Annotated in this window: 111 protein-coding genes, 2 tRNA genes and 2 pseudogenes (2 of these 115 running past the window's edge); 68 read left to right on the top strand and 47 right to left on the bottom strand. The window is 70.5% G+C overall.

All coding sequences use genetic code 11. From position 1 onward, the window contains the following. Together Vse01_RS08160 and Vse01_RS08155 are read left to right on the top strand one after the other, a co-directional pair. Positions 1–157: the end of an ABC transporter ATP-binding protein gene (locus Vse01_RS08160; protein ID WP_093408495.1), read on the top strand. 1,811 nt of this gene lie to the left of the window's left edge; only the last 157 of its 1,968 coding nucleotides appear in the window; its start codon lies beyond the left edge, outside the window; the stop codon is at positions 155–157. 141 nt (positions 158–298) lie between these two features. Next, a complete protein-coding gene (locus Vse01_RS08155; protein WP_093408493.1) occupies positions 299–1,399 on the top strand; it encodes an L-dopachrome tautomerase-related protein in 1,101 nt (366 codons plus the stop codon). Positions 1,400–1,440: 41 nt separating this feature from the next. Here Vse01_RS08155 and Vse01_RS08150 read toward each other — a convergent pair whose 3' ends face one another. From Vse01_RS08150 to Vse01_RS08140, 3 genes are read right to left on the bottom strand one after another with little or no spacing between them, the layout of a single operon-like run. Beyond that, entirely contained in the window at positions 1,441–2,070 is a 630-nt protein-coding gene (locus Vse01_RS08150; protein ID WP_093408608.1) for a copper resistance CopC family protein, read from the bottom strand. A gap of 17 nt (positions 2,071–2,087) precedes the next feature. Continuing rightward, on the bottom strand, positions 2,088–3,308 hold the full coding sequence (locus Vse01_RS08145) for a Dyp-type peroxidase (RefSeq protein WP_093408490.1): 1,221 nt from the start codon (positions 3,306–3,308) through the stop codon (positions 2,088–2,090). Further along, positions 3,305–3,898, bottom strand: coding sequence for a copper chaperone PCu(A)C (locus Vse01_RS08140; RefSeq protein WP_093408488.1), 594 nt, complete (start codon positions 3,896–3,898; stop codon positions 3,305–3,307). Before Vse01_RS08140 ends, Vse01_RS08145 begins: the two co-directional genes overlap by 4 nt. Positions 3,899–4,832: 934 nt before the next feature. Here Vse01_RS08140 and Vse01_RS08135 point away from each other — a divergent pair. From Vse01_RS08135 to Vse01_RS08105, 7 genes are all read left to right on the top strand, one after another. Further along, positions 4,833–5,231 (top strand): hypothetical protein, encoded by a 399-nt coding sequence (locus Vse01_RS08135; protein WP_139233214.1) that lies wholly within the window; start codon positions 4,833–4,835, stop codon positions 5,229–5,231. 62 nt (positions 5,232–5,293) lie between these two features. After that, positions 5,294–6,223: a hypothetical protein gene (locus tag Vse01_RS08130; RefSeq protein WP_093408482.1), complete on the top strand. Its 930-nt coding sequence runs from the start codon at positions 5,294–5,296 to the stop codon at positions 6,221–6,223. Then, positions 6,220–7,407, top strand: a complete 1,188-nt coding sequence (locus Vse01_RS08125) for an efflux RND transporter periplasmic adaptor subunit (protein ID WP_093408480.1) — start codon at positions 6,220–6,222, stop codon at positions 7,405–7,407. The genes Vse01_RS08130 and Vse01_RS08125 overlap by 4 nt, the downstream gene beginning before the upstream one ends. 3 nt (positions 7,408–7,410) lie before the next feature. After that, positions 7,411–8,076 (top strand): ABC transporter ATP-binding protein, encoded by a 666-nt coding sequence (locus tag Vse01_RS08120; RefSeq protein ID WP_093408477.1) that lies wholly within the window; start codon positions 7,411–7,413, stop codon positions 8,074–8,076. Further along, the gene (locus Vse01_RS08115; RefSeq protein ID WP_093408474.1) at positions 8,073–9,305 is read left to right on the top strand and encodes an ABC transporter permease; all 1,233 of its coding nucleotides are present in this window, start codon (positions 8,073–8,075) and stop codon (positions 9,303–9,305) included. The genes Vse01_RS08120 and Vse01_RS08115 overlap by 4 nt, the downstream gene beginning before the upstream one ends. 89 nt (positions 9,306–9,394) lie before the next feature. Further along, positions 9,395–11,866 (top strand): glycoside hydrolase domain-containing protein, encoded by a 2,472-nt coding sequence (locus Vse01_RS08110; RefSeq protein ID WP_198413228.1) that lies wholly within the window; start codon positions 9,395–9,397, stop codon positions 11,864–11,866. Positions 11,867–11,879: 13 nt separating this feature from the next. After that, on the top strand, positions 11,880–12,263 hold the full coding sequence (locus Vse01_RS08105; protein WP_093408472.1) for a hypothetical protein: 384 nt from the start codon (positions 11,880–11,882) through the stop codon (positions 12,261–12,263). An 85-nt stretch (positions 12,264–12,348) separates the two neighbouring features. On the opposite strand, the gene Vse01_RS08100 is transcribed toward Vse01_RS08105, so the two are convergent. Then, on the bottom strand, positions 12,349–14,403 hold the full coding sequence (locus tag Vse01_RS08100) for a copper-translocating P-type ATPase (protein ID WP_232511372.1): 2,055 nt from the start codon (positions 14,401–14,403) through the stop codon (positions 12,349–12,351). A gap of 323 nt (positions 14,404–14,726) precedes the next feature. Here Vse01_RS08100 and Vse01_RS08095 point away from each other — a divergent pair, with 323 nt between their 5' ends. Genes Vse01_RS08095 through Vse01_RS08085 form a run of 3 tightly spaced genes read left to right on the top strand, consistent with a single transcriptional unit; the run spans position 14,727 to position 18,867 of the window. Next, complete coding sequence (locus Vse01_RS08095) at positions 14,727–17,219, top strand: sensor histidine kinase (RefSeq protein ID WP_170863553.1); 2,493 nt, start codon at positions 14,727–14,729, stop codon at positions 17,217–17,219. A 38-nt stretch (positions 17,220–17,257) separates the two neighbouring features. Further along, positions 17,258–17,662: a roadblock/LC7 domain-containing protein gene (locus tag Vse01_RS08090; RefSeq protein WP_093408465.1), complete on the top strand. Its 405-nt coding sequence runs from the start codon at positions 17,258–17,260 to the stop codon at positions 17,660–17,662. Continuing rightward, a complete protein-coding gene (locus Vse01_RS08085) occupies positions 17,659–18,867 on the top strand; it encodes an ABC transporter substrate-binding protein (RefSeq protein ID WP_198413227.1) in 1,209 nt (402 codons plus the stop codon). The genes Vse01_RS08090 and Vse01_RS08085 overlap by 4 nt, the downstream gene beginning before the upstream one ends. A 59-nt stretch (positions 18,868–18,926) precedes the next feature. Here Vse01_RS08085 and Vse01_RS08080 read toward each other — a convergent pair whose 3' ends face one another. Then, on the bottom strand, positions 18,927–21,029 hold the full coding sequence (locus Vse01_RS08080) for a cellulase family glycosylhydrolase (protein WP_093408463.1): 2,103 nt from the start codon (positions 21,027–21,029) through the stop codon (positions 18,927–18,929). 487 nt (positions 21,030–21,516) lie between these two features. Between Vse01_RS08080 and Vse01_RS08075 the strand changes: the two genes are divergently transcribed. After that, positions 21,517–22,581 carry a LacI family DNA-binding transcriptional regulator gene (locus Vse01_RS08075; RefSeq protein WP_198413226.1) on the top strand — a complete coding sequence of 355 codons (1,065 nt, stop codon included), beginning with the start codon at positions 21,517–21,519 and terminating at the stop codon, positions 22,579–22,581. A 10-nt stretch (positions 22,582–22,591) separates the two neighbouring features. Here Vse01_RS08075 and Vse01_RS08070 read toward each other — a convergent pair whose 3' ends face one another. The 6 genes from Vse01_RS08070 to Vse01_RS08045 all read right to left on the bottom strand — a co-directional run bounded on the left by Vse01_RS08070 (position 22,592) and on the right by Vse01_RS08045 (position 27,925). Next, positions 22,592–23,593, bottom strand: coding sequence for a polyprenyl synthetase family protein (locus Vse01_RS08070; RefSeq protein WP_093408600.1), 1,002 nt, complete (start codon positions 23,591–23,593; stop codon positions 22,592–22,594). 37 nt (positions 23,594–23,630) lie between these two features. Continuing rightward, positions 23,631–24,047 (bottom strand): hypothetical protein, encoded by a 417-nt coding sequence (locus Vse01_RS08065; protein WP_093408461.1) that lies wholly within the window; start codon positions 24,045–24,047, stop codon positions 23,631–23,633. 186 nt (positions 24,048–24,233) lie between these two features. After that, a complete protein-coding gene (locus Vse01_RS08060) occupies positions 24,234–25,523 on the bottom strand; it encodes a GAF domain-containing protein (protein ID WP_093408459.1) in 1,290 nt (429 codons plus the stop codon). Positions 25,524–25,732: 209 nt separating this feature from the next. Beyond that, a complete protein-coding gene (locus tag Vse01_RS08055; RefSeq protein ID WP_093408457.1) occupies positions 25,733–26,755 on the bottom strand; it encodes a sporulation-delaying protein SdpB family protein in 1,023 nt (340 codons plus the stop codon). Next, positions 26,749–27,318, bottom strand: a complete 570-nt coding sequence (locus tag Vse01_RS08050; protein WP_093408455.1) for an SdpA family antimicrobial peptide system protein — start codon at positions 27,316–27,318, stop codon at positions 26,749–26,751. Before Vse01_RS08050 ends, Vse01_RS08055 begins: the two co-directional genes overlap by 7 nt. Positions 27,319–27,376: 58 nt before the next feature. Then, on the bottom strand, positions 27,377–27,925 hold the full coding sequence (locus Vse01_RS08045; protein WP_139233213.1) for a sporulation delaying protein family toxin: 549 nt from the start codon (positions 27,923–27,925) through the stop codon (positions 27,377–27,379). A 262-nt stretch (positions 27,926–28,187) separates the two neighbouring features. Between Vse01_RS08045 and Vse01_RS08040 the strand changes: the two genes are divergently transcribed. After that, a complete protein-coding gene (locus Vse01_RS08040) occupies positions 28,188–30,878 on the top strand; it encodes a helix-turn-helix transcriptional regulator (protein ID WP_139233212.1) in 2,691 nt (896 codons plus the stop codon). 57 nt (positions 30,879–30,935) lie between these two features. Here Vse01_RS08040 and Vse01_RS08035 read toward each other — a convergent pair whose 3' ends face one another. The 4 genes from Vse01_RS08035 to Vse01_RS08020 form a co-directional block, all read right to left on the bottom strand. Next, complete coding sequence (locus Vse01_RS08035; RefSeq protein ID WP_093408446.1) at positions 30,936–32,234, bottom strand: NAD(P)/FAD-dependent oxidoreductase; 1,299 nt, start codon at positions 32,232–32,234, stop codon at positions 30,936–30,938. Between the two features lie 84 nt (positions 32,235–32,318). Beyond that, entirely contained in the window at positions 32,319–32,726 is a 408-nt protein-coding gene (locus tag Vse01_RS08030; protein WP_093408443.1) for a four-helix bundle copper-binding protein, read from the bottom strand. A gap of 183 nt (positions 32,727–32,909) precedes the next feature. Next, positions 32,910–33,920, bottom strand: coding sequence for a Brp/Blh family beta-carotene 15,15'-dioxygenase (locus Vse01_RS08025; RefSeq protein WP_170863552.1), 1,011 nt, complete (start codon positions 33,918–33,920; stop codon positions 32,910–32,912). Then, the gene (locus Vse01_RS08020) at positions 33,917–34,612 is read right to left on the bottom strand and encodes a bacteriorhodopsin (RefSeq protein ID WP_093408438.1); all 696 of its coding nucleotides are present in this window, start codon (positions 34,610–34,612) and stop codon (positions 33,917–33,919) included. Before Vse01_RS08020 ends, Vse01_RS08025 begins: the two co-directional genes overlap by 4 nt. A 174-nt stretch (positions 34,613–34,786) precedes the next feature. Between Vse01_RS08020 and Vse01_RS08015 the strand changes: the two genes are divergently transcribed. Then, positions 34,787–35,614: a bacteriorhodopsin gene (locus Vse01_RS08015; RefSeq protein ID WP_093408436.1), complete on the top strand. Its 828-nt coding sequence runs from the start codon at positions 34,787–34,789 to the stop codon at positions 35,612–35,614. Between the two features lie 103 nt (positions 35,615–35,717). Here the strand turns inward: Vse01_RS08015 and Vse01_RS08010 are convergent, their stop codons facing one another. After that, on the bottom strand, positions 35,718–41,288 hold the full coding sequence (locus Vse01_RS08010; RefSeq protein WP_093408433.1) for a DUF5005 domain-containing protein: 5,571 nt from the start codon (positions 41,286–41,288) through the stop codon (positions 35,718–35,720). Between the two features lie 123 nt (positions 41,289–41,411). Here Vse01_RS08010 and Vse01_RS08005 point away from each other — a divergent pair, with 123 nt between their 5' ends. Continuing rightward, positions 41,412–42,383, top strand: coding sequence for a helix-turn-helix domain-containing protein (locus Vse01_RS08005; RefSeq protein ID WP_170863551.1), 972 nt, complete (start codon positions 41,412–41,414; stop codon positions 42,381–42,383). A 61-nt stretch (positions 42,384–42,444) separates the two neighbouring features. On the opposite strand, the gene Vse01_RS08000 is transcribed toward Vse01_RS08005, so the two are convergent. Then, positions 42,445–43,332, bottom strand: a complete 888-nt coding sequence (locus Vse01_RS08000) for a LysR family transcriptional regulator (RefSeq protein WP_093408428.1) — start codon at positions 43,330–43,332, stop codon at positions 42,445–42,447. 188 nt (positions 43,333–43,520) lie between these two features. Here Vse01_RS08000 and Vse01_RS07995 point away from each other — a divergent pair, with 188 nt between their 5' ends. The 4 genes from Vse01_RS07995 (at position 43,521) to Vse01_RS07980 (ending at position 46,651) form a co-directional block, all read left to right on the top strand. After that, entirely contained in the window at positions 43,521–44,321 is an 801-nt protein-coding gene (locus tag Vse01_RS07995; RefSeq protein WP_093408426.1) for a GNAT family N-acetyltransferase, read from the top strand. 211 nt (positions 44,322–44,532) lie between these two features. Further along, the gene (locus Vse01_RS07990; protein ID WP_093408423.1) at positions 44,533–44,967 is read left to right on the top strand and encodes a hypothetical protein; all 435 of its coding nucleotides are present in this window, start codon (positions 44,533–44,535) and stop codon (positions 44,965–44,967) included. Continuing rightward, entirely contained in the window at positions 44,964–45,905 is a 942-nt protein-coding gene (locus tag Vse01_RS07985) for an ATP-binding cassette domain-containing protein (protein WP_093408421.1), read from the top strand. Before Vse01_RS07990 ends, Vse01_RS07985 begins: the two co-directional genes overlap by 4 nt. Then, a complete protein-coding gene (locus Vse01_RS07980) occupies positions 45,902–46,651 on the top strand; it encodes an ABC transporter permease (protein WP_093408418.1) in 750 nt (249 codons plus the stop codon). Before Vse01_RS07985 ends, Vse01_RS07980 begins: the two co-directional genes overlap by 4 nt. Positions 46,652–46,988: 337 nt before the next feature. On the opposite strand, the pseudogene Vse01_RS29925 reads toward Vse01_RS07980, so the two are convergent. The 3 genes and pseudogenes from Vse01_RS29925 to Vse01_RS07970 form a co-directional block, all read right to left on the bottom strand. Continuing rightward, positions 46,989–47,102 (bottom strand): annotated as a pseudogene (locus Vse01_RS29925) (nucleotidyl transferase AbiEii/AbiGii toxin family protein); the annotation flags it as partial. A 2-nt stretch (positions 47,103–47,104) separates the two neighbouring features. Beyond that, a complete protein-coding gene (locus Vse01_RS07975; protein ID WP_139233210.1) occupies positions 47,105–47,344 on the bottom strand; it encodes a hypothetical protein in 240 nt (79 codons plus the stop codon). Positions 47,345–47,405: 61 nt separating this feature from the next. After that, the gene (locus Vse01_RS07970; RefSeq protein WP_170863550.1) at positions 47,406–47,966 is read right to left on the bottom strand and encodes a hypothetical protein; all 561 of its coding nucleotides are present in this window, start codon (positions 47,964–47,966) and stop codon (positions 47,406–47,408) included. Between the two features lie 159 nt (positions 47,967–48,125). Between Vse01_RS07970 and Vse01_RS07965 the strand changes: the two genes are divergently transcribed. Then, positions 48,126–48,201 (top strand) — tRNA-Arg (locus tag Vse01_RS07965). Between the two features lie 509 nt (positions 48,202–48,710). Here Vse01_RS07965 and Vse01_RS07960 read toward each other — a convergent pair. Next, a complete protein-coding gene (locus Vse01_RS07960) occupies positions 48,711–49,217 on the bottom strand; it encodes a hypothetical protein (RefSeq protein ID WP_139233209.1) in 507 nt (168 codons plus the stop codon). Between the two features lie 228 nt (positions 49,218–49,445). Here Vse01_RS07960 and Vse01_RS07955 point away from each other — a divergent pair, with 228 nt between their 5' ends. The 5 genes from Vse01_RS07955 to Vse01_RS07935 all read left to right on the top strand — a co-directional run bounded on the left by Vse01_RS07955 (position 49,446) and on the right by Vse01_RS07935 (position 53,620). Then, positions 49,446–50,003, top strand: a complete 558-nt coding sequence (locus Vse01_RS07955; protein WP_093408411.1) for an RNA polymerase sigma factor — start codon at positions 49,446–49,448, stop codon at positions 50,001–50,003. After that, positions 50,000–50,806, top strand: a complete 807-nt coding sequence (locus Vse01_RS07950) for a cupin domain-containing protein (protein ID WP_093408409.1) — start codon at positions 50,000–50,002, stop codon at positions 50,804–50,806. Before Vse01_RS07955 ends, Vse01_RS07950 begins: the two co-directional genes overlap by 4 nt. A gap of 104 nt (positions 50,807–50,910) precedes the next feature. Continuing rightward, positions 50,911–51,714, top strand: coding sequence for an ABC transporter ATP-binding protein (locus tag Vse01_RS07945; protein ID WP_373870656.1), 804 nt, complete (start codon positions 50,911–50,913; stop codon positions 51,712–51,714). Beyond that, complete coding sequence (locus Vse01_RS07940; protein ID WP_093408406.1) at positions 51,711–53,045, top strand: hypothetical protein; 1,335 nt, start codon at positions 51,711–51,713, stop codon at positions 53,043–53,045. Before Vse01_RS07945 ends, Vse01_RS07940 begins: the two co-directional genes overlap by 4 nt. 5 nt (positions 53,046–53,050) lie before the next feature. After that, on the top strand, positions 53,051–53,620 hold the full coding sequence (locus Vse01_RS07935) for a hypothetical protein (RefSeq protein WP_232511371.1): 570 nt from the start codon (positions 53,051–53,053) through the stop codon (positions 53,618–53,620). 46 nt (positions 53,621–53,666) lie between these two features. On the opposite strand, the gene Vse01_RS07930 is transcribed toward Vse01_RS07935, so the two are convergent. Beyond that, positions 53,667–54,254: a ClpP family protease gene (locus tag Vse01_RS07930; RefSeq protein WP_093408401.1), complete on the bottom strand. Its 588-nt coding sequence runs from the start codon at positions 54,252–54,254 to the stop codon at positions 53,667–53,669. A 181-nt stretch (positions 54,255–54,435) separates the two neighbouring features. Beyond that, positions 54,436–55,140 carry a helix-turn-helix domain-containing protein gene (locus Vse01_RS07925; RefSeq protein WP_093408399.1) on the bottom strand — a complete coding sequence of 235 codons (705 nt, stop codon included), beginning with the start codon at positions 55,138–55,140 and terminating at the stop codon, positions 54,436–54,438. A 159-nt stretch (positions 55,141–55,299) separates the two neighbouring features. Between Vse01_RS07925 and Vse01_RS07920 the strand changes: the two genes are divergently transcribed. Continuing rightward, entirely contained in the window at positions 55,300–56,313 is a 1,014-nt protein-coding gene (locus Vse01_RS07920; protein ID WP_093408396.1) for a potassium channel family protein, read from the top strand. An 84-nt stretch (positions 56,314–56,397) separates the two neighbouring features. Here the strand turns inward: Vse01_RS07920 and Vse01_RS07915 are convergent, their stop codons facing one another. The 3 genes from Vse01_RS07915 to Vse01_RS07905 all read right to left on the bottom strand — a co-directional run bounded on the left by Vse01_RS07915 (position 56,398) and on the right by Vse01_RS07905 (position 61,008). Next, positions 56,398–57,435, bottom strand: coding sequence for a 2-oxoacid:ferredoxin oxidoreductase subunit beta (locus tag Vse01_RS07915; protein WP_093408394.1), 1,038 nt, complete (start codon positions 57,433–57,435; stop codon positions 56,398–56,400). Then, a complete protein-coding gene (locus Vse01_RS07910; RefSeq protein WP_093408391.1) occupies positions 57,428–59,275 on the bottom strand; it encodes a 2-oxoacid:acceptor oxidoreductase subunit alpha in 1,848 nt (615 codons plus the stop codon). The genes Vse01_RS07915 and Vse01_RS07910 overlap by 8 nt, the downstream gene beginning before the upstream one ends. A gap of 257 nt (positions 59,276–59,532) precedes the next feature. Then, positions 59,533–61,008, bottom strand: coding sequence for a hypothetical protein (locus Vse01_RS07905; RefSeq protein WP_198413225.1), 1,476 nt, complete (start codon positions 61,006–61,008; stop codon positions 59,533–59,535). Between the two features lie 122 nt (positions 61,009–61,130). Here Vse01_RS07905 and Vse01_RS07900 point away from each other — a divergent pair, with 122 nt between their 5' ends. Beyond that, positions 61,131–61,508: an NADH-quinone oxidoreductase subunit A gene (locus Vse01_RS07900; protein ID WP_093408387.1), complete on the top strand. Its 378-nt coding sequence runs from the start codon at positions 61,131–61,133 to the stop codon at positions 61,506–61,508. 16 nt (positions 61,509–61,524) lie between these two features. On the opposite strand, the gene folP is transcribed toward Vse01_RS07900, so the two are convergent. Next, positions 61,525–62,394: a dihydropteroate synthase gene (gene folP, locus Vse01_RS07895; RefSeq protein WP_093408385.1), complete on the bottom strand. Its 870-nt coding sequence runs from the start codon at positions 62,392–62,394 to the stop codon at positions 61,525–61,527. 131 nt (positions 62,395–62,525) lie between these two features. Here folP and Vse01_RS07890 point away from each other — a divergent pair, with 131 nt between their 5' ends. Genes Vse01_RS07890 through Vse01_RS07875 form a run of 4 tightly spaced genes read left to right on the top strand, consistent with a single transcriptional unit; the run spans position 62,526 to position 64,970 of the window. Further along, a complete protein-coding gene (locus Vse01_RS07890) occupies positions 62,526–63,212 on the top strand; it encodes a DivIVA domain-containing protein (protein ID WP_093408382.1) in 687 nt (228 codons plus the stop codon). Then, complete coding sequence (locus tag Vse01_RS07885; protein WP_093408380.1) at positions 63,209–63,706, top strand: SRPBCC family protein; 498 nt, start codon at positions 63,209–63,211, stop codon at positions 63,704–63,706. Before Vse01_RS07890 ends, Vse01_RS07885 begins: the two co-directional genes overlap by 4 nt. Before the next feature lie 45 nt (positions 63,707–63,751). Next, on the top strand, positions 63,752–64,342 hold the full coding sequence (locus Vse01_RS07880) for a DNA-3-methyladenine glycosylase I (protein ID WP_093408377.1): 591 nt from the start codon (positions 63,752–63,754) through the stop codon (positions 64,340–64,342). A 4-nt stretch (positions 64,343–64,346) separates the two neighbouring features. Then, the gene (locus Vse01_RS07875) at positions 64,347–64,970 is read left to right on the top strand and encodes a hypothetical protein (RefSeq protein ID WP_093408375.1); all 624 of its coding nucleotides are present in this window, start codon (positions 64,347–64,349) and stop codon (positions 64,968–64,970) included. 15 nt (positions 64,971–64,985) lie between these two features. On the opposite strand, the gene Vse01_RS07870 is transcribed toward Vse01_RS07875, so the two are convergent. After that, complete coding sequence (locus Vse01_RS07870; protein WP_093408372.1) at positions 64,986–65,777, bottom strand: enoyl-CoA hydratase-related protein; 792 nt, start codon at positions 65,775–65,777, stop codon at positions 64,986–64,988. Further along, the gene (locus Vse01_RS07865) at positions 65,774–66,598 is read right to left on the bottom strand and encodes a PaaX family transcriptional regulator (protein ID WP_093408370.1); all 825 of its coding nucleotides are present in this window, start codon (positions 66,596–66,598) and stop codon (positions 65,774–65,776) included. The genes Vse01_RS07870 and Vse01_RS07865 overlap by 4 nt, the downstream gene beginning before the upstream one ends. Positions 66,599–66,788: 190 nt before the next feature. Here Vse01_RS07865 and Vse01_RS07860 point away from each other — a divergent pair, with 190 nt between their 5' ends. Together Vse01_RS07860 and Vse01_RS07855 are read left to right on the top strand one after the other, a co-directional pair. Then, a complete protein-coding gene (locus Vse01_RS07860) occupies positions 66,789–66,956 on the top strand; it encodes a DUF3117 domain-containing protein (protein WP_013283866.1) in 168 nt (55 codons plus the stop codon). A gap of 151 nt (positions 66,957–67,107) precedes the next feature. Further along, on the top strand, positions 67,108–68,574 hold the full coding sequence (locus Vse01_RS07855) for a leucyl aminopeptidase family protein (protein WP_093408367.1): 1,467 nt from the start codon (positions 67,108–67,110) through the stop codon (positions 68,572–68,574). An 82-nt stretch (positions 68,575–68,656) separates the two neighbouring features. On the opposite strand, the gene Vse01_RS07850 is transcribed toward Vse01_RS07855, so the two are convergent. Further along, complete coding sequence (locus Vse01_RS07850; protein WP_232511370.1) at positions 68,657–69,331, bottom strand: O-methyltransferase; 675 nt, start codon at positions 69,329–69,331, stop codon at positions 68,657–68,659. A 185-nt stretch (positions 69,332–69,516) separates the two neighbouring features. On the opposite strand from Vse01_RS07850, the gene Vse01_RS07845 reads away from it, so the two are divergent. Together Vse01_RS07845 and Vse01_RS07840 are read left to right on the top strand one after the other, a co-directional pair. Beyond that, positions 69,517–70,836, top strand: a complete 1,320-nt coding sequence (locus tag Vse01_RS07845) for a S1C family serine protease (RefSeq protein ID WP_093408365.1) — start codon at positions 69,517–69,519, stop codon at positions 70,834–70,836. A 74-nt stretch (positions 70,837–70,910) separates the two neighbouring features. Beyond that, positions 70,911–71,330, top strand: coding sequence for a twin-arginine translocase TatA/TatE family subunit (locus Vse01_RS07840; RefSeq protein ID WP_093408363.1), 420 nt, complete (start codon positions 70,911–70,913; stop codon positions 71,328–71,330). A 125-nt stretch (positions 71,331–71,455) separates the two neighbouring features. Here the strand turns inward: Vse01_RS07840 and Vse01_RS07835 are convergent, their stop codons facing one another. The 3 genes from Vse01_RS07835 to Vse01_RS07825 all read right to left on the bottom strand — a co-directional run bounded on the left by Vse01_RS07835 (position 71,456) and on the right by Vse01_RS07825 (position 74,602). Further along, on the bottom strand, positions 71,456–72,604 hold the full coding sequence (locus Vse01_RS07835; RefSeq protein ID WP_093408361.1) for an Mrp/NBP35 family ATP-binding protein: 1,149 nt from the start codon (positions 72,602–72,604) through the stop codon (positions 71,456–71,458). A 65-nt stretch (positions 72,605–72,669) separates the two neighbouring features. Further along, entirely contained in the window at positions 72,670–73,299 is a 630-nt protein-coding gene (locus Vse01_RS07830; RefSeq protein WP_093408590.1) for a DUF1003 domain-containing protein, read from the bottom strand. Next, the gene (locus tag Vse01_RS07825) at positions 73,292–74,602 is read right to left on the bottom strand and encodes a magnesium transporter MgtE N-terminal domain-containing protein (RefSeq protein ID WP_232511369.1); all 1,311 of its coding nucleotides are present in this window, start codon (positions 74,600–74,602) and stop codon (positions 73,292–73,294) included. Before Vse01_RS07825 ends, Vse01_RS07830 begins: the two co-directional genes overlap by 8 nt. A 108-nt stretch (positions 74,603–74,710) precedes the next feature. Here Vse01_RS07825 and Vse01_RS07820 point away from each other — a divergent pair, with 108 nt between their 5' ends. Continuing rightward, on the top strand, positions 74,711–75,580 hold the full coding sequence (locus Vse01_RS07820; protein WP_093408358.1) for a PhzF family phenazine biosynthesis protein: 870 nt from the start codon (positions 74,711–74,713) through the stop codon (positions 75,578–75,580). Between the two features lie 22 nt (positions 75,581–75,602). Then, a complete protein-coding gene (locus Vse01_RS07815; protein ID WP_093408356.1) occupies positions 75,603–76,127 on the top strand; it encodes a hypothetical protein in 525 nt (174 codons plus the stop codon). 44 nt (positions 76,128–76,171) lie between these two features. On the opposite strand, the gene Vse01_RS07810 is transcribed toward Vse01_RS07815, so the two are convergent. Continuing rightward, the gene (locus Vse01_RS07810; protein ID WP_093408353.1) at positions 76,172–76,882 is read right to left on the bottom strand and encodes an HAD family hydrolase; all 711 of its coding nucleotides are present in this window, start codon (positions 76,880–76,882) and stop codon (positions 76,172–76,174) included. Positions 76,883–76,989: 107 nt separating this feature from the next. Here Vse01_RS07810 and Vse01_RS07805 point away from each other — a divergent pair, with 107 nt between their 5' ends. After that, positions 76,990–77,952, top strand: a complete 963-nt coding sequence (locus tag Vse01_RS07805; protein ID WP_093408587.1) for a DMT family transporter — start codon at positions 76,990–76,992, stop codon at positions 77,950–77,952. 175 nt (positions 77,953–78,127) lie between these two features. Here Vse01_RS07805 and Vse01_RS07800 read toward each other — a convergent pair whose 3' ends face one another. Both Vse01_RS07800 and Vse01_RS07795 read right to left on the bottom strand, forming a co-directional pair. Next, positions 78,128–78,847 carry a GNAT family N-acetyltransferase gene (locus tag Vse01_RS07800; RefSeq protein WP_093408351.1) on the bottom strand — a complete coding sequence of 240 codons (720 nt, stop codon included), beginning with the start codon at positions 78,845–78,847 and terminating at the stop codon, positions 78,128–78,130. Positions 78,848–78,907: 60 nt separating this feature from the next. After that, positions 78,908–79,759 carry an SDR family NAD(P)-dependent oxidoreductase gene (locus tag Vse01_RS07795; protein ID WP_093408348.1) on the bottom strand — a complete coding sequence of 284 codons (852 nt, stop codon included), beginning with the start codon at positions 79,757–79,759 and terminating at the stop codon, positions 78,908–78,910. 109 nt (positions 79,760–79,868) lie between these two features. On the opposite strand from Vse01_RS07795, the gene Vse01_RS07790 reads away from it, so the two are divergent. Further along, a complete protein-coding gene (locus Vse01_RS07790) occupies positions 79,869–80,825 on the top strand; it encodes an HpcH/HpaI aldolase/citrate lyase family protein (protein ID WP_093408346.1) in 957 nt (318 codons plus the stop codon). Positions 80,826–80,879: 54 nt separating this feature from the next. On the opposite strand, the gene Vse01_RS07785 is transcribed toward Vse01_RS07790, so the two are convergent. Further along, the gene (locus tag Vse01_RS07785) at positions 80,880–81,425 is read right to left on the bottom strand and encodes a DUF4190 domain-containing protein (protein WP_093408343.1); all 546 of its coding nucleotides are present in this window, start codon (positions 81,423–81,425) and stop codon (positions 80,880–80,882) included. A gap of 121 nt (positions 81,426–81,546) precedes the next feature. Between Vse01_RS07785 and Vse01_RS07780 the strand changes: the two genes are divergently transcribed. Further along, the gene (locus tag Vse01_RS07780) at positions 81,547–82,452 is read left to right on the top strand and encodes an SDR family NAD(P)-dependent oxidoreductase (protein WP_093408341.1); all 906 of its coding nucleotides are present in this window, start codon (positions 81,547–81,549) and stop codon (positions 82,450–82,452) included. 6 nt (positions 82,453–82,458) lie between these two features. Here Vse01_RS07780 and Vse01_RS07775 read toward each other — a convergent pair whose 3' ends face one another. Beyond that, entirely contained in the window at positions 82,459–82,932 is a 474-nt protein-coding gene (locus Vse01_RS07775) for a DUF4190 domain-containing protein (RefSeq protein ID WP_093408338.1), read from the bottom strand. Positions 82,933–83,139: 207 nt separating this feature from the next. On the opposite strand from Vse01_RS07775, the gene Vse01_RS07770 reads away from it, so the two are divergent. Further along, positions 83,140–84,336: an acyl-CoA dehydrogenase family protein gene (locus tag Vse01_RS07770; RefSeq protein WP_093408336.1), complete on the top strand. Its 1,197-nt coding sequence runs from the start codon at positions 83,140–83,142 to the stop codon at positions 84,334–84,336. Between the two features lie 50 nt (positions 84,337–84,386). On the opposite strand, the gene Vse01_RS07765 is transcribed toward Vse01_RS07770, so the two are convergent. From Vse01_RS07765 to Vse01_RS07755, 3 genes and pseudogenes are all read right to left on the bottom strand, one after another. Beyond that, positions 84,387–84,920 carry a DinB family protein gene (locus Vse01_RS07765; RefSeq protein ID WP_093408333.1) on the bottom strand — a complete coding sequence of 178 codons (534 nt, stop codon included), beginning with the start codon at positions 84,918–84,920 and terminating at the stop codon, positions 84,387–84,389. 42 nt (positions 84,921–84,962) lie between these two features. Continuing rightward, positions 84,963–85,370: a CoA-binding protein gene (locus Vse01_RS07760; protein ID WP_093408331.1), complete on the bottom strand. Its 408-nt coding sequence runs from the start codon at positions 85,368–85,370 to the stop codon at positions 84,963–84,965. Positions 85,371–85,456: 86 nt separating this feature from the next. Beyond that, positions 85,457–85,981 (bottom strand): annotated as a pseudogene (locus Vse01_RS07755) (radical SAM family protein); the annotation flags it as partial. A 182-nt stretch (positions 85,982–86,163) separates the two neighbouring features. Between Vse01_RS07755 and Vse01_RS07750 the strand changes: the two are divergent. Beyond that, positions 86,164–86,562 carry a thiol-disulfide oxidoreductase DCC family protein gene (locus Vse01_RS07750; protein ID WP_093408328.1) on the top strand — a complete coding sequence of 133 codons (399 nt, stop codon included), beginning with the start codon at positions 86,164–86,166 and terminating at the stop codon, positions 86,560–86,562. Positions 86,563–86,620: 58 nt separating this feature from the next. Here the strand turns inward: Vse01_RS07750 and Vse01_RS07745 are convergent, their stop codons facing one another. The 3 genes from Vse01_RS07745 to trxA all read right to left on the bottom strand — a co-directional run bounded on the left by Vse01_RS07745 (position 86,621) and on the right by trxA (position 88,471). Next, positions 86,621–87,526: an HTTM domain-containing protein gene (locus tag Vse01_RS07745; protein ID WP_232511368.1), complete on the bottom strand. Its 906-nt coding sequence runs from the start codon at positions 87,524–87,526 to the stop codon at positions 86,621–86,623. Then, positions 87,523–87,963 carry a hypothetical protein gene (locus Vse01_RS07740; protein ID WP_093408326.1) on the bottom strand — a complete coding sequence of 147 codons (441 nt, stop codon included), beginning with the start codon at positions 87,961–87,963 and terminating at the stop codon, positions 87,523–87,525. The genes Vse01_RS07745 and Vse01_RS07740 overlap by 4 nt, the downstream gene beginning before the upstream one ends. Before the next feature lie 145 nt (positions 87,964–88,108). Then, a complete protein-coding gene (gene trxA, locus Vse01_RS07735) occupies positions 88,109–88,471 on the bottom strand; it encodes a thioredoxin (protein WP_093408323.1) in 363 nt (120 codons plus the stop codon). Between the two features lie 600 nt (positions 88,472–89,071). On the opposite strand from trxA, the gene Vse01_RS07730 reads away from it, so the two are divergent. The 11 genes from Vse01_RS07730 to Vse01_RS07680 all read left to right on the top strand — a co-directional run bounded on the left by Vse01_RS07730 (position 89,072) and on the right by Vse01_RS07680 (position 97,543). Beyond that, a complete protein-coding gene (locus Vse01_RS07730; protein WP_093408321.1) occupies positions 89,072–89,587 on the top strand; it encodes a MaoC family dehydratase in 516 nt (171 codons plus the stop codon). A gap of 150 nt (positions 89,588–89,737) precedes the next feature. Further along, on the top strand, positions 89,738–90,205 hold the full coding sequence (locus Vse01_RS07725) for a hypothetical protein (RefSeq protein WP_093408318.1): 468 nt from the start codon (positions 89,738–89,740) through the stop codon (positions 90,203–90,205). 67 nt (positions 90,206–90,272) lie between these two features. Continuing rightward, positions 90,273–90,896: a TrmH family RNA methyltransferase gene (locus Vse01_RS07720; RefSeq protein ID WP_093408585.1), complete on the top strand. Its 624-nt coding sequence runs from the start codon at positions 90,273–90,275 to the stop codon at positions 90,894–90,896. A gap of 172 nt (positions 90,897–91,068) precedes the next feature. Next, complete coding sequence (locus Vse01_RS07715) at positions 91,069–91,767, top strand: DUF6758 family protein (protein WP_348774982.1); 699 nt, start codon at positions 91,069–91,071, stop codon at positions 91,765–91,767. Between the two features lie 116 nt (positions 91,768–91,883). Next, positions 91,884–92,042 (top strand): hypothetical protein, encoded by a 159-nt coding sequence (locus Vse01_RS07710; RefSeq protein WP_007455302.1) that lies wholly within the window; start codon positions 91,884–91,886, stop codon positions 92,040–92,042. Between the two features lie 6 nt (positions 92,043–92,048). Continuing rightward, positions 92,049–92,924 carry a PH domain-containing protein gene (locus Vse01_RS07705; RefSeq protein WP_093408313.1) on the top strand — a complete coding sequence of 292 codons (876 nt, stop codon included), beginning with the start codon at positions 92,049–92,051 and terminating at the stop codon, positions 92,922–92,924. A 100-nt stretch (positions 92,925–93,024) separates the two neighbouring features. Continuing rightward, complete coding sequence (locus Vse01_RS07700) at positions 93,025–93,765, top strand: SigE family RNA polymerase sigma factor (protein WP_232511367.1); 741 nt, start codon at positions 93,025–93,027, stop codon at positions 93,763–93,765. Between the two features lie 56 nt (positions 93,766–93,821). After that, on the top strand, positions 93,822–95,024 hold the full coding sequence (locus Vse01_RS07695) for a hypothetical protein (RefSeq protein ID WP_139233208.1): 1,203 nt from the start codon (positions 93,822–93,824) through the stop codon (positions 95,022–95,024). Between the two features lie 24 nt (positions 95,025–95,048). Further along, positions 95,049–95,909, top strand: coding sequence for a PHP domain-containing protein (locus Vse01_RS07690; protein ID WP_093408308.1), 861 nt, complete (start codon positions 95,049–95,051; stop codon positions 95,907–95,909). Positions 95,910–95,949: 40 nt separating this feature from the next. Next, positions 95,950–96,564, top strand: a complete 615-nt coding sequence (locus Vse01_RS07685; RefSeq protein ID WP_093408305.1) for a MarC family protein — start codon at positions 95,950–95,952, stop codon at positions 96,562–96,564. A 136-nt stretch (positions 96,565–96,700) separates the two neighbouring features. Then, positions 96,701–97,543, top strand: a complete 843-nt coding sequence (locus tag Vse01_RS07680; protein ID WP_373870657.1) for a RecB family exonuclease — start codon at positions 96,701–96,703, stop codon at positions 97,541–97,543. 46 nt (positions 97,544–97,589) lie between these two features. Here the strand turns inward: Vse01_RS07680 and Vse01_RS07675 are convergent, their stop codons facing one another. Next, entirely contained in the window at positions 97,590–98,453 is an 864-nt protein-coding gene (locus tag Vse01_RS07675) for an oxygenase MpaB family protein (protein ID WP_093408300.1), read from the bottom strand. Positions 98,454–98,580: 127 nt separating this feature from the next. On the opposite strand from Vse01_RS07675, the gene Vse01_RS07670 reads away from it, so the two are divergent. Then, positions 98,581–99,066: a DUF2231 domain-containing protein gene (locus tag Vse01_RS07670; RefSeq protein WP_093408297.1), complete on the top strand. Its 486-nt coding sequence runs from the start codon at positions 98,581–98,583 to the stop codon at positions 99,064–99,066. A gap of 42 nt (positions 99,067–99,108) precedes the next feature. Here Vse01_RS07670 and Vse01_RS07665 read toward each other — a convergent pair whose 3' ends face one another. Continuing rightward, positions 99,109–99,591, bottom strand: coding sequence for a hypothetical protein (locus tag Vse01_RS07665; RefSeq protein ID WP_232511378.1), 483 nt, complete (start codon positions 99,589–99,591; stop codon positions 99,109–99,111). A 174-nt stretch (positions 99,592–99,765) separates the two neighbouring features. Here Vse01_RS07665 and Vse01_RS07660 point away from each other — a divergent pair, with 174 nt between their 5' ends. Together Vse01_RS07660 and Vse01_RS29280 are read left to right on the top strand one after the other, a co-directional pair. Next, a complete protein-coding gene (locus tag Vse01_RS07660; protein ID WP_170863548.1) occupies positions 99,766–99,939 on the top strand; it encodes a hypothetical protein in 174 nt (57 codons plus the stop codon). 102 nt (positions 99,940–100,041) lie between these two features. Continuing rightward, positions 100,042–100,278, top strand: coding sequence for a hypothetical protein (locus Vse01_RS29280; RefSeq protein WP_232511380.1), 237 nt, complete (start codon positions 100,042–100,044; stop codon positions 100,276–100,278). Positions 100,279–100,494: 216 nt separating this feature from the next. Here Vse01_RS29280 and Vse01_RS07650 read toward each other — a convergent pair whose 3' ends face one another. Beyond that, a complete protein-coding gene (locus Vse01_RS07650) occupies positions 100,495–101,151 on the bottom strand; it encodes a 5-formyltetrahydrofolate cyclo-ligase (protein WP_093408295.1) in 657 nt (218 codons plus the stop codon). A 91-nt stretch (positions 101,152–101,242) separates the two neighbouring features. On the opposite strand from Vse01_RS07650, the gene Vse01_RS07645 reads away from it, so the two are divergent. The 11 genes from Vse01_RS07645 to Vse01_RS07595 all read left to right on the top strand — a co-directional run. Beyond that, positions 101,243–103,375 carry a GGDEF domain-containing protein gene (locus Vse01_RS07645; RefSeq protein WP_093408292.1) on the top strand — a complete coding sequence of 711 codons (2,133 nt, stop codon included), beginning with the start codon at positions 101,243–101,245 and terminating at the stop codon, positions 103,373–103,375. A 240-nt stretch (positions 103,376–103,615) separates the two neighbouring features. Beyond that, positions 103,616–104,569 (top strand): UTP--glucose-1-phosphate uridylyltransferase, encoded by a 954-nt coding sequence (locus tag Vse01_RS07640; RefSeq protein WP_093408290.1) that lies wholly within the window; start codon positions 103,616–103,618, stop codon positions 104,567–104,569. After that, a complete protein-coding gene (locus tag Vse01_RS07635; RefSeq protein ID WP_093408287.1) occupies positions 104,566–105,879 on the top strand; it encodes a molybdopterin molybdotransferase MoeA in 1,314 nt (437 codons plus the stop codon). Before Vse01_RS07640 ends, Vse01_RS07635 begins: the two co-directional genes overlap by 4 nt. A gap of 61 nt (positions 105,880–105,940) precedes the next feature. Then, positions 105,941–106,549: a GNAT family N-acetyltransferase gene (locus Vse01_RS07630; protein WP_170863557.1), complete on the top strand. Its 609-nt coding sequence runs from the start codon at positions 105,941–105,943 to the stop codon at positions 106,547–106,549. 184 nt (positions 106,550–106,733) lie between these two features. Beyond that, on the top strand, positions 106,734–107,666 hold the full coding sequence (locus tag Vse01_RS07625) for a hypothetical protein (RefSeq protein ID WP_093408283.1): 933 nt from the start codon (positions 106,734–106,736) through the stop codon (positions 107,664–107,666). Positions 107,667–107,929: 263 nt separating this feature from the next. Next, positions 107,930–108,006 (top strand) — tRNA-Ala (locus Vse01_RS07620). Positions 108,007–108,114: 108 nt separating this feature from the next. Continuing rightward, positions 108,115–108,822 (top strand): class I SAM-dependent methyltransferase, encoded by a 708-nt coding sequence (locus Vse01_RS07615; protein WP_093408280.1) that lies wholly within the window; start codon positions 108,115–108,117, stop codon positions 108,820–108,822. A gap of 50 nt (positions 108,823–108,872) precedes the next feature. Beyond that, positions 108,873–109,616, top strand: coding sequence for an SDR family NAD(P)-dependent oxidoreductase (locus Vse01_RS07610; protein WP_093408278.1), 744 nt, complete (start codon positions 108,873–108,875; stop codon positions 109,614–109,616). Positions 109,617–109,934: 318 nt separating this feature from the next. After that, positions 109,935–111,344, top strand: coding sequence for a family 43 glycosylhydrolase (locus Vse01_RS07605; RefSeq protein ID WP_093408275.1), 1,410 nt, complete (start codon positions 109,935–109,937; stop codon positions 111,342–111,344). Between the two features lie 58 nt (positions 111,345–111,402). Beyond that, positions 111,403–111,798 (top strand): hypothetical protein, encoded by a 396-nt coding sequence (locus Vse01_RS07600; RefSeq protein ID WP_170863545.1) that lies wholly within the window; start codon positions 111,403–111,405, stop codon positions 111,796–111,798. Continuing rightward, positions 111,798–112,014, top strand: the 5' portion of a protein-coding gene (locus Vse01_RS07595) for a DUF4132 domain-containing protein (protein ID WP_093408273.1). The gene runs 2,207 nt beyond the window's last position; 217 of the gene's 2,424 nt are visible here — the first part of the coding sequence; the start codon lies at positions 111,798–111,800; its stop codon lies off the right edge, out of view. Before Vse01_RS07600 ends, Vse01_RS07595 begins: the two co-directional genes overlap by 1 nt.

Here is a 112,014-nt window from a genome sequence, read left to right as displayed (position 1 = left end):
GCTGCATCACGGTCGTCTGATCGAGCAGGGCACCCACGACGAACTCGTCGCCGCCGGTGGTCGGTACGCCGAGCTGTTCACCCTCCAGGCCGCCGGCTACGCGGACACCGACCGCCTGCCCGCGCCCCGGCAACATCCGCACCCTGCCGCCGGCTGACACCCCGCCGGCGCGTCGTACGGAGAAGCCGCGCCGTCACGTTTGCGTCATCCGACGACGGGAACGGGTGTTGCCCAGGCCGCCTCGGCTGAGACCCGGGCACGGGTCGGGACAGACGCGGCCCGACGGCAGGAGCAGCGGATGAGCGAGCCCGTGTCCGACGAGCCCGTCGGCGAGCTGGAACTGATCCATGCCTTCACCGGGCCGATGCCCACCGGGGTCAGCGTCTCGCACACCGGCCGGATCTTCGTCAACTTTCCCCGCTGGGGCGACGAGGTGCCCGCCACCGTGGTCGAGCTGCGCGACGGCGCCGAGGTGCCGTACCCGGACGAGCGGTGGAACCAGCCGCGAGACGACGACGACCCGGGCGCCTTCGTCTCGGTGCAGAGCGTCGTGGTCGACCCCGTCGACCGGCTCTGGGTGCTCGACACCGGCAGCCCGAAGTTCCAACCGACTCGACCGGGCGGCCCCAAACTGGTCCGGATCGACCTGGGCAGCAACACCGTTGCCCAGGTGATCACCTTTCCGCCGGATGTGGCGCTGCCCACCACGTACCTCAACGACGTGCGCTTCGACCTGCGGCGCGGCGAGGCGGGCGTCGCGTACATCACCGACTCCGCGGTCGCCGGGCCGAACGGGATCATCGTGGTCGACCTGGCCAGCGGCGCCTCCTGGCGACGACTGCATGACCATCCCTCGACCAAGGCGGAGCCACTGGCCCGGTTCCGGCCGGTGGTGGAGGGGAGACCCCTCCTGCAACGGTCGGCCGGCGGGCCGCCGACACCGCTGACGATCGGCGCGGACGGGATAGCCATCTCCGCCGACGGTTCCCGGCTCTACTACTGTCCGCTGGCCTCGCGCCAGTGGTACAGCGTCGCCACCGACGCGCTCGCCGACGTCTCGGCCAGCGCGGACGAGGTCGTCGCGACGGTGGTCCACGAGGGCGACAAGGGCACCGGCTCCGACGGCCTGGAGACCGACGACGCCGGGCGGATCTACCTCACCGCGTACGAGCACAACGCGGTGCTGCGGCGGCGTCCGGACGGCGAGTACGAGAGTGTCGTCCACGACCCTCGGCTGCTCTGGCCGGACACCCTGTCGGTGGCGGTGGACGGGCACCTTTACGTCACTGCGAACCAGTTGCACCGGCAACCCGGTTTCCAGCAGGGCAGGGATCTGCGCCGCAAGCCGTACGCGCTGTTCCGGACCCGGATCGACGCGGGACCGGTGCTGCTGCGCTGAGGCCCGCCGGTGCTGACCGCTGGGGTGCCGCCCGGCGATGCTCACCGCGCCGGGTTGCCTCCAGTGGTGGACCGGCGGCGCAGCAGGAGCACCGCTGCGGCGGCCACCAGTGCCAGCACGATTCCGCCGCCGGCCAGCAGCGCCGCCGTGCCGGGACCGCCGGAGGAACTGCTCGCGGCCGGGCTGGCGGCTGCGGCGGAGGCGGTCGGTTCGGCGCTCGGGGTCGCCGACGTCGGTGCCGGCTCGCTCACCGTGGGGCTGGGGCTCGGTTCGGCGGTGGCCGTCGGGTCGGCGACGGTGAACTTGTACGACCCCTGCACCGGGTGCCCGTCGGTGGAGACCACCCGGTACGCGACGGTGTAGACGCCGTTGGCCAGCGGCGGCTCGATGGTGACGGTGCCCTTGGTGCCGCTGACCTCCGGCTCGCCGGTGGCCACCTGCTGCTTGTCGGCGTCGCTGAGGGTGATGGTGGTGAACGACGGGTTCAGCTTCTGGAGGAACTCCAGGGTGATCCGGGTCGGTGCCTTCTTCAGCTCGGCGTCCTGCGCAGGAGTGGCCTTGCGCAGCACGTTGTGCGCGTACGCGGGGGCAACCGGCCCGATCAGCAGCGCGGTGGCGACCAGCGTGGCGGCGAGGGCGGCGGCGAGCGGCCGGCGCAGGTGGCGGGACATGGCGGTCATTCTCCTCGTCAGTCGAGCAGTTGCTGACCGACCCAACCACCTTCCGGGCAGCCGGGCGGGACGGCGAAGACGGCGGAACCGATCGGGGTGGTCCACTCGTTGAGCAGGTCACGCTCGGCGAGCCGCCGCTGGATGGGCAGGAACTGGGTGGCGATGTCGGCCTGGTAGGCCGCGAAGATGAGCCCACTGTCCGCGGTGCCGTCGGCGGCGGGTACGCCGTCGTAGTTGTAGGGACGGCGCAGGATCCGGAACCGGTCGTCGGTGACGTGCGCCCGGGTGAGGTGCGAGAAATCCGAGATGACCGTCAGCCCGTCCGGGCCGAGAGCGGCGAAGTCGGGCTCGTCGTGTTCGCGGGTGCCGGTCAGCGGGGCACCGCTGTCCAGCCGCCGACCGACGGCCAGTTCCCGGTCGGTGCGACCGAGCAGGTCCCAGGTCTCCAGGTTCATGCTGATCCGTCGCACCACCAGCGTGGTGCCGTCGCGTAACCAGTCCGGCCCGTCGGCGATCCAGACCGCCGTCTCCACCGGCGTACCCGGCTTCGGATTGGCGGTGCCGTCGAGCTGGCTGAAGAGGTTGCGCTGGGTACGGCCCGGCTCGGCGCCGGCCGCCCGCCGGAAACCCTGCTGCACCCAGCGCACCGTGGCGAAGGGCCGAGTGTCCTTGACCAGGACCCGTTGCGCGTGCGCGACGGTGAGCGGGTCGTCGGCGCAGAGCTGCACCAGCAGATCCCCGCCGGACCAGCGGGGTTGCAGCCGGTCGATCGGAAACGCGGGCAGGTCGACCACCGAGGGTGGGCGGCGGTCGTCGAGACCGGCGGCGGTGAACAGGCCCGGGCCGAAGCCGAAGGTGACGGTGAGCCGGGCCGGTAGCAGCCCCAACTCGGGTTCGGTGTCGGCGAGCGCGGGTCGGCCCTGGGTGAGCCGGGCGGCGTCGTCGGAGAGCAGCCGCAGCAGCCGCCCGAGGGCGCCGCGGTCGGTGCCGGGGCGCAGGGTGAAGGCGACGAATGCGGCGTGTGCCTGCGGTTCGGTGGCGATCCCCGCCTGCCGTACCCCGTGGAACGGTTCGACCGCCTCGCCGACCCCCGCCGTCGGCGGCCGCTCCGGCGGGCGTCCCGCTGGCTCACCGCGGGTGGTGGCTACCGCGGCGGCCCCGACCACCGTGCCACCGGCGGCCAGCGCGCCGCCGGTGAGCAGGCCGCGCCGGCTCACCGGCCGGCTGGTGGGCGTCACGGCGCCGGGCTGTGGCTCGTCGGCATGTCCGGCATCGGCTCCCCGTGCCCGGGTGCGTAGCTCTCCTGCGCCCCGGTGAACGGCTTGGCCACCGCGCGGAACGTCTGGGTCCGCCCGTCGGCGAAGCTGAGGGTGAAGGTCAGCTCGTCACCGGCCCGCACCGGCTTGGCGAGGTCCATCAACATCAGGTGGTCGCCGCCCGGTTCCAGCTTGTATTCGCTCCGGGCCTTGACCATCACGCCACCCTGCTTGGCCCGCATCACCATCTTGCCGTTCGCCATCGCCATCTCGTGCAGTTCCATCGGCGAGATCTCCGTGGCGGCACCGGTGATCGTGACGTCGGTGTCGCTGTCGTTGACAAACGTGGCGAAGGCTGCCGTCATCCCCTCGTCGGCGGCCTTCACCCACGGATCGCGTACGCCCAGCGCGCCGGCCTCGACGGTGGCTGCCGTGGACGCCGTGGCGGACGGCGTCGGGGTGGTCGACGACTCTGTCCCGGACGACCCGCAGGCGGCCAGGGAGACGATGAGTGCGGCCCCGGTAAACAGGACCGCTGGGCGCAGGGCCCGACGGGGCAGGAGGCTGGGCATGGACGTCCCCTCGAAGATCGATGTCATGAGGTTTGTCGGCCGAGGACGTCTGGAAGTTCCGCCCACCGCCGGGCGCCGACCGTCGTCGCCCCGGGTGGTGGGATCCCCGGGGGAACCTCCGGCCGTTATCCGAAGATGTTCCGAAATTCGCCGGTCAGAGGAGTGGGAGCGGGCGCTCGAAAAATTTCTACGAGCCGGAGCGGTGCACGAATGGAGTGCGGGAGTGCGGACTGCGCCACGATTGCGGATTCACGCTTCGTGAGGAGTGCCCACAACCCGAGCCGCCAACAGAAGCTGCCGCCTGGCCGGCAAACCGGAGTCGTGACCATGGGTGAACCCCGCCGGAAACCCTCTGGCTGGTAACTGTGCGGCTGGCATCGCCTTCGGTGGCCTCTTGACTCACCCTGGGTGACGCTGGAGGGAAGCTCGTCGAGAGAAGGCTGTCGAGTACGGACAGTGCCGGTACGCCTCGATGATCTCGACCGGCGAGAACCACAGATGCCATGAAACGCGCAGAAGCCGCCGATCGCAGCTTTTCTGCCCGTCGGCCCGGCCGTTCACGGAGTCGGTTTTCCGGCATATTCGCTGCTCGGCACGGGCGACTTCGGGATTGCTGCCGGGCCGCACTGTCGCCGAGTGCCCCCACCGGCCGCCTGAAGATCAACGCTGTTCTGGTATAGGCCGTCGCCACTATGGGGTTGCGGAGATCGACGCACATCGGCCAGGATGTTGGTGCCACACAGTAATCCATCTGTGTAGGCCACACGGGGTTTCAAGGTTCGAGGTTCTTGGTCGCTCACTGCGTTATTCGCCGAGCGCCCATCTTTCCCTATCTGGGGCCTTTTTACGCCCGCGACCACGGCCACTTGGCCTCAGAGTCGTGCCCGTTTCGTGGGTGCCTCTCTCGGAGCCTCACATATCCGAGGAGCGGTGTATGAAAGCAAGAAGCATCATGGCGGCAACCCTGGTTGGCATTGCCGCCGCCGCCTTGGGCGGAACCGCCGCCCAGGCGGACAAGGGGGATGGTAAGGCAGCGTGCAACCGGGCTGAGATCTGCTTTGACTTCGCCTGGGACGACTTCATGACGAGCTCCTTCCAGCGTCATTTCTGGTACAACGACGCTGACCACTCGAACGACATCTGGGGCAACGTTCCCGACGGGAACACCAGCCTGTGGGTGGCCAACACCGCCGGCGGCCTCTGGAACCGGGACACCGAGTGCGCGGTGACGGTGTACGACCTGTCCAGCTACCGCACGCCGTACACCACGTTCCCACGTGACTTCCGGAGCCCGATCAGCGCGCGGAACAACTCGCACAAGCGTTGCGCCTGAGGCAGTTGGGGTGTCTCTGATATCGGAGGCACCCCAACTGCTCGGTCTCGCCCGAGAGGGGCATGATGCCAGCAACTCGTCAACAATTTGCCGCCCTCGTCGTCGCAGCGGCGGTCCTGCTTTCCTCCGGGGGCTGCTGGCAGGACGAGCGCCTTCCTGCGGCTGACCTGTCCGCAGCAGAATCGGATCAGCCATTTTCGCTATTCCTGGGCGAGGAGCTGGGCCAGATCGACTATGCGCAGCTGAAGGTGCGCAACAAGTGCCTCGCCGGGGAGGGGTACCCACAGAATCTGAACATCATGCTGGGGGAGCCGAGGAATCCGTTCCGACATCTCCGCATCACCGAGTCGTCGTTCGGGCCGGCATCGGAGGCTGAGGCTCGCCGGATCGGTTTCGGCCGCGACTCGCTCTCGGCCCCGCCCTCCGTGGTCAGCTCCGACCCCAGCTACGACGACGCCTACGATCGGTGCACTGCGGAGGCGTGGCGGGCGCTCTCGGACGACAGTCAGGACGTCTACTACGCCTACTTCGAGCTTGGGAACAAGCTCTCCGAGCCGCTGATGCCACTTATCGACGAGGGCATGGGTTCCCAATGGCCGCAGACGCTGCTCTCCTGTCTGGCATCGAAAGGGCATGGGCCGAGAGACGAGGCCGCTTTCCTGAAATCGCCGAATCCCGCTCTGTTCGACGTACCGGTTGGCACTGACGCCGCAGCAGGCTTGGACTTCTGGGAGCCCAAGCGCATGCCAGGGACGATCGAGATCGGTCCAGCGGTGCCTGCGAGCGAATACCGCGCCGGTCCCGCCGAAAGCCGTCTGGCGGTCGCCTGGTTTCAGTGTCGACGCGATACCGGTATGGCTCGCGAACAGTTGCGGGTGGCGGTCGAGGTGCAGCGTGACCTGATCGAGAAAAATGAGCATCTTTTTGTCGAGCTGAACCCGAAGGTCATCGACCTGGCCAAGCAGTCGGCCGACCTCATTGGTGCGGCATGACGTCACGTCATCCGATCATGGCCGGCCGCCGTCGTTTTCTGCTGCTCGTCTGCTCCTTCTTTCTGGCGGTGGTGGTCGTCACCGGGGGTGCGATCTTCCTCGGCCCGACGCTGCGGACTCCGCAGCAGGTGGCGGCGGACGCGGCGCCGCCCTCACCCTCGTTGGTCACTGCCACGGTGGAGCGTCGGTCGTTGGCCGAACCGGTAGTGCTCCGTGGACGCCTCACCGCCGGCCGCAGCAGAGCGATCACTCTTCCGGTCGCCGCTGTCGGCGCAAACAGCGTCGTGACGAGGCTGTTCGTCAAACCGGGAGATTCGGTGGCGGAGGGTCGGGCTCTCCTGGAGAGCTCAGGGAAACCCATGTTCGCCATGAAACTGCCCTTTCCGCTTTATCGGGACATCACGACGGATGCCCGAGGACCGGACGTGACAGCTGTGCAGCGGATGTTGCGTCGAGTGGGTTACCCCGTCGCAGTGAGCGGAGCCCTCGACGGACAGACCCGCAGACACTTGAGCCGCTTCTACCACGATCGCGGCTACCGCATTGAGGACATGGACTGGCAGACCGGCTCCGGCGACGCCAACGATTCCTCGCCATCGGCCGTCTGGCTCCCGCAGTCCGCCGCTCTTCTGATCGACAAGAGCGGCCGCCGGATAAGCAAGGTCGGCGTCCGTGTCGGCAAGGTTCTCGACGATCCGAAGCTCCTCCTGTTCGAGCTTGACCAGCAGGCCCCGACCATCTCGGCCGCCATCGCCCTCGATCAGCGGGACCTGGTGAACACCGGCCAGGAAGTGCAGGTCACCGATGACCTGACCGGGGAAACGAGGACGGCGGAGGTGGCCTCGGTCGGCAGTCAACCGCAGGAAGGTGCGGACGGACAGGTTGGTTTCCAGGTCCGCTGCCGGTTCACCGAGGCGCCCCTGGAAGGGGCGAGTGGCTCACTTCGACTGGAGATCCGTGTCGCCACGGCGGAGGAGGTTCTGGCCGTGCCGGTCTCGGCCGTCTATTCACGACCGGACGGCTCGACATTCGTCACGGTGGTCGACGGCAGTTCCAGGACGAACGACATCGACATGACCGCTGGGCGGTCCGCAGGTGGATGGGTCGAGTTGAGGGAGCCCACCGGACCCGGCCTCACCGAGGGCGTGCAGGTAATGGTCGGCGAACTTCACTCGGACCGGTGAGCCATGCTGACACTTGAGGGCGTCGAGAGGGTGTATCACGAGGGTCAGCCCGTCCATGCCCTGCGTGCCGTCGATCTTCACATCGACTCCGGCGACTATGTGTCGATCACCGGCCCTTCGGGGGCTGGAAAGTCGACTCTGCTGAACCTGCTCGGGCTGCTCGACGTGCCCACCGCTGGTTCGTATCGAATCCGCGACATGGAGACAAGCACCTGCAGCGCGGCGATGCGGGGGGCGATCCGATGCCGTCTGTTCGGCTTCGTCTTCCAGGCGTTTCATCTCCTGCCGGGGCGAACGGCCCTGGAGAACGTCGAGCTCGGCATGTTGTACGGGGGGTACCGGCGCGGTCGGCGCCGCCGGTTGGCCGTCGATGCGTTGGAGCGGGTCGGCCTGGGGCGCCGCGCAGCCGCCGATCCCCGTCAACTGTCCGGAGGTGAGAAGCAGCGGGTGGCGATCGCCCGCGCGGTGGCCGCTCAGCCGCAGGTGCTCTTCTGCGACGAGCCCACCGGGAATCTCGACAGCACCAACACCGCGATCGTCGTCGCGATGCTGCGGGAGCTGAACGCCAACGGTCTCACCGTGGTGGTGGTGACGCACGACGCCGACGTTGCGGCCGAGGCGCGCAGGAAGATCCAGGTCATCGACGGCCTCCTGAACGAGTCACGATGAGGCTTTCCAGGCGCCGTAGCAGGGCGACCGACCTGAGCATCCGCCCGTCCCGACTGCGCCTCGGCGATCTGGCCGGTGAAGCCGCGCTGGCGGTGCTCAGCCACCCTGGCCGGTCCCTCGCCACCGTCGTCGGCACGATCGTCGGTGCGGCGGCCTTTGTCGCGAGCCTCGGCCTCGGCTCGACCCTCAACCAGCAGGTCACCTCCTCCTTCGACGTCCGGCGGGCGACCGAGGTCGTCGTCCAGCCGGAGGTGTCCGATGATCGAGAGCCGTGGCTCGCGGAGCCGGCCCTGCAGCGGCTGACCCGGCTCAACGGTGTCGTCGCTGCCGGGCGGCGCGTCACCCTGCCAGAACAACCCCTGCACCGAACGTCGGATCCCAGGCACGGGGTCGTCGGCGCTCCCGTCCTGGGAACAGACCCCTCCGCACTCCGGGTCATCGCTCCGGCGTTGACGACTGGGCGGTACTTCGACAGTTTCCAGGAAGATGCGCAAGCGCCTGTCGTGATGCTTTCCGAAGTCGTTGCCAGACAACTCGGAGTGCACCGCGTTGGGGTGGCTGTGTTCATCGCCGGCAGACCATTCACAGTGATAGGCATCTACCATGACGTGACGCGGAGACCGGAAGCACTGGCGGCGGCCATCATCCCGTATTCGGTAGCCCATCGGCTCGGATCGCCCGTCGGCGGCCGGGGCACCAAGCAGGACGTACTGATCGAGACCTTCCCCGGGGCGGCCCAGCTCATCGGGCGACAGGCACCCCTGGCGCTGCGCCCCGAAGCACCGACGGAGCTTCGCGCCATCGCACCGCCCGACCCTGCCACCCTCCGGCGGGAAATCGAAGACAACACCACACGATCCACGCTCATGATCAGCGTAATCGCACTATTGATCGGCACCATCTCGATCGGCAACGCCACCACCGCCGGAATCGCCGGCCGCACCGGCGAGATCGGCCTGCGGCGAGCTGTGGGAGCCCGCAGCAGTCACATCTTCCTCCAGTTGGTTCTCGAGACCGCCGCCCTTGGTTTTCTCGGCGGCGTCACCGGCGCGTTGCTCGGCGTCCTGACCACCTCGGTGGCGTCCGTCGCCAATGGATGGACTCCTGTCATCGAGATCCGAGTTGCTCTGATCGCCTGCGCGATCAGTGCCATGTCCGGCCTGCTCGCCGGACTACTACCGGCCGCCCGAGCGGCTCGCCTGTCCCCGGTCACCGCACTTCAGAAATGAATTAGTCGACCCACGTCCTCGCGTCACCCATGAACGTCAATCGTCTGCGTGATCCACAGTAGAGAAACCCTTCTAAGAAACGGGGTGTCATGACGAACATCGACCGCAGGAAGCTGCTGCAAATTCTCGGAGTCGGTGCTGCCGCCGCCGGTGCAGGCGCGACCGTGGCGAGCCCTGCCTCGGCGGCCCCCGCCGATCCCGCAGGGCCGCGGAAGGTGCCACCGGGCAAGCCGTTGGCCGATTCCGCCGCTGTCACCCCCAAACCGGCCCCGCCGCTGGCCAGGATGCAGGGCGACATGCGGCTGCTCGAGGCCAACATCCGCTCCACCGGCCTGCTTGCGGCCTCCGTCGACGAATGGGTTCTCCGAGCGCAGCAGTGGGTCAATGCGACCTACGGCAACCGGGCCGGCTACGTGCCCGCGCCGGAGGACGGGCGTACAGGATGGCCGACCATGTTCGCACTGACCCGCGCCCTGCAACTCGAACTGGGTATCACCGCGACGTCCGACTCGTTCGGACCCACGACGTTGAGTCGGGTCGGCGCGACGACGAACGGATCACCAACGAACATCATCAAGATCATGCAGTGCGGCCTGTACTGCAAGGGCTACTACGGCGAGGACATCAGCGGGACATGGGGTGAGGTGACCACCGAGTCGATTCACCAGTTGCGGCGCAACATGGGGTTCACCGATGTCAACTACCACCTGAGCCCGAAAGAGTTCAAGGCGCTGCTGACCATGGACGCGTACGTGGTGGTCGAGAACGGTTCGCCTGCCGTGCGATCGGTGCAACAGTGGATGAACCGTAGCTTCATCGACCAGTCCTGGTTCTACATCGTGCCGGCGGACGGGCACCCATCGCGCGACGTGGCGAAGGCACTGATCTGGGCGTTGCAGATCGAGTTGAACGTGGCCGGAGCCAACGGCAACTTCGGGCCGGGTACGCGGTCGGCCCTCAGGGCTCGTGGCGCGATCTCTGTCGGTCAGCACGATTCCGGGTCGTCAAACTTCATCCGCCTATTCCAGGCGGGCATGATCTTCAACCGGTACCCGGTGAGTTTCGACGGTGTCTTCAGCCAGTCCGTCAGCGATCAGGCGCGGCTGTTCCAGCAGTTCGTGGCGCTGCCGGTGACCGGCAAGGGCGACTTCCAGACCTGGTGCTCGCTGCTGGTAAGCACCGGGGACACCGATCGTCGTGGCAATGCGGTGGACTGTGTCACCACGATCACCGCCGCCCGCGCCCAGACCCTCTACGACCTGGGCTATCGGGTCATCGGTAGGTACCTGACAAACGTGCCGAACACGAGTCTGGACAAGAACATCAAGCCGGGCGAGTTGCAGACCATGTTCAACGCCGGGCTGCGCTGCTTTCCGATCTACCAGACCTGGGGCGGCGAGGCGTCCTACTTCAGCCCTCAGCAGGGGCACCTGGACGCAAGCCTGTGCGTTCAGGCGGCGAGTGGGTACGGATTCGAACGCGGCACCATCATCTACCACGCGGTTGACTTCGATGCCTTGAACACGGACATCACCGATTACGTCATCCCACATTTCCGGGCGATCCAGAACACGATGGAGCTACTCGGCCACCCGTACCGGATCGGCGTCTACGGCGCGCGTAACGTGTGCAGCCGGTTGGCCGCCCTGGGCCTGACCACGTCGAGTTTCGTCGCCGACCTCTCCACCGGTTTCAGCGGCAACCTCGGCTTCCCGCTGCCGTACGACTGGGCCTTCGACCAGATCACCACGATCACCGTCGGCTCCGGAGCCGGTCAGATCGAGATCGACAACAACATCTACTCGGGTCGGGATCCCGGCCAGAGCCGCGTACGGGACACCTCCGCGAAGCCTGATGTCCGTTTCGACATGTCCTACCGATCGGCTCTGCTGACGGCCCTGCGCAACTATCTCAATCCGCTGGACACGCCGAAGGTGGGCTTGATCCACAGCATCGAGGAGGCGCTCGACAAGGTGCTCGCACACGACGAGTTGATCACCAACCTGTCGCGGGGCTACAACGTCCGCAAGGCGCTGTTGCAGACGAACCCCTTCTGGGAGTACTGGAAGCAGACTCTGGAGGAGTCGGTCGCCGACGCTGCGGTCCGCCTCTGGTACGTCTACCGGCAGCAGTTGGAAGCCTGGGAGAACAGCGGCCACCTGGGCACGCCGCCCACCCCGATGCCGGAGCGGCCCGACTCCAGCACCGGCGTGTCGCAGATCTTCGCTGCCAGCGCGATCCGGGCTCGTAACTGGGCCAAGGGGCGAGGTCTGGTGCCGGGGGCCGCACAGGACGCGAGCGACTGGCATGTCATGTGGGATACCTGGCGATCGCTCAACGAGAACGACAACTACAACATCAGCACGGTGCCGCTGATCCTGTTCGAGGGGGGTCACCGTCGGGCCGGCATCAGCGGACAACGGCTGACCTACACCGATCAGGAAATCGAACAGATGCTGGCGTCGTACCAGGGCGACGGCAGCAACTCGGTGGTGTACGGCCGGGAGACCATGGGTGTCTACCGTTGCTTCGAGGCGACGAACGCATTGATCCGTAACTGAGGGGAGCGACGAGGTGACGACCGTGGCGGGCCACCCCAGCCGACTCAGGGTGGCCCTCACCTGGCTGGCCGGTAACGCCCTCATCGGGTACTTCTGGATCTTTCCGCTGGGGGCGGTGGGCGGCCTCGTCTTCTATCTCCGCGCAAGGATCTGGAACGACGTCGTCCCGTTGTACGGACGGGACGGCGCGATCGGGGTCGCGATCCTGATCGCTCTCGCCGCCACCGTCCTCGTCGGCTGCTCCGTGCTGTTCAACAGGCGGCAGGCCCGGCGGGCCGGGTTTCCCGCACGGCGGGAGACCCGGCTCGTCGGCGCCCTGGCCACGATCGTCGTCCAGTTGCTGCCGTTCGCCGGTTTCCTGCTCTTCACGGACCGTACCGTCCCCCCGTTCTTCTGACGGCGGCGAAAGGACGGTCGTTGCGGAGCAGGACTGCGATCTCGGTGTCGAAGCCTACGGGCTACAAAGCTGCCCTGACGGGTGCTCAATCCGTTGGGCGCAGTTCGACGCGGCGCAGCAGTTGGGCGTTGAGCGCGACCACGATGGTGGAGGCCGACATCAGCACGGCGGCGACCGCCGGGCTCAGCGCCACGCCGGCCCAGGCCAGGACCCCGGCGGCGAGTGGCAGCGCAACCACGTTGTAGCCAGCGGCCCAGGCCAGGTTCTGGAGCATTTTCCGGTACGCGGCCCGGGACAACCGGATCACGCCGCTCACCCCGCGCGGGTCGGAGGAGGCGAGCACCACCCCGGCGGACTCGATGGCCACGTCGGTGCCGGCGCCGATCGCGATGCCGACGTTCGCGCGGGCCAGGGCAGGTGCGTCGTTGACCCCGTCGCCCACCATGGCGACCCGCAGCCCACGCTGCTGAAGCCCGGTCACCGTGTCGTCCTTCTCCGCCGGTAGCACCTCGGCGAAGACCTCGTCCTCGCCGGCGCGGAATCCGAGGTCGGCGGCGACCGCCTCGGCGACCGGACGCGCGTCCCCGGTGATCATCATGATCTTGCGGATGCCCTGCCTGCGCAGATCGGCGACGGCCTGCCGGGCCTCCGGTCGCACCTGATCGGCCAACGCGAGGGCACCGAGGACGACAGCGCCGCCGTCGTCGCTGAGCCGCAGCAGGTAGAGCACTGCGGCGCCACGACGCGACCAGTCCTGCCGGTGCTCGTCGAGGTCCTCCGGCACGCTCACGTCGAGCTCCCGCAGCAACGCCGGACCGCCGACGGCGTAGCTCACCCCGTCCACCTCGGCGCGTACCCCGCGGCCGGTCATCGCGTGGAACCCGGACGCCGTCCGCTTGTCGCTCCGGTCGGCGGCGGCGGTCGCGATCGCCCGGGCGAGGGGGTGCTCGCTGTCGGCCTCCACCGCCGCCGCGATGGCGAGGACGTCCCGTTCGGTCGTGCCGGTGGTGGCGGCGACATCGGTGAGTACGTGCTCGCCCCGGGTCAACGTGCCGGTCTTGTCGAACAGCACCGCGTCCACCGTGCGCATCCGCTCCAGGGCCAGTCGGTCCTTGACCAGGATGCCGCCCTTGGCGGCCACCGCCGTGGACAGCGCGATGACCAGCGGGATGGCCAGTCCGAGCGCGTGCGGGCAGGCGATGACCAGCACCGTCACCGTCCGCACGACCGCCTCGTCCACATTGCCCAGCAGCGACCAGACCACGAGGGTCAGCACGGCGGTCGCGGTGGCGATGTAGAACAACCAGGCGGCGAACCGGTCGGCCAGCACCTGTGCCCGGCCGCTTGACTGCTGGGCCTCGCTCACCAGCCGCTGGATGCCGGCCAACGCTGTGTCGTCCCCGACCGCCTCGATCCGGACCCGCAGTGCCGCGTCGGTGGCCACCGTGCCGGCCACCACCCGGTCGCCGGTGGCGCGCGACACCGGGCGCGACTCGCCCGTGATCATCGACTCGTCCATCTCGGCGCGACCGTCCACCACGGTGCCGTCCGCCGGAACCCGGGCACCCGGACGGACCAGGACCACATCGCCGACGCCCAGTTCGGCCACTGTCACCCGGTGCGGCGCTCCGTCCGGGTCGAGCCGCTCGGCGTCGTCGGGCAGCAGCGCGGCAAGCGCCGACAGAGCGCCCCGGGCCTGGCCGATCGCCTTCATCTCCTGCCAGTGGCCGAGCAGCATGATCGTCACCAGTGCCGCGAGTTCCCACCAGAAGTCCAGGTCGAAGGCGCCGAACGAGGTGGCCAGCGAGGCCACGTAGGCAACCGTGATCGCCATCGCGATCAGCAGCATCATGCCCGGCGCCCGATCCCGGATCTCGCGCACCGCGCCCTGGAGAAAGGGCCAGCCGCCGTAGCCGAAGACCACCGTGCCGAGCACCGGCCCCACCAGGCTGATCCCGGGAAAGTCCAGTTCGTAGCCGAGCCAGTCCATCACCATGTGACTGGTGGCCACGATCGGCACGGTCAGTGCCAGGCTCAGCCAGAACTTGCGGCGGAACGCCGCAGGGTCGTGCCCGGCGTGCTTGTCGTGCCCGCCGTGCCCGTGCTGCTTCGGGTGGTGCTGGGTGTCGCCGTGGGACATGTCATCGCCTCCGGACATCACCATATACCCCCATGGGGTATGGGTCGAGGCATAACAAGATCGAGCCAGGTTGGGCCTCGCCCGTTCCGCCATTCGTTCGCGCCGATTGGTTGAACAAGTTTCGCTGTCGCGCTTCGGGTTCATGTCCGAGACGTCAGTCAACCCACGAGCGGGCGAGTAGGGATCTAGAGGTGAACCGATACATCGTGGTAGGAATGGCGCTCTGACGTGGGCAGGCACGCCCACCCTCCACCATGTAACCGACGTATGTGTCGGTTTCTGCTGAGATCAACGTCGATGAGGCAAGGGGGCGGAGTACGCCGGTGACACGTGCTACAGCGGCAGCCGCAGTGCGTACCCATGCCGAAGCGCGCCGGGGATGGCTGGCCCGGGGCAGCATCGTCCGCCTGCTCCGGCTGCTGGTCGCCGTACCACTTATCGCAGTCGTGGCCTTCGCCGGCCTGGCCCTTGAGGGCACGGTCCGGCAGGTGCTCAACGCGGGCACCGTGCACGACGTCGTCACACTTTCCACCCAGGCCGGCGCGCTCGCCCGTGCGCTACAGGCCGAACGGGTGATCGCCGCGGTCGAGGTGACCACCCAGAGCCAGGCGGCCAGCGCCACCTTCGACGACCAGGTCGCCCGGACCGACGCCGAGATCGTCGAGTTCCAACAACGCAGGGACGAGGTGGCGACCGGAAATTCCGCCCTGCAACGGATCGACGCCGGTCTGGCGGCGCTCGGCTCGGTACGCGAGCAGGTCCGATCGAGCCCTCGCGCCACCCTTTCCGCGATCGCCTTCAGCTACCGAATTCTCGTCGCGGACCTGCTGACCTTCCGCGCTTCCGTGGCCACCGACACCTCGACGAACATCGCCGACGACGTCCGGGCTGCGGTGGCGGTCTCCGAGGCGGGCGAGGCGATCGGTCAGCTTCAGGTCATCGTGCTGCGCAGCCTCGCCGGGGGCGAGCTGACCCCGGCCGGACAGCAGGAGATTGTCGGTGCCCAGGCCCGATACGCCGAGGCCACCAACGCCTTCCTGGCCCTTGCCGAACCGGGTTGGGCGGCCAGCTGGGAGCAGATCGGTACCGATCCCCAGGTCGTCGCCGCACAACGGCTTCAGGACCAGGTGGGCCGGACGCTGCCCGGCGGGCGGCTCGCCGTCGATCCGGACGCCTGGGTCGAGGCCACCGACGGTTGGGTCAGCCAGATGTTCCGGATCCAGAGCGACCTGGATGCCGCCGTGGCCGACCGGGTGTCGACCGAGCGTGGGCAGCTGCTGCGTAACGCGTTGCTACAGGGCGTCGGCATCTTCCTGGTCCTGGCGCTCACCGCCGTACTGACCGGTGTGGTGGCGCGGCGGATCACCCGCCGGCTGCGGTCGCTGCGCAACACGGTGACCAAGGTGGCGTACGACCGGCTACCGGCCGTCGTCCGGGAGCTCACCGCGGCCCCTCCCGGCAGCGTGCAGCCCAACGAGGTGGCGGACCGTTCCGTTTCGGAATTCCGGATCACCGGTTCCGACGAGATCGCCGAAGTGGCCACCGCGACCCGGGCACTGCACCGGGAAGCGGTCCGGATCGCGGGCGAACAGGCGGTGATGCGGGCCAACATCGCGGAGATCTTCGTCCATCTCTCTCGACGTGAGCAGCGGCTGGTGGACGCGATGCTCGCCCAGGTCGACGAGGTGGAGCGCGACGAGGCCGACCCCGAACGTCTCCAGCAGCTGTACCAACTGGACCATCTCGCGACCCGGATGGCCCGGATCAACCAGAGCCTGCTGGTGCTCGGTGGTTCCGGCATCTCCCGGGTACGCCAGGAGCCGGTTCCGCTCGACCACGTGATCCAGGCCGCGCTGTCCCAGATCGAGCACTACACCCGGGTCCGGATCGGCACCGTGGACAAGGAACTGGCGATCGCCGGTACGGCGGTCGACGAGATCGTGCACCTGGTCGCCGAACTGCTGGACAACGCGACCGGGTACTCCCCGCCGGAGGCCGAGGTGCTGGTCACCGGGCACGCCCTCTCCGACCGGGCGATCGTGCAGGTGGTGGACCAGGGCGTCGGGCTCTCCACCCAGCGGTGCGAGCAACTGAACATGGCGCTCGCCAATCCGTCGTCGATCGACGTGTCGGGCGTGCGGGCCATGGGCCTGACCGTGGTCGCCCGGCTCGCCGCACGGCACGCCGTCCGGGTCGAGCTGCGCCCTGGGCCGACGGGCGGAACGGTCGCAGAGATCACGCTGCCGGCATCGATCGTGGTACGCCGGCCGGTCCAGCAGCCGCAACCTGTGGAGTCCGAACTGGGCCGGGGCCGACCCTCCGCCGCCGGGGGGCGTCCGGCCATGACCTCCGGGACCCGCGCCAGCCTCCCCGTGGCCGGCTCCGGCAACCCCGTGCCGAATGCCGGGCGGGTCCCGGTCGGTGCCGGCGCGGTACGCGCGAGCACGCCGGCGCCACCCAGCTCCGTCGCCGCGCCTCCCGTACCCGCACCGCTGTTCCAGCCAGCAGCTCAGCCGCAACCCGCGGTGGGGCTGCCGGCCGGACCGACGGTGAACGGCTGGTTCAAGACCGCCCTCGACGGCGACTCGGTGGCCGTCATCTGGCCGGTCGATGCCGGTGAGAAATGGGCGACCGCCACTCCAGCGCCGTCCACCCAGGTCGGGTTGCCACGCCGGGTGCCGCAGCCCCATCTGGTGCCCGATACACCGCAACCGAGCGCGGACCCGCAGCGGAAGCTGGATCCGGCAACTGTGGCGGCGGCCATGTCGGCCTACGCCAAGGGCGTCGCCGGACGCCGGTCCCCCAATTCCTTCTGACGCTGACTGTCCACCCCTCCCCGATCTGGAGTGACGTCGTGACAAGCCCGAACGACCTGAGCTGGCTGTTGCAGAACTTCGTGAGCCGTACTCCTGAGGTCAGTCATGCCCTGGCCATCTCCACCGACGGGCTGGTCCTGGCACACAATCACGGCCTGCCCCGCGATCGGGCGGATCAGCTCGCCGCCACCGGCAGTGGTCTGATCGCCCTGCTGGTCGGGGCCGCCCGGTTCTTCCAGGCCGGAACGGTGATCTCGAACGTGACTCAGATGGACGGCGGCTTCATGTTCTGCATGTCGTTCAGCGACGGGGCCTCACTGCTCGTGCTGGCGTCCCCGGTCTGCGACGTGGGCCAGGTCTCGTACGAGATGACCGACCTGGCGAACCGGATGGGCGAGGTGCTGACCCCGGCGGTGCGGTCCCAGTTGCTGGGGATGCTGTGAACGCCAGCCACCCCACCCGACGCGCCTCAACCGCCCGACGGCTCGGCGCAGCCCTGCTGACCGGGGTGCTGGTCGCCGTCACCGCCGGCTGTGACGGCGGGTCGGAGCCGGAGCGGCAGACCATCAAGATCGGAATGATCACCGCCCTGGCCGGGTCGCTTGAGGCCCCGGGCTCCGAGTTGCGCGACGGCTTCCAGCTCTACCTCGACATGCGTGGCGGGCAGTTGGGCGGTCACCCGGCCGAGCTGATCGTCGCCGACGAGGGATACGAACGGGACGTGACCGTCGAATCCGCGACGAAGCTGCTGGAGCAGGATCGAGTCTCGGCGATCACCGGCATCATCAACGGCGGTAGCGTCGCCGCCATCCTTCCGCTCATCGATCAGCACAAGGTTCCGCTGGTAGGTGCGCTGGGGCGGCCGGCGTTGACCGACGTGACGTACGTCTGGCACACCAACCTGATCTCCGTCGAGCCCGGTGTGGCGATGGCCCCGTTCGTCAAGCAGGAGGTGGGGCAGGGCAGCGTCTACGCCATCGGGCCGGACTTCCAGAGCGGTCGCGACGAGTTGCGCGGGTTCGTCGACACCTTCACCGACCTCGGTGGCCGACTGGCCAACCCAGGCGGCAAGGCCGTCTTCAGCCCGTTCCCGGTCACCGAGGACTTCGGGCCGTACCTGGACGAGATCGCCGAGTCCGGCGCCGAGGCGGTCTACTGCTTCTTCGACGCGCAGAACGCCATCACCTTCGTCAAGCAGTACGCCGAATCCCCCGTCGCCGACCTGCCGCTCTACGCGGCGGGTTTCGTCACCGAGCCGGCGAGCCTGGTCGAGCAGGGCGACGCGGCCGAGGGCATCTACAACGGGTTGAACTACTCGCCCGACCTCGACAACGCGGCCAACCGGGAATTCGTCGCCGCCTGGAACGCGGCCTACCCGGGCCGGGTGCCCACGTCGATCGTGATGGCGTCGTACGACGCGGCAGCCGTGCTGGACCGGGCGATCGCCGCGGCGGGCACGAACCCCACCCCGCAGCAGATCAACGCCGCGATCGCCGGCCTCGGGCAGCTCAACAGCCCTCGTGGGCCCTGGCAGTTCGCGAAGTCCACGCACGCACCGATCCAGAAGTGGTATCTCCGTCAGGTCCGCCGGGACGGGCGGGCCCTGACCAACGTCGTCGTCTCGGAACTTGCCACTCTCGGCGGTTGACCTCGGCGGTGCCCGGCGTGGCCGGTGCGGGACTCCGCACCGGCCACACCGCGCAATGGTCAGGCCGGGCTGCCGGTGATCGAGTTGCCGGACTTCGTCAGCCGGTACGTGATCTGCGTGCCGCTCCAGAAGTGGAAGGTGAGGGTAACAGCGCCGTCGTTGACCTCGGCGAAGAACTCGGGCGTCAGGAGGATGGTGTTGGCGCTGTAGTCGGGCCGGAAGCTGCTCCAGAACTCCTTGTACGTGGTCCAGTTGGCCGGTCCGGCGGCGTTGCCGTCGGCGTACTCGGCTTCCATGGTGGCGAGTTGGTCACCGCGGAACTGGGTGGGAATTGTGAACCCGCTGGTCGTGCCGGTGGCTGCGGTCTGGGTGGGCGGGTCGTAGCTGATGATGCTGATCCGCCACGGCACGCCTTGGGAGAAGCGAGCCTCGATGGTGGCGTTGACGCCGGTGGCCCGGTTGCCGGCCAACCGGGTGACGGCCGCCCGGGTCAGCGTGAGGGTGCTGCCGGAGACGGAGTAGTCGGTGCCGCTGGTCAGTCGGGTGCTGCCGTGCCAGAGGCTCTGGAACGAGGTGCCGTTCAGGTTGAGGGTGAGCGACCTGCTGGTGATGTCGCCCGTGCGGGGTACGTAGATCTGATCGGTGGAAGCGGTGGCGGAGCGGGTCGTCAGGCTCGCCATCATCAACTCGTATATGCCCTGGTCCCGCCAGCGCAGCTCGGGTCGGTGCAGGAATGAACCCGCGTCCCACAGCATGGTGGTGAGCTTCCGGATGCGGGCGTGGTGGCCGACGGCCTCGAAGAACTTCAGCAGTTCGCCCCGTTGGATGATGCCCGGCCGGGTGTAGTCGTAGCTGAGCAGGGCCCACTCGCCGATGATCACCGGGATGTCGCGGGACACGAACGTGTTGTACGCCCGGTCGAAGGTGCCGATGATGTCCTGCTCGACGTTGCTGTCGTAGCGGGTGCCGCCGGCGATGTTGACGCTGAACGGCCACCAGCCGTAGAAGTGAATGGTGGCGACGAGGTTGGGGTCGTCAAGCTCGTCGAACGTGGTCAGCAACGCGTCCATCCGGGCCTGCTCACCGCTGGTGTGCAAGGTGGGCAGCACCAGCAGACGGGTGGCGTTGTTTCCACCGGACTGGCGTACCAGGCGGACGAATGCCAGATTCAGCTCGTGCAGGACCTGGTCGCTCTCGGCGTCGGAGGACGTGCCGGTGAACTGGGGCTCGTTGATGCTCTCGAAGACCAGCTTCGACGAGTGGCTGCGGAACGTGTCGGCGAGTTGGCTCCACAGTGCCTGGTACCGGGCCATCACGTTCGTACGGTCGGTGGGGTAGGCGTTGATCCACTGCCAGGAGTCGTGATGCAGGTTGATCATCACGTAGAGGTCCTCCGCCAGGGACCAGTCGACGATCTCGCGGACGCGGTCCAGCCAGGCCGGGTCGATGGTGTAGTCCGGTGCCGGCCCGTGGTGGTTGCTCCAGGTGATCGGCAGCCGGATGCTCTTGTAGCCCTGTGACCTGATGTGGCGCAGCATCTCCCGGGTGGTCAGCGGGTTGCCCCAGGCGGTCTCGTCGGGAATGGCATCAAGGGTGTTGCCCAGGTTCCAGCCGGGCTGCATCGCCGCCACCATCTGCATCCGGTTGCCGGGAGGTGGGGTCACCGTCGGCGAGACCGTGGGTGACGCGGTCGGGGAGACGGTCGGGGAGACGCTGGGCGTCGGCGAGGGGCCGACATTCCCGGTGCATGCGACCCCGTTCAACGTGAACGAGGTCGGTGCGGTGTTGCTCCCCGTCCAGGATCCGTTGAAGCCGAACGAGACCGTGGCGTTCGTGCCGACGGCGGCGTTGTAGCTCATGTTCGTCGCGGTGACCTGGCTACCCGACGTGGCGACCGTCGCGTTCCAGGCATGGGTCACCCGCTGGCCGGAGGGGAACGTCCACGCCAGCTCCCAGCCGTTGATCGGGTCACCGAGATTCGTCACGTTCACATTGGCGGTGAAACCGCCCGGCCACTGGGACGAGACGTCGTATGCCACCCGGCAGCCGGCCGCAGCCTGGGCGCTGCCGGTCACCATCGTCCCCGCCAGCGTCAGCGCGGCGACCGAGCCGGCGACCAGGCCAGCCCGCCAGAGGGTCCTTCGTCTGTTCTGCGAACTCATCAGCAACTCCTCGCCATAGTGGCGCCCGTGTCGTGGACCGGCCGTTCCGCCGGTTCGTGCTTTCGGCGGACGGGCTACCAGCACAGGGGCTTGGCGTACGAAGACTCGGGCCTTCTAGCCGTCACGGCCGGGATGCGCGGTGGTTGGCGTACCGATGGGTACCCGGCCGCGCGCAACGAAGGGTGAGGGAATATGCGGACGCTGCCCTGACGTCCGCGACGAGCCCTGGAACTCCCGCGAGGAAACTTTCGACATCGCAGCCCAGAAAGTTTCCGGGCGAGACGTTACAACTTTCTTCGATCGACGTCAATGAGAGCGCCGGGTGCGACTGCCTCGGGTCCGGGGTAGTGCCGGCGCGGTACGCCCGGCGGCGCCACCCCCGACGCTGGACTGAACGGTTATCCTTGCGCCCTGAACGGTGTAGCGGCCATCGGCCGCTCGGCGATGGCCGACGCGGGCCCCGCGGCCACTAGGGATCGGTGAGAAGGTGGCCAGGTTGACGCGCGCCGAGTCGAGCGAGCAGTCCGTTGACCTGGAGCCGCAACTCGGCGATCCGTTGCGACCGGTGACGATCGCCGCCATCGCCGAGTCCGCCGGTGTCTCGGTGCCGACCGTTTCCAAGGTCATAAATGGCCGGTCCGGTGTGGCGGCACAGACCCGGGCGCGCGTCGAAGCCGCGATCAACCAACACGGCTATCGCAGGTCGTCGCCGGCCGCCCGGTCCAACATGATGGAGCTTGTCTTCGACGAGATCGAGGACATGTGGGGCGTGCAGATCATCCGAGGGGTGGAGCGCGTCGCTCGACAGCACGGTGTGGGCGTCATCCTGACGGAGTTCGGCCCGCAGCGCAGCGCGATCCGCTACTGGATCGACGACACTCTCTCCCGCCGTCCGGACTGCCTCGTGACGGTGGCGCAGTTGGACGAGGAGCAGCGCAACCAGCTTCGCGCTCGTGGTATCCCGTTCGTGGTCTTCGACCCCACTGTCGAACTGCCGGACGATGTTCCCTTCGTGGGAGCGACGAACTGGGCCGGAGGTCGGTCCGCGGCCCGGCACCTGATCGGACTGGGCCACCGGCGGATCGCGATGATCGCCGCGCCCGAAGGGATCCTGTGCTGCCGGGCCCGGCTGGACGGTTACCGTGCCGCGTGCGACGCCGCCGGCCTGAGCGGCGACCTGATCGTTCGTGCCGAACTGTCCCGGGAAGGTGGCGAGACGGCCGCGCTCGACCTGCTGAACCGCCCCGACCGTCCGACGGCGATCTTCGCGGCCAACGACCTGCAGGCGTTCGGCGTCTACCAGGCGGCACGGCGGTTGGGGATGCGGATCCCGATCGACCTGAGCGTGGTGGGCTTCGACGATCTGCCCCTGGCGGACCTGGTCGACCCGCCGCTGACCACCATCCACCAGCCGCTGACCGAGATGGCCGTCACCGCCACCGAACTGGCGCTCGCGCTCGGTCGTGGGGAGCGGGCGTCGCAGGTCGGCCTGGAGTTGGGCACCACCCTCAAGGTCCGTCGGAGCACGGCACCGCCCGGGGCCTCAGGTTGAGCACCTGTCGCTACCGGCTGCGCTCCACGACGTACTCCGGTAGGCCAAGCAGGAATCGCCCGTCCTCGGTCTCGGCCGCCGGCCCCAACGCCCGCTGTCCTTCCCGGAAAGCGGCGGCGGCCAGGTCACGGGCGCTGCGGCGGGCAGACTCGACACACTCGTAGGCGAGCAGTCGCCCGTGCAGCCAACGCACCTCGGCCGCCGTGCGCTGCGCCCGGGTGCGGCGCAGGAACGCGACGAGCCGCTCGCGTTCGTCCCCGGTGCACCGCCGCATGAAGTCGATGAGGATCAGCGTCCGCTTGCCCTCCCAGAGGTCACCCGCGATCTCCTTGCCGTACCGGGCGAAGTCCCCGACGAGGTTGAGCGCGTCGTCCTGGATCTGGAAGGCGGCACCGAGATACCAGCCGTACCGGTCGAGGACGTCGACCGCGTCATGCGGACCGGTGGCGACCAGGATGCCGGTACGGCACGGGTAGATGCAGGTGTACCAGGAGGTCTTCTTCAGACACATCCGGTAGTAGTCGTCCCCGTCGAGGTCGCAGACGTTGTCCCGGATCCAACCGACCTCGATCGCCTGCCCCTCCAACGAGTGACGCAGCATGAGTTGGGTCTCTTCAAACAGCCGCCAGGCGATCCCGGAGCCGAGGGCCCGACGGTTGGCGGCGAGCCGCTGCAACGCGAGCAGGTTCGTCATGTTCCCCACGTTGAGCGCGACACCGACCCCGTACTCGCCGTGCAGGGTCTCTGCTCCGCGCCGCTGCTCGCTCTCGTCCTGGATGTCGTCATGAATGAGGAACGCGTTGTGAAACAGTTCCACGGTCACCGCGGCGTTGAGTCCCACCGACAGCGTGCCGCCGAAAGTTCGGCAGGCCGCGAGGCAGAGGGCGGCACGCAGCCCCTTGCCCCAACGCCGCGGGTACTCGCTCACCAGGTCATAGAGGTAATGCGGGCCGCCCGACGGCACGCCAGCGAGGAGCGCGTCGATCGCGAGAGAGCGATAGCGCTCCAGCATCTGCGTGACATGACCGCCGGCCACGCCGGTGGTCCGGCTACCGGTCCGAGGGCGCGGGCTGCTGCGTGGCCTCCGGCTTGAGCCGGTCGACCAGCCCGTTCGCCATGTCCGGCACCAGCCGCGCGAGGTTGAGCACGCCGTCGAGGGCGTCGTGCGCGTCCGACGTGTACCGGCGGATGACCTCACCACGCCGGTCGTCGGAGGTCTTCAACTGCGCGACCACGGTGTCGATCAGTGCGTGCCCGTCGGTGCGGACCCGCGTCACCAGCTCGTCGAACGCCTCCGGGTCCACCCTGCGGTCGGCGCTCAGCCTCTCCTCCAGCCGCCGCGCGCTGGCGATGCCCGCCGCGAGTTCCTCCTCCAGCACGCTGGCCGCATGGGTCACCGTCTCGGAGGTCTCCTCGGCCACCTTCTCAAAACGCTCGTCACTGCGCTCACGCCCACTGCTCTCCATGAGAGGAGTGTTGGTGACCCGCCGCCCGGCCGGGTAGAGGTGTGTCGAGATGGTGACTCACGGTGATATGACAACGCGTGCAGGGCCCGTGGCCAGCGCAAAGGACCACATCGATCGTGGCCACCGCGAGCAGCGACCCGACCGCCGGTAGGTGACCTTCGATGACGAGGGTCGCAGAACGGCGGGTCAGCGGTTGAGGTAGGCGGCCAGGCCGCCGAGTTCCTCGCTGGCGATGAAGACCGCCCGTACGTTGAGGATGGCCTCCTCGACATGGCGGGGACAGCCCCACGCCGAGTCGCCCCACGAGTCGGCGATCTTGATCTCGGCCGGTGCGGTGCATTCCTGGGGCCCGCCGAGTTGGCAGGTCTCCGGGTGCGGCGAGGCGGCCTGCGCGGCTGCGGCGGCCCGCATCTGGGCATTGAGTTCCGCGGCGGCGGCGGCCCGCTGCTCGGCCTCGGCACGAAGTCCCCGCTCCGCGCGTACCGCCTTGGCGAGTTCGTCGTGGGCTGCCTTGGCGCGCGCCTCGGCGGCGAGTTTCGCCTGCTCGATGTGGTGGCGCTCGATGGCCAGCGCCGCAGTGCCGGCGAAGATCCGGGCGAGAGCTAGATCGGTGTCCTGCGGCACGCGCGGGGTGCGGTGGTACATGGCGAACGTGCCCAGCAAGCTGCCGTCACGGGCCAGGATCGGCGTGGACCAGCAGGCGGCCAGTCCGGCCCGCCCGGCCAGGTCGCGGAAGTCCGCCCAGAACGGATCGGCGGCGATGTCGGTGACGATCACCGACTCCCGCCGGTGCGCGGCGGTGCCGCAGGATCCGACGCCCTCACCGGTGGCGATCCCGTCGATGGCCTGGTTGTAGAAGTCCGGCAGGCTGGGCGCGGCACCGTGCCGCAGGTGCCGACCATCGGGGTCGGCGAGCAGTACGGAGACGAGTATCTCCTGCGGCGCGAGATTCTCGATACTGCGCGCCATCCCGTCGAGCACCTCGGTCAACGGTGCCTGACGGGCGATCTGCTCCAGCAGGGCGTGGTGCTCGGCCATCAGCCGTTGGGCCTGCTTGACCTGGGTGGTCTCCACGCCGATCACACCGATGCCGACCACGCGGCCGTCGGCGTCGCGGCGCGGCTCGTAGGTGAAGTCGAAGTACGCCTCCCGCGCGTGCGGCTCGGTGCCCAGCACGACCCGGACGTCCCGGCCGGTGTAGGGCTCACCCGTGCGGTAGACCTCGTCCAGCAGGGCGATGAAGCCCTGAGCTGCCAACTCGGGCATCACCTCCACGAGCGGTACGCCGGTGCGGGCCCGTTGCTCGCCGATGGCGGCGAAGAACGCCGGGTTGGCCGCCTCCACCAGGTGCTTCGGCCCCGCCAGTGCGGCGAAGACGGCAATGGACTGCCCGAACAGCGTCCGTAGGTCCTCCGCCGCTTGACCGGTGCTCGCCGGATCCGCAGCAGCGGGCAGTTCACCTGGTACCGCCGTCATGGTGTCGGTTCACCTTTCAGCTGCCCGTGCGGGGATCGATGGGTAATTCGCCCATTGGACGACGGTGGCCACGGCACGCGGGAACGGGCTGAGGCCGCCGATGCAGCGTACCGGCAGTCGATGCGTCCGGCAGCGATGCAGCCGGCGCATCGGTGCGGGCGAGCCGGCAGCGGACCCGGGCTCGCCCTCGTCGTACGAACACCGCGTGTTCAGTGCGACAGCTGGCCGGCCAGCACCGGTTCGTCCTTCTTCGGCCGCTCGGTGGGCTCCGCAACCGCGCCCGGTGCACCCTCGCCCGGCTGCTGGGCACCTCGACGACCGACCAGGTCCCGGACTGCCTGCCACGAGCCGGGCAGGTTCGCCCCCATCGGCACGAGCAGCAGCACCTGGGCGGCCATCATGGCCAGCGAGAAGCTCCACAACCCCATCAGCACCGCGATGCCGACGTGCAGCAGCACACCGAACGGCAGCAGCCACCACCGTACGGCCGGACGCAGCAGCAGGCTGACGGCCAGGGCGAACTCGATCGCCAGCGGAGTCCAGGTCAGCAGGGCGACCGACACCGGCTGGTTCACCAGGGCGTCCGTCACCGGTTGCAACCAGCCGGGGGCGCCGAAGCTGTGATGGTTGAGCCAGTAGTACATCACGGTGCCGTCGGCCCACTCCGCCTTGCTGAGCTTGGCCACCGACGCCTGGAAGTAGATGCCGGCGACCTGGAGGCGGATCGCGAAGAGCAGGACGACCGCCGTGGCGACCAGCACCATGCCCCGACCGCCGGGGCGCACAACCCGGTCCCCCGGGGGCGACGGCTGCCAGTGCCAGCGGCGGGGGTCGGCCAGCAGGACCGGTACCAGCAGCAGGGTGAGTACCTGGTTGACCTGCTCGCCGCCGTCCGGGATGGACGCGCTGGTGCTCACGCTGAAGGCGATCCACCAGTGCGGCAGGGCGGTGAACCGGGGTCGCCACCCGCTCGCCACCACCAGCAGTACCGCGACGCACGCCCATCGCACCAGGTCCGCATGCTCCGGCCCGGCCAGACAGAAGGCGCCGATGTCGGACAGGCCGGTGCAGTGTGGTCCGGGTCCCCGGCCGAGAAGTGGCGTGAACAGCGTGTCGGCGTCAGTGAACACAAGTGTCGCGGCGGTCGCGGTGGCGAGCAGCGTACGGGCGAGCCCCAGCCAGGACCCCCAGGGCACCGCAACGGAAATGCTCGATGGGCGGCTGGTCAGCATGACACCTCCAAGCGAACGACGTGGGTGTATCGGAACTCGCCGGCGACCAGGTCCCGGTACGCCCACGGCACCGGCTCGGTACGGGCGATGACGACCGGGCCGCAGACCGAGGGCGTGTCGTCACCGCTGCGGACCGGTGTGGCCGGCTTCGACATCGCCTCGACGAGGCAGGCGTCTGTCGGTTGCCGGCACTGCTGCCAGACCGATCCGGGGATCCGGGAAACCACCAGGGCCAGTTCGGTGGCCTGCGCGCGGGCGGACCGGTCGAGCCCGAAGGCGTACCGCGGCTCGGCGTACGCCCCGGTGGTGATGTCGTCCAACCGACCGTCGGGGCGGATCGCGTGGACGGAGAGGTCGGGGGAGCGGGGCGACTTGGTAAAGAACGCCCACCCCTGCGGCAGGAGCGCCCGGAACACCGGGGCGGCCTGCCGCTGGCCGGGCAGCATGAGCGCGTTGCCCGGTAGGAACGTCTGCAGGTCGAACAGGGCGACCAGGCCCACCAGCAGCCCGATCCAGAGCACCGGGCGGCGGGGTACGACCACCTGGTTCCGGTTGTCCGCCATGTCATCTCCTCATGGAAGAAGTGGCGCGGGTGGGCACGGGAGTCCCACCCGCACCGGTTCAGATCGTGCGCAGTTCGGTGGCGAACAGGGCCATGAGCCGTTCGGTCTCCAGGTCGCGGCCGCCCAGGGGCCGCTCCCGGCTGTCCAAGAACGCCACCAGAACGAATATGGCGGCGATCGCGACTATCACGGCCAGCGCAACCGCGGCGGTTCCGACGTTCACCACCGCGACGGTGGTTTCCACGTTGGCCGCCAAGTTGGTGTCCTCTTCATCTTCATCGCTGAACAGGATCGGCCGATCTCCCAACGCTGCCTCCAACGCCGAGCCGGCTTCGGTCAGAGCGGTCTCGACCTGGTACGGATCGCCGCTGCGCATGCCGGTGGAGAAGCTGGCGAGCAGTCCGGGCCGGTCCGCCTCGGCCTCCTCGATCAGCCGGGTCACCGCCTGCACCGCCTCGGCAGACCGGTTCTTGCGCAGGTTCTCGGCGTCCATGAAGACGTACGGCAGGCGCTCCAGTTTCTGGCCCACCTCGCCCTGCAGGAAGAAGACACCACGCATCAGCGCCGCGCCGTCCGCCGTCGTACCCACGGTCGGCGTCGTCGCCACGGTTGCCGGGGTCCGGTCCTCGGTCGGTCGGGCGCTGGCCACGCCCTGCCCCGCGATCCCGGACACCACCAACGACATCACGAGCGCCGGCGCCATCAGTCGGCGCCATCGATTTCTGGGCACTCAGTTCTCCTCACCCTCGCCTGTGCTGGGAGTCCCGCCAGGCGGCGGAACCCGGCACATGTTCGCGGGCCGGTACCGACAGGAGCATTGGGGAAAGCCCTTACGTAGATCACCCGTCCGGATCACCTATCGTGAGCGAATGTCCATGTTGGTGGGTCGGGACGAGGAGTTCGCTGCGGTCCGCACCGGCCTGGCCGCGCTCGTGCCGAGGCAGCCGACGATCGTCGAGATCACCGGTGATCCCGGTGCCGGCAAGACCGCCTTCCTGACCCACCTGCTCCGTCAACTGCCGAGCGTGTTCCATGTCGACCTGGCCGCCCACCGGTGGACGCCCGCAGCTCTCGCCCGGCTCGGTCGACTCAGTCGGGTCAGGCCCGTCGTCGCTGTCCTCGACGACGCCCACCGGGCCGAACCGGCGCTGGCCGCGCTGCGGCACCTGCTGGTCGACGCGCCACCCCCCGGACGGCTGGCGGTGCTCTGCGCCTACCGGCCGCGGCAGGCGCCCCGAAGCCTGCTCCGCCTGGTCACGGGCACCGGCGCGGGGATACGACAACTGGCCGTGCCACTGGGCGCGCTCCCCGAAGCGGCGGCGGAAGCGCTGCTTCCGCGCGTACTGCCGGCGACCCGGCGTGCGACGCTGGCGGCCGCCGGTGAACGACTGCCCGGTCTGCTCGCCGTCCTCGGCGCTCACCCGGAACTGGTCGACGCAGACGGCATCCTCGTGCTCGAACGGGTCGTGGAACTCGGCTCGTCCCGCTGCCTGGCAGGGCTCCTCGGCCCGGAGATCGACCTGGCGGACGAGCCGACCCGGCGGATCCTGCACACCGTGGCCGTGCTCGGCGAGGTGGCCGACCCTGGTCTGGTGGCAGAGGTCGGCCAGCTCCCGTGCACGGCCGCCGTCGAGGCGCTGGACCAGCTGGTCCGCATGGATCTGCTCCGGTACGCGGCCGACGACATCATCCTGCGCCCGCGGCACGCCCTGGTCCGGGCTGCGGCCTACCAGGATGCGCCCGCCGGTTGGCGGGCCGGGGCGCACCTGCGGGCCGACGCGGCACTGCGCCAGCGCCGCGCCGACCCGCGTACCTGCGGCTGGCACCTGCTGCGGGCCGGCGCGACCGCCTCCCGGTTCGCCCGTGTCCATGAGATCGCCCGGGAGCTGGTGACCCTCGACCCGCCCTTGGCGGCCCGGCTGAGTCGCCTCGCGGTCACCCTGGCCCCGCCGGACGATCCGGTGGCGCTCGGTGACGCGCTGCTGACCAGGGCCCGGGCAACGGCCGCATCCGGCGATCTCACCGATGCGCTCGGTCTTGCGCAGGCGTCACTCGACACGTTGCCTGGTCCCGACACCCGGCTCGCCGCGACTGTCCTGCGCGCCGAACTGGCAGACCGGCTCGGACCCAACGTCCCGGTGCGGGCCAGGCTGGCGCGGGAGCACACCACGACGGTGCGGCGGCTACGACCCCGGCTGTCCGTGGCGCAGGGCAGACTCGCCGCCAGGGACGGCCGGTGGGGCGAGCTGGGCCCGCTGGTCACCGAAATCCAGGCGGCGATCGGAGCGGAGACGGACCCACCGTTGGTGGCGGTGGCCCGGACCACCCTCGCCGCCCGCGCTGCCGCACACGGGTCCACCGACATAGCCGCCGACGAGTTGCGCGCCGCCGAGGCACTCGTCGACGCCATGTCGGATCGCGCCCTCGCCGGCTGCCTCGACGTCCCCGAATGGCTGGCCTGGGTGCAGGGCGTCGTTCTGGAGAAGGCTGACGCCCTGCGCCACGTCACCCGGGCGGTGGCGCTGGCCCGGGAACACGGCCAGGCGCACGTGCTGCCCGGACTTCTCGCAGGTCAGGCGCGGATCGCCGCCGGCAGCGGTCGACTCGACGAAGCGATAAGTGTGGCGATCGAGGCGGAACGGGCCGGACGCTCGGTCGGTGCCCGGCAGGCGGTGACGATCGCGTTGACCTACCGGGCGATGGCGCTGCTCTGGCGCGCTGGCCCGCAGGCCGCCGCCCCGGTCGGTGAGGAAGCCGTTCAGGAGGCTCGGCACGAACCGGCGCTGCACGACACCGCGCTGGCGGTCCTGTCCCACATCCGGTTCGCCCAGGGCCGGCACACCGAGGCGCGACACCTGACCGGCACGCTGGTGCAGCCCGGCCGGGGACAGCCCCGCCGACGGGATCTTCAGCCCAAGTGGCTCGCCGGGCACGCCGAGTTTCTGGTCGCCGGTGGCCTGCTCGACGAGGCGTACGCCTGGTCCCAGCGGGCTGAGGCCGCCGCCGCCGCGCTCGGCCTGGAGATCCGGCGGGCCGAGGCACGCCTGGCCACCGCACAGGTGCTGCTCGCCCGCCGGGACCCCGTCGGCGCGCTGGCCGCCGCCCAGGAATCCATCCGACTCTTCACCGATCGGCAGGCCGACCTGTCGCTCGGGGAGGCCCACCTCATGGTGGCCGGCTGTCTCGACGCCTTACGCGAATCCGGTGCCGCCCGGAATCACATTCACCTCGCCCGGGTGATCGCCGAACGCACGCCCTCCGCGTGGCTACGCCAGCAGGTGGTGAACGCCCAGCGCAGACACGGGGCCGGACAGCGGCGCTGGGCCGTGGTCACCGGACCCGATCTCACCCAGGCCGAGAGGCGGGTCGCCGCCCTGGTCGCCGAGGGCCTCACCAACCGCGCCGTCGCGATGCGGCTCTACGTGACCGAGCGGACCGTCGAGGCTCACCTGACCAGGGTGTACCGCAAGTTGGGGGTCAGCTCGCGGGCCGCCCTGGCCGCTCTGCTTCGCGACGGGGGTGGGGCGGTGCCGCCGGGCGGCACCCCGGGGACCGGGTGATACCTGTCCCAGTCGACCGCCCGCCGACGTGACGAGCCGCGGTGCCCGCAGGCGGCATCAGCGGCGAATCAGTTCCGGGGCCGCGGTGTCCAGCGGCACGGCGGCGCCGGGCACGAGGCCGAGTTGGACGCTTGGCCGTGAACCGACCGCGGCGAAGATCCAGTCGGCGGCGGTGCGGGCGCGGTTCGCGGGCAGCGACAGCAGGTGGTAGCCGCGGGCCACGACCCGGGCCGGCAGGCCGGACAGCGGCACGTGCAAGGGGTTCGCGGTGGCCTGCCAGCCGCCGAGATCGACCACGAAGCCGAGGTCGCGGTGCCGGTACGGGCGAAGCCTGCCGACACCGTACGAGGCGGCGATGTTGTCGGCGGCGAGGCGGCCCTGCCGGACGGCGTGCTGGGCGGTCATCGGGGTGATCTCACCGGGGCGGGCGTGGTCGGGCACGGCGGCGGCGTCGCCGCAGGCGAGGATCTCGGGATGACCGGGCACGGCCAGGTGCTCGTCCACGCTGATCCGTCCCTTGGTGGTGGGCAGACCGGTGGCCTCGACGAGTGGGTCGGGTCGTACGCCGACGCACCACACCAGGGTGCGGGACGCCACGAAACGGCCGTCGGAGAGGTGGACCCCGTCGGCGGTGGCCTCGGTGACGGACGTACCCAGGCACACCTCGATCCCGCGCTGGCGCAGCACGCGCCCGGCGACGGCCGACATGCGTTCGGCGAGGCCGGGCAGGACCCGGTCGGCGGTGTCCAGCAGCAGCCAGCGCGGCCGGATCCCGTCGAGCCGCGGGTGGCGGTGGACTATCTCGTCGGTGAAGAGTTGGCCCTGTGCGGCTACCTCGGTGCCGGTGTAGCCGGCGCCGACGACCACAAAGGTGCAGCGCGCTTCCCGCTCGGCCGGGTCGTCGGTGGCGTCGGCCAGCTCGATCTGCTGGATCAGCCGTTCCCGTAGGTGCAGCGCCTCGGGGATGCCGCGGAAGCCGTGAGCGTGGTCGGCGACGCCGGGGATCGGCAGCAGCTTGTTGACGCTGCCCGCGGCGAGGACCAGGCGGTGGTAGGGCAACCGACCGGTGCGCCCCTCGGGGTCCACGTAGGAGACGGCGCGGCCGTCGACGTCGATGCCATCGACCTCGCCGAGCACCACCTGCACTCCGGGCAGGGTGTCGGCCAGCGGCACGGTGACCCGACGCGGGTCGAGCACCCCACCGGAAACCTCGGGCAGCAGCGGCAGGTAGAGGAAATAGTCGGTCGGGTTGACCAACACCACGTCGGCGGCACCGCGCGAGATGCGGGTCAGGCGGCGTGCGGCGTGAAAACCGGCGAAACCCGCGCCGATGATGACGATCCTGGGTCGGGCCATGATGGGTCCCCTCGACGGTCGGCTGTCGTTTCTCGTCCCGTTCAAGAGGTAACCCCGTGGTGCCGGGGGAAACGCCCGACCCCCTCAGTTGATGGTGGCCAGCAGGTCGCGGCAGGCTCGCTCGCAGGCGCGACACGCGTCGGCGCAGAGCCGGCAGTGCTCATGCTTCTCGGCGTGAGCGGCGCACTCGTCCCCGCACGACACGCAGGCCGTGACGCACGCCTCCAGCATGGCGCGGCTGATGTTGGCGTCGTAGCCGGTGTGGCGGGAGAGCACCCGGGCGGTGGCCGCGCAGATGTCGGCACAGTCCAGGTTCGTCCGGACGCACTTGGTCAATTCGGCGACCATGTCCTCGCTGAGGCAGGCGTCCGCGCACGCGGTGCAGGCCTGCGCGCAGTCATTGAGGGCATCGATCGTGGCCGCCAGCTTCGTCCGGTCCAGGTTGATCGACTTCGGGTACGTCTCCAGCATGGGCATCGTGGTGCTCGGCATCGGGCACTCCTCTCTGTCGGTTCCTGGTGGTGCTCGGATGAGCCGATCGCCGTGTCGACTGCCGTTTCGTCAACTTTCCCCGCTCGGCCGGCGCAAACCCTCGACGGGGTGAGCCAACTCCCGCGCCCGCCGGCGGTCGACGCCCCAATCTCGATGCGCGTCGAGTGACATCGTCTGCACTTCTCACCGGGCCGTCCGTACATCGAGCCGGGCGACCACTGCCGCGTGCGGCACGGTGAGCCCGGCGAGTACCGCGAAGACCAGCTGTAACGGGGCTTCCTGGAACGGACCTGCGGCCGCCGGGCTGAAGGTCGGCGATGCGTCGACACATACCAGGACGAGCAGGCCGGCGAAGGCGGCGATGGTGGGCAAGGTCGCCTGCCGGGTGAACCGGCGGATCGGACCGCCCAGTCGACCGGCCGCCAGGTGGTGGCGGTTGCCCGGGTCGGCGCGCAACAACCGGGCGACATGCCGGGCGGAGTGCCACATCGCGAAGTACCCGCCGAACGCCAGCGGCGGCGGTACCACCGCGAAGGCTGCGACGAGGACCCCGAGTGCCGCCACATCCCCACCCCGGCGGGCGGCCAGGTCGCGGAGTCCGGTCACCAGGGCCGCCAGGAGTACGACGGACAAGGCGATCAGCCGTCCGGTCGGCGCGAACGCGGCTGAGGCGCCCGGGGCAACCGCGTCCAGCAGCGGGTCGACCGTACCGGGCCACAGCGCGATCGGCAGCACCACCGGCGGCCCGCCGTACGCCAGGACGGCGAGCACGGGACGGACCGGTGGCCGCCCGTCCCGCTCGGCGTGGTACGCCACGTCACCGGTGCCGAAGTGCAGCACCGCGAGGATCAGGAATCCGGTCACGGCGGGGACGGGCGCCCAGAGGAACAGCGCAACCGTGGCGGTGGCCGTGACGAGGTACGCGAGCAGCAGCCCGACGGTGCGCCGCAGCGGCCGTGCCTTGGCGGAGATCCAGGCCGGTACCAGGTGATCGACGGCGCCGTGCGGAAGGCCGATCAGCAGGCCCACGAGCAGCGGGAGGGTTCCCGCCCAGGCCGCCACCCCCGGTACCAGCAGGGCCAGGCAGGTGAGCCCAGCCAGTGCGATCGGGCCCGAACGGCCGACCCGGCGCAGCAGCCAGTCGCCAGGCGGAGGGTGAACCGGCCGGACGACCTGACGGGAGGCTGGCGTCACGAAACGTTGAGCAGGCCACGGTCGGACAGACGCCGCAGCAGAGCCAGGTCGACCGCGCTCCACACGACCTTGGACAGGATCGGCAGGATCACGAACAGGGCTGTGTCGGTGGTGTCCCCGAACAGCCCGAACCCGGACGGCCCCAGAATCCAGATCAGCGGGTAGCCGACCCAGAGCACGCTGAGCAGGAGCGCCACCTGCGTGAAGACCCTCGACATGGGGGCCGGTTGACGGGCTGCGGTGGCCCGCAGCGGCCCCCAGATCAGCCCGAAGACCACCAACAGGGCCACCACCCCGAGGAGATAGAGGCCGTATCGCCAGGTCGGGCTCTCCATGAGATCAGCCAGGAAACCGCTTGTGATCATGATGATGTCGGCGGCGACGAGCGCGCGTACCAGTCCCCAGCGCTTGTGCGGCAACGCGTGCATCGCGGTGAGCGAGAGGGCGATCAGCAGCAGCGGAGTGCTGACCACCCAGTCGGCGTACCTGGCCCAGAACGTCGTCTGATCGGCGACGTCGATTCGACCGCCGCCCACCGCCATGACCACGTACCAGAATCCCGACCAGAGCGGAATAGCCGTGGCGATGGCGTACTCCACCGGCGGGATGCCCCTGGGGTTGGCCCGCCAGTAGCGGAAGAGCACGACGCCGACCGCCATGGCGGCGACGTAGAACCACAGCCAGAACTCCACGGCAACTCCCTAGCCAATCCCGGCTCGCTGGATTGAGGGACCGCTCCCCAGATGTCAGCTTAGGATGCGTATAGACGTTTTTGGGTTACAAGGGGAAATAGCCCCGATCGCGGAGACGGGGCACCACGTTCCGCCATCGGAGACGATCCCGGGCCGGAAGGGCGGGCCAGCGGCATGAACTTCGAAAACGAGTTCGGCTACAACGTCATCCAGTACACGCTGGTCTCGCACGTGCTGACCCTCGGCTACGCCGTCATGGCGGCCGGGCTCGTCTACTTCCTGCTGACCATGTCCGGTATCGCTCCGCGGTACCGCCTCGCCTCGGTGCTCTCAGCAGTGGTCATGATCTCCGCGTTCTTCGAACTCTGGGTGCTGTCACAGCGCTGGTCCGAGGCGTTCGCTTGGAACGGCAGCGCGTTCGTCAACACCGACACCCTCTTCTCAAACGGCTACCGGTACATGAACTGGTCCATCGACGTGCCGGTGCTGCTGATCCAGTTGCTGGTGGTGCTCGGTGTCACCGGCCGGCGCTTCCACCGCACGTGGGCGCTGTTCGTCGCCGCCGGCCTGGCGATGATCTACACGGGCTATGCGGGGCAGTTCTACGAGGTGGACAGGTCCTTGCCGTTCTGGATCTGGGGTCTGGTCAGCACCGTCTTCTTCCTGTTCCTGCTCGCTCTGGTGGCCCGCCTCATCTTCGGCAACCTGGGCCGGCTGCCCCGCGCCGCCCGCGGGCCGGCCCGGTCCGTGTGGTGGCTGATCCTCGTCTCCTGGATGCTCTATCCGGGGGCATATCTCATGCCGGCGATGTGGGAATCCGCCGACGGGGTGGTGGCCCGGCAGATCACCTACACACTGGCCGACATCACCTCGAAGGTGATCTACGGAGTGCTGATCGGGGTGATCGCCCGGAAGGTCAGCGCCGCCGAGAACTGCCAGGCCGCTATCGAGGAGGACGTGGCCCAGCCGCGCGGTGGCCTGACCTCCGCCACGTCCAGCTGAGGGCTTCGCCGGTCGCGGCGCACGTACGAGGCCCGAGCCGGACGTGGGTCAGGCAAATACGCAATGCCGGATGCAGAGCCTTACGCCGGGCAGGCTTCTGTCGTCAGAAGCACGGCGTCCCCTTGATGAAAGGGATGATGCCTGACGACGGGTAGCGGGCGAATCTGCCATGGATTCCTCCGCTGTAGGTGATGTCCCCGACGCCCCAGACCTGCACCCGGTACTTGCGTTGCGGGTTCTTCTTGTAGTGGAAGGTCAGGCTGCCGCTGGTCGGGCCGCCCGTGGGATATGCCAACGTCCGGTGCATGACGGTGTAGTTCTCGGTGCAGTCGATGACGAGGTACCAGAAGATGCCGGACAGCAACCGCTTGTCGTTGTTCATGCGCCAGTAGCCGTCGACCTGGATGTAGTCGCCGGTGCGGGTGCCGCGGACACCGGCGGTGACGTCGAACCGCTGGATGGGATCGAACTTCCCCAAACTGGCGAAGATCCAGCTGCTGGTGATCTCGGCGGTCCGGGTGGTGCCGTCGGCCCACTGGGGCAACGCGGTGACGATGTTCGTCGACGCGCTCTCCCCAGCGGCGTTGATCGCCGTGACCTTGAAGTTGTAGTAGTGGCCGTTGCCGAGGTATCCGACGGTCATCGACCTCTTGCTCAGCGGGTACGGCAGCTTCTCCCACCAGCCGTTGAGCGTGGCGTCGCGCACGTAGACGTTGTAGTACACGTGCGGGGTCGGGCTGGCCGACCAGCTCAGCTTGACCGAACTGTCCCCGGCGACCGCGCGCAGGTTGGACGGCGGTTTCGGGAACGGCGGCATCGGCCGGGCGGTGTCGGTGTTCGACGGCGAACTGGTCCCGGCCAGGTTCGTCGACCGCACCCGGAACTCGTACGTGGTGCCGTTGTTCAGGTACTTCACGGTGAACGAGCAGCAGGTGCTCACCGGGTACGGCAGGCGGATCCACGAGCCGCCGACCTTGCGGTACTCGATCCAGTAGTAGACGTTGGCCGTGGAACTCCGCGTCCAGGTCAACTTCACCGCGCCGTTGCCCGCGTTGCTCGCGTTGAGGTTCGACGGCGGTTGTGGGAACGGCGGCAGCGGTCGGGCCGAGTCGGTGTTGGACGGGCTGCTGTTGCCGGCCACGTTTGTCGCCCGCACGCGGAACTCGTACGTGGTGCCGTTGTTCAGCAGGTTCACGGCGAACGAGCAGCAGGTGTCGACCGGATACGGCAGGCGTTTCCACGAGCCGCCGGACTTGCGGTACTCGATCAGGTAGTACACCCGGGGGGTGGGGCTGGCCGACCAGGTGAGGGAGACCTTGCCGTTTCCGGCGGTGGCCCGCAGGCTGGTCGGCGGCTTCGGGAAGACCGGCATCGGCGTCGCACCGGCCACGTTGGAAGGATCACTCTCGCCTGCGGCACTGGTGGCGGCGACTCGGTACTCGTACCGCTCTGCGTTGGTCAGGTACTCGGCGGTGAACGTGCAGCAGCCGTCGACCGGGTACGGCATCTTCCGCCAGGACTGGTTGCGAGAGGCGTTGCGGTGGTAGACGACGTACATGACGCCAGCGGTCGGACTGGCCGTCCAGTTGAGCCGGACGAAGCTGTCCCCGGCTGTCGCCTTGAGGTTGCTCGGTGGTTGGGGGGCGATGCCGATGGCGGTGGCCCGGGAGGTCGCCGAGGCAGGCCCTTCCCCCGCCACGTTTGTGGCGCTCACCTTGAACTCGTAGACATGGGTGTTGACCAGGTACTGCCAGGTCGCCTCGGTCAGCTCCGTCGGGTACGGCGACTTGCGGAAGGTGGTCTCGCCCGCGGTCACGTCCCGCCAGTACACCCAGTAGAGGACGTTCGGGCCGGGCGCGTCCCAGGTCAGCCGGATCTGCAGACTGCCGGACGGCACGGTCCGTAGGTTCGTCGGTGCCGTCGGCCGCGCCACCGTGCTCCGGGCCTGCACCGGCGCCGACGCCGCGCCCTCGCCGGAAAGGTTCTCGGCGGTCACCTTGAACTCGTACGTGTGCAGGTGGGTGAGGTATTCCCAGGTGGCGGTGGTCTTGTCGGTGGGGACCTCGGATCGTTTGAAGGTGGTCTCCCCTGCGGTGACGTCCCGCCAGTAGATTCGGTAGTAGAGGTTCGGGCTGGGCGCGTCCCAGGTCAGGGTGATGTCGCCGGTGGACAGCGGCCGGAGGGTCAGGTTCGTCGGCTGGCCGGGCAGCGGCGGCATGGGTTTGGCCCGGGCCACGTTGCTGGGCAGGCTCTCGGAACCCCGCGTCGCGGTCACCTTGTACTCGTACTCGTGGCCGTTGGCGAGATACTGCGCCGGCATGGTGCAGCATTCGGAGATCGGTATCGGAAGCTGCTCCCACTCCTCGTTTTCGGTAGCGTCGCGCTGGTAGACCCAGTACCAGACATCCTCGGTGGCGGACGGGTCCCAGGTGAGGGTGGTCATGCCGTCGCCGGGTGTGACGCGCAGGTTCGTCGGGGCGGCCGGCGCGTCGAAGTACGCGGTCGCGGTGGCCGGTGCCGACGTCGGCCCCTCACCGCCACGGTTGGTCGCGCTGACCTTGAACTCGTACGTGTGGCCGTGGGTGAGGAAGCCCGCTTCCATCGAGCAGCACTCGGTGAGCGGCAGCGGCAGCTTGGTGAACTCCTGCTCGTCGATGGTGGTGTCGCGTTGGTAGACCCAGTACCAGACGTCCGACTGCGGCTCGGTCCAGGTCAGCTCGATGGTGCCGTTGCCCTGGGCGGTGGCGGTCAACCCGCCGGGTGCGGGCGGCGCCGCGATTGTCGACGTCGCGGTGGCCGGCTCCGATGGAGGGCTGACCGCCATGCTGTTCACCGCGACCACGGAGAACTCGTAGGTGTGCCCGGGCACGAGGTGGTCGGCGACCGCGCTGGTGCCGCTCCAGATCGTCGGTTGCCGTTCCACCGGATCGCGCTGCCCGGCGGTCACGTCCCGCTGCGAGACCCGGTATCTGATCCCGTCGCCGTCGACCGGCTCCCAGGCCAGGTTGATGGTGCCGTCGTCGGCCGGGGTGGCGGTGAGGCCGGTGGGCGTATCGTCCAGCGGCGGCGCCACCCGCAACAACCGATTGGGGGAACCGACGCCGGGATCGCGGATCACGCCCGGCTCGGCCAGGCCGAGAAGCGCGGCGGACACCTGCTCGGGCCGGTAGTTCTTGTGTGCCTGCAGCACCAGCGCCGCCGCACCGGCGACGTGCGGTGTCGCCATCGAGGTGCCACCCGATACGCGGGATGAGGTGTCGTCCATGTTGCTGGCCGAGGTGATGCCGACGCCCGGCGCGAAGATGTCGACGCACGACCCGTGGTTACTGCGCGGGGCGCGCTTGTCGTCCTGGTCGGTGGCCGCCACGGTGATGACGTCTGTCAGAGCGGCCGGCACCTCCGTGCACGCGTCCACGTCGGCGTTGCCGGCGGCGGCGACCACGGTGATGCCCTTGTCGATCGCATCCTGCACTGCTTTGCCGAGCCGGTCCCGGTCCCGCGAGCGGGTAGCCACGCTGAGGCTGATGTTCATCACTGCGGGCAGGGCGGCGTGCTGGGTGATCCAGTTGACGCCCCCGGTCATCCTTGCGGCGGTCGTGGCCATCTGGCAACCGATCTGCACGTCGATGATGTGCGCCTTCTTCGCCACTCCGTAGCTCTTTCCACCGGCCGTGCCTGCCACGTGGGTGCCGTGCGCGCCGCACATTTCCACGTTGCGGGAGCGCTTTTCACCTCCCACGTCGGCCCGGCCACCGAAGTCGGTGTGGGTGGTCCGCACACTGTTGTCGAGGATGTACACGTGGACGCCCTCACCCATGGACGGAAAGACGAACCTGCCGTCCAGGGCGCCATCGATGCGGTCCAGGCCCCAGGAGGGTGGGTTTTCCTGGACGCCACCGCTGTCCGACGCCGAGACATCGCCGTCGTCGTCCAAGCTGACCGTGCGGTCCTCCTCGACCGCCTCGACGGCCGGGTCGGCGGCGAGTTCGCGCGCCCTCGCGTCGGTCAGGTCGGTGACCGAGAAGCCGCCGAGGGCTGCGCCGAAGACCCCGTCGAGGCTGCCGCCGTATCGAGCGACCAGGCGGGTTGCGATCTCCCGGATGCCGTACTCGCCGCTGGCCGCGCCGTCGCGCAGGTCGACGAGGTAGCTACCGGCCACGGCGGTGCCGTCCGGGGCCGGCAGGAATTCCCCCTGCTGGGTGGGCCCGCCGCGCGCGGTGGCCGACACCACGGTCGTCGGGGCGCTCTCGCCGTTGCCGTTCACCGCCGAGACGGCGTACTCGTACAGGTGCCCGTCCACCAGGCCGGCGTCGGTGAAGGACGCCGCCGCGACCTGGCCGGGCAGCCGGACCGGGTGGCTCTGCCCGTACGACAGGTCCCGCCGGTGGATGCGGTAGCCGGTGGCACCCGGCGAGGCGGTCCAGGTGAGCTGAACGTTGCGCTGCTCGTCGGCGGTGGCGGACAGCTCGGTCGGCGTCGGGGGCAGGGTCGCAGGGGCCGGCGCCGGCCGTGGCCAGGTGACCTCCACGAACCGGGGTCGGTAGAGGCGGGCGTCCGCCTGGTTGTCGGCGTTCGCCAGGCTGTTGACGTTGTACGACACGAGCAGCTTGCCCGGGCGCGCCAACTCGGGGTGCAGTCGGGCGTCGTACACGATGATCTCTTTGCCCGGCTGCGGTTCGGGCGCTCGGAAGAGGTGCACGGGTCCGCTGAAGGGGCCGGTCGGTGCCGGCGCGGTGTAGGCGACGGTGTCCGGGTTGAACACGAGGTTGCCGTCGACGGTGACCAGGACGTACTGGTTTCCGATCTTCTGCACGCCGAAGGCGGTGGTGGTGCCGGCCATCAGCCGGGTGGCCTCCGACTCCTCGGCCGACCAGCCGTCGCCGGTCCAGAACTGCCACGGCCCGGCCAGCTCGCCGGCCGGCACCTTGGCGAGGTAGATCGGCTTCACCGGCCCCGAGTCGTTGACCAGCCGGGTGCCGTAGATGTAGGTGGTGTCGCCGTCCTCCAGGATGGCCGAGCCCCAGGCGATCCGGTCGGCCACCGGGAGCGGGGTGAGCGAGCGCAGGGTCAGTTCGGGCAGGTCGAACGAGGCGAGGGCGGTGCCGGTCAACTTCAGGTCGAGGGGATTCGGGCCGGAACGCAGGTAGTGGTTGTAGAGCACCTTGAGGGTGGAGTCCTCGACCGTGCCGTCACCGACCCAGTAGCCGGCGCTCGTGGGATCCCCGTCCCGCTCGGCACCGACCAGGGACATCGGTTCGTCGACGCTGCCGCCGGTCAGCGTCTCGGAGAGGGTGGCGTCGTCCTGCACGACGATCGAATTGTGGATCATCGGCTGGAAGTCGGGACGTGATCCGTCGGGGTTGACCGAGCCGACGAAGGTGTCCGAGAACAGCCACACCATCCGGCCGTCGGGCAGCTTTACCGAGGCGGTGCTGTCGCCTCCGTTCCACCTGCCGCTGGTGTCTCCGTACGTGCGGAAGGCGTCGTTGAGTTGGGCCGCGGACATCCCGCCCGCAGGGATCTCGGCCTTCGCCACAGCGCCCGGCGCCAGCAGAATCGCCACCGTCACGAGCATCGCGACGGCGGCTCGCCGAGCCTTCGCCGCGAACATCACCTGGTTGTTGAGCGATACGCCCATCGGATACTCGCTGCGGTCGGTCGTCACGCTCGCCATCCACGAATAATGTGCCATCGATATGTGGAGCGGGGTGAAGGATCTGGACATCGAACGCAAGAATGTGGACAGTCACTCAGTGTCACCGGGGGCCGCGCGGCGGGCGCGGTAGGGAGGTCTGCGATGCCGGTCGAGGAACCGAGCGTGGCGATGCTGGCTTACCCGGGCGCGGGCAGCTTCGACTACGTCACGGTCAACGAGATCTTCGGCGTGGACTATGCGTACCGGTTCGGATCGTGGTACCGGACCAGGACGTGCGCCATCGAACCGGGGCAGATCGAGCTGGACGGTGGGATCACCGTGTCCGCCCCGTACGGGCTGGCCGAGGCGGAGGCCGCTGACCTCCTCGTCGTCCCGGGTTGGACGAGGGAACATGAGGTGCCACCCCGGCCGTTGCTGACCTCCCTGCTGCGGGCGCACGGGCGCGGGGCCCGCATCATGTCGATCTGCACGGGGGCGTTCATCCTCGGCCACGCCGGCCTTCTCGACCATCGGCACGTCACCACCCACTGGACGACCGCACCGCTGCTGGCCTCGCTCTTCCCCGCCGCGACCGTGGATCCGCGGGCGCTGTTCATCGACGACACCGGCGTCCTCACCGCCGCCGGTATGTCCGCCGGTATTGACCTCGCCCTGCACGTGGTACGCGGGGACTACGGCGCGGACGTGGCTGCCGCGCTCGCCCGCAGGCTGGTGCTCTCCGGCTACCGCAGCGGCGGACAGGCCCAGTTCGTCGATTCGCCGCTCAGCCCCGATCCCGACGATCCGCTGCCGGAGTTGTTGGACTGGATGCGCGGGCACCTGGACCAGCCATGGTCGCTGCGATCGCTCGGCGAACGGGTGCACATGAGTCCGCGGACGCTGGCGCGGCACTTCCATCGGCTGACCGGAATGAGCCCACACCAGTGGCTCACCCGGGAGCGGGTGCTCGCCGCCCAGCGCATGCTGGAGGCCAGCGACGAGCCGATCGCACGGATCGCCACGCGGACCGGGATCGGGTCTACCGCCAACCTGCGGCACACCTTCCGGCGGGAACTCGGCACCTCACCCCAGGCGTACCGTGCCACGTTCCGTGCCCGCCGGACACCGCGATGAACGTGTGGATGATCTTCGCGGATGTGTGCGGGGTGTGCACTCCAGCCGGTGCCCGGCCCGGCTACGTCGTTTGCTGCGCCTTCGTGACGACTTGAACGAAGGCGCGTACCAGGGCATTCTCTCCGCCTTTGCGCCACACCGGCGCGTAGTGCAGCACCGGTCCGTCGGTGATGGGCAGGAAGGTGATGTCGCCTCGTTGCCGGGTGGCTCCCACGTCCGATCCGATCGGGGACACGACGCTGCCGCCGGCGATCGCTTGGAAGGCCTCCTCGAGGGTGACGATGCCCAGTCCGCGCCGGACGGGCCGCCCGGCCGGGGTGGTGGACGGGGTGTGCGCCTCCCACACGTAGTCCGGAATGGGTCCCTCGGGGTAGACCACCGGATGATCGCCGAGATCCTCCAGCTCGACGCTGCCCCGGCCGGCCAGCGGATGACCGGCGGCCACCGCCAGCACCAGCTTCTCGCGGTGCAGGACCGGCCCGACCGTGAGGTCTGGCTCGCGGATCGGCAGCCAGAGAATCCCGATGTCGACCGTACCGGCCCGCAGCGGCCCGAGCGGGTCGGTCGGCAGGATCTCGCGCAGGCGCAGCTCGCACTGCGGGTGCCGCTGCCGGAACAGGTCGAGGGTGGACTCGACCGACTGGTACTGGGTGGCCATCGTGCCGATGGTCAGCGTGCCGGCCTGGCCGCGGGCGGTGGCGGTGGCCTCCTCGATGCCGGAGATGATCTCGCTATAGCCGGCGCGGAGACGGTCGCGCAACCGTTCACCGAGCGGGGTGAGTCGAACAGCACGGCTCGTACGCTCGAACAGGCCCCCGCCGATCCGACGTTCCTGCTGTTTGATCGACTGACTGACCCGCGATTGGGACACGTGCAGACGCTCGGCCGTGCGACCGAAGTGAAGCTCCTCGGTCAGCGTCAGGAAGATCTCGATGTCGCGCAGCTCCACCAGACGGCCCTACCTTCGATCATTGCGGCCTGGGATTGGGCAGTCTACGGCCCGCCGAGAACGGGCGGCACGAGCGTGGCTCGGACCACCGGCCGTCGCGGGGTCGTCGTCGATCGATGACCGCTGGCTAATGCGGCGATGCGATCTTCTGCGTTGTTCGGCCGGGGCGGCCGGGCGATGGTGAACGCATGAGCGAAAGCGTGATCGACATCGTGGCGGCGCCGGATCATCTCGGCATCCCACGCTGGCACGCTGTGACGTCGCCCGGTTCGGTGGCCGGGGTCGCCGACCTGCGGCCGGTCATGCCGTTCGAGTACGAACTGCCACCGCAGACCGCCCCGCAGCCGGGCACCCTCGAGCTGAACCTGTACGTACAGCCGCAGTGGCGTCGTCGAGGGATCGGATCGCGGCTGCTGGCCGCCGTCGGCGCACACGCCGTGGGCCAGCGGTTGATCGTGGAGACCGCCCCGGATTCCGCCGCGCAGTCGTTCTGTGAGCGGCACGGATTTCGGCGCACCGGATCCGGGAGCCATGATCTGCTCAGCTACTGCGATGTCCACCATGCCTGGCTGGGTGAGTTGGTCGATGTCGAGCACCCCGGATACCGACTGCGTCACTGGACCGGGGATCCGTGCGGCGCGACCAGCGTCGAGCAACTGCTCCGGCATCCGAGCGGGCCCGGTGCCGCGGTGGTGAGCGCCGCCGAGGCGGACGGCGGGGTGGCCGCCTATGTCGTGGCGATGACAGGCGCACTGCCGCAGGTCCGCGCCCGCCAGTACGGCCCTGCCGTGCTCGTCGGTGATCGCGGCCAGCGGCTGGGGCTGTGGGTAAACGCCGCTCTGCTCACCCGACTACGCGAGATCCATCCACACGTCGAGGAGATCGAGACCCGCACCGCCGACGGGGACTCCGACCTGGTCGCCCTGCGTCGACACCTGGGCTTCCGCCCATTAGGGCGGCGTCTCCGCTACGAACTCACCCTGCCGTAACCGGCGGCCCTGACTCCGATCCAGTGGCACGTCCGGGCCGACCCGTGCCCGAAGAATAGAGGTTTGCCATGAAAGATCCTGTCCGCCCTCGGACGTGGGCCGCCCCGGTCGGGAGCCGGGACCCGCCCAGTGATCCGGGGTCGCCACCCGGCGGTCGCGACCTGCCCACGTCAACGTCAACGTCAACGTCAACGTCAAGGAGTTCACCACCGTGCCCGTCAACCTCTCCACCCAGGACAAACTCACGCTTCGCACGGCCGCGTACGGTGCGGTCGCACTGCTGTCGGCCGCCGGAGCCGCCGGCGGCTCGCCGCACAAGATCGCCACCGATGGGTCCATCGCCCTGGCCTCGGCAACCGGCCTGGTCGGGCACGTGCTTGCGGAGAAGTCCACGGGCGTCGACCTGGACGGCAGGTCGGTGGCCGAGCTTGCCGACCGCGTGCTGCCCGCCCTGACCGAGGCGATGCGCCTGCTCGCCGAGCAGGCTCCGGCCGAGGCCGACAACTTCCGCCGCACCGTCGTCGTCGCCCTCGACGCCGCTGTCCGTACCCGTCAGGGCGCACCCGGTCCAACCGTCGCCGAGATGACCAACAAGATCACCGCGGCGCTCGACGCCGCCTCGGTAACCCCGGAGGTGACCACGTGACGATCCCGGCGATCTCGGTCTCGGGCCTGCGCAAGGCGTACAAGGACAAGACCGTCCTCGACGGCGTCGACTTCGACGTCCACGCCGGCACGGTGTTCTGCCTGCTCGGCCCCAACGGCGCGGGCAAGACGACGACGGTGAACGTGCTGACCACCCTGGTCCAGGCCGACGGCGGCACGGTCCGGGTCGCCGGCCACGACCTTGCCACCGACGCCAAGGCGGTCCGCGCGGCCATCGGCGTCACCGGCCAGTTCGCGGCCGTCGACGAACTACTGACCGGACGCGAGAACCTCCAGCTGATGGTGGACCTCAACCGGAGGGTCGCCGGCGGCGGCGCGCGAATCGTCACGGACCTGCTGGACCGGTTCGAGCTGACCGCGTCGGCGGACGAGCCGACCGCCACCTACTCCGGGGGCATGCGTCGCAAGCTCGACCTGGCGATGACGCTGGTCGGCGATCCGCGCATCATCTTCCTCGACGAGCCGACGACGGGCCTGGACCCGCGCAGCCGCCGCACCATGTGGTCGATCGTGCGTGACCTGGTCGCCGACGGCGCGACCATCTTCCTCACCACGCAGTACCTGGAGGAGGCCGACCAACTCGCCAACCGCCTCGCGGTGCTCGACCAGGGCCGCCTGGTCGCCCAGGGCACGCCGGAAGAGCTCAAACGCCTCATCCCCGGAACACACGTACGGCTACGGTTCTCCACCGCCGCCGAACTCGACGCCGCCGCGGGGATCTTCCCCGAGGCCACCCGAGACGACGACGCGCTGGCCCTGCGGGTGCCCGCCGACGGCGGTACGAAGTCACTGCGGGCCCTGCTGGACCGGCTCGACGAGCACTCCCTCAGCGCCGAGGAGTGCTCCGTGCGTACCCCGGACCTCGACGACGTTTTCCTCGCCCTGACCGGCCACGCCACGGAGGTCGACACGAAATGAGCGCCCAGTCCCATTCGCTGGTCATGCTGCGCCGCAACCTCAAACACCTCACCCGGAACCCGACCTCGGTGTTCAACGCCGTCCTGATGCCGATCATCATCATGCTGATGTTCGTCTACATGTTCGGCGACGCCTTCAGCGTCGGCATGGACTACATCGACTACGCGACGCCGGGCCTGATCCTGCTGGCCGTCTGCTACGGGCTGGGAGCCACCGCGACAGCGGTGAACTCCGACATGACCAAGGGCATCATCAACCGGTTCAAGGCCATGGACGTCTCCCGCGGCGCGGTGCTGACCGGCCACGTCGTCACCAGCGTGCTGACCAACGTGATCGCCATCGCGGCGCTCGTCGGAGTGGCCTTCCTGCTGGGGTTCAGCCCGGAGGCGGGCCTGACCGACTGGCTCGCCGTGGGTGGTGTCGTCGTGCTGCTCGCGTTCGCGGCGGGCTGGTTCACTGTCGCGCTGGGACTCTCGGCGAAATCGCCGGAGACGGCGGGCATGGCCGCCGTGCCGCTGGTCATGCTGCCATTCTTCAGCAGCGCGATCGTCCCGGCCGAGAAGATGGGGCCGGGCCTGCGACAGTTCGCCGAGTACCAGCCGTTCACGCCGATCATCGAGACCGTGCGCGGCCTGCTCGACAGCGCGCCCGACACCACCGACGCGGCCGTCGCAGTCGCCTGGTGCGTGGCGATCGCCCTCGTCGGCTACCTGTGGGCGCGTTCCGCCTTCACGAAGCGAGCGTGACCCGGGCCGGTGTGGGGCGTTGCGGTGCCGTCTCGGTGAACGTGATCCGACGAGGCGGCGCCGCAACGAATCGAGAGCCCTTGCGCTCGGCACCCGGCCGTCGCGGCCGAACGCCGGATGGGAGCACTCGTCGCCCATGCCGACGTCCGCTACCCGATGGCCCGGTGCCGGCCACCACGCCTTGGCCGGCACCTTCGCACCCGACCTCACCCTGCGCACCGACCGGGGCATCATGGCACGTCGCCTGGGCCGCGACGCTCGACGAACCCACCGCCACCGCCGAGGCCACGTTGCGAGAAGGGCTCTCCCGCTGGTTCGGCACACCTGCAAAGCACAGGGGAGGCTCCAGGAGTCCGGCGGCCTGGACAGCGTAGCCGCCGGCCAGGGCGAAGCCGTATCGTTCGGTTGCCCCGAGCCCGGTGCGGGCGAGGCGTTCGTGGAAGGGGTCCACCGCTACGCCGCGTTGCTGCGGGTTGCGGCGAGTTCGGGGAAGGCTTCCTCCCAGCGACCGCGGAGCTGGCGCGGCAGCCAGAGGGTGGGCGGCCAGAGCCGCCGGAGCAGGTCAGCGTCGAGCCAGGTGTTCAGATCCTCGACGGTACTGGCATCCTGCGCCGGCTGCGGTTGGTTGCTCGTCAGACCTCCGGTCGTAGCGCCTGGCGGATCGTCTCCCGGCCGTATCCGGCTCTTCGTCATGCCTCTGTGGCCGCAAGGTGATCGCGATGGTCGGGACTGACCGCGACGTCGGCGTTGGTCGTTACTCGCGGACCAGTCCCGGTGGCAGCGCGTCTTCGCCGGGTCGTACCTGGCGGGCGTTGGCCACGGGGTCGCGTTCGAGGGCGTGGATCACGGGTGTCGGGCCGCCGACGCAGGTCCAGGTGTCGTCCCAGAGCGCGGAGACCAGCCATGACCGGTCGGCGGGGAAGAACAGATCGGGTAGCGCTCCGCGGCCGTGGCGCATGTGCCCACCGGTGCGCCAGGTGAGGGCCTGCTCGGGACCGGCCTCGACCAGCACGTACGGCCAGTCCCAGTAGAGGAACACCCTCGGGGCGTGGGGGAAGACGACGTCGTGGGCGCCGGTGTCGAGGTAGGCCAGCCACCAGGGCTGGTCCGGAGTGTGCGTGATGAGGTCTTCGACCAGGGCGTGCTCGTAGGTGGCGACGGTGACGTCGTCGGCCTGGTACGTGGTGGCGTAGGCGTCGAAGACCGGCGGGATGGCGGTGGTGATCGAGACGCCGGCAGTGGTGTTCCCGGCGATCCAACTCACGTCGGCGGCGGTGCCGATGCGCCAACTCCGCCCGTCCTTGCTGATCTGCACCCTGCCATTCAAGCCGCTGCACCGTCGGTTGGCCAGGAGCCAGACCGGTCGTGCAACGTCGGCCCGGCGACGCGGCAGGCTGGGACAACGATGATCGGGGGAACGTTGCCACTCCCTGCCACCTCAGGTAAACCCCAGGTCGCTAGACTGTGCCCTCGCGCCCTCGTAGCTCAGGGGATAGAGCATCGGTTTCCTAAACCGTGTGTCGCAGGTTCGAATCCTGCCGGGGGCACCAGGTAACAGCCTTGATCATCGATCACTGATCCGCCTTCCGGGGCTTACGTGCCCGCTGCGTGCCCGATCGCCTTGCAACCTTCGACCGGCTCGCGTCCAGGTGCTCAGATGGGTGGGCCGCCGATCATGGGGCGTCACGTCGTTCAATCCAGCCGACCGTAGGGCGATGTTGAAGCGACGGCGGAATCCGTGATGGCTCTGCTGCCGTGCTGGTGTGCGACTGTCGACCGGGGAAGACGAACACATCCGGCCCGTCGGGCAGCGTCGCCAGGTGTCGACGCAGCGCCAGCGCCCCCCGATTCGCATGCCACCGTAGGCCAGCAGCAGGACCAGGACGCGGTCGGGAAGGTCGCAGGTGGCGGCGAGCTTGTCGACCTGGGCGATGGTGGCTCCGCCCCGAACCCCGACCCTCCTCAGAGATCCGCTTTAACGGCCAAAGACCCAAGGAAGCGCGTCGGCGATCATGGATTACGCGATCGTAGCCGCGCGAAGGCCGCATGGCGCGGGCAACTACCCATCACTACATCCGACAGCGATAGACAACACCGACAGTCGTCCGGCCTCGAAGGCGGCCCTCTCATCCGCCGTCAGCTCGTAGTACGAAAATCGCGGCTGACTCGTCATCCAGCGCTTGACGTGCACGAAACAGCCGTGCCACTCGCCGTGACCGATCAACTGGAAGCCGCGGAAGTCCGGATCCTTTGTCGGAGCGCTGACGACAAGTCCCGGTCCCGAGACGCGAGCAAGGGCATAATCATCCGGAGGTCCGATGAAGATCGCGACTGCGGCGCGAACCTCGGCAGGCGCCGTACCAGGATCAATGTAGTCGTGCACTCGTTCGTAACCGCGCACGCTGACCTGAGACACATAGCGTTGAGCCGGGGTCCCAACGGGATCCTGCAACTTGAGCACGCCGAAACAGCCGGCGGCAACCGCGGCAAACGACAGCAGCCAGATACGTCGGCGTCGCGAACGTACTGCGATGCGTCCGTCAGCGGCATCGTCGGATCCAGGCACGACGAAACTGTAGGCCAACCGAGCCGGCATGGGTGGGCGCAAGGTCAAGAGTGCTGGACGGACCATCCTGGGCCGCCCACGGGCCAGTAGCCGCGAGGCCCAGCGGTCATGAGCGGGCACCGATCACTGATCCTCCTTCAGCGATTGGGCAAGACAAGTGACGGCGATCACACGGAGTTGGGACCCGATACGTTGGGGCGCGTCGTCTTACCGGGTGTGAGAAGAGGCATGGACGCAGCTGACGAGGGTGAACTCGTACGCCGAGTGGCCCGTGGAGATCGGCGCGCGTTCGACGAGCTCTACCGGCGTACGGTGCCCTGGCTGGAGGTGCGCCTGCGCCGCCGGTGCGCCGATCCGGACATGGTCGCCGAAGTCCTGCAGGACACGTACCTGACGGTCTGGCGGGCTGCGGGCAGTTTCGCCGGAGTCCCGGCGGCGCGCGGCGGCGGGGGGCAGGGGAGCGCGGTGGGTTGGTTGTGGACCATCGCCGCCCACCGTCTGGTCGATGCGTTCCGGCGTCGGGCGCGCCGGGCTCGGGTGCCGCAGGTGCAGCTGATGCCGGACACGGCCCCGGCGGCCGAGGACGAGGTGATGGCCGCCCGGGTCGGCCAGGAGTTGGAGCAGGCCCTGCTGGTCCTTCCGCCCGAGGTACGGGCCGCGCTGCGGGCGACGGTCCTCGACGGGCTTTCCATGCGGGAGGCATCGGTGTTGTTGGGCGTGCCGGAGAACACCGTCAAGTCCCGTGTCCGCCGCGCCCGGATCGCCCTGCGGGAGGCCCTGTCATGACGACCACCCATCCCACGATGTCCCAGATAGAGCGGTACGCCGCCGGGGATCCCGGCCTCGACGAGGCCAGCGTCTGGGCGGTCGAGGTGCACCTTGAGGACTGCGGCGACTGTCGCGCCCGGCTGGCCGGTGCCACCACTGTCGACACTCGGACGTTGATCGATCGCGTCGCGATGAACCTGGACCGGGAGATCGCCGCCACGCCCGTTCCGGCCGGCCGCAGCCGGCCCTGGTCCGTGCTGCGCCACCGCTGGTTCGTCGGCACGCTGTTGCCGTGGCTGGCGATGACCGCCACGGTGCTCGCCTCCGCCGCGCTGCTCGGTGAACTGTGGGCGGGGCGGCCCTCGCTGGTGCTGCTGATCGCACCGCTGGCTCCGTTGCCCGGCGTGGCGGTCGCCTGGCATCGGCGTGCCGATCCGGCCTGGGAACTGATTGCCGCCACTCCCGCCACCGGTCTGACGATGTTGCTGCGGCGTACTGCGGCGGTGCTGGCCTTCGTCATTCCCGCTCTCGCCGTGGCTGGTGCGCGCACCGGGGTGTCACTTGCTCTGATGCTGCTGCCGTGCCTGGCCTTCACCGCCGCCACGCTGCTGCTGGGGACGCTTGTCGGCGTACGCCGGGCCGCGATCGGACTGATCGCGATCTGGACGCTCGTCGTGATCGCTCCGAGTTTGGCCGCAGCTCGGCTCCCGGTGGTCCTGGCCGCCGACAGTGCCGGCATCTGGGCACTGGCCACGCTGCTGCTGACCGTCATGGCCCTCCTCCGGGTCAACGGACTCCGTCGACTCACCCACCACGACTAGACAGCTCCCACCGTGCCCAGACGACTCCTGCCTTGCCTGGGCAGCTCCGACCTGCGAAAGAGGCGGCGTCGCTGCCGCGCTGCCGATCAATGAAGGAGACGATGATGATGCGTGCCGTGAGTGCGGCCGAAACGGCCGTCACCACCCATCCGTGGGAGGTGCACGCCGAGGGTCTACGGGTCCGGGCGGGGCGTCACCTTGCCGTGGACGGTCTTGACCTGGCCCTGCCCTCCGGGGTGCATGGGCTGCTCGGCCCGAACGGTGCGGGGAAGACCACTCTGATCCGGGCTCTGGCGACTGTCCTGAACCCCGCCGGGGGGCGGCTGACCCTGCTCGGACACTCGGTCGACAGCCGATCCGATCTGCGATCGCTCCGTCGTAACCTCGGTTACCTGCCGCAGCACTTCGGCTTCTATCCGCGGTTCACGGTCCGCGAGTTCGTCGGGTACATGGCGTGGCTCAAGGAGATGCCGAAGGCCGAAGTCGCGGCGGCCGTGCAACGGTCGATCGACCGGGTCGGGCTGACCAGCAAGGCCGATGCCCGACTCAAGACCCTCTCCGGTGGCATGCTGCGCCGGGCCGGGATCGCGCAGGCCATCGTCAACGATCCGCAGCTCCTGCTGCTCGACGAGCCGACCGTCGGCCTCGACCCGGAACAGCGGCTCGACTTCCGCGAGCTGCTGCGTGACCTCGGCACCGACAGTTGCGTGCTGGTCTCCACCCATCTGGTGGAGGACGTGGTGGCCGCCTGCACCGACGTGCTCGTGCTCAACGTGGGCCGCCTGGTGTGGCAGGGTACCCCCGAGGGCCTGACCATGCAGGGCGACCAGGGTGATGCCGGTGACAGCCCGGCCGAGCGCGGCTACTCCGCCGTCCTCCGCCGGCACCGCGCGGAGGCCGTCCGATGACCGTTCTGGGAATCGAACTACGTCGGTCCGCGGCGCTCGGTGCCGGGCTGATCACGGTGGTGGTCGGGGTCGGTGCGCTCTATCTGGCGACCGGCCGCTGGTCGAGCGGCTGGATGGCGTTGGCCATGACCGTCCGCGAATACCTGCTCCTGTTGTGGCCGCTGGCGCTGGCCGCCGGGGCCTGGCAGGGCCGCCGTGAGCACCGGGCGAAGGTGGGCGAGCTGTTCACCACCACCGCCCGGCCACGCGCACAGCGGATGCTGCCGGTCCTCGGTGCGATGGCACTCACCCTCACGGTCGCCTACCTGCTGGTGACCGTGGCGGGCATCGGCTGGATCGCCTCCACCGCCCGGCACGTGCCCCTGCTGAACTTCGCGGTCGTCACCGGTGTCGGTGCGATGTCGCTGATCGGTGCGGCGTGGCTCGGACTGGGCATCGGGCGTATGCTTCCCGCCCTGGTGACCGCCCCGGCGCTGGCGGTGGCCGGCGTCCTGCTGATCTTCCTCAGCGTCATCCGGCTTCCGGACTGGTTGGCCGCGGCGGTCTCCCCGGTCCACGGCACGCTTCCGTTCCACGCCTACCAGACGATCGACAATCGGGTCAGCGCTGCGCTCGCGATCTCGATGGCCGCACTCGCCACCGCTGGGATGCTGTTGTTCGTGGCCGATGGCTGGCGCACCCGTACGGCAGCGCTGGTGCCGGTGGTGCTCGGGCTCCTTGTGGCGACAGCGGTCGTACCCAGGGACGAAGGCGTGCTCAACTGGCCGGTCGACCCGGTTGCGCGGGAACTGCTCTGCACCGACGACACGCCGACGGTCTGCGTCAGCCGGGTCAACGCCAACGTGCTCGACGCCCTGACTCCGCTGGCCCGGGAGGGCCTGACGGCGTTGGCCAAACTGCCGGACGCGCCCACCGCTGTGTACGAGGACACCCGCACGTTCATGACTGACGAGGTCAGTTCGCCTGAGGACGGCGTCGTCAGGATCCAGGTACGAATCGACAAGCGTGGCGGGCTCGCACACCCGGCCGCCGTGGTTCCCGAGATTGTCCGTGGGCTGGGTGTCCAGTACGACGGACGGTGCGAGAACCGTAACGAGGTGGTCGAACGGGCGGCGGCCTACTGGCTTCTGGAGCGCGAACCGCGGTCAGACGTCGGAGTGGTTCCCGGGATGATCGAAGAGGACCCCGAGATCAACCCCGCGGCGGTCGCGCTGTGGCAGGGATTGCGCGCACTGCCCGAGGACGAGGCGCTGGCCCGGGTCACGGCGGTCCGTGATGCCCTCCGGACCTGCGCCGACGTCACCGGCATCCTGTCCGGGGCTGCCCGGTGACCTGGATGCTGCTGTACCTGCGCTCGCGGCGCGTACCACTGGCCCTGATTGCCGCCGTCGGCGGCGCGGCAGTGGTGTGGGGCCTGTGCCTGGCCTTCGCCAAGGAGCGGGACGTGACTGCGATGGTGGTGGTGATGACCGTCCTGCTGATGGTCGCGGTGCTGTCGTCCACCCTCGCCGGTCCCGACGAGAACCTGGACCGCACCGCGTCGATGCGTTGGCCCTGGCGGCGCGCGGTGCACCTGCTCGCCGGCCTGGTGGTCGTCCTCGCTGTCCTGCTCGTCACGCGGTACACCGGGGCCCGGTTCGGGCCGGCCGCGCTGGTGGCCCGTGACGCCGCGGGCCTGCTGGGGCTGACCGCCCTGTGCGCGACCGTGGTCGGTGCCGCCAGATCGTGGTTCCTGCCGCTGGGCTGGACCACTGTCGCGGTCATGTACCCCCAGCAGGGTGTCTGGGGCGCAACGGCGACGTGGCAGGGACAGCCAGCCGAGAGCGATGCCGCCATGCTGATTGCCGCGGTACTCGCCCTCGGCGGGTTGATCGCCTACTCGATCGTCGGTCCCGCTCGGCGCTAGGCGTCCAGGTAGCCGGAGGTGTCGCCCAAGTGGCCTGCGATCGGCATCAGCTCGTGGACAGTTGGGTGGCGGTGTTCACCACCTGGTCGATCAGGCCGTATTCCCGGGCCTCCTCGGCGGTGAACCAGCGGTCCCGGTCCCAGTCCTGCTGGATCTCGGCCAGGGTGCGGCCGCTGTGCTGGGCGATCAACTCCTGCATCGTCCGCTTGACGTGCAGCATGTTCTCCGCCTGGATGGTGATGTCGGAGGCCGTACCACCCATGCCGCCGGAGGGCTGGTGCATCAGGATCCGGGTGTGCGGCAGCGCGTACCGCTTGCCGGCCGTGCCGGCGCAGAGGAGGAACTGGCCCATCGAGCCGGCGAGCCCCATGGCCAGGGTCGCCACATCGTTGCGGACGAAGCGCATGGTGTCGTAGACCGCCATTCCGGCGCTCACCGAGCCGCCGGGCGAGTTGATGTAGAGGGTGATGTCCCGCTCCGGGTCCTCGGCGGCGAGCAGCAGGATCTGGGCGCAGATCCGGTTGGCGATCTCGTCGTTCACCTCGCTGCCGAGGAAGACGATCCGCTCTCGTAGCAGCCGTTCGAACACCTGGTCGCCGAAGGTCCGCTGGCCGTCGTCGAGCATTGTGATCATGGTCAACCTCCACCCGCCGGCGGCGACGTCGAGCGCTCGGGGACCGGCCCCTTCAGCCTGCGGGATGCCGCCGGACTTCAACCAGCCGTTCTGCTCGGGGCAGATCCGCCCACGGCAGAACGACGGCGACCAGCCGCCAGTTCAGGTCATTCCTCGGAGGAGTCAACAATGTCTGGTGGCCTCACCCTCGGTGACTGCCGACGGTGGCCCGCACTGTGGCCCTCCGCCGGGCGGCTCGCCTACGTGCCCTGGGCCGGTGCAGCGGGCCGAGGGACGACCGGGTGGTCGACCTGCGACGGAGCAGCGGACCCCGGGCGACGAGGTGGATCGGACCGACCGGGTCGGCGAAGGCGATGACCCTGATTCCGCTGGCCGACCCGCCGCCGGTCAGCCCACCGCCCTTGAGTTCGCCGCCGGTCGGGCCGGCGGCGCCGATCCGCCCGACCGGGCCGGTCCAGCCCGGATAGGGACCGTTGCCGCCCAGCCCTGCGGTGAGGTCCGCGCCGAAGCCGACGGCGTTGAGTCGGGCGACCGGCTGGGCGGATCCGTCCGTACCGCGGCCAGCGGGCGCGGTCGCCGGGTCGCCGCGCCGGGTGGCCGGGACATTACCGGCCCGGACATGGCCGGCCGGGCCGGTGGCCGGCAGTCGGCGTTCGACCCGCCGAAGCTCGTCGCGAACCTCCTCCAACAGATCCGAGAGGTGCAGGCCGAGCGCCCGGCAGATCGCCGCGAGAACCTCGGAGGACGCCTCCTTGCGCCCGCGCTCTACCTCGGACAGGTACGGCACGGAGACCCCGGCGGCTTGGGCGACCTCCCGCAGCGTGCGGCCCTGGTGCTGGCGCTCGCGGCGCAGTACCGCGCCGATCACCCGTCTCAGCAACGACATACGGGCCTCACTCTCGCCGCTCCTGCGCTGACCGTCCCATCATGCCCGTCCGCCGCCGCGTTCGCCGTACCGGTCCATTGACGCCACCCCGCCGTGCGGTTCCCGGGTCAGCCGCTATGTTGTGGACGTGCAGGCGACCGACGCGGGGCAGGACCCCAGGTGATCCACTTTCCCGCGCAGCGGCGAGGCCCGCTCAGCGCGCTGAGCATCCGGCTGGCCGCCGCCATCGGGCTGGTCCTCGCCGTGGTGGCTGTGGTCTACCTCGAACGGGAGCAGTACCGCGACAACAACGGGGACGGCCTGACGCTGCTGGACTGCTTCTACTATGCGGTGGTCTCGCTGTCGACCACCGGATACGGCGACATCGTGCCGATGACCCAGCAGGCCCGGCTGGTAAACGTCCTGTTCATCACCCCGGCCCGGGTGCTGTTCCTGATCATCCTGGTCGGTACCACCCTCGAGGTCCTGACCGAGCAGTACCGGACCGGCCGTCGCCTGCACCGGTGGGAGAGAAAAGTGAAGGACCACGTCATCATCTGCGGCTACGGCACCAAGGGCCGTAGCGCGATCTCGGCACTGCTGGAGAACGGGCTGGACAAGTCCCGGATCGTGGTGGTGGAACGTGCCGGTCCGGCCTTGCGGCAGGCTACCTCGAACGGGCTGGTCGCCATCGAAGGTTCGGCGACCCGATCCTCCGTGCTCAACCAGGCCCACGTACGGACCGCCAAGGCAGTGATCATTGCAACCGACAGCGACGATGCGTCGGTGCTGGTGGCGCTGACCGTACGTCAGCTCACCGCCGGCCAGGTCCGGATCATCGCCGCGGCCCGGGAGGCGGAGAACGCCCCACTGCTCAAGCAGAGCGGGGCGCACCACGTGATCGTCTCCTCGGCGACCGCCGGCCGGCTGCTGGGTCTGTCGACGTCGGCGCCACCGCTGATCGACGTGGTGGAGGATCTGCTCACCCCGGGTCAGGGCATGGCGCTGGCCATGCGCTCCGCGGAACGCAGCGAGGTCGGCAGGTCGCCCCGGGAACTCGACACCCTGGTCATCGCGCTGGTCCGGCGGGGCAAGGTGGTCACCCTGGCGGACCGGGCAGGCGCGGTCATCGAGACCGGGGACATGCTCGTGCACGTACGCGACGACCGCCCCACCGCCAACACCCTGCCCTGAGCGACGGTCGACTACCACCGGGCCCGAAAACGTCGGCCGGGCCGTCCCGAGGGAACGGCCCGGCCGCGCTGGTCACGGCACGGGTCAGCCGACGATGGTCCAGGTGTCGCCGCTGCCCAACAGCCCGGCCAACTGCTGCTCCGGGCTCTCGGTGACGGTCGCCCGGGCGTCGGCCAACTGCCCCTGCACCACGCTGTCGTACGACGGCCGGCGCACCGAGCGGAACACGCCGATCGGGGTGTTCCGCAGGTCGAAGCCGGGCAGCCGGGACAGCGCGAACGCGTACGCCGGGTCGTCGACCGTGGCGTCGTGTACGACGATCTCCTCCGCCGGGGTCGACGCGGTCTCGCGTACCTCCAGGCCGAACCCGCCGGGCGGGTGTACGACGCAGAACTGCCCGTCCTTGCCGAACGTGATCGGCTGGCCGTGCTCCAGTCGGATCAGGTAGTCGTCGCGGGTGCCCGGCTCCTTGAGCTGCTCGAACGCCCCGTCGTTGAAAATGTTGCAGTTCTGGTAGATCTCCACGAAGGCGGAGCCGGAGTGCTCGGCGGCGGCGCGCAGCACCGACTGGAGGTGCTTACGGTCGGAGTCGATGGTCCGGCCGACGAAGGTCGCCTCCGCGCCGAGCGCCAACGACAGCGGGTTGAACGGCGCATCGGCCGAACCAACCGGCGTCGACTTCGTGATCTTGCCGACCTCAGAGGTGGGTGAGTACTGACCCTTGGTCAGCCCGTAGATCCGGTTGTTGAACAGCAGGATCTTGAGGTTGACGTTGCGGCGCAGCGCGTGGATCAGGTGGTTGCCGCCGATGGAGAGGGCGTCGCCGTCACCGGTCACCACCCATACCGACAGGTCCGGCCGGGAGACCGACAGGCCGGTGGCGATCGCCGGCGCCCGCCCGTGGATCGAGTGCATCCCGTAGGTGTTCATGTAGTACGGGAAGCGCGACGAGCAGCCGATCCCGGAGACGAAGACGGTGTTCTCCCGGGGGATGTTCAACTCCGGCATGAACTGCTGGACGGCGGCGAGGATCGCGTAGTCGCCGCAGCCGGGGCACCAGCGCACCTCCTGGTCGGACTTGAAGTCCTTGGCGGTGAGCTTGAGAGCGACGGGCTCAGACATTCTTCAGGACCTCTTCCAGCATCGTCTCCAGCTCGGCGGCGGTGAACGGCAGGCCGCGGACCTGGTTGTAGCCGATGGCGTCGACCAGGTAGCGACCCCGGATCACGTGCGCGAGCTGGCCGAGGTTCATCTCGGGGATGACCACCCGGTCGTAGGAGCGCAGCACCGCACCAAGGTTGGCCGGCATGGGGGCCAGGTGCCGCAGGTGCGCCTGCGCGACCGGCAGGCCGCGCTGGCGCAGGGCGCGGCAGGCGGCGCCGATCGGGCCGTACGTCGAGCCCCAGCCGAGCACCAGCACCCGGGCGTCGCCGTCCGGGTCCTCGACCTCGACGTCCGGCACCGGGATGGTCTCGATCCGGGCCGCCCGGGTCCGCACCATGTAGTCGTGGTTCGCCGGGTCGTACGAGATGTCGCCGGTCTTGTCGGCCTTCTCCAGCCCGCCGATGCGGTGTTCGAGACCGGGGGTGCCCGGTACGGCCCACGGTCGGGCCAGGGTCTGCGGGTCGCGAAGGTACGGCAGGAAGGTCGTGCCGTCCTCGCTGTTGGGCGCGGTGGCGAACTCGACCCGCAGGTCCGGCAGGGAGTCGACCTCGGGCAGCAGCCACGGCTCGGAACCGTTGGCGACGTAGTTGTCCGACAGCAGGATGACCGGGGTGCGGTAGGTCAGCGCGATCCGCGCCGCCTCCAGCGCGGCGTGGAAGCAGTCGGACGGGGACTTCGGCGCGATCACCGCCACCGGCGCCTCGCCGTGCCGGCCGAAGAGCGCCATGTTCAGGTCGGCCTGCTCGGTCTTGGTCGGCATGCCCGTCGACGGGCCGGCCCGTTGCACATCCACGATCACCAGCGGCAGCTCCAGCGCCACCGCGAGGGAGATGGTCTCGCCCTTGAGCGCCACGCCGGGGCCACTGGTGGTGGTCACGCCGAGCGCGCCGCCGTACGAGGCCCCGAGCGCCGCGCCGATCGCGGCGATCTCGTCCTCGGCCTGCATGGTGGTGACGCCGAACCGCTTGTGCTTGCTCAGCTCGTGCAGGATGTCCGAGGCCGGCGTGATCGGGTACGCGCCGAGGAAGACCGGCAGGCCGGAGCGGACACCCGCGGCGACGATGCCGAGCGACAGCGCGGCGTTGCCGGTGATGTTGCGGTAGGTCCCCGGCGGCATCTTGGCCGGCTTGACCTCGTAGCGGACGGCGAAGTCCTCCGTGGTCTCGCCGAAGTTCCAGCCGGCCTTGAAGGCGGCCACGTTCGCCGCGACCAGCTCGGGCCGCTTGGCGAACTTGCGCTCCAGGAACCGCAGGGTCGACTCGTACGGCCGGGAGTACATCCAGCTGAGCAGGCCGAGGGCGAACATGTTCTTGGCCCGCTCGGCGTCCTTCTTGGACACGTCCAGCTCGGTCAGCGCGCCGATCGTCATCGAGGTCAGCGCGACCGGATGCACCGCGTACCCGGCGAGAGTGTCGTCGTCGAGCGGGCTGCTCGCGTAGCCGACCTTGGCCAGGTTGCGCCGGGTGAACTCGTCGGTGTTGACGATGATGTCGGCGCCCCGGGGCAGGTCGGCGAGATTCGCCTTGAGCGCCGCCGGGTTCATCGCGACCAGGACGTTCGGCGCGTCACCCGGGGTGAGGATGTCGTAGTCGGCGAAGTGCACCTGGAAGCTCGACACCCCCGGCAGGGTCCCGGCGGGAGCCCGGATCTCGGCGGGGAAGTTGGGCAGCGTGGAGATGTCGTTGCCCAGCTGCGCCGTTTCCGAGGTGAACCGGTCGCCGGTCAGCTGCATGCCGTCGCCGGAGTCGCCGGCGAACCGGATGACCACCCGTTCGAGCTGGCGGATCTGCTTGCTCACGGCCGCACCTCGCTTCGTAGCGCGCCGTGGCGCGGCCGGCTGAACTGGATGGTGACCTCGCCTTGCCCGGCCACGAGACCTCCTTGACGCGCCGCTGTACCGGCCGTCCGTCACCGTCCGGCCCGCCTGTCCTTCCCTCACCGAGAGCCTACGTCGGATCGAGGGCGCGCCCTGCCCGGAGGTCCGCCGACTGGGATCGAAAACTGAGGGTTTATGTGATAACTTGCGGTGTTTCGCCGTGGCCGCCGTAATCCATATCACCGCACGTCCCAGCCGGGTCGGTCCTGCGTCCGGGCCGGCCGTCGGGCCCGGAACCAAATTCCGCTGTCCGATTCCGGCACGCCCCCCAGGGGCTGGTTCGCCTCGATCCCGAGCGTCGCGGCGGTGGTCTCCGCGCCGCCAGTCCGCGACGCGCTGATCCGGCGCCGCAACCGCGCCGTGGCCAGCCCGACGGCGATGACCGCCAGCAGCGCCGACACCGTGACCAGCAGCATCGCCGTGCGTTGTCTCGACAACGACCCCCCGGTGTCACCCGGTGCCGCCCCGGCCGGGGGCAGGCTCGGCGACGTCGCTGGCGGCGGCACCACCGCGAGCTGCTCAGGTGACGCCGCGGTGATCCGGAAGCTGAGCTGCATCCGCCGGTCGGCACCGTTGCGCGGGTTGAGCCGGCCGATCACCGCTCCGGACAGCGGTGCGCTGCGCAGCGCCTGCGGCGTCGCCGTCACCGGCAACCTGACCTCCTCCGTACGCCCCGACCGGACGGTGCCGAGCTCGCAACGGGTACGCGTTGCCGCCGCGGCGACGCAGCCGGCAGGTGGCGTCGTCACCGTGACCCCGGCGGGCAGCAGCACGTCGACCCAGCCGCTGGCGTCGGCCCGACCGGTGTTGCCGAGCCGGACGAGGAATCCTTCGCTGGCACCGTCGACGTCGAAGGTGACCTCACCGGCCGACATGGTGATCCCAGGCGCCGGTGGGCCGGGCGGAAACAGCACGGCGAAGCCCTCGTCGTCACTCGCGGTGCCGGCCGCGCCGGTGGCCGTCACCCGTACCGAGCCGGCCAGCGGCATGTTGCGCCAGGCGTCGCCGTCGACCCGGATCCGCAGGCGGGTGCTGAACTGCGCGCCGGGTGCCGTGGTCCACTGCCCGCAGCGGTACTCCCGGTTCCCGTCGGCGGCGCAGCCGTCCGTGCCGGCGTCGGTGAGTCCGGCCGGCAGGGTGTAGGCGAGGCGGACGCCGGCGTTCGCGCTGCCGGTGTTGGTGACTGTCACGTTCAGGGTGGCCACCGTGCTGGCCGCATTCCAGTAGCCGGCCGGCAGGGTGACGTCGCCGGTGGTGACCTTCACGCCGGCCGACACGGGCGGTGCGACGGTGGGCGCGGGCGGCCGGGACGGCGGGGAGTACGTGGGCTGGGGCGGTGCCACGGTCGCGGCCGGCGGACCGCTGCTCGGGGCCGGTCCGCCGGTGGTGGCACCCGGTGTGGGTGTCGTCGACGGCGCGGCGGGCGTACTCGTCTCGACCGGCGGCTCGACCGTCGGTGGCGGCGACGTCGGCTCGGGCTCGCCGGTCGGCTCGGCCGGTGGACTGTACGGCCCCGGCTCGGTTGCCCGACTCGGCAACGCCACGGCCGCCAGCGCACCCGGCGCCGCGCCGGCTCCGACGCCCAGCAGCAGGCCGAGGGCACAGGCGGACGCGAGCCTACGACGCCACACGCGTCGTCCGGGCAGCCGTCCCATTGATCCTCCGGTGCTGGTGGTGGTCCCATGGTGGTCGGAAGTTGCCCTGGGACACTAGTCCCAGATGAAAAGAAGTTCGCGACGCGGCCGTGGTCTCCCGACGGGCGGTAGGCTGACCGACCGTGACCGGTTACCTGGGCTCGTACGCGACGCTCGGGCTGTTGCTGCTCGCTGGCGTGCTCTTCCTCGTCGTCGCGTTCACCGCCAACCGGGTGCTGCGCCCCGCCCGCCCGGCAGATCCGCCCGGCAAGCGGGCCAGCTACGAGTGCGGGCTCGACCCGGTGGGCGGCGACTGGGCGCAGATGCAGATCCGCTACTACGTCTACGCGTACCTCTACGTGCTGTTCGCTGTCGAGGCGGTGTTCCTCTTCCCCTGGGCGGTGGTCTTCGACCGGCCCGGGTTCGGCATGGTCACGGTGGTGGAGATGGCGATTTTCGTGGGCGTCCTCGCGCTCGGCCTGCTCTACGCCTGGCGGCGCAACATCCTCCGCTGGACCTGACCCCTGGGTGGGCCGCTCAGGCGAGGCCGCGGCGGCTGAGCGTGGGTGGCCGATCGCCTCGAACGGCCGCGACCATGTCCAACACCCGGCGGGTCGGCCGGACCTGATGGGCGCGGAAGACCCGGGCGCCCAACCATGCGGAGACCGCCGTCGCGGCGAGCGTTCCCTCCAGCCGCTCCGTGACCGGCAGGTCCAGCGTCTCGCCGATGAAGTCCTTGTTCGACAGGGCCACGAGCACCGGCCAATCGGTCGCGGTCAGCTCACTCAACCGCCGGGTGATCTCCAGGGAGTGGCGGGTGTTCTTGCCGAAGTCGTGCGCCGGGTCGATGAGGAGCCCGTCGGGGCGTACGCCCAGGGAGACCGCACGCTCGGCGAGGCCGGTCACCGTGGCGACCACATCCGCCACCACGTCGTCGAAGGCCGCGCGGTGCGGCCGGGTGCGTGGGCTGAGTCCGCCCGCATGTGAGCAGACCAGCCCGACCCCGGTCCGCGCAGCCACCCGGGCCAGCGCCGGATCCGCCCCCGACCAGGTGTCGTTGAGCAGGTCCGCGCCGGCCGCCACGGCCTCCACCGCGACCTCGGCCCGCCAGGTGTCGATCGAGATGACGACCTCCGGGAAGGCGGCCCGTACGGCGGCAATGGTGCCCACCGTCCGACGGATCTCCTCGGCGACATCCACCTCGGTACCCGGCCCGGCCTTCACCCCGCCGATGTCGACGATGTCTGCGCCCTCGCCCACCGCCTTTTCCACCGCCCGCAGCGCGCTGTCGGCCTGGAAGGTCGAGCCCCGGTCGAAGAACGAGTCCGGGGTGCGGTTGACGATCGCCATCACCACCAGGTCTTCGGGACCGAACCGCCGAGCCCCGAGCCGCAGCACCCCGGCCACGCCACCTCCCACATCGCCACCCGCCACCGACGATCACGCCGCCGCTGCACTGACGCTATCCGGTTGCCGGTTCGCGGTACGCCGCGCCGGGTGGGGTCGCCCCGATCCTCTCGGCGTGCCACGATCAGTGCATGGGTCAGCTTCTGCTCCTGCTGGTCGTGGCGGTCACCGTCGCGGCGGTCGTGTTCGGCGTGACGGTGCTGGTCACCGGTCGGGATCCCGGCCTGGCCCCGGTCGAGGCGGACGGGCGGGCCGTGCCGCTGCCCGGCGACCGTCCGCTACGCGAGTCGGACGTCGGCGAGGTGCGCTTCGACACCGCGTTGCGTGGGTACCGGATGACCCAGGTTGATCAGGCGATGCGCCGGGCGGCGTACGACATCGGCTACAAGGCCGAGCTGATCGGAGTGCTGGAGGCGGAGGTGGCGGCGTTGCGGGACGGACGGATCGACGACGCCGACGCGCTCCGCCAGGCCCGCGAGCAGTCGGCGGCCAAGCCGATCGAGGCGCAGGACCCTCAGACGGTCGAAGGATCGACGATCGAGCTTTCGGTGACGCCAACGGTGGTCGAGACCGGCGACCGGCCGGGCCCGGGTCCGAAGACCACCACGGAGTCAACGGCGGCACCGCAGGCGGCGGCGGGAGCGCCGACCGACCCGACGGCGCGGGTCGACGGCGATGTCCGGGCGGCCGGTGAGCAGCCGGTGCCGGCCGACGACGCTGCGGCACCCGCCACCGCCGACTCCGGTGACGAGCCGGCCGCCAGTGGGGCGCCGGGATCCGGGCCGCACAGTTCGGTGGTCCGGTCGGAGTCGGCGTGAGCAGATCGGACGGCGCTGACGATCTTCGCGAGGCGGCCCAACCTGGTGCCGGTGAGGTCACCGCCACGGTGATCGTCAACGCGCCGGCCGAGAAGGTCTTCGCCGCCCTGCTGGCCTGGGAACGGCAGTCCGAGTGGATCCCGTTCACCACCGTCCGGGTGGTGGAGGGCGACGGTGGTGAGGGGAGCCTGGTCGAGGCGGTCACCTCGCTCGGCCCGGCGGTGCTGCGGGACAAGATGCGGGTGGTCCGGGTGGACGCGCCGTACGAGATCGGCGTGGTGCACTGCGGCACGCTGCTGCGCGGCCCCGGGGTGCTGCGGTGCACCCCGCTGGAGAGCGGGCGCAGTCAGGTGGTCTGGCACGAGTGGTTCCACCTGCCGGGCGGGCCGGCCGGGCGGGTGGCCTGGCCGGTGCTCTGGCCCGGCTCCAAGTTCAGCCTCACCCAGGCGCTGCGACGCTTCGCCCGTCAGGTCGAGCAGGGCCGCCTGCCCTGACCGGTGCGCGGCCGGCTGTCGGACACCGGGCCTAGCCTTGATGCCGTGACTGAACTGGTGATCGGCGCCGACGGACTGGCCCGGTGCGGGTGGGGTGCCAGCACTCCCGACTACGCGGTCTACCACGACACCGAGTGGGGCCGCCCGCTGCACGGTGACGACGCCCTCTACGAGCGGATGACGCTTGAGGCGTTCCAGTCGGGTCTGTCCTGGCTGACCATCCTGCGCAAGCGGCCGGCCTTCCGGGCGGCCTTCGCCGGGTTCCGGATCGACACGGTGGCCGGTTACGGCGAGGCCGACGTGGCCAGACTGCTCGCCGACGCCGGCATCGTCCGTAACCGGGCCAAGATCGAAGCTGCGATCGCGAACGCGCGCGCCGCACAGGACCTTCCGGACGGGCTGTCCGCGCTGCTCTGGTCCTTCGCCCCGCCACCCGGTCGGGCCCGACCGGGCTCCGCCGCGGCCGTGCCCGCGCTGACTGACGCCTCCACGGCCATGGCCAAGGCGCTCAAGAAGCGTGGCTTCCGGTTCGTCGGCCCGACGACGGCGTACGCGCTGATGCAGGCCACCGGGATGGTCGACGACCATCTGACGGGCTGCCACGTCGTGACATCCGCGACGGGCGTGATGGGATGAGGGCATGACGACCGACACCGCACACCGGGTGAACGGGGCGAGCCAGGCGGACGGCACGGGCACCTGGGCCGTGCTCCTGCCCGCCGGACGGTACGACGCCGAACGGCTCGTCCACCACGACACGCTTGAGTTGACCGGGCTGGACGGCACCAGCCTGCCCCGCCCCGGTGACCAGGTCGCGGTGCTGGCCGACGAGCCACCGCGGCTGGTGGCGGTGGGCCGGGTCGCCGGCCCGGCCGCCCGACGTCCGGAGGACCCGGACGACCCGCAGTCCGACCGAGCACCCGACACGCTTGTGGTCGCGTACACCCGGCGGGCCTTCGACGAGCCGGTGGCGGCCGACGCGCTGGTCCTCGGCGGGCCGGTCACGGCCCTCGACGCGGCGACGTTCCGCGAACTGGTCGACCGGCTCGGCCCGGCGCCGCAGCGCCGCACCTGGCTGGTCAGCCTGGATCTGCCGATCGAGGCCGACTCGCCGGCCGAGGCGGTCCGGCTGTTCTGGGCGTACGTGCAGGAGCTCGGCCCCCGGGAGCTGCCCGCCTTCGTCTCACCCTCCGGCGACGAACTGGCCATGCAGGCGTTCGTGCTCGGCGCGGAGGCGAACCAGGATCCGGAAGAGGACGACTGACCGACCGGCGGCGGGTCAACGGCCCTCAAAGACCGGCTTCTGCTTGCCGACGAAGGCCATGGTGGCGGTCCGGTGGTCCGTGGTCGCGCCGCAGATGGCCTGTGCCTGCGCCTCGGCGGCCAGCGCGTCGGCCAGGGTGCCGGCGTCGGCGACGGAGAGCTGACGCTTGATCGCCCCGTAGGCCACCGTCGGTCCGGCGGCGAGCCGAGCGGCCAGTTCCTGCGCGGTGGGCAGCACCTGCTCGTCGTCGTCCGTCATCCGGTTGAGCAGCCCCAGCCGGCAGGCCTCCTCGGCGCGTACCGGCTCGGCCAGCATCAGCAGCTCGACGGCCTTGGCGTGGCCGACGAGCCGGGGCAGCGTCCACGAGGCGCCGGTGTCGGCGGCCAGCCCGACCTTGGCGAACGCCATCAGGAAGCTGGTGGACGGGCCCCCGATGCGGATGTCGGCCAGGAAGGCCAGCGAGGCACCCGCCCCGGCGGCCATGCCTCGGACGGCGGCCACCACCGGCTTCGGCAGGCTCGCCAGCCGGGCGGCGATCGGGTTGTAGTGCGCCTGGACGGTGTCCAACGGGTTGCCGTCACCCGCCTGGAGGGTCTCGACGTGCTCGCGCAGATCCTGGCCGGCGCAGAACGACCCACCCGCCCCGGCCAGCACCACCGCCCGGCAGCCACGGTCGGACTCCAGTTCGGCCAGGGTGTCCCGCAGCGCCTCCTTGAGCGCCACGTCGAGCGAGTTCATCGCCGTCGGGCGGTTCAGGGTGAGGGTGACGACGGCGTCGGTGCGGTCGACGAGCAGCGGCTCGGTCACGTCTGGCGACCCTTCTGTCGGGCGATCCGGTGTCCACCGTCGAGACAGAGCTCGACGTACCGGTCGGCGGCCGGCCGGAGCCGGGCCGCGTGGCGGTCGAAGAAGCTGGCTGCGGCGATACCGGGCCAGCGTTCGGGCAGCAGCGCCGGGGGCAGCTGCGGATCCCGGAACAGGAACGTACGCCATGCGTGCACCAGCCGGAACCGGGCCGCGTACGCCTCCTCGTCGCCACTGCGGGCCGTGACGCCGGTCAGCAACGTCCGCTGCTCGGCGACGAACTCCTCGTACGCCCGGCCGATCTCGGCCAGGTCCCAGGCCCGGCGGACCAGGCCCATCGCGCCCGGCGTGCCGGCGGCGTGCGCGGCGCTGAACCGCTCGAAGCGTACGCCCGCCTCGCTGAGCAACAGGTCGACGTCTTCTGCCGGACGGGTGGCCACCCAGGTCTGTTCGTCCAGGGTGCCGTAGCCGAGGTACCGGAGGTTGGCGGCGAGTCGCTGGCGGTCCCGGCGTGCGCTCGGCGCGTCCAGCACCAGTAGGTCGAAACGCCCGTCCCAGCTGACCCGACCGGTGCGGTAGATCCGGGAGGCGGCCTCGTCCAGTCGGCGGGCCGCCTTCGGTGTGATCGAATATCCGGGACCGGACGCCAGTCTGATCGGTTCGAGCCAGCCCTGGCGCACCATTCGGGAGACCGCCGTCCGTACGGCGGGGGGCGCGATCCCGAGCGGTGCCAGTAGCTTGACCAGCGCGGCAACGGGTGCGCGACCACCCCGCGGCCGGAGGTGGTCGCCGTACAGGTCGAAGAGTGCCGACCGTGCCTGCATGACCGCACATTGTGACAGGCCATCTAGGGATAAGCTAGATGCTGTTACATCAATGCTGCTTCGGTTTGGGTCCGGCGGTGTTCATCAGGGAAAATCGTCGGTCGACACCCACGTGCAAGTTGCGGGTGGTCATGGCGAAGTGGCTGTGGGGCAACCCACCGACCCTGGTGTAGGTCTGAGGGGAGACAACATGGCGGCGATGAAGCCGCGGACGGGCGACGGTCCGCTGGAAGTCACCAAGGAGGGCCGGGGCATCGTCATGCGGGTCCCGCTGGAGGGCGGTGGCCGGCTCGTCGTCGAGATGACTCCCGACGAGGCGACTGCTCTCGGTGACGCGCTGAAGGCGGCCGCCGGCTGATTGAGGCCGGTGCGTCGGCGACGCTCGCCGCCGCGGACAGTTCGTCTGGTTCCTGGCTCTGAGCCACCGGTCCCACCGGTGGCTCAGAGCCGTCACACCCTCGCGCGGGCCAAGTCCACCGCGCGTCCGTCTCCAGGAGGTACGGCTCCGCGTGCTCGCCATCCGTCTGACCGCCGAGCCGGACCGGCTCGACACCCTGGTCCTGCCCGTACGACCCGGAGCCACCGACGACGCACAGGCCGAGCCGATGCCGACCGGAGTGGCCCCACCCGACGGCATCGCCGACGAGGTGGCCGCGCTGATCCCGGTGGCGCGCTTCCACGGCCGCGCTGGTGAGGTGCACACGCAGCTGCGACCCGGAGGTGCTCCCCGCCGACTGCTGCTGCTCGGGATCGGTGCGGCGGACGAGGCGGCCTGGCGGGCCGGCGGTGCGGCGCTGGCGCGCACGGCCAAAGATGAGACTCATGTCACACTCGCACTCCCGGCCGGGGTGGCACCCGAGGCGGTGCGCGGGCTTGTCGAAGGGCTGCTGCTGGGGTCGTACCGGTTCCGGCTTGGTGCGGACCCCGACGCCCCCTCGCTGACCGACGTCGACCTGGCGGTCGCCGACCCCGAGGCGTACGAGCAGGCCGTCACCGTGGCGCGGACCACCGCCCGAATGACCCGACTGGCCCGGGACCTCACCAACATGCCCTCCTCGGTGAAGAACCCGCAGTGGTTCGCCGAACAGGTCGCCGAGGCCGTGACCGACCTGCCCGGGCTCACGCTGCGGGTCCGCGAGCCGGAGCAGTTGGCCGCGGAGGGCTTCGGCGGCATCCTCGCCGTCGGCGGCGGATCGGCCAGCGGCCCACGCCTGGTCGAGCTGGACTGGCATCCCTCCGAAGCCCGCACCCACGTGGTCCTGGTGGGCAAGGGCATCACCTTCGACACCGGCGGTATCTCGATCAAGCCCGTGCCGGCGATGAAGCTGATGCGCAAGGACATGGCCGGTGCCGCCGCCGTCGTTGCGGCCACCCTCGGCGTCGCTGCGCTGGGCCTGCCGGTCCGGGTGACCACACTCGCTCCATTGGCCGAGAACATGGTCAGCGGGGCCGCGTTCCGGCCCGGCGACGTCATCCGGCACTACGGCGGGTTGACCAGCGAGACGACGAACTCCGACGCCGAGGGCCGGCTGGTCCTCGCCGACGCGCTGGCGTACGCCGTGCAGGAACTCCAGCCCGACCTGCTTGTCGATCTGGCCACCCTGACCGGTGCCAACTCGGTGGCGTTGGGCACCCGTACCGGCGCCCTCTACAGCGACAACGATCAGCTCGCCGAGGAACTGCTGGCGGCGATCAGCTCGGCCGGCGAGTCAGCCTGGCGGATGCCGCTGCCAAACGACTACGTCGAGCACCTCGGCAGCGACCTGGCCGACCTGCACAGCGCGCCGACCCAGGGCGCCAGTTCCGTGCTGGCCGCCCTCTACCTGCGGGAGTTCACCGGCGACCTGCGTGACCGTTGGCTGCACATCGACATGTCCGCACCCTCCTGGTGCGAACGCGCCGACGCGGAGTTGACCAGGGGCGCGACCGGCTGGGGCGTACGCGGGCTGCTGCGCTGGTTGGCGGCGCTGGACTGACTGTGGGCATGGCGGGGTCGGCCGCCTCGCTGTCGGTCGCTCGGTGCGGCTGCCGGCCCGCCAGGCGGCCGGCCGCGTCGGTTCAGCAGCGCACCGCAGCCAACAGCCCATGGCCGACCGGCAGCAGCGCCGGAATCCAGTGCTCCGACTCGCGGATGGCCTTCACCGTCTCGCGAACGGTGACCGTCTCCTGGTCGCGGGCGGCGGGATCGCCGATCCGACCGTCGGCCAGCGCACCGTTGAGCACCAGGACTCCGCCCGGCCGCAGCAGCCGGAGCGCGGCGTCCACGCAGGCGGGGAAGGCGGTCACCTCGGCGTCGACGAAGACCAGGTCGTACGCGCCGTCGGCGAGCCGAGGCAAAACGTCCAGCGCCCGGCCGGTGATGATCCGGGTCCGGCCGGCGACGAAGCCGGCTTCGGCGAAGATGCGTCGGGCGATCCGCTGATGCTCCACCTCGACGTCGATGGTGGTGAGCACCCCGTCGGCCCGCATGCCGCGCAGCAGCCAGACGCCGCTGACGCCGGTGCCGGTGCCGATCTCGACCACCGCGCGGGCGTTGCCGGCGGCGGCGAGCAGGCGCAACGCGGCACCCGCGCCCGCGGTGACCGCGTTCAGGCCGACCTCGCGGGCGAGGCTGCGTGCGGTCCGTAGGACGAGGTCCTCGGTGACGTACGACTCGGCGAACTGCAGGGCCGGGTTCGTCGAACTGCCGGAACCGGCGACCGTGGCGATGGGGCACCTCCGGGCGACGAGCATGATGCGCAGGGCGGATGGGCACTGTGACTCTAAAGGCGGCCCGTCCTGAGCGCAGCGGGGCATCCACCCGCGGTGACAACCGCTGACCCCACGCGGCGCATCCGTGCAATCCTGGAAGCGGTATCCCGTGGCCCGCGCCGGATCGCGGACGCGTGGATGCCGGGGACGGGAGTGGGAGGCACCGAGTGACCGACGGCTGGGACTGGCGCCAGCCCGGCGTGGGCGGAGCACCGGCCGGGCAGCCGGCGGCCGGACATCCGCCGGCCGGTGGGCCGGCGACACCGCAGGACGGCGGCAACGCCGCGTCGCCGTGGTGGTCCGACGCGCTCACCGATCCGTGGCGGGATCCGCACGCTCCGGCGGCGGTGGTGCTGCCCGCTGCCCCGGAAGCCGGCAGCGAGCCGGAGCCGGTCGTCGACCCGGACGCGGTCGGCCGGCCGAGACTTCAGCAGCTCCTGCTCATTCCGCTGGTGACCGCCCTGTTGGCCGGCGCGCTCGGTGGTGCGCTCGGCTACGCGTTCGCGATCCGTAACGGCGCCGGTGGGGCGGTCCTGGGGGCGGTCCCCGGTGCGGCGCCCACGCTCGCCCAACGTCCGCCGGAGTCGCTGGCCGGCGTCGCCGAGCGGGTACTGCCCAGCGTGGTCACCGTCCGGGTCGCCGGTCTGGGTGGGACCAGCGAGGGCTCGGGCTTCATCGCCAGCGCCGACGGGCATGTGATCACGAACGATCACGTGGTGGCCGGCGGCACCGGCAAGGCGTCGGTCATCTTCAACGACGGCAGCTCGGCCTCCGCGACAGTGGTGGGCCAGGACGCGGAGTCCGACATCGCCGTGATCAAGGTCTCCCGCACCGGGCTGCGTCCGGTCGAGTTCGGCGACTCCGACGCCCTGGCCGTCGGTGACCCGGTGCTGGCGATGGGTTCGCCGCTGTCGCTTGCGAACACGGTCACCGCAGGCATCGTCAGCGCCCTGGACCGGACGATGCACGCCGGTGAGCCGGGCGGCCCGACGCGCTACTACGCCGCGATCCAGACCGACGCCGCGGTCAACCACGGAAACTCGGGCGGCCCGCTTGTCGACGCGGCGGGGCGGGTCATCGGCGTCAACTCCACGATCAAGTCTCTGGTCGCCGAGGGGCAGGAGGCCGGCAACATCGGCCTTGCCTTCGCCATCCCGATCAATCAGGCGAAACGGATCACCCAGGACATCATCGGCACCGGAAAGGCCCGGCGTACGGTGATCGGCGCCCAGGTCGGCGGGCCGGGCTCGGGCACCAACGGCACCGGCGTACGCCTCGCGACGGTCGAGCCGTCCGGACCGGCCGCTGGTGCCGGACTGCGCGCCGGTGACGTGATCCTGAAGCTCAACGGTCGCCCGATGACCGAGCCGACCGATCTCATCGCTCTGGTCCGTAAGTACGCGCCCGGATCGGTGGTGACGGTCGAGTACCGCCGGGGCTCGACCCGGCAGAACGCCTCGGTCACCCTCGCCGCGGACGCGAAGTGACCTCTCACCCCCTTCTGGCAGCGGCACCGACGTGCGTACTCTGGCTGCGGTAGCCGGGGGAAGGGGGACCGAGGATGTTCGAGAACCTGAACGTGTGGGAGGTCGGAGCGCTGCTGCTGCTGGCGCTGTTGATCTTCGGCGACCGGCTGCCGGTGGTGATCAGTGACGGACTGCGGATGGTGCGCAACCTCCGCAACATGGCCCGCAGCGCCACCACCGACCTGAGCAAGGAGCTGGGCACCGACATCCAGTTGGAGGACCTGCACCCCAAGGCGTTCATCCGCAAGCATCTGCTCAGCGAGGAGGACGAGCAGGCGATCCGGAAACCGCTTCAGGGCGTCTACGACGGCCTGCGAGCGGACGTCACCGGCGTGCACGACGAGCTCAAGGATGTCGCGAACGCGGCCGACCCGCGCCGGCCCGGCCCGGCCCCGGTGAGCACCGCCAGCCCCGCGCCGGCCCCCCGCGCGGTCAGCTACGACGACGTCACCTGACAATCACCGGTCGGGCCCGGAGCGAAGGACCCGGTCGGGTCGCGAGCCGACTCAGCGAACGGCGGCGTCGGCCGGGGCCGACGCGAACGCCATCCTCGACGAAGGGCCGGTGCGGGCCGTCGGTATCAGCGCCCGGCCGGCTTGAGGCCCAGCGGCTTGCCGAGCAGGGACTCGCGGCGCAGGGCGAGTCGGTCGGCCACCTGACCCAGCGCCTTCGACGCCGGGGAATCCGGCTCGGCGAGCACGATCGGGTTACCCTCGTCGCCCGCTTCCCGGACCCGGGTGTCCAGCGGCACCTGGCCCAGCAGTGGCACCTGCGCGCCGATGGTCTGGGTAAGCGAATCCGCCACCGTCTGACCACCACCGGCCCCGAAGATCTCCATCCGGGAGCCGTCCGGCAGTTCCAGCCAGGACATGTTCTCGATCACACCGACCACCCGCTGGTGGGTCTGCAGGGCGATCGCGCCGGCCCGCTCGGCGACCTCCGCGGCGGCGGCCTGGGGGGTGGTGACCACCAGGATCTCGGCGTTCGGCAGCAGCTGGGCCAGGGAGATCGCCACGTCGCCGGTGCCCGGGGGCAGGTCGAGCAGGAGCACGTCGAGGTCGCCCCAGTAGACGTCGGCGAGGAACTGCTGCAACGCGCGGTGCAGCATCGGGCCACGCCAGACCACGGCGGCGTTGCCGGCGGTGAACATCCCGATCGAGATGACCTTCACCCCGTGCGCCTGCGGCGGCATGATCATGTCTTCGACCCGGGTGGGCAGGCCGTCCGCACCGAGCATCCGCGGCACGGAGTGCCCGTAGATGTCCGCGTCCACCACGCCGACCGACAGGCCCCGGGCGGCCAGCGCGGCGGCCAGGTTTACCGTCACGCTGGACTTGCCGACGCCGCCCTTGCCGCTGGCCACCGCGTACACCCGGGTGCGGGAGCCGGGCTGGGCGAACGGGATCACCGGCTCCGCGGTCGCGCCGCCGCCGCGCAGCTTCGCCTGAAGGCCCTGGCGCTGCTCGGTGCTCATCACACCGAACTCGATCTCGACGCGGCTGACCCCGCTCACCGCGCCCACGGCTGCGGTGATGTCCGAACGCAGCTTGTCCTTCAGCGGGCAACCGGCCACGGTCAGCAGCAACTCGACCAGGACCACGCCGTCCTCGCCGACCTCGGCGGAACGCACCATGCCCAGTTCGGTGATCGGCCGGCGGATCTCCGGGTCGTTGACGGTGGCCAGGGCGGCCATGACGGCGTCGTTGACGGTGCTGACGGGAGCTGACATGCCCGTAATGCTACGTCGGCAGCGGGCCGCCACCGGTGCCGGTCACAGTGGTGTGAGCGAGTCGATCAGCTCTCCGGGCGGTGGGAGGTCGCCCGGTCGTGACGACCGTCACCCGGTTGGTCGCCGTCCACCTCGTCGCGGGGTTCGTCCAACCCGTCACCGCCGGTCCGGGCGGCCGGCTCGTCCCGGTGCCGGCGTTCCAGCCGCTGACGCCGCTGCGCCGCCTCGTCCAACTCCTCGGCGAGCCGGGTCAGCTCGGAGCGGACGAAGTCCCGGGTGGCCACCTCGCCCAGCGCGATCCGCAGCGCGGCGATCTCCCGGGCCAGGTACTCCGTGTCGGCCTTCTGCATGGTCGCCCGACGCCGGTCCTCCTCCATCGCCACCCGGTCGCGGTCGGCCTGGCGGTTCTGCGCCAGCAGGATCAGCGGCGCCGCGTACGACGCCTGGATGGAGAGCACCAGGGTGAGGAAGGTGAAGGTGTACGGGTCGAAACGCATCCCCGCCGGGGCGAGGGTGTTCCAGAGGAACCACGCGCTGATCACCAGCGTCATGTAGACGATGAAGTTCGCCGTACCCATGCCACGGGCGATGCCCTCGGCCCAGCGTCCGAACGTCTCCTGGTCCACCCGGGGCAGTTTGAATCCCCGGGGCTCCCGTGGCAGGTCCAGCCGTTCCGCGCGCCGTTGCTCAGTCATGGCCACCGTCCGTCGCCGGTTCCGGAACGGTCGGGGTCGTCGCCCCGTTCGGTAGGCCGCCCGGTGCCGCGTCCCGGTCCCGCCAGTCCCGCGGCAGCGAGTGATCCAACACGTCGTCGACGGTGACGGCGCCCACCAGCCGGTTGTTCCGGTCGATCACCGGCATGGCCACCAGATCGTAGGTGGCCATCCGACGGGTGATCTCCGGCAGCGGGGTGGTCGGGCGCAGCGGATCGATGTCGTTGACCACCACCCCGCCGAGCAGATCCGCCGGGGGCTCCCGGAGCAGCCGCTGGAAGTGCACCATGCCCAGATAGCGACCGGTGGGGGTGGCCATCGGCGCCCGGGTCACGAACACCTGCGCGGCCACCGCCGGGGAGAGCTGCGGCTCCCGGATCCGCGCGAGGGCCTCCGCCACCGTCGCGTCCGGGGGCAGGATGACCGGTTCGGACGTCATCACGCTGCCCGCCGTGCCCGGCGTGTACTTCAGCAACTGACGCACCGAATCGGCCTCGTCCGGCTCCATCAGGTCGAGCAGCACGTCCTGCTCCGGCGGCGGCAGCTCACCGAGGAGATCGGCGGCATCGTCCGGATCCATCTCCTCCAGGATGTCGGCGGCCCGCTCGCGATCCAGCGCGGCGAGGATCTCCACCTGGTCGTGCTCGGGCAGTTCGCTGAGCACGTCGGCGAGCCGCTCGTCGTCCAGGGCCGCCGCGACCTCGTTGCGTCGCGCGTCGGGCAGATCCTGTAGCGCGTTGGCCAGGTCCGCCGGACGCATGTCCTCCAGTACGGCAAGCAGGTTGGCCGTACCCCGGGTCTCCGCCACCCCACTGAGCCCGCGTACCTGATTCCACTCGACCTGATGCAGGTGGCCCCGGCGAGCCAACCGACCGGTCTGCTCGCGGACCGCCACCCGGGTCAGTGACCACTCACCACTACGACTGCACTCCATCGCCACGTCGACCACCGACGCCGCCCGGCCCTCCGGGGCGACCTGTACCCGGCGGTCCAGCAGTTCCTGAAGGACGAGCAACTCGTTGGGCCGCTTCTCGAACCGGCGCAGGTTCAACGTGCCGCTGCCCAGCACGATGGCGTCGGCGTCGATCGAGGTGATCCGGTTGATGGAGAGGAAGATCCGTCGCCGCATCGGCATCTCGGCGACCAGACCCACGACCTCGGGCGGCCGTTGGCTCGCGCGCAGCCGGGCGACCGCGTCGCGTACCCGGCCGACCTGGTCGCCGTTGGGGTCGAAGACGGCGACTCCGGCAAGTCGGGCGATGTACACCCGGGTCGGCGTGCTCACGGGCACCAGCCTAGGGGGTGGGCCGATGACCCGGTCGGCGATGCTCCAGGGCCGGCACGGCCCGGCACTGACCCCGACGTACGCCCGGAGGGCCTAGTGTCTATCAACATGTCGACCTTGGCTTACGAGATCGTGGACGTCTTCACCGACCGTCCGTACGCCGGGAACCCGCTCGCGGTGGTCTTCGGCGCTGACGGGCTGGCGACCGACCAGATGCAGGCTCTGGCCCGCGAGTTCAACCTGTCGGAGACGGTCTTCGTGCTGCCCGCCACCCAGGTCGGCGCCACCTACCGGGCCCGGATCTTCACGCCGGTCGACGAGTTGCCGTTTGCCGGCCACCCCAGCGTCGGCGCCGCGGTCACCGCCGCTCGCCGGGGGATGTTCCCGACCGGGCAGGTCAACCAGGAATGCGGTGCCGGCGTGCTGCCGATCGAGGTGAGCGACGGTGCCGCCATCCTGACCGGCGGCAGCCCCACCCTCGGGCCCGAGCTGGAGCCGGAGCCGCTGCTGGAGATGGTCGGGCTCGGCGCGGAGGACCATCCCGGTCCAGCGCCGCGGGTCGCCGGCTGCGGCCTGGAGTTTCCGTTCCTGCCGGTACACGCCGACGCCCTCGCCCGGGCGCAGGTGAACCCGGTGGCGGCCGGGCGGTACGGCATCGAGCATGTCAGCGTCTTCTCCTGGAACCCGGCGACCCAAACCGCGCATGCCCGGGTCTTCGTCCCAGGTCTCGGCGTACCCGAGGATCCGGCTACCGGGTCTGCCGCGCTCGGTCTCGGGGTGTGGCTGGTCGCCAGCGGCCTGTTGCCCGGCGAGGGACGATCGTCGTACACCGTCCGGCAGGGTGTCGAGATGGGCCGACCGTCCTCGCTGGCCTGCGTCGTGACCGCAGCCGGCGGTGTCGCGGTGGGCACGAGCGTCGCAGGTCAGGTGAGACCGGTGGCCCGGGGGGAGATCCTCGTCCCGCCGTTCGTCGGCTGACGGCCGACGCGGACCGGCCCGGATGAGAGAGGATGCCGCGGTGACCGACGAGCGCGAGAACCATCCCCTGGTCGAAGAGGCGATGAAGAAGGCCTCGGTGGCCTGGGTCGCGGTGGCGGGTCGCCCGCCAGTCGCCCTGTGGTGCGTACCCCTGGAAGCGGCGCTGTTCGTGGTCAGCGGCCCCGGCGAGCAGGCCGCGCCCGGGCTGGCCGAGGCCGACGAGGTCCAGGTGACCCTGCGCGGCGACCACGGGGGCCGGATCGTCACCTGGCCGGCGCGGGTCAGCCGGCTGACACCCGGCACCGAGCAGTGGGACACGCTCGCCCCGCTGGTGGGGGCCAAACGGCTGAACGCGCCTGGACCGACCTCCGAACTCGTCGCCCGCTGGGCCGCTGACGACTGCGCCCTGGTGCGGCTCGCGTCGGTCGGTCAGCCGACGCACGGCGGCGAGCTACCGGCCGGGTCGCTGGCCGAGCCGCCTCGACCGACGCCGGCCGTCCGGGCCACTCGCCGGCCGTTCCGCCTGCACCGTGTCCGGCGTCGCTGACCGGTCGTCGGCCGAGGCGACGCCGGCCCGGCGCACGTGCGTGGCTACCACGGTGCGCCGACCGGGCTGGGAGCCTCGTCGACCAGGTCGACCACCTCGCGGAGGGACCCCAGTGTCCGGCCGGCCCAGGCGGCGTCGAGATTGAACACCAGATGGTCGGCGAGGTCGGGCGAGGCGAGCCGGGCCGCGCTCAGACCGGCGCGCTGCGCACCTGTCAACTCCTGGCTGCCGCCGTCACCCACGTAGAGGCAGTCTGCCGGAGAGAGGCCCAGCCGCGCGCAGGCGGCCAGATAGAGGCTCGCGTCCGGCTTGCATCGCCCCACCTGCACGGAGAACACCCGGACGTCGAGCAGCGGGGCGATCGCCAGCTCAGGCAGGAAAGCCGGTAGCTCGTGGGTGCAGTCACTGATCACGCCGGTCCGTAAGCCCCGTCGCCGCAGCGCCCGTAGGGTCGGCACGGCCTCGTCCCGTAGCCGGGTGTCCGCGCGTACGGCCTGGTGCCGGGCGGCGGCGGCAGCCCGCAACGCCTCCGCCGGAGGGTGTACGCCGGCCTGCTCGCACACCCAGCGCAGGGTCGCCTCGACGGTGTCGAAGCGCCCGCTGGCGCGGTCGTAGAACGTGCGGTCGAGCACCTCAAGGAAGGCGGCCGGCGGGCAGCCGAGCAGTTCGGCGGTGCTGAGGTGACCCTTGCCACGCTGGACCGGACGGGTCAACGTGCCGAAGAAGTCGAACAGCACCGCCCGGAACCTGGGCATGGGAACGCCTCCGGGCGGACGGGGAGGGGCCCTGGTGAGGACGGGCACGATCGTAACCGAACGTTGACGGAAAGTGGCGCCCCTGTGACGTGTGAAGATTGCACCTCGTGGCACCCGAACCTCACCGTCCGCCGCTCGACCTGGTCACCGGCGCGGCACTTGCCGTGGCCGTCTTCGCCGTCTCGTCATCCGCGCCGTTGATCGCCTTTGCCGCCGCGCCCGCCCTGGCGGTCGCGTTCTGGCGCAACGTGCTGGCGGTCGCCGTGCTGAGTCCGTTCGCGCTGACCCGGCGACGGTCCGAGTTCCGCTTCGTGGCCACCGGCGTCGGCCGTCGCGAGGGCATGTTCTGTGTCCTGTCCGGGGTGGCGCTGGCGGCGCACTTCGCCACCTGGATGCCGAGTGCGAAGCTCACCTCGGTGGCCGCGGCGACGGCGCTGGTGGCCACCCAGCCGGTGTGGCAGGGGCTGATCGCCCGGGCCCAGGGCCGCCGGCTGCCGGTGGGTGTCTGGGCCGGCATCGGGGTGGCAGTGGCCGGGGCGGTGCTGGCGACCGGTGCCGACTTCACGGTCTCCGGCCAGGCTTTCGCGGGCGACCTGCTGGCGCTGACCGGTGGGCTGTTCGCGGCTGTCTACACCGCGCTGGGGGAGCGGGCCCGGGTCACCGTCAGCAACGCCACCTACACCACCATCTGCTACAGCGTGTGTGGACTGATCCTGCTGGTGGTCTGCCTGGTCGGCGGGGTGCCGCTGAGCGGCTTCGACACCGGCACCTGGCTGGCCGTGCTCGCCCTGGTCGGCGGGGCGCAACTGCTCGGCCACTCGATGTTCAGCTACGCGCTGCGGCGGGTCTCGGCCACCACGGTCAGCGTGCTGATCCTGCTGGAGGCGCCCGGTGCCGCGCTGATCGGCTGGGCGTGGCTGGGGCAGCTGCCCGACCCGGTGACCCTGCCAGGTCTGTCGCTGCTGCTGGTCGGTGTGGCCGTGGTGGTGTTGTCCAGCGCCCGCACGGCCCGGCGCACGACACGGGTCAGCACGGCGGTACCGGCGGACGCGGCACCGGTCCGCGACTGAGTGTGTCGTTCAACCTCCGGCCGGGGCCCGCTTCGCCGTGCCGAGTTCGCGCAGGTAGGCGATTGCCCTGGTGGGCGCAGCCTCTGCCAGCAGCTTCGGGGATGATGCTGCCTCACGCCCGCGCCCTGGCGGCAAGTTCGGGGAAGATGCTGCCTCATACCCGCGCATTGCCCGGTCACACCTCGTGTACCTCAAGCACCCGGGTGCGCGGGGCGGCCTCGCCCAGCGTCGCCCGCAGCGCGGTCCGCTCCGGGTCGGCGAGGAACGCCTCGTAGCCGGCCCGGGTGTCGAACCGGATGACGTGCACCTCGGTACGCCCGTCCCCGGTACGCAGCCGCCGTTCCAGCCGACCACCGTGCCGTGGCAGCAGGGCGAGCACGGTGTCCTCGTACCGTTGCCCGGCCTCGACCGCGCCGTCGGGCAGTTCCACCAGTGCGACCAGGCGCACCGCGGCGGCCGGGTCGGTGACCAGCGACTTCCAGAACTGATGGTCGACGTGACCACCCGGGATGCCCTCCCGACGACCGGTGTCGAGGTAGCCGTGCCGGCGGTAGAAGCCCGGAGCCTGGAACGAGAACGAGGCGACCGAGATCTCGGTGCAGCCGCGCCGTCGGGCCTCCTGCTCGGCCGCCGCCAGCAACCGGCCGCCCCAGCCTTCGCCACGGCGATCAGCGCGGACCCAGACCATGTTGATCCCCGCGCAGGTGCCCCAGCTCCAGCCGGTCAACCCGGCAACCAGCTCGCCGTCCGCGTCGGTGACCCGTACGGACAGCTCGGCCTCGTCAGTGGCGCCGGTGGCTCGCTGGTTGAAGCTCGTCAGCTCCGCATCCAACCGGGCGGCCAGTTCCTCGTCCTTGCCCAGCACTTGCAGGTTGACGCCCTCGGCGACGGTCATGGCGCGGAGTATCGCAATGTTTCCCGAGCGGGGCGACCCGGTTGCTCGCCCGATGCGACCTCAGCCCGGGTGCCCCGGGTGGCCCGGCCCGTCCGGGATGCCCACGGCAGCAGCACTGGCCGCCCAGAGCCGCGCCGCGAGTCGCGGGTCGGCCGCCTTGGGCCAGGGGCGGCGTGGCCGGCAGTCGAAGTAGTAGCCGCCGTTGTGCAGCCGGGACCGGTCCTGGTTGGCCAGCCAGACCAGCGTCTGCGCACCCTTGGCCGGGCTGCGGAACGGCAGCAGACGCATGCCCAGGGCGACCACCCGGCTCTCGTTGCCGAAGCGGGTCCGGACCACTCCGGGGTGGAAGCAGTACGAGTCGACCCGCGGCCATCTCCGGGCGGCCTCGGCGGTGAACAGGATGTTCGCCTGCTTGCTGGTGCCGTACGCGGATATCGGGCGGTAGCGGCGCAGCGACGCGTTGAGGTCGTTCGGGTCGAGCGTGCCGCTGCGGTGCGCGCCGGAGGCGGTCACCACGATTCGGCGTACCCGGTCGACCAGCAGGTGCGTGAGCAGGAAGGGGGCCAGGTGATTGGCCTGGACGGACAGCTCGAAACCGTCAACAGTGGTGATCGGCTGAAGCACGATCGCGCCGGCGTTGTTGGCGAGCACGTCGATCCGGTCGTACGCGGCGCGCAGCCGCTCGGCCAGCTGCCGCACGTCGTCGAGGACGGCGAAGTCGGCGCGGAACACCTCGGGCCGTTCCCCGGAGGCCTCGCGGACCTCGTCGGCGGCAGCCCGCAGCCGGGCCGGATCCCGGCCCACCAGGACGACCCGGTCACCCCGGCAGGCGAGACCTATGGCGGCGGCCAGTCCGATGCCGGAACTCGCTCCGGTGATGACGACCAGTCGAGGGTCAGTGACATCTTCCACAGGTCCATTCACCGCGGTCACGGCACGAGGTTACCGTGGCGTCACAAGCACCTTTGGGATCGTTAAGTAAGGGACGGCGGACCTGCCGTACCCGGAAGGAGCGCCGCCGATGGCCGTTGTTGGGCGTCCCCGCCGATCCTGCCTGGCCGTACCCGGATCGAGCGTCAAGATGCTCGGCAAGGCCCAGGGACTCCCGGCCGACCAGGTCTTCCTCGACCTGGAGGACGCGGTCGCGCCACTGGCCAAGCCGGACGCCCGCAAGAACATCGTGGCCGCGCTCAACGAGGGCGACTGGACCGGCAAGACCCGGGTCGTCCGGGTCAACGACCTCACCACCCCGTGGACCTACCGGGACGTCATCGACGTGGTGGAGGGGGCGGGGGCCAACCTCGACTGCGTCATGCTGCCGAAGGTGCAGGACGCGGCGCAGGTGCAGTGGCTGGACATGACCCTCACCCAGCTGGAGAAGACCCTCGGCCTGGAGGTGGGCCGGATCGGCATCGAGGCGCAGATCGAGAACGCGGCCGGCTTGGTCAACGTCGATGCCATCGCCGCCGCGTCGCCACGCGTCGAGACGATCATCTTCGGGCCGGCCGACTTCATGGCCTCGATCAACATGAAGTCGCTGGTGGTCGGCGCCCTCATTCCCGACTACCCGGGCGACCCGTACCACTACATCCTGATGCGCATCCTGATGGCCGCTCGGATGCACGACAAGCAGGCCATCGACGGCCCGTTCCTGCAGATCCGGGACACCGACGCGTTCCGCGAGGTGGCGAAGCGGTCGGCGGCGCTCGGCTTCGACGGCAAGTGGGTGCTGCACCCCGGGCAGATCGACGCCGCGAACGAGGTCTACTCGCCGGCTCAGGCCGACTACGACCACGCCGAACTGATCCTCGACGCGTACCAGCACTACACCTCGGAGGCGGGTGGCCGACTGGGCGCGGTGATGCTCGGCGACGAGATGATCGACGAGGCTTCCCGCAAGATGGCGCTGGTGATCGCTGCCAAGGGCCGGGCCGCCGGCATGACCCGCACCACGACGTTCGAGCCGCCGGCCGAGTAGCCGTACCATCCACCTCGCGCCCGCCCCGACCTCGGTCGGGGCGGGCGTCGCTGATCAGGTGGTGGAGGACGAGTTCGCAATGGCGAAGGCGATCGCGATGGCGTAGCCGATGATCACCAGCGCGAGCAGGCCGGTGAGGATCCAGCCGACGATGATGGCGGCCTTGGCCATCCCCTCGCCGCTCTCACCGGTCTCCCGGATCTGGCGCATGGCCACATGCCCCATGATGGCGCCGACCGGGGCGGTGATACATGAGCCGATCCCGATCAGGGAAAGGACCAGGGCGACGATCGCCATGGTGTTCGTCTTCTGCTGCGGGTAGCCGTAGCCCGGCGGGGGATAGCCGTAGCCGGGCGGGGCCGGCGGGTAACCGGCGGGCTGAGCCGGCGGGTAGCCGGCCGGCGGGTACGGCGCGGCGGCCGGGTCCGACTTCATCCCGGCGTACGGGTCGGTCGGCGGCTGATACGGCTCGTATCCGGAAGGCTGGGGTGGAATCGGTGGCTGCGGGCTGACCGGCAGGGTCGGATCGGCGGGTGGGCCGGACGGCTGGCCGGTCGATGCGGGGTCGGGCCAGCCGCCGGCCGGCGGGGGTTGCGTCATCGGGCTTCTCTTCCGTCGCGATGATGTGGCGCAGTCAGGGTAGTCACCGCCGCGCACCCCGCGACGCGCCCGGCACCGTGGGCGCGTTGCCCGACAGCGGTGGGAAGGGCAGGATCTCGGCATGGTGATTGACGCGCGTGCGGCGGACCGTTCCGGCAACAGACCGAGACGGGACGTCAGCCGACCGGGCATGAGCCGGCGACCACGCCCGGCCGCGGCACCGGAGCCCGGCGACCAGGATGCTCCGGCGCCGCTGCCGGAACCGGTGACCATGCGGCTTGACGGCAAGGTCGCGCTGGTGACGGGAGCGGGCAGCCCGGACGGCATCGGGTACGCCACCGCTCGCCGACTGTCCGACCTCGGTGCCCGGGTGGCAATCGTGTCGACCACCCGGCGCATCCATGAGCGGGCCGGCGAACTCGGGGTGACCGGTTTCGTCGCCGACCTCACCGACGAGTCGGAGGTGGGCGCGCTGGCCGATGCGGTGGCCGAGCAACTCGGTGATGTCGAGGTGCTGGTAAACAACGCCGGCCTGGCGAGCCGGGCCAGCCCGGAGGTGCTGCGCCCGGTCGCGCAGCTCAGCTACGACGAGTGGCAGGGCGAGATCGACCGGAACCTGACCACCGCCTTCCTGTGCAGCCGGGCCTTCATCGTCGGTATGGCCGAGCGCGGTTGGGGTCGGATCGTGAACCTGGCCGCCACCGCCGGTCCGGTAAACGCGCTGCCCACCGAGGCGGCGTACGCGGCGGCCAAGGCGGGTGTGGTGGGCCTGACCCGGGCGCTGGCCATGGAGATGATCGCCGACGGGGTGACGGTCAACGCGGTGGCCCCGGGCACCATCTACACCGCGGCCTCGACCATGGCCGAGATCAAGCAGGGCCTGGGTACGCCGGTCGGACGCCCCGGCACTCCCGACGAGGTGGCTGCGGCGATCACGTTCCTCTGCTCGCCGGCCGCGTCGTACATCACCGGGCAGATGCTTGTGGTCGACGGCGGCAACAGCGTCCGGGAGGCTCAGTTCCGCTGAACGGGCTCAGGTGCTGGTGCCGTCGGAGCCGGCCCAGATCGCCAGTGCCAGCCAGCCGCAGCAGGCCAGCAGGAAGAGGCCGGTGAAGATGTAGCTGAGGATCAGGCCCCAGGTGGCCAGCTGCGCGCCGTCCTCGCCACTGGTGCGCAGTTGCCGCCTGGCCAGGTGACCGAGGGCGATGCCGGCGGGGGCGAAGACGAAGGCGAAGACCAGCGACAGGATGGCCAGCACGTTGGTGCCGCGTCCGCCGCCCTGGCCGGTCGGCGGTCCGTACTGCCCGTAGGGCACCTGTGGGGCGTACGGGGGTTGCTGACCCCACTGCTGGCCGTGCGGCGGCTGCCCCGGATGCTCGTACGACGGCTGCCCGTACGCCGGTTGTTCGCCCTGCTGCCCGTACGGTTGGCCGTACTGCGGCTGCTGCCCGCCGGGCGGTGGCTCGTAGGGCGACGGTGGCTGGTCCGGCTCCGGTGGTTGGCCCACGCTCTCCTCCTCCGTACCGCCCTACGGGTCCCGCGCGGCCCGTCCGCCCTGGTGGGAAGGCCCTCTGTGCGGGACGCTACCCGCAGCGGTGAAGCTTTTCACAGCGGTTGTGTGGACTGCTCACCTTGGCCGCCCCGGTCCGGGCGACGATACTGATCGAGCGTTTAGTTACCAGTGAGTAGGCGTGCTGACCTTCCGGAGGCTGAGATGGCTCGACTCGCGCAGACGCCCGGCCTGACCGACGAGCAGCAGTCGATCCTGGAGACCGTCCGGGAGTTCGCGGACAAGGAGATCATTCCGCACGCGCAACGCCTGGAGCACGCCGACGAGTACCCGACCGACATCCTCGACGGCATGAAGGAGATGGGCCTGTTCGGGCTCACCATCGCCGAGGAGTACGGCGGTCTCGGTGAGTCCCTGCTGACCTACGCCCTGGTGGTGGAGGAACTCTCCCGGGGCTGGATGTCGATCTCCGGCATCGTCAACACGCACTTCATCGTGGCGTACCTGATCTCCCAGCACGGCTCCGTCGAACAGCGGGCGCTGCTGCTGCCGAGGATGGCCACCGGCGAGGTGCGCGGTGCCTTTTCCATGTCGGAACCGGAGTGCGGCTCCGACGTCTCGGCGATCAAGTCGAAGGCGGTCCGCGACGGCGACCGCTTCGTCATCGACGGCCAGAAGATGTGGCTGACCAACGGCGCGTACTCGTCGGTGGTGGCCACCCTGGTCCGGACCGAGACCGGCGCCGATTCGGTCTACGGCAACATGAGCACCTTCCTGTTGGAGAAGGAGCCCGGCTTCGGCGAGACAGCCCCGGGCCTGACCATCCCCGGCAAGATCGAGAAGATGGGTTACAAGGGCGTCGAGACCACCGAGATGGTGCTCGACGGGGTCACCGTCCCCGACAGCGCCGTCCTCGGCGGTGCCGACCAGGTGGGCCGGGGTTTCTACCAGATGATGGACGGCATCGAGGTAGGCCGGGTCAACGTCGCCGCCCGGGCCTGCGGCATCTCCATCCGGGCCTTCGAACTGGCCGTCGGGTACGCCCAGCAGCGCCGGACCTTCGGTGAGCCGCTCGCGAAGCACCAGGCCATCGCCTTCAAGCTGGCCGAGATGGGTACGAAGATCGAGGCCGCGCACGCCCTGATGGTCAACGCGGCCCGGCTCAAGGACGCCGGCCAGCGCAACGACGTCGAGGCCGGGATGGCGAAGCTGCTCGCCTCGGAGTACTGCGCCGAGGTCGTCCAGGAGGCGTTCCGCATCCACGGCGGCTACGGCTACTCCAAGGAGTACGAGATCGAGCGGCTGATGCGGGAAGCCCCGTTCCTGCTCATCGGCGAGGGGACCTCCGAGATCCAAAAGACGATCATCTCCCGCGGCCTGCTCCGCGAGTACAAGCTCTGAGCGGTACGGAAAGGACCCCTCGTGGGGTCAGGGTTCCCGCCTGACGTGGGTCACGCCGAGGAGGCCTGCGCCGCGCGCATCAGCCGGAGCTGACCGATCTCGGCCACGTTCTTCATCAGCTCGGCGTTGACCCAGCCCACCAGGTGTCGGACGGTGTGCCCGCTCTCCGCCGGCCACGGAAACGTGGCAGCGGCCTCAAGATCACCGTCGGTGAGGTCGTCGAGCACCGCCAGCCACCGGGTACGCAGGTCCCGCAGCCACGACACGGTCTCCGCGCCCGGTCCGGGCCAGTCGACGTCCTCCCGTGCCGGCACCGGGCGTCCGCTCAGGTGATCGGCAGCCGAGGTCCACCACCAGCCGAGGTGCCAGCTCAGCCAGCCGATCGTCGGCACCGGCACCGGATCGGGTTCAGCGTCCGCCCAGTCCGGTTTCCACAGGCCCTCGGAATCGCGGCGCATGGTCCACAGATGCTCGGCCGGCTGCCACCCGAAATCCGCCGGCTCCAACCGTTCGAGGTGGTACTCGAACAGCGACCAGGTGAGGTCGAACTGCCACCGGAGGAGGCTCTGGCACGACGTGGGCATCCGCACAGGATGCCGCTGATCGCCGCCCGGGGCGACTGGTATTCAGCTCCGGCGGGTCAGCCCGGCGGCGGCCCGCTCCACGATCAGGCAGCGGTCCTCCACGTAGTCGATCCCGGCTTCCTCGGCGATCCGCCGGGCCTGCGGCGAGACGATGCCGAGCTGCAACCACACCGCCGGGGCGCCGATCGCCACCGCCTGCCGCACCACCTCCACGGCGTCGTCGGCCGGCCGGAACACGTCGACCAGATCGACCGGGTGCGGGATGTCGGCCAGGGACCGGTACACCGGCTCGCCGAAGAGTTCGTCGGCGCTCGGGTTGACCGGAATGATGCGCCAGCCGTGCCGCTGCATCTCCAGCGGTACGCGGTGAGCAGCCTTGAACGGATCGCGGGACGCACCGACTACGGCGATCACGGCGGCGTCGGCGAGGATCTGCTTGGCGGAACGCATCCGACGACTGTAGCCGCGTCGCTGTCCAGGCTGCCCCCGATCGACCTTTCGACAACGCTCAGCCTCCCCGCCCCGCCGCGCCCCGTTCAGAGTAGGCTCAGCTGCTCCGGTGCCGGTGCCGGTGCCGGTGCCGGTGCTGGCTGCGGCGCGGCACGGTGCTCGCCGGCCTCGGCCCGGATCAGCCCATGACGGCGGGCGGCGATGCGGACCCGGGCGGTCAGCTCCCGCTGGTAGGACTGCGGCGCGTACGCGCCCGCCCGGAACAGCTCCCGGTAGCGCGGAACCAGCTGGGGGTGCTCCCGCCCGAGCCACCGCGCGTACCACTCGCGGGCGCCGGGACGCAGGTGCAGCGCAAGCGGCGTCACGCTGGCTGCGCCCGCGGCGGCGATCGCCGCCACGGTGGCCTCGATGGACTCGTCCGAGTCGGAGAGACCGGGCAGGATCGGCGCCATCAGTACGCCCACCTCGAAGCCGGCGTCGGCGAACCGGCGTACCGCGTCGAGCCGGCGGCGTGGGCTCGGCGTGCCGGGCTCGACCGAGCGCCACAGTCGCTCGTCGACGAACCCGACCGAGAAGGAGACGCCCACCCGAGCGACCTCGGCTGCCTGTCGCGGGCAGCGCCAGCGGCAGGGGTGGCGTCGCTGGCGCTGCCCGTCCGGGAACACCCTCGACCGGGGGAGCGGTCAGGTTGTCCCAGCGCATGGCCAGTATTCGAACACATGTCCTAGTAGCGTGCAAGTGACTCACCGGACACCCGCGTGTGTGTCGGCCAGCGTGGGGGGAGGATGAGGGCATGTCGACCTTCGTCTACGACGGGGACTGCGCCTTCTGCACAAGCTGCGCGGAGTTCATCGAGCGCCGGATCCCGACCGGTGCCCGGGTGGTGCCGTGGCAGTTCGCCGACCTCGACCAGCTCGGCCTGACCGAGGCGGAGTGCGAGGAGGCGGTGCAGTGGGTCGGTGCCGACGGCAGCCGGGCCGCGGGCCCGGACGCCATCGCCGCGCTGCTCGCCAGCAGCGGCCGTGGGTGGCGGATCGCCGGAGCCGGGCTACGGATTCCGCCGGTACGCGCCGCCGCCTGGCCCGCGTACCGCTGGGTGGCCCGCAACCGGCACCGGATGCCGGGCGGTACGGCCGCCTGCTCGCTGCCCCAGGAGACCCGGGACCGCCTCTACGGTCCATCCGCCGGCTGACACCTCGCACGAATGCCTGCCCGCTCCGGGTCGTACGGCGCACGGGATCGTGGGCCGGTCAGGGCGTTGCCGGATCCGGTACCGGCGGGGTGTCGGCCGACAGCGGATCCGAGCCGAGCCGTCGCCGGTCGGGCGTGGACCTGCGGGCCAGGAGCCGTCGCACTGCGACGAGCGGGCGAACTTTCTCCAGCGGCAGGAAGCTGGTCATGGCGACCAGGTGTGGTGCGAACGAGATGGTGATGGTCGCGATGGTCACCAGGTGGAACGAGTAGAAGAAGCCGACCGTGGCGAGCCGCCAGCGCTCGGGCAGCACGAAGACCAGGGGGCTGAGCAGTTCGAAGGCGAGGATGCCGAACTGGGCGACGAGCAGCAGGTGGGGCACCTGCGCGATCAGGTCCGCCAGGTCGGTGCCGCGTCGGATGATCGCTTTGGCGAGCACCGAGCCGGTCGCCCAGTCCAGGCCGCCGAAGCGGAACTTCGCCCAGGCGGCCAGGAAGTAGGTGCAGACCACCGAGATCTGGGTGACCCGCAGCGCCCAGCCGCCGGCCTCCGTCCTGGTCGGGTCGCCGTGCCGGGCCCGGCCCGCAGTGGGTAGCACGGCCAGCGCGACGAGCAGGGCGAACCGGTCGTGGTCCACCTTGCCGTAGCTCATCGCGATGATCATCCACTCCAGGTAGAGCGCGAAGACCGTCCAGCCGAGCAGTCGGGGGGCCCGTCCGGTCGCGGCGAGCAGGGCCAGCAGCAGCAGGGCCCAGAAGATCACGCTCACCAGCGTCGCGGTGGGGGTGGGCAGCGGCAGTACCCGCCCGACGAAGAGCGGTTGGTAGAGGTTGCCGGGCACGTCGACGCGGTCGCGTACCCAGGGGGTGAAGACGACCAGGTCGGCGGCGACGAAGAGGTAGACAAGCGTGCGGAACGCGGCAACCCGACCGCGCGGCACCGCTTCGGTGAGCCAGCGACTCATCGGGTGACCTGCCAGCTGACGACGGTCTCGTCGACCCATCGACCGGTGGGCCGACGGTCGGTGATGTCGTGCCACCGGATGACGATCCGGACCTCGGTCAGTTCCGGTGCGTCGGGATGGCGCCGGTCGTACGCCTCGGCGACCTCGCGCAACCGGCTGGGGTCGGCGACGTACCGGCTCTGCTGGCCTTCGATCTCGGCTCGGCGGATGCCTGTCGCTCTCTCGCCCAGGTCGACGAGGTTGCCGCTCAGGTCGACCCCCTCCACCCGGGTGTCCGGGGCGTCCGCGTCGGCCGGATCGGAGGTGGAGTACATCCGGAAGGGGCCGAACGGGAAGTGGTCATCCACCCCCCAGATCGTGCCGGCGAGCAGGACGGCGAGGCCGAGTGCCGTCACCGCCACCCGCGCCGTACGGCCGCGGCTCGTCAACGCATCCATCGTCCGCTGAACTTACGGCACCGGCGCGCGTTCAAGCGGCCCTATCGACGGGCCGTGTCCCAGCTGTGACGAGGCCCGGAGTCACGTGGGCGCTCGGACGCCGATGGCCGGGCCCGCTACGGGCCCGGCCATCGTGTCTGTGAGATCAGTGCTTGTGCTCGGCGAGCTTCTTGCGCACGTCGTCCATGTCGAGCGCCTGAACCTGCTCGATGAGGTTCTCCAGGGCCGACTCCGGCAGCGCGCCCGGCTGGGCGAAGACGATCACGCCGTCGCGGATCGCCATGATGGTCGGGATGGACCGGATGTCGAACTTGGCGGCGAGTTCCTGCTGCGCCTCGGTGTCGACCTTGCCGAAGGTGATGTCCGCATGCTTGTCGGACGATCGCTCGTAGACCGGAGCGAACCGCTTGCAGGGGCCGCACCAGTCGGCCCAGAAGTCAACCAGCACGATGCCGTTGCCCTCGGTCACCTGGTCGAAATTAGCCGTGGTCAGCTCGACGGTTGCCATGTGAGTCTCTCCGATCACGCGGAACAGCTACGTCTGGTGGAACTCGGGCGTACCCCATCGCATTCCCGCCGTGGTGCCACCGTAACCCTGGTCGCAGTCCGGGTGGGGCCTTTGTCCACATCGATGGGTGTCGGTCTTCGGAAGGTGTCCGCAGATCGCACATGCATGTCGCATTTGCGTGACCGCCCGTAATGGGAGCGTTTCCAATGAGATCAACGCTCTGACCGGGTACGAAGCGGTAACTTCGGCGCTGACGAGCGGGGATTCGACCTGCGGAGATCGCCTTTTGACCGATGATCAGTCACTCAGAGTAATGTAACAAAAAGATAAATGTGACCTCGGTCTCTGTGCGGCCGGACGGACGTACGGCAGAATCTTGAAGCATCAGAGCGTGGGCGGCGGGTGCCGGGGAGGGCCCCGCCGCTCATTGCGTCCGGCCCCGGTTGACGCGCGCCAGTCCCGCCCGCACGTGCTGATCAGACAGCTTTCCCGGTGCCAGCTGGTGTGACATTCCGATGCCTGTCCCGCCCCGCGGCCCGCCTTAACCCTCGATAAGGCATGCTGTGCCGAACTCCGCCGCCTCCGTCGAAGGAGACCAGGATGCAGTTCGGCCGCTACTACGAGGAGTTCGAGGTCGGCGCGGTCTACCGGCACTGGCCGGGCAAGACGGTCACCGAGTACGACGACCACCTGTTCTGCCTGCTCACCATGAACCACCATCCGCTGCACATGGACGCGCACTACGCCGAGACGGCAAGTCAGTTCAAGCGCAACGTCGTGGTCGGCAACTACATCTACTCCCTCCTGCTCGGCATGTCGGTGCCCGACGTCAGCGGCAAGGCCATCGCCAACCTGGAGATCGAATCGCTGCGGCACGTCGCACCCACCTTTCACGGCGACACGATCTACGGCGAGACCACGGTGCTGGACAAGCGGGAGTCCGCCTCCAAGCCGGATCGTGGCGTGGTGGCGGTGGAGACTCGCGGCTACAACCAGGACGGCACGCTGGTCTGCGTCTTCCGGCGCAAGGTGATGGTCCCCAAACGGGAGTACGCGGCGGCAGCCGTTCCCGACGGTGTCGACCCCGAGCGGCCGAGCTTCCCCGAGCCCCGCTGATCCGTACGCGGGTGGTTTCGGCAGAGGGCCGGGCTCGCAGCGCCCGGTCACTCGCGGCCGGTGGGGGCACGGCGGCGCGGCGCAGCGGGTTCCCGGCGTAGGCGTTCGGCCCCCGGTCCGGGCGCATATGCTGGCGCCGGAGGTCCCGCCATGAGCGAGCGAATCACCACCGCCACCGCCTACTCCGCCACCGAGTGGGATCTGCTCACCAGTCTGCCCGGGCGGGTGATCGTGGCCGCTGCCCAGCCCGGCCCGGGGCGTCCGCACCGGAGCGTGGCGGCTGGCCTGGCCGGACTGGACGCGGTGGCGGCCGGGCGGGCCTTCGACAGTGATCTGGTCCGGGCGGTGGTGGCCGCGATCTACGCTCGGCACGACGGCCCATCCCCGCCGGCGGCCCAGCTCGCCGAGCTGGTGGACGTGCTCGCCGCCTGCCGGGCCGTCGTGCGGGTACTGGACCGTCATGCCGATCCCGCCGATTCGGCGGCCTACCGGCAATGGGTGCAGTCAGTGGCCGCCCGCGTCTGTCGTACCGCCTCCCGGGCATTGCCCGGCGGCCCGCTGGCTCCCGCCGACCGCCGTTTCCTCGACCGGCTCGGCGGCGCTCTCGCCCTGCGCTGACCGATGTGTCGCTCGCTGGCCGGGCGGCGGGGTGGTGTCCGCGCTGCTGGGCGTAACCTGCGTGACCGTGACCGGTGAGCAGCTCGACGTCGGCGTGGGTCCCTGGCCAGGTGACCTGCCGGAGGATCCCCGCTACGACCCGGAGCTGCTCGCCGCGGGGGATCGGCGCAACGTGGTCGACCAGTACCGCTACTGGCGGCGCGAGGCGATCGTCGCGGACCTGGATCGGCGGCGGCACGACTTCCACGTGGCGATCGAGAACTGGCAGCACGACCTGAACATCGGGACGGTGGTCCGCAACGCCAACGCGTTTCTCGCGGCCGAGGTGCACATCGTGGGCCGGCGGCGCTGGAACCGCCGCGGCGCCATGGTCACCGACCGCTACCAGCATGTACGCCACCACGAGACGATCGATCAGTTGATCGTCTGGGCGACGGAGCGCGGCCTGCCGCTGGTCGGCATCGACAACCTGCCCGGCTGTCGGCCACTGGAAACCGCCACGCTGCCGCGGCGGTGCGTCCTCCTGTTCGGTCAGGAGGGTCCGGGGCTCTCCGCGGCCGCGCACTCCGCGTGCGACGAGATCTTCTCCATCGCCCAGTACGGCTCGACCCGCTCGATCAACGCCGGGGTGGCGAGCGGAATCGCCATGCACACCTGGATCCGCACCCACGCCACCCCACCTCCCACCTAGCAGCCCACCCGCCCCACCTCAACTGCGGTCGATCATGAGGTTGTTGTCGCGACACGCCGAGGGGAGGAAAACAACCTCATGATCGAGCGCCGATGCGTGAGGCGGGGGCCGGTGGGGTGGGGGCAATGCGGGCGCTCGGCTTGACGGGTGGCGGCCAGCGGGTGACGGTGGAGTGGTGACGGTTGCGGTGAGTTGTCCCAGATGCGGCGGGTCGGTCCGGGCGCCGGATCTCATGCATCCGGAATCCCGCTGCCCCGACTGCGGACCGGTGGCTCCCCTGCACGTGCCCGAGCACATTGGTGCCGAGATCGTGGCCAGCGTGGTGGAACACATCCAGGCCGCCGCCCAGCCGCAGCAGCCTTCGGTTCCGCTGTGGTGTCCGTGGCCGCTGCCTCCGGGTTGGACCACCACGGGCGTGGCGTGGGCCGGCGACGACCGGCTCGGGGTGCGCGCCACGGCGGTCGCCTGCGCCGGGCCCGCCCCGTTGGGCGGTGGGCCGGCGGACCTGGTCTTCGTGGCCGAGGAGCCCGGTGTGGGACTGGGCACGCGATACGCCGGGGTGCCTGGCCCGGATGCCGGACCGGAACTGGCCGAGGCGCTTACCGACCCGGGCCCGGGGCACCCCGGCCATGTCGGACGCGCCGGGATCAGGGTGGCCGGCCACCCGACTCCACTGTGGTTGGTGAACTCACTGCCGGATCGAAGCGCGTACGCCGGCGAGGCTCGGGGAATGTGGCTCTATGCGATAGCCTGGCCGGCGAGTGCGGGGCATCTGCTCGCGGAGGACGTGCTGCTGCACGACCTGGTCGAGTGGACGCCGCCCGAGCTCGTGTACGGCGCCCCATCTCCGTACCTGCACGGGAAGGCTTGACAAGTCTCCCGGAATGTCGGAGAACGGACGTAGATATTCACGGTAAGACACCACGCTGATACTCTGGGTGCCGCTGCGGTAATGGGACCCGGCGCCGCGCGAGAGGATGGCCCGCCATGGTCAAGAAGGTCCTCACCTGGGCCGGAATCGCATTCTTGATCTTCTTCGTCGCCTACCGGCCAAATTCCGCCGCGGACGTGTTCAAGTCGCTGGGTGGCGGCATCATGGACATCGCCCAAGGCTTCGGCGACTTCTTCACCTCACTGGTCGCTTAGCCTCCGATGGGAAGCCCCTCCGGCCCACCCTTCGATCCCGACGACCCCGACCGGGCCCGCCGGGAACGCGACACAGAGCCGATCCCCCGAATCGATCCGGACGAGGGGCCGGGCTACGGCTCCGGCCCTCGCCTCTCCGACGGTCCGTCCTTCTCCGACGACGCCGGCTATGGCGACGGTCCGGGGTACGCCGGCGAGGGGCGGTCGGGTCGGGCCTGGGTGCGCGATCCGGAGGCCGGTTATCTGCCTCCGGAGATCTCCGAGGAGGAGCTGGCCGGACTGCGCGCCGACGCCAGCGGTGCCACCCCCCGCCGGGTGTTGCCCCTTGAGGACGAGCCCAGCTCGCTTGTCGCGCGATACCTGTTCCCGACCGAGCGGTACCGGGGCGAGTGGAAGCGGCACTGGGTCCACCTCGTCACCCCGATCATCGTCGGCATCGCCGCCACCTTCGTGCTCGGCTACCTCTCCGGCTTCCTCGCCGGTCAGGACGTCGGCGCGCTCACCACGATCGCGGTGCTGCTCTGGTTCGCGGTGATGGGCTGGGTGGCGTGGCGGGTCGCCGACTGGTGGTACGACCGCTTCATCCTGACCAACAAACGGGTCATGGTGGTCAACGGGATCATCACCCGGCGAGTGGCGATGATGCCGCTGGTCCGGGTGACCGACATGAAGTACGAGCAGACGCCAGCGGGTCGGGCACTCAACTACGGCACCTTCGTGCTGGAGTCCGCCGGTCAGGAGCAGGCGCTACGCGAGGTCAAGAACCTGCCCAACCCCAACGAGCTCTATCTGCGCGTCGTCGAGGAGATGTACGAGCCGCAGGCAGTCGAGGCCCGGTTGGGCAAGGAGCAGGACGAGGCGAAGGCCGACGACGGCGCCTGAAACTTCCTGACCGAACATCGGAGATATTGCGCACCTTCCGTCCTCGACCCGCTGGTCACGCTGTGGCAGGCTGCGGCAGGATCAGGCACGGAGGTGGCGTGTGGCCAGCAGCAACCCGCTGGAAGAGGAGTTTCGCGACTTCGTCGCGGCCCGTTCCGGCGCCCTGCTGCGTACCGCGTACCTGCTCACCGGGGACTGGGGCACGGCGGAGGATCTTCTCCAGACCGCACTGACCAAGACGTACCTGGCGTGGAAGCGGCTGGGCGGGATCGAGGCAATCGAGCCCTACGCCCGACGTGTCATGGTCAACACCTCGACGAGTTGGTGGCGGCGTCGCTGGCACGGTGAGCGTCCGACCGAGGTGCTGCCCGAACAGGCCGCCACCGACGAGATCGAACGCCAACTGGACCGGGACGTGCTCTGGCGGCACCTGCGGGCGCTGCCCGCCCGACAGCGTGCGGTGCTGGTGCTGCGTTTCTACGAGGACATGTCGGAGGCGCAAACCGCCGCCATGCTGGAGATCTCGCCGGGCACCGTGAAGAGTCAGACCTCCCGGGCACTGGCCACCCTGCGTCGACGGATCGGCGCTGAGGAAACCTTCGGCTTCCGCGCGGGCAGGCCGGAGCGAGCCGAGCAGCCGACCGGCAGTTCGGAGTCGACGGCGCGGCCGACCGGTAGGTCGGAGACAACCGCGCAGCCGACCGGCAGGTCGGTGCAGGCTGCGCAGCCGACCGGGACGGTGGGGCGGGTCGAGCAGCCGGGCAACCGGACCGGCGCCGGAAATCCGCAACCGGAGGGTGCCGGCCGGCCCGGAACGGCGCTTGTCGGAGAGCGACGGTGAAGCGCAAACCACCAGCTCATGACAACCAGAGCCGGTTCCCGGATCGTTCATTGGACGTGCCGCCCAATGACCTGGAAGGTGCCCTCCGGGAGATGATGTCCCGGCGGGCAGCCGTAACGCGTGCGGTCGCCGCCGATCCAGCCGGTGCGGCGATCCGACAGGCCAACCGGATTCAGCGCCGCCGGACCATGGCCGGCGTGGGCCTGGCCGTGCTGGCGATCGTTGCGGTCAGCGCGGGTAGCCTGCAGCTGCGCGACAACCGGCCGCCGACGGGCGGCACGGTGGTGATCGGAGACCCGGATCAACGGCCGCTCGTCGATCGCACCATCCCGCCGCCCGGGCCGGACACCGCGCCCCCGCTCGCCGAGGTCGACCTGCTGATTGACGGATCGATCGCCACCGCGCAGGGCCGGCGGGTGGCGCTGCTCGGCACCGGCGAGGTGGAACGGGCACATCGACTCACCGACGGCCGTGGCTGGTTGGCCGTCGGGGCACCGACCTTGGCCGGGCGGTTCCTGTGGGCGGTGGCTGCGGACGGCACCGCGCAGGTGCTGCTGGCCGGTGCCGACGAGATCGTCCTGGACGCAGACGGCCGGCAGGTCGCCTGGAAACAGGGCACGGTGCTGGCGGCCGCCGGGATCGTCAACGGTGAACTCGCCACCACCGTACGGGCCGAGGTGCCGGCCGAGGCGGTGCCGCTGCGGTTCGTCAACGGCGCCGTGCTGGTCAGGCTGGCGCCCGACCGCCCCGGCCACGTGCTGTGGCCACTACGGCCCGGCCCACTGGTCCAGGGCGCTGACCGGGCCAGTACCCACATCTTCGGTGCGCTGCCCGACGGCCGCCTGGTCGGCGAGATCACCCCGGGCACCGGGCCAACCGCCTGCCTGATCCTGCTCGACCCGGCCCGGGATCTCGGGACCGGCCAGCCGGACTGTGGGCCGGAGTCGGCCGGCGACGGCCGGGGTGCGGTGTCGCCGGACGGGCGCTGGCTGCTGGTCAACGGTCGGTCGGCAGGTGAGGACTCGGCGCTGCTGGTGGACCTGACCAGGCTCGACACGTCCACCGGGGTACGGCCCGCCGGGCCGCCGATGACCGGCACCGTGGTCTGGAGTACGCCCGACACGGCCTACTACGCCGACGCCGCCGGCGGCCTGGTGCGGGTGGCCGTCGACCGGGTCACCGAAGGCCGTCCCGCCGTGCCGACCGCCCTGCCCGGCCTCCCCGCCGGTGAGCTACCGGTGGTGGTGAGCGGTGGCTGACCGGGCATCCGGTGACGGCGGGCGATGACCTCGCGGATCGACCTGCACACTCACTCCACGGCCAGCGACGGCACGCTCGACCCGGCCGAGTTGATGCGTGCCGCCGCCGCGGCGGGACTGGACGTGGTGGCGATCACGGACCATGACACCACCGACGGCTGGGAGCCGGCGCTGCGTGCCCTGCCACCCGGGCTGCGGCTGGTCCGTGGCGCGGAGCTTTCCTGCCGATGGGACGGCGAGCAGCCCCCGGTGCCGCTGCACCTGCTGGCGTACCTCTTCGATCCGGAGCACCCGGAACTGGTCGCCGAGCTGACCCGGGTGCGGGCAGCGCGGCTGGCCCGGGGAGAGCGGATGGTGGACCTGCTGCGTGCTGACGGCATCGATGTGGACTGGCCGGAGATCCTGGCCCTGGCCGGCGGCGGGACGGTGGGCCGGCCGCACATCGCCCAGGCGCTCATCCGGGCCGGTCTGGTCGCCACCACCACTGAGGCGTTCGGGCCGGAGTGGCTGGGGGAACGGTACCGGCTGCCCAAGGAGGACATCGACGTGTTTCGGGCCGTACGGCTGATCCGGGCGGCCGGCGGCGTGGCGGTGTTCGCCCACCCCCGGGCCAGTCGGCGCGGCCGGATCGTGCCGGACGAGCTGATCGCCGAACTGGCGGCGGCGGGGCTGGTCGGCCTGGAAGCCGACCACGAGGACCATTCACCCGCCGAGCGGGCCCACGTACGCGGTCTCGCCGCCGAACTGGGCCTGCTGGTGACCGGTTCGTCGGACTTCCACGGCAGTCACAAGACGGTCCGGCTCGGCGCCTTCACCACCGGCGTCAACGCGTACGAACGGATCGTTGCCGCCGCCTCCGGGGTGACTGAGGTCGCTTCGGGCTGACCTGGGTTTCGACGCCGACCGGCACGGCTACGGTGACCGGGTGGATCTCAAGCTCTTCGGCGAGGTCTTCGTGACCCTGCTGGTGATCGTCGACCCGCCCGGCATGATGCCGATCTTCCTGGCGTTGACCGGCCCGCTGTCCGCGCGGGAGCGCAACCGGGCCGCCTGGCAGGCGGTCGCGCTGGCGCTGGGCGTGATCGTGATCTTCGCGGTGGCGGGTCAGACCCTGCTCGCCTACCTGCACGTCGACCTGCCGGCGTTGCAGGCGGCCGGTGGGCTGCTGCTGATCCTGGTCGCGCTGGAACTGCTGACCGGCAAGACCGACGACCCGACCAAACAGGCCACCGCCAATATCGCCCTGGTGCCGCTGGGTACGCCGCTGCTGGCCGGGCCCGGCGCGATCGTGGCGACGATGCTCTTCGTGCAGCGGGCCGACGGGGCGGGCGACTTCGCCGCGATCGCCGCCGCCATCGTCGCGGTTATGCTCACGGTCTGGATCGTGCTGCGATTCTCCGGCGGCATCGTGAAGGTGCTGCGTCCGGGCGGGATCGAGGTGCTCACCCGGATCGCCGGCCTGCTGCTGGCGGCGATCGCCGTACAGCTCATCGCGGACGCGATCGCGGCGTTCGTGGCCCAGTACAACGGCGGCGGCTGACCGGCCCGCCCGGTCTGTCGGGGGTGGATGGCAGGATCAGGTCGTGCGACGAGCCTCTCCAGCCGGACGACCCGCCGCCGGTGGCCGCGCGCCCCGGCCCCGTGACGCGCAGCCCGAGCAACTCGGCTTCGAGGGCATGCCGGAGCGACTGTTCGTCTGCACGCCGAGCCGCCTCGGTGCGTACGCCGACTGTCCACGGCGATACCGCTACTCCTACGTTGATCGTCCGGCACCGCCGAAGGGGCCGCCCTGGGCGCACAACTCGCTCGGCGCCAGCGTGCACACCGCCCTGAAGAACTGGTATGCGCTGCCCGCTGACCGACGCCGTCCGGAGGCGCTGCCGACCCTGCTCAAGGGCACCTGGGTACGCGAGGGCTACCGCGACGACGAGCAGGAGCGTGCGGCCTACCGGCGGGCGCTCGGCTGGCTGGAGGCGTACGTTGGTGGGCTCGATCCGGCCGACGAGCCGATCGGGGTGGAACGGGTGGTGGCGGTGAAGACCGGGGTGCTCGCCTTCAACGGCCGCGCCGACCGGATTGACTCGCGGCCCGGTCCGCACGGGCCCGAGCTGGTCATCGTCGACTACAAGACCGGCCGCGCCGGGCTGGACGGCGACGACGCGCGCGGCTCGCAGGCGCTCGCGCTGTACGCGTACGCGGCCGAGCGGGTGTTCCGTCGACCCTGCCGTCGGGTCGAGTTGCACCACCTGCCGAGCGGCACGGTCGCCGCACACGAGCACAGTGCCGAGTCGCTGGCGCGGCAGGTGACCCGCGCTGAGGAGACCGCACGCGACATCATGGCCGCCGAACGGTCCGTCGCCGACGGCGCTGATCCGGACGACGCCTTTCCGACCGCCCCTGGCCCGCGCTGCGCCTGGTGCGACTATCGGCGTACGTGCCCGACGGGTGCCGCCCTACCCGGCAAGGAGCCGTGGGCCGCCGTGGAACGCTTCGCCGGGCCGGCAACCGAGGAAGACTGACCCGTAGCGGCGGTGGACGATCGGATGGAGGCAACGTGGCGGTGGGTCAGGTGGTGCTGGAGGCGGCGATGAGTCGCGCCGCGCGTTCCTTTGCCGCGCGCTGCATGGGCCCCTCCCGCCAGTCGCGGGGCAGGGCGGTGAGAGCGAGCCGCAGCGCGCGTACGGTCACGTCGGCCGACAGTGCGGTGGTCGGTAGGCCCAGTCCGCCGTACAGCCGCCGGGCCCACGGCGGCAGCAGGGCGAGCGCCGTGCCGGCGATGCCCAGGTACGCCCACCGGGGCGGGCCGAGATTCAATCCGATCCGGGCCGGCAGGCTGAGCTTCCACGGCAGGGGTGGAGCGGTCAGGAACAGGGCGGTCTCGGCGGCCTCGCGGGTCATCCGCAGCTCGGGTCGGATCCGCCGGTAGTAGTCGGCCACTTCGGCGGCGGTGCCGGGCACGGTCTCGGGTGCCAGCCCGACGAGCGCGGCGGCCCGTCGCTGCTCGGTGTAGTAGCGGTCCACCTCGTCGGCGTCCAGCGGTACGCCGGCCCGCCGCGCGGTGTCGAGGAACGACTCCACCTCGGTGACGTGCACCCAGCGGAGCAGGTCCGGCTCGTCGATCCGGAACCGCTCGCCGGTGGCCGGATCGACCGCGGTCATCCGGGCGTGCAGTCGACGTAGCCGCTGTCCGGCCCGCTCCGCCTCGTCGGTGGTGCCGTAGACGATGGTGCCCACGTAGTCGGCGGTGCGGATCAGGCGTCCCCAGGCGTCCTGGCGGTAGTTGCTGTTCTGCGCCACGCCGGCCATCGCCCGTGGATGCAACGCCTGAAGGTAGAGGGAACGCAGACCGGCGACGAACAGGATGGGCTCCTGGTGCAGCTTCCAGGTGACCGAACCGGGACCGAACAGGCCGACGTCGACGGTATCCACCAGTCAAGGGTGCCACGCCGACCGACCTGAACCCGTCGGGTCGGGCCTGCGTGTGGAGCAACAGGGCGTTGGGCGGATCAAGCATGGGCCCGTACGCTGACACCCACGATCACCTTCGGAGGTGCCGATGTTCGAGAAGGCGCTGGGCCTGCCCCTACACGTACTGGTGGTGCACGCGGTCGTCGTGTTCGTGCCGCTGCTGGTGCTGCTCGCCCTCGCGTACATCGTGCTGCCCCGGTTCCGCGCCCGGCTGGACTGGGCGGTGGCGGCCCTGGCGGTGGTCGCCCCGATCACCGCGTGGGTCGCCACGAGGTCCGGTGACGCGCTACAGGCCCGGCAGATCGAGCGGGGGTTCTCCGGCGAGATCCTCGACAAGATCAACGAGCACGCGGCGCACGGCGAAGTGCTGTTCCGCGTGACGTTGGGGCTCGGCCTGGCGGTCATCCTGCTGCTGGTCGCCACCAGCAACCACCCCCGGGTGCCGAAGCTGCCCGGCTGGGTGACTGCGGTGCTGTCGGTCGTGGTGCTGGGCCTGGGCGTCGCCGCGCTCGTCTACGTCTGGCTCACCGGTCACTCCGGTTCCGAGATGGTCTGGGGCAACACCTACGAGTAGGCCGTCCACGGCCCGTTACGAGCACGTGGCCCCGGTGACTGGTCAGAACAGCAGCCGAGTGCAGAGCAGACAGGTCAGCACCACCAGGACGGCTCCGGCGACCGCGCCGACGGCCCAGGTGACCCGCTGCGCCCGCTGCTCCTGCGCGTCCAGGCTGACCATGTCCTGGGCCGGTAGTTGGCGGGGCGGTGCCGCTTGCAGGTGTACCGGGGGCCGCCAACCGGGCGGCGGCGCGGTGGTGGGTGGCGGCCCGGCGTAGCCGCCCGCTCCGCCCGAGGCAACCTGCCCAGGGCGCGGGCCTGGGGTGTCGGTGCGGCTCGGTCCGCCACTCGGGCTTGGGGCGCCCGGGGCGGGGGTCCCCGGGGCCGAGGCGTGAGGTGGGTTGGTGGTGCCGGTCAGGTCACCGCCGCCATCGGAGTCAGTGCCGCTGGTCGGGCTCAGGGTGGTCCTGAGGTCGGAGTCCGGCCCGTCGCCGGAGTCGGGTCGGCGCCACGGATCGTCCGGATCCGGACCGGGTCGGGGCATCGTCACGCCGTCCGACGCTACCAACCACCTCATCGCCACACCGTCAGGCCGCGCCCGTAGCGGTTGGCTCGGACAACTTCGGCGATGGTGCTGCCTCGCGCGAGCGAGACCCAGCACCATCGCCGAAGTTGCTCGGGATTCTTCAGCGCCGCAGCTGCGTTAGTCTTGCCGCTCGTGAGCACTCGCGAATCCGATAGGCGGGGCGATGACGATCGTGCGGTCGAGTTGACCGACGACTTCGTGGTGCTACCGGAGCAGACGGCGGACGACACCGACCACGGGTGGGGCGAGCGGGCCGGCGGCAACGACGACTGGCTGCTCGCCGAGCGCCCGCCACACTGGGACTGAGCCCGGGCCAGCCGCTCGCACCGGGAAGGCTGATGCCGCAGGCCGGCTCGGTGCAGGGCGGCGAAGAGGCCGTGAGCGCCCGTCCCGGCCGGCCTGGCACCGGTGACCGGTCAGGAGGAACTGGCCGTGGCGGTCGGCTTGCTCGCGCCGCCGGAGGATCCTCCCGACGAACCCCCGGACGACCCGCTGCCGGCACCGGACGAGCCGCCGTTGGACGTGGTGGAACCGGACGAGCTGGAACCGTTCGACGAATTCGAGCCGGAGGACGCCGACTCCGACTTGCCGCTGGACCCGTTCGACGTGGTCTCCGAGGCCGAGGAGCGGGAGTCGGTGCGGTAGAAACCCGAGCCCTTGAAGACGATGCCGACCGAGTTGAACAGCTTGCGCAGTCGTCCCTCGCACGCCGGGCAGTCGGTCAGCGGCTCGTCAGAGAAGGACTGCACCGCCTCGAGCTGGTGACCGCACGCGGTGCAGGCGTACTGGTACGTGGGCACGTTCTCCTCCGGATCTGGCACGGCCGATTGGCACTCGACGTATTCGAGTGCCAATGGTGCGTCATCGCCCCCCGATTCGTCCAGCGGAAGTGTGGGGCACGACACCCGAGAGGGTCAGCAGGCCGTGGGTCGGCGTGACCACCGCCCGTACCGGCTGGTCGTGCGGCTCGGCCGGCAACTCGGCAAGCAGCTCGCCGTCGTACAGCGGCGTCACCGTGAGGGCGGTCGCCGGCACCCGCGCCAGGGCGCGGTCGTACGACCCGCCGCCGCGACCCAGGCGGACCCCCCGTCGGTCCACCGCCAGCGCCGGCACCACCACCAGGTCGGCGGTGGCGACGGCCGCGACGCCCAGCCGGCGCCCGACCGGCTCGCGGATGCCCCGCCCGGCGGCGACCATCGCCTGCGGCCCGTCCCAGGCGGCCCAGTCCAGGTCGAGATCGTCGCGGAGCACCGGCAGCAGCAGATCCGCCCCGGCGGGCAACGCGTCGGCGAGCAGCGTCGGCAGGTCCGGCCCACCCGGTTCCGCACCGACCGGGGCGTACGCGGCCACCCGGCCCGGCCGCAGCCGGCGTACCAGGAAAGTCAGCTCGGCCTGGACGCGCGCCGCAGCGGCCGCGCGCTCGTCTTCGGTGCGGGCGCGACGTTGCGCGAGCAGCCCGACTCGCGCGACGCGCTTCGCGTCATGCGCCACTTCCGCTCCTTCAGCAAATTCCGGCACGCAACACTCCTCACGCAACGCTCGTCCCGCCGTCGCTCTGTGTCAGCATCGCAGGTATCGGTCGCGCAACTTCCGGGGGGAAGGGGAAGCGTTGACGCTACGCGGGCGGTTGACCGCAGCCTTCCTGGCGGTGGCGCTCGGCCCGGTCCTGCTCGGTGCCGTCTTCGTCGCCTCCACCGTGGCGGCGGTCGACCGCAGCCGTGCCACCGAGCGGCTGGCGGTGGCCGCAACGGCCGTCCGTACCTCGATCGACGCCCTCTGCCAGCAGCTACGCGCCGCCGCCGACGCGGTCGCCGTCACCGCCGACCACGCCGGAACCGCTGCTCAGGTGGTGAGTCGTGGCCTGGCCGCCGCGGTGCTCGTCACCGACGTGACCGGCCGGGTCAGCTACGCCACCCCCGACCCGCCCCCGGCCCCCTGGCGGGACTGCACGGCGCGCGCCGCGCCCGGCGGTCCGGTGAGTGCCCTCGTGGTGCGGGTGCAGCTGCGTGACGCCGCCGGCTCGGCACTGGGTACGGTCGCCGCCGCCCTCCCGATCGATCCCGCCTTCGTCGCGCGGCTCGCCGCGGCGACCGGGGTGGCGGTGACCCTGCTCGACGGGCTCGCCCCCATCCAGGTGGCCCACACCACCGAGTCCGGCACCGGTCGGGACGCGGTGCTCGCCGCTGCGGCCTCCCTGCGCGACGAGCATGTCACCGGCACCACCGACGGTCGGTACGTGCGCCGTGCTGGCCCGACCGTGGGGCAGCCACTGCCCCTGGTGCTCTCGGTGCCCAGTGACCAGCCGCCCGGCCTGCACGCGGTGCTGGTCACCGTGGTGCTGATGGCTGCCCTGCTGGGGGTGGCCGTGGCCTGGCGGCTGGCCCGGGTCACCACCCGGCCGCTTGTGGAACTGGCCGGTGCGGCGGACCGGGTCGCCACCGGCGATCTCACCGCCCGGGTGCCGGTACGCAGCGGCGACGAGATCGGTCGGCTGGCCGTCGCCTTCAATCGGATGACCCGCGAGACGGGTGGCTACCTGGCGGCGTTGGCCAGCAGCCGGGACCAGCTGCGCGGCCACCTTGCCGTACTCGGCGACACCCTGGCCAGCACCCATGACCTGCCCCGGATCCTGCGGGTGATCCTGCACAGCGCGCTCGCCGCGACCGGGGCCCGGGCCGGTGCCGTCCTGCTCACCGAGCAGGGTGAGCAACTCGTCGCCCGGTGCAGCGCCGGACTCGACGACAGTGAGCCCGGTGCCGCGCCGATGCGGGTGCCGCTGGGCAGCGGGGTGGTCGGCGCGGTCGCCGCGACCGGTCAGCCCCGGCGAGGTCGGCTGGAATCGACAGGCGTCGCACCGGACGAGCCGCGCTGCCGGACGTACATCGCGGTGCCGTTCGCCGCCCCCGACGCGACCGGCGACGCACCGGGTGTGGCCCCGGTGGCCGACGCGCCGGATCGACCGGCGGAGGTGGTGCTGGGTGTGCTGGCCCTCTACGACCGCCTGGGCGGGGAGGAGTTCGACGACGACGACCTGACCACCCTGCGCACCTTCGCCCGGCACGCCGCGGTCGCCGTGGACAACGTACGCGTACACGAGGAGGCGCAACGACTGTCGCTCACCGATCCGTTGACCGGGCTGTGGAACTACCGGTACCTGCGGGAGTCGCTGCGCCGGGAAGTGGAACGGGCCAGCCGGTTCGGCCGCATGGTCAGCGTGCTCGCCCTCGACCTGGACCGGTTCAAGAGGGTCAACGACACGTACGGGCACGCGGCCGGGGACACCGTGCTTGCCGAGTTCGCCCGGCGGGTACGCGGTGAGATCCGCGAGGTGGACCTGGCCTTCCGCCGAGGCGGCGAGGAGTTCGTGGTGCTGCTGCCGGAGACCGACGCCCGGGGCGCGACAATCGTCGCCGAACGGCTCGGCGCGGCCGTTCGCGACACCCCGGTGACGGCGGTGGGGCACGCCGGTGTCCGCGAATCGATCCCGGTGACCGTCTCCATCGGCATCGGCGTCTTCCCCGATCACGCCGACACCGGCCCGCAGGTGTTGGCGGCGGCGGACGAGGCGCTGTACGCCGCGAAGACCGCCAGCCGGGACACCTGGCGACTGGCACCGGCCCGGGAGCCGTCGCCGACCCGTGAGGTACCGGTGCCGGCGGCGGCCCGCAGCCCCGTCGACGGACTGCCCCGGGCGGGGCCCGACATGCCGGTCGCCGCCAGCGATCCGTCGACCGGGTCCTGAACTGCCGGCGACGATCGTCGGGCTGGGCCCGGACCTGTCGGCGTCGGTTACTCGGGCCGGGCCCGCACCTGTCGGCGACGATCCGTCGGCTGGGCCTGAGATCGGTCGGGGCGGGGCCGGTCACCGGCGCTCCGCCGGCCGGACCGGGGGATCATCGGCACCGGCAGAACCGGTCCGGCGGGCGGCGCGTCTTCTGGTCCTCACCCGCCGAGGCAGGGCCATGGCCGATAGTCTCGCGACATGTCGGAGCACTCAGCGAACCCCTCAGCGGCCACCGCCACCGGCCGTCCCCGTGCCGTCAAGGCCGTAATCCCGGCCGCCGGCCTGGCCACCCGGTTCCTGCCGGCCACCAAGGCCGTGCCCAAGGAACTGCTGCCGGTGGTCGACCGTCCGGTGTTGCAGTACATCGTCGAAGAAGCCGCCCAGGCCGGCATCGGTGACGTGCTGCTGATCACCGGCCGAGGCAAGACGTCGATGGTGGACCATTTCGACCGTCGCCCCGACCTGGAGGAACGGCTCGCGGAAAAGCCCGACCTGCTCGCCGCCGTCAAGCGCACCGAGGAACTGGCGTCCATCTACACCTGCCGCCAGCCGGAGCAGTTGGGTCTCGGGCACGCCGTCGGGTACGCCGAGTCGCACGTCGGCGACGAGCCCTTCGCGGTGCTGCTCGGCGACGAGTTCGTAAACCTCAGCGAGCCGCTGCTGCCGGCGATGCTGGAACTCCAGGCGCGTACGGGCGGGGTGGTGCTCGCCTTCTTCGAGGTCGACCCGGCGGAGACGAAGCGGTACGGGATCGCCTCCGTCGAGCCGGCCGAGGCCGAGCTGACCGACATCGGTGAGGTCGTGAAGGTGACCGGCATGGTGGAGAAGCCGAAGCCGGAGGACGCGCCGAGCAACCTCGCCGTGCTCGGCCGGTACGTGCTGCCCGGCAAGATCTTCGACGCCATCCGGCGGACGCAGCCCGGCAGCGGCGGTGAGATCCAACTGACCGATGCGATGGAGATCCTGCGTACCGAGGGCACACCGGTGCACGCGATCGTCTACCGCGGCATCCGTTACGACACCGGCATGCCGCTGGGCTACCTGCAGACCGTGGTCCAGATCGCCGCCGCCCGCGAGGACCTGGGTAGCGAGTTCCGCAAGTGGCTGGCCGAGTTCGTCAACTCCGACGCGTCGGGCGGTCCGAATACATGACCGCGACGGCCGACGCCGAGGCGGCCGAAAACGGGTTGACGCCGCTCGCCGACTACCTGGGCAGCGTGCTGCGCAGGTTGCGCGCGCTGCCTCCGCTCGACCTCGACCTCACCCAGGCGTACGGCAACGTCCTCGCCGAGGACGTCGTCGCCCCGCACTCGTTCCCGGCCTTCGACCAGGCGGCCGTCGACGGGTACGCCGCGCGCTGGGAGGACATCTCGGGCGGGGGCCGGGGCGTGGGGTACGTCCCGGCCCAGTCGAGTCGGCCGGGCGGTCGCACCGTACGGCTCAATGTCGTAGGTGATCTCGGCGCGGCGAGCTGGCGGCCGGTCCGACTCACCCCGGGTTCGTGTTTCTCGGTGGCGGCCGGGGCGCCGTTGCCGATCGGCGCCGACGTGGTCGTCCCGGTGGAGTGGACCGACCAGGGCATGGCGGCGGTGGAGATCTTCCGGGTTCCGAAGCGGGGGTACGGGGTCCGTCGGACGGGCGAGGAGGTGGCCGCCGGCGCGCTGCTCGCCCGCTCCGGGACCTACGTCTCGCCGGCCCTGGTGGCGGTGCTCGCCGCGACCGGCATCGGCCATGTGGTGGTGCGTCCGAGCCCGCGGGTGGTGATCGTGGCCACCGGCGACGAGCTTGTCGACGTGGGTCGGGCCAGCCAGCCCGGCCAGGTCGTGGACGCCAACTCACACGCCCTGACCGCCGCGGCGGCGGAGGTGGGGGCGCTGGCCTACCGGGTGGGCATCTGTGACGACGACCCGGAGGGGCTGCGTGGGCTGCTGGAGGACCAGACCCTGCGGGCCGACCTGATCATCACGACCGGCGGCACCGGCACCGGGCCGGGCGACATGGTCCGTCGGATCCTGTCGCGCCGGGAGGGCAGCCGCGCCGGTCCGGTCACCTTCACCGACGTGGCGCTCTATCCCGGTACCGCCCTCGGGTTCGGCACTGTCGGTGCCGAGGAGGTGCCGGTGGTGTGTCTGCCCGGCGACCCGGGGGCCGCGATGATCGGCTTCGAGGTGCTGGCCCGGCCCGCGATCAACCTGCTGGCCGGCGCCGAGCCGGTCTTCCGTCCCAGCGTACGGGCGCACCTGCTGGAGACCGTCTCCTCGCCGGCCGGGCTACGCGAGTTCCGGCCCGCGCACGTCGCTGAGCGGCGTGGTGGGGGTTACACTGTTCAGCCGCTCAATGGCGGCCCGTTCACGCTCTCCGGCCTGGCAGAGGCGAACGGACTTCTCGTTCTCGGCGAGCGGGTGACCGCCGCCGCCGCCGGCTCCACCGTCGACGTGTTGCTGCTGGACCGCCGCCGGTGACCCGCCGGTGACGCTCGGGAGTGGAGGTTCGGTGTTCCGACGGGCGCCTGGCTGGCCGGCCGTGCTCTCCGACGGCCCGGTGCTGCTGCGGCCGTACCGGCGGTCGGACGCGGCGGCCTGGTCGCAGGTGCGCCGGGCCAACCGGGAGTGGCTGGCCCCCTGGGAGTCGTCGGTACCCGGTGACTGGGACGACCTGAACTCCCCGGCGACGTTCCGCTGGGTCTATCGCGACCTGCGACGCTCGGGGCGTACCGGCGAGGGGATGCCGTTCGCGGTCTGCCTGCAGGAGGACGGCGTGGAGCGGCTGGTCGGTCACATCAACGTGGGCAACATCGTGCGTCGGGCTTTCTGCTCCGGGTACGTCGGCTACTGGGTGGACCGGCGGGTCGCCGGCCGAGGGGTCATCCCCACCGCGCTGGCGCTAGCCGTCGACCACGCGTTTGGCTCCGGCGGTCTGCACCGGATCGAGGTCAACATCCGCCCGGAGAACCGCCCGTCCCGTCGGGTGGTGGAGAAGCTGGGCTTCCGCGAGGAGGCGTACCATGCGCGCTACATGCACATCGACGGTGCCTGGCGCGATCACATCGGCTACGCGATGACCAGCGAGGAGATCGCCGCCGAGGGCGGCCTGCTGGCCCGGTGGCACCGGCTGCGCGCCCGCACCCCGTGAGCCGTCCCACGTGCGGGATCGGCGCGGCGCGGCGGTTCCGGCGACGGTGACCCGTAACCTCAGGTAACTGCAAGCTGCGGCAGGCGCTGCCCGCCCCGCACGATTCACGTCGCCGATGCCGATCGGTGAAAGATCCTGCGGCCGGTCGGCGCTTGCTCCGAATCTGGTGACGGGAGGGGTGAGGGTGCCGACCTCGGTGCTCCTCGCCGTCCTCGCCGCCGCCGGGCTGCTCGCCCTCGCGCCGGCGTTGGTCCGCCGGTACGACGCCGCCGAGCGGCTGGTGGCGGAGCGGGCGCAGTCGACGGCGCGGGTGCTCCAGCGCCGCCGACGCCGTCGCACTGTCCCCGGCCGGCGACCGGTCAACCCGTCCCGCGCCCTGGTGATCACGCTCAGCGAGGATCCCGACTCGGGAGAGCTGGCCACCCCGGTCTCCGGCCCGCCCGCCCTGCGGCGCGCGGTTCCCACGCCGCCTCGTGCGGGTGCGGCGCCCGGCCGGGTACCGCGCTCACGTCCCGCTGATGACGCAGGTGATGGCCGCACCGGTGAGGCAGCGCGGGGTGGGGCGGCCGGGCGCGCGCTGCCCCGACGTTCCGGTCGGCCGAGCCGGTTGCGCGCCGTACCGGCGGGTGGGGGCCGGTCCCGCCGCCGCCCCGACCGGCGGCACCACCACACCCCGGCCATCTACCGTCGCCGCCGGGTGCTGGCCGCGCTGGTGTTGCTCAACGCCGTCGAGTTGGTCGGCGTGCTGGTCGTGGGCCCCGGCTTCTGGATCAGCTTCGCGGTCACCGCCACCCTGCTGATCGTGTACGTCGTCCACCTGCGCGCCCGCGCGGTGGCCGACCGCCGCCGACGCCGGGCCCTGGCCCGCGAGGCCGCCTGGCTGGCCGCCCGCCAGGCCGAGGTACGCCGGGAGCAGGCGCGCCGGTCGGCTGCCCGCCGGGAGGCGCAGCGCCGCCTGGCGGCCCAGCGGGAGTCCGTCCGGCGCAGCGCGATGGGCCTGGACCGCCCAGCCGACCTCCCGCAGGCAGCCAACGGCGGCGGCTCGGTGTCCTACCGTCGTGCCGGTGGCCTGCGGGGCCGCCCCTACGAGGCCGGCCCCGGCTCCCACAGCGCCTGACCCCGCCCCACGCGCGAACCCCTCGATCGGGCGAGGCGACAAGTTCGGGGAAGACGCTGCCTCAACCGGGCCGAAGGCCGCACTATCGGGGAAACTGCTGATGGCATGGACGGATCGCCGACGGCGATAGCGTGGACAGCAGTGGCGGATCTTGCGAGGCTGGGTGGGCGGGGTGGTTCGCGGCGGAAGCGCTCGACCTGTTAGCCTTGTCGCCGGCCCGCCCGGTGACAGCCGGGTGGGACCGACGCCGGTTGGCCGGCGGAGGGGCTGTGGCGCAGACCGGTAGCGCACCTCGTTCGCATCGAGGGGGTCAGGGGTTCAAATCCCCTCAGCTCCACCACCGAAGCAGTAGACAAAGGGCGGGTCCTCGGAAATCGAGCACCTGCCCTTCGTCTTTGTCCGGCAGCTGATCACGGCTGGGGAGCCCAAGCTGGTTCAGACTGGCGGGATGCAGGATGACGACCGGGCAGCACGGGTTCGCAGGGTGCGCCGCCAGCTCGCGCAGTACGGTCCGCCGTGGACGCGAGATCATGAGCGGGACTTCGAGACGGTCACCCTGCCGGAACGGGACTGTGACCTGCTCCGTGACCTGTTGATCTCTGATCGGGTCGAGGCTCTCGTCGAGGTCGGGCTCGCGTACGCCAGCTCCGCTCTCGCGATCGGGGAGGCGCTGGTCACGATTGACCCGCCGCATCCCCGGCACGTCGTTGTCGATCCCTTTCAGGAGCCGGCGTACGCGAATGTCGGCTGGGATCTGCTGTGTGCCGCCGGTCTGGACTCCACCGTGCAATTGATGCGCGAATGGTCCTCGATCGCGCTTCCGGAACTCGTCACCGACGGTCTGGTCGTCGATGCGGCGTTCGTGGACGGCAGCCACCGTTTTCACGAGGTCTTCGTGGATCTCTACTTCCTGCGCAAGATCGTCCGGCCGGGCGGTCTGATCGTGCTGGATGACGACTGGACGCCGTCGGTGCGCACCGCCGTGCGGTACTACGAGAAGAACCTGGGCTGGACCGCGATTCCCGACGCTTTCGCCGACGGAACGCTGCGCCACATCGGCGACGACCCGACGGCGGAACTGGTGCCCCGTTGCCGGGCCATCCGGCTGCCCGAGGCGCTGGTGGAGCCGCCCTTCGAGCGGTTTCACCCGTTCTGAGCACGGCCCCACCTCGCCGCTGTCCTGAGTGAACTGTCAGGATTGCCGGCATGACGGTCCAATGTGGCAACAGGGTCGCGCTGGTCACGGGTGGCAGCCGGGGTATCGGTGCCGCCGTCGCGCGGCGGCTCGCCGCTGACGGCATCGATGTCGCATTCACCTACCGCACCGCGGGGGACAGCGCGCAATCCGTGCTGGCCGACATCGAGGCGTACGGGCGTACGGGCCTGCCGGTCCGTGCGGACAGCGCGGATCCGGCAGCGGTCGTCGGTGCCGTGGAGCAGACCGTCGCCGAGTTGGGGCGGCTGGACATCCTGGTGAACAACGCCGGGGTGTTCGCGGGCGGGCCGATCGAGTCGGTCAGCTTCGACGACCTCGATCGGGCTGTCGCGGTCAACGTGCGCGGGGTCTACCTGGCCACCCAGGCGGCGGTACGCCACCTGGGCGACGGGGGCCGGATCGTCAACATCGGCAGCAGCTTCGCCAGCCGCGTCCCGGCGCCCGGGGTCAGCGCGTACGCGATGACCAAGAGTGCGGTCAACGGGCTGACCCGGGCGCTGGCCCGGGAACTCGGACCGCGCGGGATCACGGTCAACCTGATCCTGCCCGGCTCGACCGACACCGACATGAACCCGGCGGACAGTGCCGGCGCGTACGCCCAGCGGTCGCACATCGCTCTCGGTCGGTACGCGGCGCCGGCCGACGTGGCGGCCACGGTCAGTCACCTGGTCGGCGACGGCGGACGGCACATCACCGGCGCTTCGATCGCCATCGACGGCGGCGCGACCGCCTGAGCGGCCTGCCGTCACGGGCTGGGTGGCGCCCCGCCACGGCGTAGGCGGCACCGCTCGGCCGTCCTGCCCCGCGCATCCCCAAACCCCTGGACGCGGTCGGACGGGCGACGGAGTTTGCCGCCGTCAATGCGTTACGGCCAGGATGCAGAAACATGTCATTGCCTTGACGTTGATAAATGTTAACGCTATCAATGGGGTAGCGGGCACGGCGGGCACGGTCGGACGGGGACCGTGCCCGTCCCGGATGACCGGCCCGCGGTCGGCGGGAGGGCGATGGCGATGGCGCGTCGGAGGCTCACGTACCGCAGCTGGTTAGCGGTGACCGCCGCCCTGGTGATGGCGGCGATCAGCTCCTTGGCGGGGCCGGCCGTTCCGGCGCGGGCCGCCGCCGTCACATTCACCAACCCGTTGGCCGAGCAGCGTGCCGATCCGCACATCTACCGGCACACCGACGGCTACTACTACTTCACCGCCACGGTGCCTGAGTACGACCGGATCGTGCTGCGCCGCGCCACCACCCTTCAGGGGCTCGCCACCGCGACCGAGCGGGTGATCTGGCGTCGGCACGCCAGCGGCGAAATGGGCGCGCACATCTGGGCACCGGAGATCCACTTCATCGACGGCCGGTGGTACGTCTACTTCGCCGCCGGCCGCACCGACGACATCTGGGCCATCCGGCCGTACGTGTTGGAGAGCAGCGCCGCGAACCCGCTCGACGGCCCGTGGACAGAGCGTGGCCAACTCCAGCCGGCGCGCAGCAGCTTCTCCCTCGATGCCACCACCTTCGTGCACCACGGTCAGCGCTACCTGGCCTGGGCGGAGTACGCCGGCAACAACTCGAACATTTACCTCGCCCGAGCCGTCAACCCCTGGACGTACACGGGCACCCCGACTCTGATCGCCACCCCGACGTACGCCTGGGAAACCCGGGGGTACCGGGTGAACGAGGGACCGGCGGTGCTGATCCGCAACGGCCGGGTCTTCATGACCTACTCGGCGAGCGCCACCGACGCCAGCTACGCCGTCGGGCTGCTCACCGCCTCCGCGAACAGCGACCTGCTGAACCCGGCGTCCTGGACCAAACGGGCCACACCGGTGCTGGCCAGCGACAGCCGGACCGGCCAGTACGGTCCGGGGCACAACTCGTTCACCGTCGCCGAGGACGGCAGCGACGTGATCGTCTACCACTCCCGCAACTACGAGCGGTACCTCGGCAACGGCTACGATCCGCTCAATGACCCGAACCGGCGGACCCGGATCCAGCGGGTCTACTGGAACGCCGACGGCACCCCGAACTTCGGAGTGCCGGTGCCGGACGGACTGAGCCCGGTCCGGCTGCGCGCCCACGACCTGCCCGATCGTTACCTGCGGCACTGGGAGTTCCGGGTCCGGCTGGAGCCGAACGTGACAAACCTGGCCGACTCGCAGTTCCGGATCGTCGCCGGACTGTCGAACTCCACGGCGATCTCGCTGGAGTCGACCAACTATCCCGGCTACTTCCTACGGCACCGGAACCACCAGATCTGGGTGGAACGCAACGACGGCTCAAATCTCTTCCGTCAGGACGCCACCTTCACCCGGAGGGCCGGACTCGCCGACGCCACGAAGCTGTCCCTGGAGTCGGTGAACTTCCCCGGCCAGTACGTCCGTCACCGCGACGGCCTGCTCTACCTGGAGGCGGTACCGGACGCGGCCGGACGCGCGTCGGCCACCTTCGCCCTGGAGTAGCCAGTCGCGGCCCGTGCCGGAGCCTTCCTGTCGGAGGGCGTACCTAAACTCTCGCGACATGGCGACGGTGACCTTTGTGGACGAGAGCACCGCGGGTGCTCGGACTCCCGCGTGGGCCTTGCAGATCTTCGAGGAGCGGTTGACGCTTCGTGAGCTGATCCGCCGGCGGATCCACCAGGAGGTGGCCGAGCACAACGCGGCCAGTCCGGAGCCGCGCCGGCTGCTGGTGCAGCCAACCTCGACCGAACGGGCCCTCAACGGCGACCGGGGCGAGCAGCCTCGACGCCGCGTCGACCCGCAGCGGCAGATCGCCCTCGCCGAGCAGGCGTTCCGCGGCAACGGTTTCGTGGTGCTGGTCGGCGACCGGCAGGTCGAGGAACTGGACGACGAGGTCGATCTGCGTCGCGACACCGAGGTCACCTTCCTCAAGCTCGTCCCGCTGGTGGGCGGCTGATGACCACCACCACCGAACCCGTCTGGTACGCCGACCGGGCCCGCGAGCTGGTTGCCGCGAACGACCTGGACAAACTGGCGGGGCACCTGCACGCGCATGCCCGACTCTGCCGCGACAACCCCGAGGTACGCGCCGCGCTGCGCACGCTGTCCCGGGCGGACGTGGCGCCTCTCGTGCTGGCCATGGCCGCCCGCCTGCGGCAGGACGGTAAGCACT

Source organism: Micromonospora sediminimaris, from assembly GCF_016863575.1.
Lineage (GTDB): Bacteria > Actinomycetota > Actinomycetes > Mycobacteriales > Micromonosporaceae > Micromonospora > Micromonospora sediminimaris.
The sequence above is the reverse complement of the archived record's forward strand: the minus strand, read 5'-3'. Positions and strand labels throughout refer to the sequence as shown.

Excerpts from the sequence above, each read along its gene's own strand:
- Vse01_RS07860 (WP_013283866.1), top strand. The coding sequence starts at position 66,789 with ATGGCGGCGATGAAGCCGCGGACGGGCGACGGTCCGCTGGAAGTCACC.
- Vse01_RS08070 (WP_093408600.1), bottom strand. The coding sequence starts at position 23,593 with ATGCTGGAGCGCTATCGCTCTCTCGCGATCGACGCGCTCCTCGCTGGC.
- Vse01_RS07945 (WP_373870656.1), top strand. The coding sequence starts at position 50,911 with ATGATGCGTGCCGTGAGTGCGGCCGAAACGGCCGTCACCACCCATCCG.
- Vse01_RS07980 (WP_093408418.1), top strand. The coding sequence starts at position 45,902 with ATGAGCGCCCAGTCCCATTCGCTGGTCATGCTGCGCCGCAACCTCAAA.
- Vse01_RS07915 (WP_093408394.1), bottom strand. The coding sequence starts at position 57,435 with ATGTCTGAGCCCGTCGCTCTCAAGCTCACCGCCAAGGACTTCAAGTCC.
- Vse01_RS08100 (WP_232511372.1), bottom strand. The coding sequence starts at position 14,403 with ATGTCCCACGGCGACACCCAGCACCACCCGAAGCAGCACGGGCACGGC.
- Vse01_RS07745 (WP_232511368.1), bottom strand. The coding sequence starts at position 87,526 with ATGAGTCGCTGGCTCACCGAAGCGGTGCCGCGCGGTCGGGTTGCCGCG.
- trxA (WP_093408323.1), bottom strand. The coding sequence starts at position 88,471 with ATGGCAACCGTCGAGCTGACCACGGCTAATTTCGACCAGGTGACCGAG.
- Vse01_RS07865 (WP_093408370.1), bottom strand. The coding sequence starts at position 66,598 with ATGCAGGCACGGTCGGCACTCTTCGACCTGTACGGCGACCACCTCCGG.
- Vse01_RS07710 (WP_007455302.1), top strand. The coding sequence starts at position 91,884 with ATGGTCAAGAAGGTCCTCACCTGGGCCGGAATCGCATTCTTGATCTTC.
- Vse01_RS08125 (WP_093408480.1), top strand. The coding sequence starts at position 6,220 with ATGACGTCACGTCATCCGATCATGGCCGGCCGCCGTCGTTTTCTGCTG.
- Vse01_RS07705 (WP_093408313.1), top strand. The coding sequence starts at position 92,049 with ATGGGAAGCCCCTCCGGCCCACCCTTCGATCCCGACGACCCCGACCGG.
- Vse01_RS07790 (WP_093408346.1), top strand. The coding sequence starts at position 79,869 with ATGGCCGTTGTTGGGCGTCCCCGCCGATCCTGCCTGGCCGTACCCGGA.
- Vse01_RS08140 (WP_093408488.1), bottom strand. The coding sequence starts at position 3,898 with ATGCCCAGCCTCCTGCCCCGTCGGGCCCTGCGCCCAGCGGTCCTGTTT.
- Vse01_RS08005 (WP_170863551.1), top strand. The coding sequence starts at position 41,412 with ATGCCGGTCGAGGAACCGAGCGTGGCGATGCTGGCTTACCCGGGCGCG.
- Vse01_RS08150 (WP_093408608.1), bottom strand. The coding sequence starts at position 2,070 with ATGTCCCGCCACCTGCGCCGGCCGCTCGCCGCCGCCCTCGCCGCCACG.
- Vse01_RS07770 (WP_093408336.1), top strand. The coding sequence starts at position 83,140 with ATGGCTCGACTCGCGCAGACGCCCGGCCTGACCGACGAGCAGCAGTCG.
- Vse01_RS07935 (WP_232511371.1), top strand. The coding sequence starts at position 53,051 with ATGCTGCTGTACCTGCGCTCGCGGCGCGTACCACTGGCCCTGATTGCC.
- Vse01_RS08110 (WP_198413228.1), top strand. The coding sequence starts at position 9,395 with ATGACGAACATCGACCGCAGGAAGCTGCTGCAAATTCTCGGAGTCGGT.
- Vse01_RS07765 (WP_093408333.1), bottom strand. The coding sequence starts at position 84,920 with ATGCCCACGTCGTGCCAGAGCCTCCTCCGGTGGCAGTTCGACCTCACC.
- Vse01_RS07615 (WP_093408280.1), top strand. The coding sequence starts at position 108,115 with ATGCAGGATGACGACCGGGCAGCACGGGTTCGCAGGGTGCGCCGCCAG.
- Vse01_RS07610 (WP_093408278.1), top strand. The coding sequence starts at position 108,873 with ATGACGGTCCAATGTGGCAACAGGGTCGCGCTGGTCACGGGTGGCAGC.
- Vse01_RS07840 (WP_093408363.1), top strand. The coding sequence starts at position 70,911 with ATGTTCGAGAACCTGAACGTGTGGGAGGTCGGAGCGCTGCTGCTGCTG.
- Vse01_RS07740 (WP_093408326.1), bottom strand. The coding sequence starts at position 87,963 with ATGGATGCGTTGACGAGCCGCGGCCGTACGGCGCGGGTGGCGGTGACG.
- Vse01_RS07640 (WP_093408290.1), top strand. The coding sequence starts at position 103,616 with ATGTCGGAGCACTCAGCGAACCCCTCAGCGGCCACCGCCACCGGCCGT.
- Vse01_RS07975 (WP_139233210.1), bottom strand. The coding sequence starts at position 47,344 with ATGACGAAGAGCCGGATACGGCCGGGAGACGATCCGCCAGGCGCTACG.
- Vse01_RS07930 (WP_093408401.1), bottom strand. The coding sequence starts at position 54,254 with ATGATCACAATGCTCGACGACGGCCAGCGGACCTTCGGCGACCAGGTG.
- Vse01_RS07680 (WP_373870657.1), top strand. The coding sequence starts at position 96,701 with ATGCCGGAGCGACTGTTCGTCTGCACGCCGAGCCGCCTCGGTGCGTAC.
- Vse01_RS07600 (WP_170863545.1), top strand. The coding sequence starts at position 111,403 with ATGGCGACGGTGACCTTTGTGGACGAGAGCACCGCGGGTGCTCGGACT.
- Vse01_RS07730 (WP_093408321.1), top strand. The coding sequence starts at position 89,072 with ATGCAGTTCGGCCGCTACTACGAGGAGTTCGAGGTCGGCGCGGTCTAC.
- Vse01_RS07760 (WP_093408331.1), bottom strand. The coding sequence starts at position 85,370 with ATGCGTTCCGCCAAGCAGATCCTCGCCGACGCCGCCGTGATCGCCGTA.
- Vse01_RS07835 (WP_093408361.1), bottom strand. The coding sequence starts at position 72,604 with ATGTCAGCTCCCGTCAGCACCGTCAACGACGCCGTCATGGCCGCCCTG.
- Vse01_RS07810 (WP_093408353.1), bottom strand. The coding sequence starts at position 76,882 with ATGCCCAGGTTCCGGGCGGTGCTGTTCGACTTCTTCGGCACGTTGACC.
- Vse01_RS08065 (WP_093408461.1), bottom strand. The coding sequence starts at position 24,047 with ATGGAGAGCAGTGGGCGTGAGCGCAGTGACGAGCGTTTTGAGAAGGTG.
- Vse01_RS08015 (WP_093408436.1), top strand. The coding sequence starts at position 34,787 with ATGAACTTCGAAAACGAGTTCGGCTACAACGTCATCCAGTACACGCTG.
- Vse01_RS07820 (WP_093408358.1), top strand. The coding sequence starts at position 74,711 with ATGTCGACCTTGGCTTACGAGATCGTGGACGTCTTCACCGACCGTCCG.
- Vse01_RS07995 (WP_093408426.1), top strand. The coding sequence starts at position 43,521 with ATGAGCGAAAGCGTGATCGACATCGTGGCGGCGCCGGATCATCTCGGC.
- Vse01_RS08130 (WP_093408482.1), top strand. The coding sequence starts at position 5,294 with ATGATGCCAGCAACTCGTCAACAATTTGCCGCCCTCGTCGTCGCAGCG.
- Vse01_RS07890 (WP_093408382.1), top strand. The coding sequence starts at position 62,526 with ATGGGTCAGCTTCTGCTCCTGCTGGTCGTGGCGGTCACCGTCGCGGCG.
- Vse01_RS07850 (WP_232511370.1), bottom strand. The coding sequence starts at position 69,331 with ATGCTCGTCGCCCGGAGGTGCCCCATCGCCACGGTCGCCGGTTCCGGC.
- Vse01_RS08010 (WP_093408433.1), bottom strand. The coding sequence starts at position 41,288 with ATGGCGAGCGTGACGACCGACCGCAGCGAGTATCCGATGGGCGTATCG.
- Vse01_RS07785 (WP_093408343.1), bottom strand. The coding sequence starts at position 81,425 with ATGACGCAACCCCCGCCGGCCGGCGGCTGGCCCGACCCCGCATCGACC.
- Vse01_RS07925 (WP_093408399.1), bottom strand. The coding sequence starts at position 55,140 with ATGTCGTTGCTGAGACGGGTGATCGGCGCGGTACTGCGCCGCGAGCGC.
- Vse01_RS08035 (WP_093408446.1), bottom strand. The coding sequence starts at position 32,234 with ATGGCCCGACCCAGGATCGTCATCATCGGCGCGGGTTTCGCCGGTTTT.
- Vse01_RS08030 (WP_093408443.1), bottom strand. The coding sequence starts at position 32,726 with ATGCCGAGCACCACGATGCCCATGCTGGAGACGTACCCGAAGTCGATC.
- Vse01_RS07725 (WP_093408318.1), top strand. The coding sequence starts at position 89,738 with ATGAGCGAGCGAATCACCACCGCCACCGCCTACTCCGCCACCGAGTGG.
- Vse01_RS08055 (WP_093408457.1), bottom strand. The coding sequence starts at position 26,755 with ATGCTGACCAGCCGCCCATCGAGCATTTCCGTTGCGGTGCCCTGGGGG.
- Vse01_RS08060 (WP_093408459.1), bottom strand. The coding sequence starts at position 25,523 with ATGACGGCGGTACCAGGTGAACTGCCCGCTGCTGCGGATCCGGCGAGC.
- Vse01_RS07815 (WP_093408356.1), top strand. The coding sequence starts at position 75,603 with ATGAGAGAGGATGCCGCGGTGACCGACGAGCGCGAGAACCATCCCCTG.
- Vse01_RS07780 (WP_093408341.1), top strand. The coding sequence starts at position 81,547 with ATGGTGATTGACGCGCGTGCGGCGGACCGTTCCGGCAACAGACCGAGA.
- Vse01_RS08135 (WP_139233214.1), top strand. The coding sequence starts at position 4,833 with ATGAAAGCAAGAAGCATCATGGCGGCAACCCTGGTTGGCATTGCCGCC.
- Vse01_RS07750 (WP_093408328.1), top strand. The coding sequence starts at position 86,164 with ATGTCGACCTTCGTCTACGACGGGGACTGCGCCTTCTGCACAAGCTGC.
- Vse01_RS08120 (WP_093408477.1), top strand. The coding sequence starts at position 7,411 with ATGCTGACACTTGAGGGCGTCGAGAGGGTGTATCACGAGGGTCAGCCC.
- Vse01_RS07830 (WP_093408590.1), bottom strand. The coding sequence starts at position 73,299 with ATGACTGAGCAACGGCGCGCGGAACGGCTGGACCTGCCACGGGAGCCC.
- Vse01_RS07635 (WP_093408287.1), top strand. The coding sequence starts at position 104,566 with ATGACCGCGACGGCCGACGCCGAGGCGGCCGAAAACGGGTTGACGCCG.
- Vse01_RS07800 (WP_093408351.1), bottom strand. The coding sequence starts at position 78,847 with ATGACCGTCGCCGAGGGCGTCAACCTGCAAGTGCTGGGCAAGGACGAG.
- Vse01_RS07875 (WP_093408375.1), top strand. The coding sequence starts at position 64,347 with ATGACGACCGACACCGCACACCGGGTGAACGGGGCGAGCCAGGCGGAC.
- Vse01_RS07665 (WP_232511378.1), bottom strand. The coding sequence starts at position 99,591 with ATGCCCCGACCCGGTCCGGATCCGGACGATCCGTGGCGCCGACCCGAC.
- Vse01_RS07670 (WP_093408297.1), top strand. The coding sequence starts at position 98,581 with ATGTTCGAGAAGGCGCTGGGCCTGCCCCTACACGTACTGGTGGTGCAC.
- Vse01_RS07690 (WP_093408308.1), top strand. The coding sequence starts at position 95,049 with ATGACCTCGCGGATCGACCTGCACACTCACTCCACGGCCAGCGACGGC.
- Vse01_RS08050 (WP_093408455.1), bottom strand. The coding sequence starts at position 27,318 with ATGGCGGACAACCGGAACCAGGTGGTCGTACCCCGCCGCCCGGTGCTC.
- Vse01_RS08040 (WP_139233212.1), top strand. The coding sequence starts at position 28,188 with ATGTCCATGTTGGTGGGTCGGGACGAGGAGTTCGCTGCGGTCCGCACC.
- Vse01_RS08115 (WP_093408474.1), top strand. The coding sequence starts at position 8,073 with ATGAGGCTTTCCAGGCGCCGTAGCAGGGCGACCGACCTGAGCATCCGC.
- Vse01_RS07905 (WP_198413225.1), bottom strand. The coding sequence starts at position 61,008 with ATGGGACGGCTGCCCGGACGACGCGTGTGGCGTCGTAGGCTCGCGTCC.
- Vse01_RS07950 (WP_093408409.1), top strand. The coding sequence starts at position 50,000 with ATGACGACCACCCATCCCACGATGTCCCAGATAGAGCGGTACGCCGCC.
- Vse01_RS07955 (WP_093408411.1), top strand. The coding sequence starts at position 49,446 with ATGGACGCAGCTGACGAGGGTGAACTCGTACGCCGAGTGGCCCGTGGA.
- Vse01_RS07940 (WP_093408406.1), top strand. The coding sequence starts at position 51,711 with ATGACCGTTCTGGGAATCGAACTACGTCGGTCCGCGGCGCTCGGTGCC.
- Vse01_RS08080 (WP_093408463.1), bottom strand. The coding sequence starts at position 21,029 with ATGAGTTCGCAGAACAGACGAAGGACCCTCTGGCGGGCTGGCCTGGTC.
- Vse01_RS08155 (WP_093408493.1), top strand. The coding sequence starts at position 299 with ATGAGCGAGCCCGTGTCCGACGAGCCCGTCGGCGAGCTGGAACTGATC.